The sequence below is a fragment of the Streptomyces sp. NPDC058274 genome, from assembly GCF_042881375.1.
Classification (GTDB): Bacteria; Actinomycetota; Actinomycetes; order Streptomycetales; family Streptomycetaceae; genus Streptomyces.
The window spans coordinates 1-115343 of sequence record NZ_JBHVXW010000006.1; the positions used below are offsets into that span (position 1 = coordinate 1).

Here is a 115343-nt window from a genome sequence, read left to right on the forward strand (position 1 = left end):
CCCGTGGTGTGGGGGGGGGCCGCCCCCCGGCTCCCCGCCTCCTCACGTCCCGCGCCGTCCGGCGGTGGTCACCAGCCGGCGGTGATGGTCTTCGCGATGTGGGCCCGGTCCTCGTCCGAGACCCACCAGCCGACCGGTATGGCGATGTGGCGCCCGGCGACGCTGTCGAGTCCGGGCAGGACCGCCTGGTAACGCTGGGTGGCGCCGTAGATGTCGTTGCGCTCGTGGACCTCGCTGGTGGCGATTCCGGCCTCCTTCATGCGCCGGACGAAGACGTCGCGGTGGTCCACCTTGAGGGAGTAGTACCAGAACGACGGATTGCGGTCGGGGGACCGTTCCGTCAGCTCGAGACCGTCCACGCCGGCCAGTTCGGCGTCGTAGAACGCGGCGTTCTCGCGGTGCCGGGCGACGAGGTCGTCCACGATCTCGAGGTTCGCCAGCCCGATGGCCGCGTTGATGTCGTTCATGTTGAACTTGAAGCCGTACGCGGGGATGTCGTTCTTGAACCGGGACGTACCGCCGTCGCGGTCGATGCCGTACCAGCGCAGCAGCCTGGCGCGAGCCAGCAGATCGTCGTCGGGCAGCACGATCAGTCCGCCGTCACCGGTCGTGAGGTGCTTGATCGCCTGGAAGCTGTAGACGCTGATGTTGCCGTGCCCGCCGAGCGGGACGCCCTTGTAGGTGGCGCCCCACGCGTCGGCGCAGTCCTCGATGACCCGGGGCCGGACGCCGTGGACGCGTTCGGCCTGGTCGAGGACGCGGTTCAGGCGGTCCAGGTCGACCGGATAGCCGCCCCAGTGCACGAGGACGATCGCCCGGGTCGCGGGCGTGATCTTCCGGGCCAGGTCATCGAGGTCGAGATTCAGGGTCGCCGGGTCGGTGTCCACCCACCGGATCCGCATCCCGTTCGCCAGGATCGGCCAGTTCGTCGCCGTACAGGTCAGCGCGGTCGCCAGGACCTCGCCGTCCCGGCCCGACTCCGTGGCGACCAGGTGGAGGGCCAGGTGCAGCCCGGACGTGGCGCTGTTGACGGTCAGGATCCGGGGGTTGTCCAGCCGGCCGGCCAGGGCGCGCTCGAACTCGTCGACCTTCGCGCCCTGACCGATGTAGCCGCTGTCCAGAACCTGGCCGACCAACGCCGACGCCTTCTCGGACATCGCCACCTTGAAGAGGGGGATCATGGCGCTCACTTGTAGGCGCCGTCGGTTTCGACGAAGCGCTTGCGCACGAGCCAGGACCCGTTCGAGCGGACGAGTTCGTCGTCGCAGAGGGTGTGGTGGCGGAAGTGCACCTCGCCGTTCAGGAGCGTGCGGTCGGGGGTCACGTAGACCATGACGTAGCTCTGCGCGCGGACCGTGACGTCGTCCAGCTGCTCGACGGTCAGCTGACCGACCCAGTGCCGGAGGATGAGCCCCTCGTGCAGGGCCGACTGCCGCTCGATCGCCTTGACGAGGATCTCGCGGCCGACCAGCGGCTCAGGCATGTCGGCAGCCTGGAACACGCCCTCCGGAGTGAAGGTCTGAGCCCACTGCTCGCCGTCACCGCGGTCGAGGATCTTGAGCTGCAGCGAGTAGAACTGCTGGATCTCCAGGAACAGGTCACCCGGGACGAGCTTGGTGCTGAGATCGTGCGAGTTCATCGGCATCTCCTGTTGGTTTCGAGCGTCACTTCGACGCGGCGTCGAGGTGACCGAGAATCGTGTCGGCCGCGCGCGGCGCGCCGCCCGCCTCCTGCATGTGCTTGCGCATGTCGCGCAGGTTCGCCTGCACGACTTCGTCGGCGGCGACCTCCAGGACGGCCTCCCGGAGGGTCTCGGCGGTGACCTCCTCGGGGTCCAGCACCCGGCCGAGCCGCAGCTCGTCGGTCCGCTTGGCGATCATCTCCGAGTCCCCGTTGTGCGGTACGGAGACGAGCGGCACCCCCGCGTACAGGGCGTTCATGGTGTTGCCGGCACCGCCGTGGCACACGAACGCGCCGGCGTGCTCCAGGACCGCCTGCAGGGTCAACCACGTGTGGATCTCGGCGTTGGGCGGCAGTTCACCCACCGCCTCCAGGTCCACGCCCGGGCCCGCCGCGATCACGACATGCCACGGCAGCCCCTCGAACGCCTTGGCGCACATCGCGAAGAACTCGGGCTGGGTGTTGAAGGTCGTGCCCAGGGAGATCAGCACCACCGGGTTGTCGCTGGACGGCCGCCAGGTGCCCTGCAGATCGCTCTCCCGCAGCGGTATCCCGACGAACGTGTACCGGTCCTCGGGGAAGGACTCGGCGTCGGACTGGAACTCGCGCGGCAGGAAGGAGATGTTGCGGGGCGCGTCCGCCATCAGCTCGTCCAGCGGGACGCCCTGCAGCCCGTTCTCGTCGGCGAACGCGCGCAGCTCACGCGTCAGGTCGCCGAACATCCCCTCGGCGGCGCCCTTCGCCTCGGAGAAGTACTGGTGGGACGCGAGGACCGGGTAGAGCTGGATGCCCGGCACGCCGAGCTTGCGCGACATCACCCGGCCGAGGAACTGCATGGAGATGTCGTAGACGAGGCAGTCCGGCAGGTCCTCGCCGAAGTGGGCCTCCAGGGACGGCGCCGTGGCGGCCGCCTCCCGGACCGCACCGAGCAGGACACGGGCCAGCCAGTCCTCGGCGCCGGTGGGCGCGATCGTCCGGGGGTCGAGTGTCGTGGTGTACGGGATGACCTCGGCGCCCGTCGAGGCGATGCGCTCGGCGAAGTCGTCGGTGGTCAGGTAGCTCACCTTGTGGCCGCGCCTGACCAGCTCCTCGACCACGCCCAGCGTCGGTGTGACGTGACCCGCCGCGGGGATGTTCAGGAAGGCGATGTGCCTTTTCATGACTGCTCCTGTTCCTGGTGTCGTCGACTCACTCGGGGATGACCGCCGCCTCATCCGCGGCGCCGGCTCGGTGTCTTGACACGGAGGTCCGAGAACTGCGGCAGCACGCCGAGGGCCTCCGTCTTTGCCAGCGTCGGTGCGTTCCGGTCCTTGTCGGACAGGACGACGTCGTCCATGGCGGGCCACGGCAGGGCGAGCCGCGGGTCCAGTGGGTTGATCGAGATCGTCTTCCCGGGGGTGTAGACGTTGTCGCACAGGTACGTGACCACCGCGGTGTCGCTGACCGCCGCGAAACCGTGGCCGAGCCCTGCGGGGATGTACACGGCCTGCCGCTGCACGTCGTCCAGCGGTATCGCGAGGGAGGCGCCGTAGGTGGGCGAGCCGACCCGGACGTCGACGACGACGTCGACGATCGCGCCGCTCACGCACGTCACGTACTTCGCCTCACCCGGCGGGGCGGACGTGAGGTGGATGCCGCGGATCGTGCCGCGCCGCGAGACCGAGCAGTTGACCTGTGCCACGTCCATCGCGTGGCCGGTCGCCTCGGCCAGCCGGTGGCCCACGAACAGTTCCAGGAACGCACCGCGCGGGTCGCCGAACACCTGCGGCCTGACCAGGTGCACGCCCTCGATGCCGAGTTCTTCGAAGTTCATCAGGTCTCCTTGTCACCCGGTGACGCCGGCGCCGACCGGGACCGGCTGCTGGACCTCTTCGGCGGCGGCGTCGAGCAGCCCGGTCAGGTACACGCCGTAGCCGCTCGACAGGAGCGGCTCCGCGAGTTCCCGCAGCCGGTCGTTGCTGATGAGCCCGTTGCGCCAGGCCGCCTCCTCGACGCAGCCGATCTTCAGTCCCTGCCGCTCCTCGATCACCCGGACGAACTCCGACGCCTGCACCAGCGAGGCGAAGGTCCCGGTGTCGAGCCACGACGTGCCGCGGTCGAGCACGGTGACGCTGAGCTCACCGCGCCGCAGGTACGTCTGGTTGACCTCGGTGATCTCCAGCTCGCCGCGTGCGCTGGGCCGCAGCGACCTGGCGATGTCGACCACGCGGTTGTCGTAGAAGTAGAGGCCCGGGACCACGTACCTCGATTTCGGGTGCGCGGGTTTCTCCTCGATGGAGAGGACGCGCCCTTCGCGGTCGAAGTCCAGGACGCCGAAGGCGCTCGGGTTCGCCACCGGGTAGGCGAAGATGTGACCACCGTCCGGACGGGCATGGGTCTTCAGCTGCTCGCCGAGGCCGACGCCGTGGAAGATGTTGTCGCCGAGGATGAGAGCCACCGGCTCGTCCCCGATGAAGTCCGCGCCGATCACGAGCGCCTGCGCGATGCCCCCGGGCCTGGGCTGTGTCGCGTACTGGATCCGCAGGCCCAGTTGCGCGCCGTCGCCCAGCAGCCGCTCGAAGGAATCCCGGTCGGACGGCGTCGTGATGACGAGGATGTCCCGTACCCCCGCCAGCACCAGGGTGGACAGCGGGTAGTAGATCATCGGCTTGTCGAAAACCGGCATGAGCTGTTTCGATACGGCTTGGGTGACCGGCCACAGCCGGGTGCCGGTTCCGCCGGCCAAGATGATGCCTCGCATGTCTCGGAAGCTAATGACGGCGCCTATAGAGCCGATCGAGGCCGGGTGGGGGATCGGCGAATCCCCGGCTCGACCTCCCTTCCAGCAGCGGCGATTGCCGGCGCCGGGGGCAGTCCCACACGGCTCCAGTGGCCTTATAGGCCGGGGTGGAAGCCTGACCCGGATCAGTACCGGCGAGGGAGGTACCCGGAGTGAGCTCGAAAGCCGTTCCATTCACCGTTGATGTGCCGGAGGAGACGCTCGCCGACCTGCGGCGGCGGCTGGCCGGGACACGATGGCCCGACAAGGAGTCCGTGTCCGACTGGTCCCAGGGCATGCCGCTCGACAAGGCCAGGGAGCTGTGCGCCTATTGGGCCGAGAAATACGACTGGCGGACCGCCGAGGCGCGGCTGAACGAACTGCCCCAGCTCCGCGTGGAGGTCGACGGTCTCGGGGTGCACGTCGTGCACGCGCGCTCGCCGCACCCGGACGCGCTGCCCCTGCTGCTCACCCATGGCTGGCCCTCCTCCGTTCTGGAGTTCACCGGCGTCGTGGAGGCGCTGACCAACCCGCCCGACCCGCGCGACGCGTTCCACGTCGTGATCCCGTCGCTGCCGGGCCACGGCTTCAGCGACAAGCCGGCCGAGCTCGGCTGGACCGTCCCGCGCATCGCCGCCGCGTGGGCGTCCCTGATGGCCGAACTCGGCTACGACCGGTACGGCGCCCACGGCGGCGACTGGGGTTCATGGGTGACCGGCGTCCTGGGCAGCACCGACCCCGGGCATCTGGCCGGGATCCACCTGGCGATGCCGATGGCGCCGGCCCCGAAGGAGAAGATCGAGCTGGACGCGCGGGACCAGAGGGCGATGGCCAGGATGGCGGGGTTCGGGCAGAACCGTTCCGGTTACGCCGCCATCCAGTCGTCCCGTCCGCAGTCCCTCGGCTACGGGCTGAACGACTCGCCCGCCGGGCTGGCCGGCTGGATCGTCGAGCGCTTCCACGAGTGGGCGGACCACGACGGCGACCTGGAGCAGGCCGTCTCCCGTGACTGGCTGCTCGACAACGTGATGATGTACTGGCTGACCGGCACCGCCACGTCCTCGGCACGCCTGTTCTGGGAGAGCTGGCACGACCACCCGGCCGAGGAGGTCCGAATCCCGATGGGTGCCTCCGTCGTCCCGAACGACGCCTGGATGCCGCGCGCGTGGTGCGAGCGCCGCTTCACCGACACGCGGTACTGGAAGGACCTCGACAACGGCGGGCACTTCCTCGCCGTCGAACAGCCGGACACCTTCGTCGGTGAGCTGCGCGAGTTCTTCCGCCTGGTTCGCTGACGGCGGCCCCCGGGCGCCCCGCGCTCAGGCCCTGTCCGGCCCGGTGAACAGCGAAAGGCCCGCCCGGTTCTCCGGGCGGGCCTTTGGGTGCCTGCTGGGCGCGAGACCCCGCGGACTTCTACCGGTTCCACCAGGAGGTGTTGTCCCTGTACCAGTCGACCGTGGCCTTGAGGCCCGTCTCGAACGACTGCCGTGGGGCGAAACCCAGCTCGTTCTGGATCTTGGTCATGTCCAGCGAGTACCGCTGGTCGTGGCCGAGCCGGTCGGCCACCCGCTCGACCATGTCCCAGCCGGCCCCGCAGCTCTCCAGCAGGCGCGCGGTCAGCTCCTTGTTGGTCAGTTCCGTGCCACCGCCGACGTTGTAGACATGGCCGGGCCTGCCGCCCCGCAGAGCCAGCTGCACAGCCAGGCAGTGGTCGGCGACATGGAGCCATTCACGGACGTTGTCACCCGCTCCGTACAACGGGACCCGCCGCCCCCGCAGAAGATTCGTCACGAACAGCGGGATGACCTTCTCCGGCTCCTGGTAGGGACCGTAGTTGTTCGAGCACCGCGTGATCACGACGTCCAGCCCGTGGGTCCGGTGCGCGGACAGCACCAGCAGGTCGGAGCCCGCCTTGGACGCCGCGTACGGTGAATTCGGCGCCAGCGGCTGCGCCTCGGTCCATGAGCCGGCCGCAATGGAACCGTAGACCTCGTCCGTCGACACGTGCAGGAAACGCCCGGTCCCGTGCCGCCGGGCCGCGTCCAGCAGGACCTGAGTGCCGAGCACGTTCGTCGTGACGAACGGGCGGGCGTCGTCGATCGACCGGTCGACATGCGACTCGGCGGCGAAGTGGACGATCGCGTCGTGCCCGCGTACGACCTCGTCCACCAGCTCCGCCTCACAGATGTCGCCGTGGACGAACCGGAACGCGGGATCCCCGGCGACCGGCGCGAGGTTCTGCGGATTGCTGCCGTGGCCGAGCTTGTCGATGACGGTCACCCGGGCGCCGTCCGCCCCCGGAAGCTCGCCGGACAGCAGCGCCCTGACGTACTGGGAGCCGATGAATCCGGCCCCGCCGGTAACCAAGATTCGCATGCCCGAGACTCTAGGGCCGCGGACTCGACGCCGGCTTGAGTCGTCGCGTCAGTGCAGCCACGCCGGCCCGCAGCTCTCTTCGAGGCCATCGAGGCCCACCCGGACCCTTCCCGGCCCCGGGGTGATCCAGCACCCGAAAACGCGAAAGGGGCTTCTCAAAAACTTGAGAAGCCCCAGGTCAACGACCTTTTCGCTGGTGCGCCGCCAGGGACTCGAACCCCGGACCCGCTGATTAAGAGTCAGCTGCTCTAACCAACTGAGCTAGCGGCGCATGACTCTCGCCGACCCGCTCCCGCGGGCTGACGACAGAGAAAATACTACCTGGTCCCGAGGGATGGTTCTGACCACCCGGGCGCGAGCCGGGTGGCCGGAAACAGGGACCTGTCCTAGATGGCGAGCGAGAGCAGCACCGGAGCCGCACCCCGGTTCAGCGTCTGCGCGGCCTGCCGCAGCCGGTGCGCGTGCTCGACCGGCAGGGACAGCGCGAGGCACCCGACGGAGGAGCCCGCGGTGATCGGGACGGCCGCGCACACCGTGCCGACCGCGTACTCCTGGAGGTCGAGCACCGGGACCGTGGGCGGCTGGGCGTCGAGCCTGCTGAGCAGCACCCGCTCGTTGGTGATGGTCCGCGAGGTGAGACGGGCCATCTTGTGGCGGGAGAGGTGGTCGCGGCGGCCGTTCAGATCCAGCTGGCCCAGCAGGCTCTTGCCGACCGCACTGGCATGGGCGGAGGAGCGGAAGTCCACCCACTCGTTGACCGCGGGCGTGGCGGGACCCTCGGCGTACTGGGTGACGTGCACCTCACCGTCGATGTACCGGCTGATGTAGACGGCCGCGCCCACCGAGTCGCGCAGCCGGTCCAGCGTGTGCTGGAGCTTCTCGCGCAGGGCCTCGTCGCGCCCGTGCGCGGAGCCGAGCCTGCTCAGGGAGGCGCCGGCCACATAGGCGCCGTCGGTGATCTGCTCGACGTACCCCTCGCGGCGCAGCATCCGCAGGAGTGCGGTGAGCCGGTCCGTGCCGAGGCCCGTCTCGCGGGCGAGTTGGGTGTCGGTGATGCCGGTGCTCTGCCGTGCCACTGTCTCCAGGACCCGAAGGGCGTCCTGGGCCGAGTGGTACGGAGCGGTCGGCTCGTTCATCAGCGCCACGGTTTCCCCCTGCGCTTTTCGGCCCGGCTCGGACGGAACAAGCCCGGACGGCGGGCTCTCTCCACGATAACCACCAAAGCGCTTGCCGTGAGCGTCTGTTGACGAGATTGGTGGCGCGCTCCATGCCTCTCAGCAGGAACGCGCCACCCTGGCATATGCCAGCGTCACGACTCAGGAGTCATGTCCCACCGGCTGGACCTCGTGCCTTGCGCGTTCACTTCCCGTAGTCAGAGCACCGCGCTGAGGAATTCCCGCGTCCGGTCGTGTTCCGGATCGCTGAAGATCCTCTCCGGCGGCCCCGCCTCGATGACCCGGCCCGAGTCGAACATCAGAACCTGGTCCGAGATGTCGCGGGCGAAATTCATCTCGTGGGTCACACAGAGCATCGTGATGTCCGTGGTGCGGGCGATGTCCCGGAGGACGTCGAGGACACCCGCGACCAGCTCGGGGTCGAGCGCGGACGTCACCTCGTCCAGGAGCAGCACCTGCGGCCGCATCGCCAGCGCCCGCGCGATGGCCACCCGTTGCTGCTGGCCGCCGGAGAGCTGGCTCGGGTACTTGTCGACGTGGTCGGTCAGACCCACCAGCTCGAGCAGCTCCCGGGCCCGCTGCTCGGCCTCGTCCCGGGACAGGCCGAGGACGGTGACCGGCGCCTCGGTGATGTTCCGCAGCACCTTCATGTTCGGGAAGAGGTTGAACTGCTGGAACACCATCCCGATGTTCTTGCGGACCTCCCGGATGTGCTTCTCGCCGGCCGGGACCAGCTTCCCGTTCCTCTCCTCGTGCGTCAGGTAGTCGCCGCCCACCTTGATCGTGCCCTCGTCGGGTCTGGTCAGGGTCATCAGCAGCCGCAGGATCGTCGTCTTGCCGGAGCCGGACGGGCCGATCAGCGTGACGTGCTTGCCGGACTCGACCGAGAAGTCGAGCCCGTCGAGAACGGTGTTGTCCCCGAAGCGCTTGGTGACCCGGTCGAAGCGGATCAGCTCGCTGCCGTCCACCGGCGGATTCACGAGATCGTTCACGGGATTGGTGTCAGCGGACAAGACGTCGCTCCAGGGCTCGCATGAGGAGGGAAGCCGGATAGGAAATGAGGATGAAGGCCACGCCGATGACCGTGAGCGGCTCGGTGAACTGGAAGTGCTCCTGAGAGAAGAGCCGCGCCTCACCGAGCATGTCGAGCACGGTGATCGCCATCAGCAGGGGCGTGTCCTTGAGCATCGAGATGACGTAGTTGCCCAGCGCGGGCACCACCCGGCGGATCGCCTGCGGCAGGATCACCGCGGTCCAGGTGCGCGTCAGGGGCAGATTGAGTGCCGTGGCCGCTTCCCACTGGCCGGCGGGCACTCCCTCGATGCCGGCCCGGTAGACCTGCATCGTGTACGTCGAGTAGTGCAGCCCGATCGCGACCACACCGGTGGTCAGCGCGGAGAACGTGACTCCCCACTCCGGCAGCACATAGAAGAGGAAGAACAGCTGCACGAGCAGCGGGGTGTTGCGGACGAACTCCGTGACGACCCCGACCGGCCAGCGCACCCAGCGCGTCGGCGTCCGCATCAGCAGCGCCCAGAGCAGACCGAGGGCGAAGGAGATCAGCGAGCCGAGCACCAGCGCCTGAAGAGTGACCAGCAGGCCGTCCCAGAAGTGCGGCATGAAGTCGCCGACCGCGCTCCAGTCCCACTTCATCGCGCACCCCCGGTTCCGGCGCCGGCCGTCGCCGTGTCCGCCGCGTCACGCCGTAGCGACCACGCGCCCTTGCGCTGCGGCGCCCGGCCGAGCCCCGCCTTCAGCCGCCGCTCCAGACCCCGCATGATCCGGGTGAGCAGGAAGGCGATCACGAAGTAGATCAGCAGGATGTACGTGTAGATCTCCGCGCTCTCCTGGAGGGCGAGCCGCACCAGGTTGCCGCTGAACGCCAGGTCGCCCATGCCCATGACCGACACCAGGGCGGTGCCCTTGAGCAGCTCGACCAGCAGGTTCGAGAACGACGGGATCATCTCCGGCACCGCCTGCGGCAGCAGGATCAGCCGCATCCGCTGCCAGGGCGTGAAGCTGAGCGCGATCCCGCCCTCGAGCTGCGCGGGGTCGACGGCGTTCAGGGCGCCGCGCACCACCTCGGCGCCGTACGCGCCGTAGGTCAGTCCGAGCGCCAGCGTGCCGGCCCACAGGGGCACCAGCTGCCAGCCGAAGGCGGGCGGCAGCACGAAGAACACCCAGAAGATCATGATGAGCGCCGAGGTGCCGCGGAACACCTCGGTGTAGAAGCCCGCGAGGAAGCGGACGATCCACAGCCGGGAGGCGCGCGCGATACCCACGACGAAGGAGACGGCCGTGGCCAGCAGCGCGCTGAACACCAGCAGCTGGACGGTGGTCCAGATCCCCTTGAGTACCAGTTCCCAGAGTCCCGAGGTCATCCGCGACAGAGCTCCTTCGCGGTCATGTCGGTCATCTCGGCCTTGGTGAAGCCGAACGGCTTCAGGATCCGGAAGAGCTCACCGCTCGCCTTCATCTTCGCCAGCTCGGAGTTGAAGGCGTCCCGCAGCTTCGTCTCGGTCGGCCGGAAGGCGAAGCCGCCGCCGTCGACATGCGGCTTGCCCTTCACCAGCGGTGCGAAGGGCTTCGTGCTCTCGGTCCTGCCGGACTTCTTGACCACCTCGCGGACCGTGAGCGCCGTCCCGGCGAAGACGTCGACGCGCCCCGCCTCCACGGCGTTCAGCCCGGCCACCTGATCCGGCACGATCAGGATGTCGCTCTCCTTGTACCCGGCCTCCACGGCGTACTGGATCTCCGCATAGCCGGTCCCGGTGGCGAACTTGGCCTTCTTCCCGACGACGTCCCGGTAGTCGTGCAGGTCCTTCGGATTGCCCTTGCGGACGATGAAGGCGTCCAGCATCCGGTAGTCCGGGTCGGAGAAGATGACCTGCTCGCAGCGCTCCGGGTTGATGTACATCCCCGCGGAGACCACGTCGAACTGCTGCGAGTTGAGTCCCGGGATGAGCGAACCGAACTCCGTCGGCACGGGCTGCACCCGGTCGACGCCCAGCCGCTTGAAGATGACTTTCGCCAGCTCCGGCGCCTCGCCGGTCAGCTCGCCGTTCCTGTCGATGTAGCCGAAGGGGATCTCACCGGCGATTCCCAGGCGTACGACACCCTGGGCCTTCAGCCGGTCGAGGAGATCACCGCCCTCGGTGGCGGAGGCCGTGGCCACGCGGCTGCAGCCGGCGGCGCCCAGCGCGCCGACCGCGCCGAGCGCCGAGGCACTCGTGAGCAGCGATCGCCGGCTGGGCCTTCTTATGCCTGCGTCCTGAGCGTCGTTGTTCCCTTGTGGTGGAGCCATGGGCGCGCGGCTACCCGAGTCCAGCCATCCCATGCGGATCAATTTCGGCCCGGCTAGGGCCGACGCCCCCTTGACCGCGGAGGGACCATGGAGTGCATGGCTGATCGCTACATCGAAGTCTCCCTGCTCAAGCGGGGGGTCCACTGCACGGCAAAGCTCCTCGACGACCGGGCGCCGGTCACCTGCGCGGCGGTGTGGGACGCCCTCCCGCTGAGCGGCGACGTCTACCACGCGAAGTACGCGCGCAATGAGATCTACGCCCTTTTCCCGCCCTTCGCGGCACAGGAACCACCCCTGGAGAATCCCACCATCACCCCCATACCCGGCGATCTCTGCTATTTCGCCTTCGCCGGCTCCGAGTTGGGCACCAAGGCGTACGGCTACGACACCGAGCATCGGCCGGGCACCACGGTCGTCGACCTCGCCCTCTTCTACGAGCGCAACAACCTGCTGCTCAACGGAGACGTGGGCTGGGTGCCCGGCATCGTCTGGGGCCAGGTCACCGAGGGCCTCGACGCGATGGCCGAGGCCTGCAACGACCTGTGGCGCTCGGGCGCCCTGGGGGAGACGCTCAGCTTCCGCCGGGCGTGACGATCGGACGCGGAGAGGCGCCCCGCCCGTCCGCCCGCCCGGACACCGCCGGCCCGCTCACGGCCCGAGCCCGAACCGATGCCCTTGTGGCGGGCCTCCGCCGCGCCCCGGCCCCCCTCTAGAGCACCGGCGGAGCCACCCCCGCCGCCCCCGCCTCGTACAGCGCGTGGGCCGTGCGCAGGACCAGGTCGTCGCGGTGGCGGGCGGCGACGATCTGCAGGCCGATCGGGAGCCCGTCCGCGTCCGTCCCGACGGGCACGGTCGCCGCGGGCTGCTGGGTCAGGTTGAAGGGGTACGTGAACGGGGTCCACCCCGTCCAGCGGCGGTGGCCCGAGCCCTTGGGGACCTCCGCTCCCGCCTCGAACGCGGTCAGCGGCAGCGTCGGCGTCACCAGCACGTCGTACGAGTCGTGGAAACGGCCCATCCGGCGCCCCAGCTCCATCCGGACGTCGACGGCGGCGAGATAGTCGAGCGCGCTGAACCGGGCGCCGGCCGCGCAGATTTCCCGGAGCCCCGGGTCGAGCAACTCCCGCTGGTGGGGCCCGAGTCGCTGGGTCACCCGGGCCGCCCCGCTGAACCACAGCACATGGAATGCCCCGGCCGGGTCCGTGAAGTCGGGGTCGGCCTCCGACACGTACGCGCCGAGCCCCGCCAGCCGCTCCACCGCCCCGCGCACCGCCGCCGCGACGGCGGGCCGGACCGCGACCTGGTTGCCGAGAGAGGGCGAGTACGCGATCCGCAGCCCCCGCACCCCGCCGTCCAGTCCGTCCGTGAAGGAACCGTCCACCGGCCCGAGCCCCGACCAGTCCCGCGGATCGGGGCCGCTGATCACATCCATCAGCAGGGCCGCGTCGGCGGCGTCCCGGGTCATCGGACCCACATGCGCCAGCGTCCCGAACGCGCTGGCCGGATAGAGCGGTACCCGTCCGTACGTCGGCTTCAGCGCGAAGATCCCGCAGAAGGCGGCGGGGATACGGACACTCCCACCGCCGTCCGTGCCCAGCGACAGGGGGCCCGCGCCGAACGCCACGGCCGCCGCGCTGCCACCGCTGGACCCGCCGGCCGTGCGCGAGACGTCGTACGGATTGCGGGTCACCCCCGACAACGGCGAGTCCGTGACGCCCTTCCAGCCGAACTCCGGCGTCGTCGTCTTGCCCAGGAACACCGCCCCGTGCTCGCGCAACCGGGCCACCGAGGGCGCGTCCTCGTCCCAACGGCCCTTCGGGTCAACGGTCCTGGAGCCGCGCAGGGTCGGGCCGCCGCGCTGCAGGAGGATGTCCTTGACGGTGACCGGGACGCCGTCGAGCAGGCCCGCCGGTTCACCGCGCCGCCAGCGCCCCGCCGACTCCCGGGCCTGCGCCAGGGCCTCGTCCGCGTCGACGCGGACGAAGGCGTTCACGGCGGCCTGTACCCGCTCGGCCCGATCCAGGGCCGCCCGGGTCGCGTCCACCGGGCTGAATTCGCCCTTGCGATAGCCGTCGACGAGTTGTACCGCGGTCAGCTCGGTGAGCTCGGTCATCCGCCCCTCCAAAGGAGTCAGTGCCCTGCGCAGGTTCAGTGCCCGGGAACGTACCCACGCTTCTTGTCGACCACGTTCGGCAGTGGCTCGCCGGCTTCCCAGCGCTCGTACAACTCCACGAACTGCGCGCCGAGTTCGTCCCGCCAGCCGATCGTGTCCCCGCTCATGTGCGGCGAGACGATCAGTCCGGGGACATCCCACAGGGCGCTGTCGGGACCCAGCGGCTCGTGCGGGAAGACATCCAGTGCCGCGCCCGCGATCCAGCGCTTGTTCAGGGCCTCCACGAGCGCGTCCTCGACGACGAGCTGCCCACGCCCGACGTTGATGAAGCGCGCCGACGGCTGCATCATCCCGAGCCGCCGCGCGTCGAACATGCCGGACGTCTCCGCGGTGAGCGGCGCCGCGGACACCACCCAGTCGGCGCGCGTCAGCAGCCGGTCCAGCTGCTCCGGGCCGTGCACGCCGGCGCGCGCGGTGCGTCCCACCAGGGCCGTCGTGATGCCGAGGGCCTCGAGCGTGCCGGTGATCGCCCGCCCGATCGGCCCGGAACCGACGACGCACGCGCGCGTGCCGGCCACCCGCTGCGTCTCGCGGTGGCGCCACTCCCGGGCGCGCTGCAACTCCCAGGTGCGCGGCAGATCCTTGGCCATCGCGAGGACGAGCGCGGCGACGTACTCGGCGATCGGTCGGTCGAAGACCCCGCGCGCATTGGTCACCACCGTGTCGGACGCGGCGAGTTCGGGGGACATCAGATGGTCCACGCCCGCGCTCGCCGTGTGCACCCAGCGCGGCCGGGGCCCCTCACCGGGCCAGGCGTGGCGCACCGCGTGCGAGGCGAAGTCCCACACCAGCAGCACGTCCGCCCGCGGCAGCCGCTCGGCCAGCGTCGACTCGTCGGCGTGCTCGACCCGCACCCGGCCGCTGAGGCTGCCCAGCCGCGGCAACGGCTCGGCGTCCAGGACGAGAAGGGTTACGGGGGAAGGGAGTTCGGACATCGGGGGGAAACCGTTTCGCAATGCGCGTCCGCTTCTCTGGAGTGAATGTTCTCCGGATCCCGGAACGGTGTCTCCGAGACCGTGGAGGCTGGGCCGGCCGCAGCCGTCTGAGATGCGCGGATTGACCACGCTCGCACCCGAACCTACCTTCGTCAACACGGGCTCTGTTCACGGTCCGTTGCTCACCCGTTTCCGTTCGTGAGGCCGGTGCCTGCTTTGGACATTTCCTTCCTTGGTGGACCGCGCCCGCAGCGCGGTGTCGGTGTGGTGGCCCCTTTCGACTTCGCCCTCGACCGCGAGCTGTGGCGCTGGGTGCCGGACGACGTCTCCCTGCATCTGACCCGGACGCCCTTCGTGCCGGTCGAGGTCAGCCTGGACCTGGCCCGGCTCGTCTCCGAGCACGAGACCCTCGGCGAGGCGGTGCGCGCCCTGAACGCGGTCGCGCCCGAGGTCGTCGCCTACGCCTGCACCTCGGGCAGCTTCGTCGGCGGTATCCCCGGCGAGCGGGCGATGTGCGAGGCGATGACGCGGGCGGGCGCCGTCCCCTCGCTCACCACCTCCGGCGCCCTTCTCGCAGCGCTGGCGGAGCTCGGCGCGCAGCGGATCGCGCTGGTCACGCCGTACACGGTCTCGGTCACCCAGTCCCTGGAGGAGTATCTGGCGGAGGCCGGCATCCAGGTCACCGGGCGCGCCTTCATGGGCCTGACCCGGCACATCTGGAAGGTCCCGTACCGCGACGTGGTCGACATGGCCCGCGAGGCCGTACGAGGCGCGGCGGACGCCCTGTTCATCAGCTGTACCAACCTGCCGACGTACGACGTCATCCCCCAGCTGGAGGCGGAACTGCGGATCCCGGTGATCTCGGCCAACCAGGTAACGGTGTGGGCGGCCCTGCGCCAACTGGGTACCCGGGCCGTGGGGCCCTATCAGCGGCTGATCGATCAGTCCGCCCGACAGCGGCCCGTACTGCCGGAAGAACAGGAAGGTTGGGCATGACCGCACTCGGATTCCTCTACCCGGGCCACTCGGCCGAGGACGACTATCCGCGCATCGAGCAGCTCCTGGGCAGCGACATCCGCCTTCCCCTCGTCCACACGGACATCGGCGAGGACGCCCATCGCGTCGACGCACTGCTGGAGATGGGCTCCACCGCCCGGCTCGCCGCGGGCGTCGAGGAGCTGCGGCTGTCCGGCGCCGAGGCGGTGGTGTGGGCGTGCACCAGCGGCAGCTTCGTGTACGGCTGGGAGGGCGCCCACGAGCAGATCCGCTCCCTCGCCCGTGCGGCGGGGCTGCCCGCCTCCTCCACCTCGTTCGCCTTCGCGCACGCGGCGGGGGAGATCGGGGCCCGGCGGGTCGCCGTCGCGGCGACGTACCCCGACGACGTCGCCGAGCTCTTCGTCTCCTTCCTCAAGGACGCGGGCGTCGACGTCGTCTCGATGCGCGGCTCCGGGATCATCACGGCCGCGGAGGTCGGCACCTGGGGCGAGGACGAGGTGCTCGCCCTCGCCCGCGCGGGGGACCACCCCGACGCGGACGCGGTCCTCCTCCCCGACACCGCCCTGCACACCGCCTCCTTCCTCCCCGCCCTGGAACAGGCCCTCGGCAAGCCGGTCCTCACCGCCAACCAGGTCACCGTCTGGGAGGCCCTCCGCCTCGCCGACCGCCGCGTCAACGCCCCGACGCTCGGCGCCCTCTTCACGAGGGAGCCCCTGATCCAGGCGTAAATTCAGCCCCTCCGGCGTTTGAGGAGCGGGGTCTGGGGCGGAGCCCCAGGAACAAGGGACGGGTAGGGGCGGAGGGGGCGAAATACCTCCCCGCCCAGCCCCCACCCCGCGCCCGCACGGGAATAAACGGAGACAGCCTCCTGTTAGGTCACGGCGGAAGCGCGACGCACCAACACAGGAGGCACCCCCGGTGGCAGACACGGACGAGATCCGAGGCAGGACGCAGGGCACCGCCCCGGTCCCCCTCTCCGTACTGGACCTGGTCACGGTAGGCGCGGGCCGCACCGCCACGCAGGCTCTCCAGACCAGCGTCAAGATCTCCCGCCTGGCGGAATCCCGCGGCTTCCACCGCTACTGGGTGGCCGAGCACCACTCCATGCCGGGCGTCGCCTCGTCGTCCCCGGCCGTGATCCTCGCCCACCTGGCCGCCCACACGACCCGCATCCGCCTCGGCTCAGGCGGAGTGATGCTCCCGAACCACGCTCCCCTGGTGATCGCGGAGCAGTTCGGCACGCTGGAGGCGATGGCCCCGGGCCGCATCGACCTGGGCCTCGGCCGGGCCCCCGGCACGGACGGCGCCACCGCGGCCGCCCTGCGCCGCACCGACAGCCTGAACGAGGGCGCCGACGACTTCCCCGAGCAGCTCGCCGAGCTGACCCGCTTCCTGGACGACGACTTCCCGCCCGGCCACCCGTACGCCCGTATCCACGCGGTCCCGGGCCCCATCCAGTCGACCTCGCCCGGTGGCGTCCAGTCCCCGCACCGACCCCCGGTCTGGCTCCTTGGCTCCTCCGGCTTCAGCGCCCGGCTGGCCGGCATGCTCGGCCTGCCGTTCGCCTTCGCGCACCACTTCTCGGCCCGGAACACGATCCCGGCGCTCGACCTCTACCGCGAGTCCTTCCGCCCGAGCGCGCTGCTCGACGCGCCCTACGCCCTCATCGGCGTCTCGGCCCTCGCCACGGACGACGAGAAGGAGGCCCGCCGCCAGGTCATGGCCGCCGCCCTGAACATGGTCCGCCTGCGCACCGGCCGCCCCGGGCTCGTCCCCACTCCGGAGGAGGCGGAGGCGTACGAATTCAGCCCGCTGGAGCGGGAGTTCATCGACAGCTGGAACGCCAACGTCATCCACGGCACCGCCGACGAGGTCCGCTCCGGTCTCGATGACCTGCAGAAGCGCACCGGCGCCGACGAGTTGATGATCACGGGCAACGCACACAGCGGAGACGTACGGCTGCGCTCGTACGAACTGATCGCGGACGCCTACGGTTTGCCGGCGCCCGCCTGAACACCCGGCACGCTGAGCAGCTCGGAGATACGATCCGGAGCCACCGGGCGTGAGTAGAGCCACCCCTGCCCGGTGTCGCAGCCGATAGCGCGCAGGCGGGTGGCCTGGGAGGACGTCTCCACGCACTCGGCGGTGACGGTCAGCCCCAGCCGGTGGGCGAGTTGGATGAGCGCCTCGACGATGACCTCGTCGGCCGGATTCGGGTGGGTGTCCGTGCCGTCGAGGCTCTCGTACTGGAAGCCGCGGACGAACGAGCCGTCGAGCTTCAGGACCGAGACCGGCAGCCGGCTCAGATACGCCAGGTTCGAGTAGCCGGTGCCGAAGTCGTCGATGGCGATGCGTACGCCCATGTCGCTGAGGGCCTGGAGCGCCTGGAGCGGGCGGCCCGCCGACCCCATCACCGCGGACTCGGTCAGCTCCAACTGGAGCAGATGCGGCGCGAGTCCGGTCTCGGCGAGGATCTGTGCCACGTCCGCGACCAGGTCGGAGTCCCACACCTGACGCACCGCCACATTCACGCTGACGAAGATCGGCGGGGTGTCCGGGTGGTCGAGCTGCCAGCGCCGGGCCTGGCGGCAGGCGGTGGCGAGCACCCAGCGGCCGAGCTGCACGATCGAGCCGTCCTCCTCGGCCAGTCCGATGAACCGATTCGGCGTCAGCATGCCGAACTGCGGGTGGTTCCAGCGCACCAGCGCCTCCACCCCGCGCACCCCACCGTCCTCCATACTGACCAACGGCTGGTATTCGAGGGCGAATTCACCGCGCTCGACAGCGGGCCGCAGCGTGGAGGAGAGGGCCTGCCGGGTCATGCGGTGGGCGTTGCGCTCGGGGTCGAAGAGCGTCCAGCGGGCCTTGCCGTCCGCCTTTGCCCAGTACAGCGTGGTGTCCGCGGCCTGCATCAGGCCGGTGGCGGTGGTTCCGGCCGCGTGGCGCTCGACGACACCGATGGACGCCGACACCGACAGCCGCTGCCCGGACAGGTCGAACGGCGCCTGCAGGGACCTCAGTACGGACTCGGCCAGGTCGGCCAGCTGGTCGGTCCCGGTGGAGTCCTCGACCAGCAGCGCGAACTCGTCGCCGCCGAGCCGGGCCACCAGAGGAGCGGCGCCGCGCGCGTAGCCCGCCTGGTCGGCGCAGCGCGTCAGGCGCTCGGCGACGGCCGCCAGCAGCCGGTCCCCGACGCGGTGCCCGAGCGTGTCGTTGACCGCCTTGAACCCGTCCAGGTCCAGATAGCAGAGCCCGATCCGGCCGGTGCCGCTCTCCTCGTACGCCTCCGCCTCCAGGGCGGCCGAGAGGCGTTCGAAGAACAGGGTCCGGTTGGGCAGCCGGGTCACCGGGTCGTGCATCTGCAAGTGACGCAGCCGCGCCTGGAGTTCACGGCGGGCGCTGATGTCGGCGACCGACAGCAGGACGGCCCCCTCCTCCTGCGGCAGCGGCGCGATCGTCACCTGGACCCAGAGGGAGTGTCCGTCGGGGTGCTTGATCCGGCGGGTGCAGCGCAACCGGGCCTGCCGGCCGCGGAGCACCTCGCGGTACGCGTGCCACGTGCGGGCGTCGGACGCCAGGTCCACCAGATCGGCGGCGATCCGCCCGGCGAGGGTGTCCGCGCCGGTGCCCAGCAGCATGCCCAGCGTCTCGTTGGCGGTGACGACCAGGCCCTCGCGGTCGACGACGGCCATGGCGAGCGGGGCGGCGGCGAACGCGGCGCGGACGGGTCCGCCGGCCGGTCCCGCGCCGAGTCCCTCGGGCCCCTCGCCGGGCAGGCGAGCAGGCGTGGCCGTACGGGAAGACGTGTCAATGTGACGCTCTGTGACGGCCGGCCGGACGAGGTCTGCCGCGGGCGCCGGCCCTTCGGACGTTCCGCTCACCGCTCACTCCCGCAGTGCACTCGTTCTTCGTATGGGTCTCGTCGGGGTGCTCGGCCGGATGGGGGACGGCCGCACAAGCCGTGGCCGTGCAGGAAAGTGTGCCGATCATAGAGGTTGGCCCAAAGGCCTTCCAGCCACTGTCCAGTGTCCCGGAACAACCACCCCTTCTGACAGATCGTTTCTGCTCGCGCCTGGACCGGTTCCTTCCTGCGGCGATCGCTTGTGACGTTCTGTGAGTGTTCGGGGGTGTCGGCCGTCGGGACGTCTCACTCTTCTGGTGCAGACAAACAGGGCAAAGTATGACAAATCAGATGAGGCTGGGTGCGGTGTCCTGACAACCGCATCCGGAGGTCGACGTGCCGCGTCCGCTCCCACTGAAGGGGCTCACTCGTGATGCTCTGAAGGGCCTCACCCGTGAGGGCGCGCCCCGGCTGCGCAGCACCGCGGCCGTGTTCACCTCGATGACCGCGCTGGCCGCGACATCCCTGATCACCGGCCCCGCGCTCGCCGAACCGCTCGCCGCCCCCTGCACCCTGAAGCGCACGCCGGCCCACCACTCGGAGGGCGTCGACACCTGGAACACCGCCTACCCGCGGCCCACCCGGCCCCTCAACGCGGTGCTGGTCTTCCTCTCCTTCCCCGACTCGGCCCCGACGACGACACCCGCGGAGCTCACCGCCGACTACTTCCCGGCGACCAGCCGCTTCTTCGAGCGCGCCTCGTACGGCAAGTTCACCCTGCGCCCGTATCCGCAGCCCCAGTGGATCCGGATGCCGCACCCCTCCACCTCGTACGCCATACGGCGTGACTGGAACTCCGCGCGGCGCGGCGCCTATCTGCGCGACGCGCTGCGGGCGGCGGACGGGCAGGTCGACTTCTCGCGGTACGACATCGTCTACTTCGTGGCCGACCCGGACGCGCCGGGCGTCGACTCGGACGCGACGAAGGTCGTCAACCTCGACACCCCGATGTGGGCCGACGGCAAGCAGATCCGACGGGTTGTCACGGTCTTTGAGAAGCACCCGCCGGACCGCCTGGTCCTCGCCCACGAGACGGGTCACGTCTTCGACCTGCCCGACCTCTATCACCGTCCGACGGACGGCAAGGGCGACTGGGACACCTATGTCGGCGACTGGGACCTCATGGGCAGTCAGTTCGGCCTCTCGCCGGACCTGTTCGGCTGGCACAAGTGGAAACTGGGCTGGCTGGAACCGCACCAGGTGGCCTGCGTGCAGGGCACCGGCACCACCCGGCTGACCCTGGAGCCGCTGTCGCAGAGTCCCGCGGACACGGCGGCGACGGCGCCGGCGGTCTCCGCGGGATCCGGAGCGGACGGGGCGCTTGCCGGCGGCCGCTTCGGCTCGGACGGCCTTCCGCTCGACCAGGGCGGACAGTCCTCCGGCCCGGGTGGCCGGGGCGCCGGCTCGGCGGGCCGACCCGTCGGCAGGGACGGGGACGTGCTGAGCCCGGACGCGCGGACCGTCAGGCCCGGCGCGCGGATCATCGGCCCGGGGGCGCAGGCCGTCGGCTCCGGCGGACGGGTGGTGGGCTCCGCTCCGCAGGTCATCGGACCGGGGATGCCGGCCGTCGGCCTGGGCGCGCAGCCCTTCGGAGCGGGGCGGGGAACGAAAATGGCGGTGATCCGCACCGGCCCCGACAGCGCACTCGCGTTCGAGGCGCGCGGTTCGTCGGGCAACGACAGTGCCACCTGCACGCAGGGGGTCCTCGTCTACAAGGTGCGCAGCGAGACCGAGTCCGGCGGCGGCCCGGTCGAGGTCGTCGACGCACACCCGCACTCCGAGGGCTGCTGGGACGACTCGGTGTACCCACCCCTGGCGGACGCTCCGGTAGGAGTCGGCGAGAGCTTCAAGGTGCCCGGGGAGAACGTCCGGGTCGAGGTCGAGGACCACACGGTCTCCGGAGCCTGGACAGTCAAGATCACGACGGGTCGGCCCACGGATTGACCCCTCGGGTGTACGACGCCTTGCTTACCCCCAGCCGACGCGCCCGGGGCCGGCGAAGCCGCGCGTCAGCCCCAGCCGCAGCGAAAGCCGACACCTGAACCTCAGCCACAGCCCGCAAGCCCACAAGCCCAGCCCCAGCCCCAGCCGCAGCAAAAGCCGATACTGAACCTCAGCCCACAGCCCGCAAGCCGAAACTGAGCCCCAGCCACAGCAATGGGGGTGTGGGTGGCGAAGCCCCCACAACGCGCGGCGAAGCCGCGCAAAAACAACGATAGCGAGACCGGTTCGCGCATTCCGCGAACATGCCTCGCTATCGATAGCGTGCGCCGCCAGGGACTCGAACCCCGGACCCGCTGATTAAGAGTCAGCTGCTCTAACCAACTGAGCTAGCGGCGCCTGCTGACGTCGTAGACCTTAGCATCCTGATCGGCGGGAGGAAAAATCGATATCCGCACCGCCGCGGAGGCGGCCGCGCGGGCTGCGCGGACCGTCGCCCAGAGGAGGATTTCGGGCCCGGGGAGCCAGGGGTGGCGGGTGTCGGGGGCGACGAGCCAGCGGGATTCGAGCCGGGCGGCGGGCGCGGGAGCCGGGGCCGCGGTCAGGGCCGGCACGGTGACGGCGTCGCCGGTGCCGTGACAGAGCAGGGGCGGGATCGCGGCGCGGTGACCGGCGCCTTCGTCGGCGCGGGAGCCCCATTCCTCCCAGTCCAGCAGCGACGGCAACCGCTGGGCGGTACCGGGGGCGGCGAAGAGGAGCATGCGCCCGCGGTAGGTGGCCACGGGGCCGGAGCCCGGCCCTTCGTCCCAGAGCCGGTCGAGCATCCGCCGCCCGAAGATCGCGGGGGCGTTGACGACGTCGAAGGCGGTGCCGCAGGGCAGCACGACCGGGGCGCCGGGCCGCTCCTGCCAGAGCGCGAGCGTGCTGCGCGGATACGTACCTGCCGAGGCGAGCCAGGCGGCCCCCTCCGAGGTGACGTCCGAGACGTCGAACCGGTCGGAGGAGGGTTCGACGGCGCCGTAGCCGTGAAGGGACGTGCCTGCCGGATTCCGTGTGCTGCTCATGCCACCTACATCTACCGGCGGTGAGCGGTCCGTTTCAAAGAGTTGCGGGAAATCGGGACGAGGGGGACGTGGATGGAGTATCTTGCCCGTCCGGCATATGCCAAACAAACGTGCGAGCGGGAGGCCGCGTGGGGCGGGGTCATCCGCCGGGCCCCGGCCCGCCCCCGTCGGCCCGCCGCAGGCTCACGCGTGGTCGCTGATCCCATGTCCATGGCTGTGGCCATTGCCCTCCGCGCCCCGGAGCAGGTCGCGGCCGAACTCGACCATCTTCTTGGCGTAGTCCTCGGTCCACTCCGCGCGCTCGGCGATCGAGGCGGGGGTGAGCCGGTCGAAGCGGCGCGGGTCGGCCAGCTGGGCGGCGGCGATGGCCTGGAACTCGACCGCACGGTCGGCCGCCGCGCGGAACGCGTGGGTCAGCTCCGTGGCCCGGGCCAGCAGCGCGCGCGGATCGTCGATCGACTCCAGGTCGAAGAAGTGCTCCGGGTCGCCGGCCGCCTCGGCCGGCTCGAAGAGCAGGGGCGCGGGGCGTAGCCGCGGTTCGTTCCGACGCGGCGTGGGCTCCGCCATGTCTTCTCCTCCTCGTACGGTTCCGGTGGCGCGTCCTACTGGATGGGCCACCGTCCATTGTCTCCCGGCCGCGCAAGTGGGCCCCCGGAACGGGTGTGCGACCGCTCCCTTTGCGGACAGGCGCCGCAGGCGGCAGTCACGGCCGCCAAGCCACCCGATGTTCCGCCAGCCGTGCCAGCACCGCGTGGTTCGCCTCCCAGCCGTCAGGGAATTTGACCGTGACGCCCAGCTGGACCGGCTCCGTCGAGGGGTGGTCGTCCAGCAGGTCCGGCACTCCCGCCCGGCACACCACGATGCAGGCGTGCCGGTGCCGGGAGGTGAGCACGCACAGCCGGCCCGTCTCCAGGTGGAACGCCGTCGCGTCGGGGCGCCCGGAGAGCGGATGCAGCACCACCGTCACGTCGAACTCCCGGCCCTGGAGCCGGTTCGCCGTGTCGACGGTGACGTCCGCGACGCCGAGGTCCGACAGGGCGGCACGGACGGCGGCGGCCTGGTCGCGGTGGGCCGTACCGACGGCGATCCGGTCGGCCGTCAGCGGGGCCGGATCGGGGGAGCGCTCCGACGTCGCGGCCCCGCCCCGGTCCAGCAGGCGGCGGACGACCTGGGCCACCGCCCGGACCGCCTCCGGATCCGTACGCGGTGTGTGCCGGGCGGGCAGCTCCAGCAGACCCCAGCCCGCCTCCGCCGCCTCGTCGATCACCCGGTCCGGACCCGAACCGTCCGACGGGACGGCGAAGCCGAGCCGCCGGTCACCGTGGTCCGTGCCGCTGCGGAAGGGCGTGTACGGGTAGAAGGCGGCCGAGACCAGCGGCGCGGCGGAGGCCGGCAGCCGCCAGGACACCGGCAGCCGGTGCTGCGGCAGTTCGGGATTGTGCGCGAGGAGGGTCGTCACGGCCGAGGCCGACGGGTCGTACGACAGCCCCGCCCACTGCTCGGAACCCACGATCGCGAACGGGTCCAGCTGCCCCGGGTCCCCGACGAACAGCGCCCGCTCGAACAGCCCGGCCACGGCGAGCAGCGCGTCCGAGCGCATCTGGTACGCCTCGTCGACGATCGCGTGCCCCCACGGCTCGACGTCCTTCACATGGGCCCACTTGGCGGCCGTGGAGATGACGACCGACAGGCCCGCGAGATCGGATGCCTTCGTGGACTTGCGGACGTTCGCCAGGCCGTCGAGCGCCTTGTCGTACGGGTCGGGATCGCTGCTGTGCAGCCGGCCGACGGGCAGTTCGGCGTCCTTCTCGGCGAGCCGCAGGACCAGGTCGTCGACCTGGGCGTTCGTCTGTGCGATGACCATCAACGGGCGGCCGGCCGCGGCCAGTTCGCGGGCCGCCCGGACGACGAGCGTGGACTTGCCGGCGCCGGGCGGGGAGTCCACGACGATCCCGCGGTGCGTGCCGTGCAGCGTGTCGCGGAGGATCGCGTCGGTGGCGCGCGTGGCGGCCGCCCCGGGGTCGAGGGGGGCGGGGGAAAGGGCGGTCACAGGACGTCCTCCGCGGTCACCGGGTCGGGGGCGGGCGCGGTATCGGCCTCACCGGGCGGCCCGCCGTGGGTCCACGGCGTCTGCTCCGGGTCGGGCAGCTTGGCACCACCGCGCTGCTCGTGCTCGAAGAGCGTGAAGCAGACGAGGTCCCCCTTCTCCGGCACCGAGCCCGGTTCGGGCTCCTTGCCGCGCCCCATCTTGTCGACGATCCGCAGCACGAGGAGACCGGGGGCGTCCTCGTGCTCCCGGGCGGTTTCGTAGCCGACGAACTCGGCGGCCTGCGGCTTCCCGCCCAGCGAGCGGTAGACCTTCGTACGCTCCCCGAGATGCGGCCGGTCGTCCGTGCGGACGGTCACCAGCGGACGGGGGCTGGGCCGCTTCCCCTCGCTGTACGCCATGACGGCATCCGTCACCTCGCCCGCGAACGCCTCTCCGTTCAGCCGCCGTCCGGCCATGACGAGCGGGTCGTCCAGGGCTTCCTGGGCTTCCAGCCGGGCCTGTTCGCGCTCGCGGGTGGCCAGCTTGTTGGCCGCGGTGACCGCGTCGTCGCGACGGGGCTGCGGGGGCTCGCCCGCGATGATCCGGTCGCGGTGGCCGGTGAACGACCAGCGGTCGCGGGTCCACCGGTCGGTGACGTGCGCTCCCGGGGGCAGCGCGCGCAGCAGGTCGAGCCCGCGCCACACCGCGTCCCAGGTGGGCCGGGTGCGGCTCTCGACGAGGGCGTGGATCTCCCGCTCGGCGGCGGTGAGTTCGCCGAGCCGGTCGTCGGCCTCCAGACCGTCCTGGGCCGCCGCCAGCGCCGTACGCGCCCGGTCGTAGCGCTCGATGGCCGGGGCCAGCAGCTTGTTGTCGAAGGCGGGATCGGTGGCGGGGCCGGCGGGCGGGCAGACGAGTTGTCCCCGGGAGTCCCGCTGGAGTTCCGCGCGCAGGGCCGCCGCCGCGCCCGGCTCGTCCGCCGCCGGGTCGATCCAGGCGAGCAGCGCTCCCAGGTGCTGGTCCTCCAGGCTGCTCTGCCCGGTGGCCCAGTGCCGGGACAGCACGTCGGAGAGGGCGAGCAGCAGGGAGGAGCCGGGCACCCGGGCCCGCTCCCCGTAGTGCGTCAGCCACCGTCCGAGCAGCGGCACCCGGGGCGGCGCCGGATGGGGCGCCTCGGGTTCCTGCTCGGCGGTGCGCCGGAAACGCATGGAGCGCCCCAGCAGCCGTACGAACTCGATGCCCGCGCGGCTCGGCACGATCAACTGCGGTGCGTCCGCGCACAGTTCGACCTCGACCTTGACGCGCTTGCCGGTCTCCGGGTCGGTCTCGGTGCGCTCGGCGGCCTCGACCGTGTCCGCGTACCCGTCGATGTACGGCAGGACGATGTCGGCCAGTTCGGCGAGGAAGGCGAACCGCAGGTCGCGGTCGCGGGGCTGGGGCACGACGAGCAGCCGGGGCGACTCGCGCTCGGTCCCGACCAGCGCGCCGAGCGGGGCACCGGCCTCACCGGCGGTGGTCAGCGGCACGAAGACGAGGGGGCGGTCGGAGAGATGGCGGTGGCGCACCGTGGCGGCGGGCTGGGCGCGGCCGCTGCTGACGGCTTCGAGACGGGCCAGGGCGGCGATCAGTGACAAGGGGCCACCTCCGGAAGGGTCTCCTGGCCGGCCAGGGGGCCCGGGTGCTCCCGCAGTGCCTCGGCGCGCAGTCGGGCCGCTCTGCGCAGGGCCGCCACCGCCGGATCGGCGGGGTCGCCGGCCTCGCCGTGGGCCGCCGCCAGGACCTCGCCGACCGTGGTCAGGCCGCCCAGTTCGGCGCGCAGGGAGCGCCCCAGCGCCGTCACCGCACCCTCGGCGCGGGACCGGTCGCGGCAGTGGAAGGCCAGCTCGCAGGCGGCCAGGCACTCGGGTGCGTACGTCGCCGGGACGGACTCGACGGCGGCCGTCAGGTCGGCGGCCGGAAGGTCCGGGGCGAAGCAGGTGCCTTCCGGGAGGGCGTCCGCGATGTCCTCGACCCGGGTGAGGCGGGCGAGCTGCCGGCGGGTGACCGAGCGCTGCTTGCGGACGTCCACGGCGGACGCGGTGGGCAGGTTGGAGAAGTCCTTCGGGCACACCAGCAGGACGCGGTGACGGACCTCGGGCGCCGGCTCGATCCGGGCGGCGACGCGCTCCAGCGCCAGCACGTACACCGCGGACTGACGGGCGGCCGCGCCCACCTTCGCCGGGTCCGCCGAACCGTCCAGCATCGGGAAGGACTTGATCTCGACGACCGTCCAGCCGCCGTCCGGATGCACCACCACCGCGTCCGGCTCCAGGAAGGCGGGGGAGCCCGCGACGTCCAGGGCGAGCATCGGGTGGTCGAGGAGGGTCCAGACACCGGCCTCGGTGGCCTCGCGCAGCGCGAGCGCCGTACGGGCCGCGCGTCCTTCGGGGCCGACGGCCGTGAGGTCGGGGACGACACCGGCGGCGGGCGGTTCGGCCCCCGGGTCGAGCTTCTCGTGCACCAGCCGCAGCAGCTCCGCGCCGCCGTCGGCCTTCACCCGTGCCTCGAACGCGTTGCCCCGCATGAAGGCGAACTGCGACTGGCCGAAGGCGGACGGCGAGCCCAGCCCTTCGGCCAGCTTCGCCTTGTCGACCCCCGCGCCGTCGAGCAGGGCGCGGCGGTCGCAGCCCGGGTTCGCGGCGAGGGCGGCCAGGGCGCGGGCGTCGAGTGCCTTGGGCGCTACGGCCGGGCCGCGCAGGTCAGCGAGCCGCTGCCGGAGCGCCGTCGTCCGCGGACGCGGGAGAGACATCCGGCTCGGCTCGAGGCTCGCGCTGTCGGGGAATTCGCTCACCCGCCGAAGTCTGGCACTCCCCACTGACAATTGAGGACCGTGCGCCCCACGAGGCGAGTGCGACCGGCGCGAAACGGGCCGCGAGCCGCTTCCTCGCGGCGTCCGCGAACCGCAGCACCAGCGGGGTCAGCGCCAGGCCGACACCCATCACGGCGGCGCCCGCGACCGCGTCGAGGAAGTAGTGGTTCGCGGTGCCCATCACGACGATCGTGGTGAACAGCGGATACACGATGCCGGCGACCTTGGCGGCCGGCGTGCGGCCGTGACGCCACAGCATGACCCCGCACCAAAGGGCCCAGCCGACGTGCAGGCTCGGCATCGCCGCGTACTGGTTGGTCATGCCGCCCATGCCCCGCGGCGCGCTCGCCTGGCTGCCCCACCAGCCGTAGTCGCTGTACTGCGCCATCGTGTCGACGAAGCCGTGGCCCGCGGTCAGCAGCCGGGGCGGGCAGGTGGGCAGCAGGGTGAAGCCGATCAGGCCTATGAACGTGGACGTCATCAGCCAGGTGCGCGCCGCGCGGTAGCGGACCGCGTGGGAGCGGAAGACCCACACCAGGATCGCGGGCGTCACCAGATAGTGCAGCGACGCGTACCAGAAGTCGGCGGGTACGCCGAGCCAGGCATGATGCGTGAAGAGACGGTTCAGCGGATGCTCGGCGTTCAGATGCAGGAACTTCTCGGCGCGCAGGATCGTCAGACCGTGGTCGACGGCGCTCGACACATCACCGCGGGCGAGCAGCCGCCCCGCCGAGTACGACGCGTACACCATCAGGATCAGCGGGACCTCGGTCCACCAGCGCAAGCGCATCCGCGGGGCCGTCCGCGACCGCGGGATCGCCTCGGTGCCTGGTGTCTCGGTCTGCGGCATCCGAACGCCCTCCCCCATCTACGTGCCGTTGTGCGGCCCGTAGCCCGCCGGTCCACTTTACGGTGTATGTGTTCGCCCCCGAGGGGGTGCCCCCGGTCGTCAAAGACGCAGAGATCGCCCGGCGGGTTGCCCCGTGCAAGCGTGCGCGATGATGGAGGGATCCGCCTCTCATTTCCCCGGAAAGGCCTCTTCATGGCACCGCGCATCCTGCTGGCCCGGCACGGACAGACGGAATGGTCGCTGGCCGGCAAGCACACCGGCAGGACGGACATCCCGCTTCTGGAGGGCGGCCGGCGCGGTGCCAAACTGCTGGGCGAGCGACTGTACCGCGCACCGTTCGAGGCGCTGGCCGGCGCCGAGGTGCGCACGAGCCCGCTGGTACGCGCGCGGGAGACGTGCGAACTGGCCGGGTTCGGCGAGCGGGCGAGCACCTGGGACACACTCATGGAGTGGGACTACGGCGCGTACGAGGGCCTGACCCCGGCCGAGATCCAGGAGATCCGGCCCGGCTGGCTCATCTGGCGTGACGGGGTACCCGGAGGCGAGAGCCTCGAGCAGGTCACCGCGCGCGCGGACGAGGCGGTCGCCTGGGCCCGCGCCGAGGACCGGGACGTCCTGATCTTCGCCCACGGCCACATCCTCCGGGCCATCGGCGCCCGCTGGCTCGGCCTCCCGGTCGACTTCGCCGCCCGCATCCGCCTCAACCCGACCTCCCTGTCGGTGCTCGGCTGGGCCTACGGCGAGCCCGCCATCGAGACGTGGAACGACTGCGGCCACCTGGTGGACCAGGGCTGATCCACGCGTCACTCCTCGGCCCGTCACGCCGTACGGGGCAGGCTCGCGTGGCGATCGAGGAAGGCCGACACACCCGATGCCCTGCGGTGCGGGAGGAGGACCCGGGCCGTGCCCGAGAGCATGGTCTGGATCCGCGAGGACTGGACTTCGTCGAGGAGGTCCAGTACGCGCAGTCCCGCCGCGGCGGCCTCGTCGGGGCGGCCGCCACGGGCGAGGTCGTCGGCGAGTTCGGCGGTGTAGAGGGCGATGTTGCGGGTGAAGTGCGGGTCCTGGAGATGGGCCGCGCGGCGGGCGTGCCGGGCCGCGCGGGGCCAGTCGCCCAGCGTGGACCGGCACTGCGCCTCCAGCCCCTCCAGTTCGGCCTCCCCGTAGAAGCTCATCCACTCCGGATCCGACTCCGAGGGGCCCCGCTCGTAGAGGGCCTGGGCCCGGGCCAGAGCCCGCTCGCAGCCGGTCCGGTCGGCGAGCCCGGCCCAGCCGCCCGCCTCCCGCAGGGCGAGCAGGGACATCAGCCGGGGAGAGCCCAGAGCGCCGGCCGCGCGCTGGGCCGCCTGCGCCGCCCGTACGGCCTCGCGGGGCCTGCCCGCGTCGCGCGCGAGGAAGGCGGTGTTGCAGAAGGCGTGCGCCTCCAGACCGGGGTCCCCGGACATCCGGGCGGTCGCCAGCGCCTCCGCGTAGTGCGAGCGCGCGTCGTCGAACCGGCCCGAGTCGTGCGCCAGCCACCCCACGGAGATGGCCAGTTCACCGGCGCCCGCATACAGCCGGTCGGCGGTCGTCTGCCGCATCGTGCCCGCGTCGAGCAGCGCGTAGGCGGTGCGCAGCGGGGTGGCGGCGCGCCGGTAGAGACCGTCCGCGCCGTGCCGGTCGTCGAGCAGCCGGATCTTGCGGACGGCCTCCTCGAGGGCGCCCGCCTCCGGCGTACCGGCCCGGTGGACCGGACGGTCCGCGTCCGTGGCCGCGGCCGCGGAGCCGAACGTGAGCCCGAAGGGGCCCAGCGAGGCGGCTGCCACGGTGGCCGTGCCGCCGGTCATGAATGCGCGACGCTGCACGTCGCTCTCCTCGTGGTTCTGATCGTGGTACTCGTGCGTGTCGCACGTGTCTTGCGTGTCATACGGGTCACACGCCCCCGCCGTCTCATGCGGGGCGCACGGAAGGCTGCTGAGGTGTGCGGGGGGCGCCTCGTCCGACGTACGCGCCCCCCGTCCGCGTACCGACGAGCGGGGCGCGAAGCCGAGATCGACCAGCGTGCGACCGGGGAACAGGTGCAGGAACACCCGCTCGTACGCGTAGTTGGGGCAGCGGATCTCGCCGGACTCCACGCGGCCGATGTAACGCGCGTCACAGCTGACGCGCTCACCGATCTCGCGCGCCGCCCGTCGCACCGCCGCGGCGAACTCGCCCGGTGAGCGCTGCCCGCGCAGCTTCCGGAAGGCGAGGTTCGGCCGTGGCGGCCGGGGGAAGTGGGACGAGGTCACCGTTGACGACGCCATGGCCGGCCCCTCTCATGCGAACCGTCGAACCATGCCGGATTCAAGGCGAGTTGTCCTGTTGCTGCACTGTTGGTGCCTTGTTGCCGGCGAGCAAGAACGTACCTGCTGTAACGGCGTCGCCACTCTGGGTTTGGCTACAAACCGGATATCTCATCCACGATCTGCCATGAACTGCCATCCTTTGCGGCGGAGTTCCGCCGTAGCCGTTGACGTTCTGGCGCGTTGAACCCGGTGGACCGGGAGCCGCCCGAACTCCCGACCTACTCGTCAGGAGGAGGGTTCCGTGTTGGAGGCCGGGATGGAGATCACGCAGACCACCGAATTCCGTACGGCGTTGTCGACGGCGCGGCATGTGCCGACCGCGGAGTGCAGCGCCCCACCACAGCCGGTCGCCGAGTGCGACCTCGTGACCGTCCCGGCGCGGCAGGGCCTGGAAGCGGTCGACATCCTCCGCCGCGGCTCCTGCGACTCCGTCGGCCCGGTGCTGCACGACGACAGCTGCGACACCCTCGGCTTCCTGGTGCCGCCCGGCACCGCCGACGCCTGGGACGTGCCCGGCAGCACCTGTACGCAGACCAACGGCCGCGGCATCAGCCTCGCCCCCCAGTCCCCGGTCGCGGGCTCGGACTGGCTGCTCCCGCCCGGGGACGCGGACCTGGCGACGGATCCGGCGGTGCTGCGGCAGGCGCTCGGAGAGGCCGCCCGTCTCATCGAAGCCGCCGACAACTGCCGCTGACTCCGGCTCCCTGTCCCGTCCCGTTCCTGCCGGCTGCCGCCCCGGACCCCGGCTGCCGCCGACCCCGAAAAGCGCCGCCGGGCCGACGTGCCCGTAGGCCCCGATAATGGCGGGATGGGAAAGCCGAGGAGTGCGCGGAACGCGCGGCGTGGGCAGTCGGCGGCCGAAGCCGTCGTCGAGCCGGTCGACGGAGGGCTCGCCGAGCTGATACCCGACCGGGACCGGGCGCGGGCCTGGACCCTGCTCATCGACGGCGCCCCGCAGTCGCACGTCGACCTCGACGACCCCACGTATCTGAGCTTCGAGTACCAGCGCCGCCTCGGCCACGTCATCGATCTCGTCGCCCCGGCCGGCAAACCCGTGCACGTCGTGCACCTCGGCGGCGGCGCCCTCACGCTCGCCCGCTATACGGCCGCCACCCGCCCGCGCTCCACCCAGCAGGTCGTCGAACGCGACGCGCCCCTCGTCCAACTGGTCCGCCGCGAGCTCCCGTTGGATCCGAACGCCCGGATACGGGTGCGCTCGGCGGACGCCCGCGAAGGACTCGCCAAGATCACGGACGGCTGGGCGGACCTGGTGATCGCGGACGTGTTCAGCGGGGCGCGGACACCCGCCCACCTCACCTCGGTCGAATTCCTCGACGACGTCCGCAGGGTCGTCAAGCCCGGCGGCCTTTACGCGGCCAACCTCGCCGACGGCCCGCCGCTCGCGCATCTGCGCGGCCAGATCGCCACCGCCGCGGCCGTCTTCGCCGAGCTGGCCCTGATCGCCGACCCGACCGTGCTGCGCGGCAAGCGGTTCGGCAACGCCGTCCTCGTCGGCTCCGGCCGGCCGCTCCCGGTCGCGGAACTGACCCGGCGCGCGGCCTCGGACCCGCACCCCGGGCGCCTCGAACACGGCAAGGAACTCGCCGACTTCACCGGAGGAGCGGTGCCGGTCACGGACGCGGCGGCGGTGGCGTCGCCCGCCCCGCCCTCCTCGGTGTTCCGCTGAGCCGGAGACAGGCGTGGGGACGGCGGGAGGCCCGCGCGCTCAGTAGGTGCCGATCTCCACGCGCGGCGGGCCGTCGTGCCAGGTGCAGAACACCGAGACCCGGTCCGCGCCCGAGCCGAACTCCACGCGGATCCATTTCTCCGTCTTCCACACCTGCATCGACCAGCCCGAACGCGGCGTCGCGGAGACGAGGGTCGCGGAGTCCTTGCCGAGCTCGAAGACGGCCCGCCCGCCGTCCGTGTCGTAGCTCTTGACCTGACCGGAAGTGCTGCTGCCGGCGCTGGGGCTGCGCTTCGCCGGAGCGGAGGGCGTCGGTGTCCCGCTCGGCCTCGGGCTCTTCTCGGGAGTCTTCGGGGCGCTCTTCGAGGGCGAGGGGCGGGCGGTCGAGGAGGCGAGCGATTTCGCGTCCTGAGTGGGGGCGTCGCCTGCCGTGATGGGCAGGGCGCGGGGCGGGTCGTAGGCCGTGCCCGCCATCACCGTGTGGACACCCCACCACGAGAGCGTGACCGCCGCGCCCGTGGCGAGCGACCAAGCCAGTACGTGTACGAGACCTCTGCGCATCGCGGGCCATACTGCACCACGCGCCCCACCGGTGTCTCTCGGGTGGGTCGCACGCGCGGTTGTCCACAGGCGCCGGACCCCCGTCCCCCGAATGGCGTACGGTGCCGCCCATGGCAAGTGTGCTCGTGGTCGAGGACGACCAGTTCGTGCGCTCAGCCCTCATTCGGCATCTGACCGATGCCGCGCACACCGTGCGCAGTGTCGGCACGGCTCTTGAGGCGCTGCGCGAGGTCGCCCATTTCTCTTTCGACGTCGTCATCCTGGACCTCGGTCTGCCCGATCTGGACGGGTCCGAGGCGCTGAAGATGCTGCGCGGGATCACCGACGTCCCGGTGATCATCGCCACCGCGCGGGACGACGAGACGGAGATCGTCCGCTTGCTGAACGACGGCGCGGACGACTATCTGACCAAGCCGTTCTCGGTGGAGCACCTGTCGGCGCGCATGGCGGCCGTGCTGCGGCGCTCGCGGGCGGTCGTGGGCGAGGCCCCGCCGTCGCGGGTGATCAGGGTCGGCGGTCTGTCCGTCGACCCGCTGCGGCGCCAGGCCGAGCTGGACGGTGTCCGGCTGGACCTCACCCGCCGCGAGTTCGACCTGCTCGCCTTCCTGGCCGGCCGGCCCGGAGTGGTCGTCCCCCGCAAGGAGCTGCTCGCCGAGGTGTGGCAGCAGGCGTACGGGGACGACCAGACCATAGATGTGCATCTGTCGTGGCTGCGAAGGAAATTGGGCGAAACGGCGGCGAAACCGCGCTATCTGCACACCCTGCGGGGCGTCGGCGTGAAGCTGGAGCCGCCGAGAGCGGAGTCGACGCCATGAGGCGGGCGCGATGAGGTGGGCCCTGGTCAAGGTGTGCGTGGCGGTGACCACGATGGTCGTGGTGGCCTTCGCGATCCCGCTCGGGCTGGTGATCAAGGAGATGGCCCGCGACCGGGCGTTCTCGAACGCGGAGCGGGAGGCCGCCGCCGTGGCGCCCGCACTCTCCATCACCACCGACCGGGACCAGTTGCAGCGGGTCGTCGCCTCCGCGGGCACGGACGCCGGGATGGCCGTGCACATACCGGCCGCCGACGGCGCGGCCGCCGTCGAGCTCGGCAAGCAGCGCGCCGCCGACAAGGACATCGGCACGACCCGGAAGCTGGGCCGCGCCTCCACCACGGAGGTGCCCGGCGGCTCCACCCTGCTCCAGCCCGTCGCGCTGAGCTCCGGTGAGATAGCCGTCGTCGAGGTGTACGTCCCCGAGGCCGAGGTCAGCAACGGCGTCGCCACCGCCTGGGCCGTGCTCGCCGTGGTCGGGGTCGCGCTCATCATCGGCTCGGTCGCGGTCGCCGACCGGCTCGGCGTACGGATGGTGCAGCCCGCGCAGCGGCTCGTCGAGAGCGCGCACGAGCTGGGGGAGGGGAAGCTGGGCGCACGGGTGCCGGAGGAAGGGCCGACCGAACTGCGGCTCGCGGCGGTCGCGTTCAACTCCATGGCCGATCAGGTCGTACAACTCCTGGCCAATGAAAGGGAGTTGGCCGCCGATCTGTCGCACCGGCTGCGGACGCCGCTGACCGTGCTGCGGCTGAACACGGCGTCGCTCGGTGATGGTCCGGCCGCCGAGCAGACCCGGGCCGCCGTCGCCCAGCTGGAGCGCGAGGTCGACACCATCATCCGGACGGCCCGGGAGGCCAAGCCGCAGACCACGGCGATCGCCACCGGTGCCGGCTGCGACGCGTCCGAGGTCGTCCGGGAGCGGATGGACTTCTGGTCGGCGCTGGCCGAGGACGAGGGCCGCAAGGTGCGCGTCGCGGGCGTGGACCAGCCGGTCCGTATACCCGTGGCCCGGGCCGACCTGATCGCCGCGCTCGACGCCCTGCTGGGCAACGTCTTCCGGCACACCCCGGAGGGCACGGCCTTCGCGGTCGACGTGCACAACGGCGAGGACGCGGTGATCGTGCTGGTCTCGGACGCGGGTCCGGGGATCGTGGACCCGGACGCGGCGATGGCCCGCGGGCAGGGCTCCGGCCACGACGGGTCGACCGGCCTCGGCCTCGACATCGTGCGCCGTCTCGCGGAGTCGACGGGCGGGGACGTACGCATCGGCTCGTCCGTGCTGGGCGGCACCGAGGTGCGGATCTGGATCCAGCTCGACGGGCGGGCCCCGGTCCGCCGGGGCCACCGGGGTGCCGTGCGGCGCCGCAGACGCGCGGGCGTGAGCTGACGCACCCGGGCGGCCCGGCGTTTCGCAACGGCCGAGAGGCAGCGATGACCTCTGCCTTCATGCGCTGACGACTCCCCGTTTCGCGGCCGTCGGCGGCCGGAATTGGTCTCGACCTTTAACCACCCCCGATGCCTTCCTTAAGCGCACCCTAAGATCCCCAACCACCGTCCGGATCAAGCGGTTTGCCCGATTCCGGATCGCTAGCGTGCTGCTCGCACCCACCCCGGAGGCCTCCCTCGTGAGCCCCGGCGAACCCCCCGTGAAACCGCGAAGGCAGGCACGCGATGAGCAGCACGCACCGGCGCAAGGTCAGTGGCAGGAACAAGGCGATAGGCGGCATCGTCGCGGCGGCGGTGGTCGGCGGAGGTGCCTTCCTGGTCACCGGGACCGCGCAGGCGGCCTCCGTCGGCGCCGCGTACACCAAGACCAGCGACTGGTCGACCGGTTACACCGCGCAGTACGTCATCACGAACGACACCGGCCAGGCGAAGAGCGACTGGACGCTGGAGTTCGACCTGCCGGCCGGAGCCAAGCTCAGCTCGCTGTGGAACGGCGAGTCCAAGGTGAGCGGACAGCACGTCACCGTGCAGCAGCCGTCCTGGGACAAGGACGGGCTGGCGGCCGGCGAGTCCGTCACCGTCGGCTTCGTCGTGAACGGCACCGCGAACCCCACCGGTTGTCTCATCGACGGCGCCAAGTGTTCGGTGGACGACGGCGCGACCCCCGAGCCGAGCGGCCGCCCGACGGACCCGTCGACGCCCAAGCCGACCGCCACCCCCACCAAGACCACGAGCCCCACGCCGAGCACCCCGGCCACCCCCAGCCCCTCGGCCTCCGAGAGCTCCGGCAGCGGCACCAAGGCGAGCGCCGGCTTCGCCCCCTACGTCGACACCTCCCTCTACCCCGCCTTCGACCTGGTCGCGAGCGCCTCGGCCACCGGTGTGAAGGAGTACAACCTCGCCTTCATCACCGACGGCGGCGGCTGCACCCCCAAGTGGGGCGGCGTGACGGACCTCGGCAGCGACGGGGTGGCCGGCCAGATCGGCGCCCTGCGCGCCAAGGGCGGCGACGTCCGGGTCTCCTTCGGCGGCGCCTCCGGCTCGGAGCTGGCGACCACCTGCTCGTCGGCGGACGCGCTCGCGACGGCGTACGGCAAGGTCGTGGACGCGTACAAGCTCACCAAGGTCGACTTCGACGTCGAGGGCGGTGCGCTGCCGAACACGGCCGCCAACACCCGCCGTGCGCAGGCCATCGCCAAGCTCGAGAAGGCGCACCCGGGCCTGGACGTCTCGTACACGCTCCCGGTCATGCCCGAGGGCCTGACCCAGGACGGCGTGAACCTGCTGTCCAACGCCAAGTCGAACGGCGTCTCCATCAACACCGTGAACATCATGGCGATGGACTACGGCCCCGGGTACAGCGGTGACATGGGCACCTACGCCGAGCAGGCCGCCACCGCCACCCAGGCCCAGGTCAAGAGTGTCCTCGGGCTCTCCGACAGCGCGGCCTGGAAGGCGGTCGCGGTCACCCCGATGCTCGGCGTCAACGACGTCGCCGGCGAGACCTTCAAGGTCGACGACGCCACCCAGCTGGTGAACTTCGCCAAGTCGAAGGGCCTGGGCTGGCTCTCCATGTGGTCCGCGACCCGCGACAAGCAGTGCCCGGGCGGCGCGAAGAACTCCGCCGACGCCACCTGCAGCTCGATCGTCCAGGACGGCAACGCGTTCTCGAAGGCCTTCGGCGCCTACAAGTAGGAACCCCCCAGTCGTCTCCTGCTCACAGGCCCGAATGCACGGGGGAGCGCGCCCCGGCCGGAACATCCCCCCACCCGGCCGGGGCGCAGCGCTACCCTCGTGCGCTGCGCCCCCGGCGGCTCTATTCGGCGACCGGCGCCGGCGGCAGCTCGGCGGTGCGGGCCGCCTGCCCGTACCAGTGGGCGCTCGACTTCGGCGTACGGGCCAGCGTCGCGTAGTCGACGTACACCGCGCCGAAGCGCTTGCCGTAGCCGTAGGCCCACTCGAAGTTGTCCATCAGGGACCAGAGGTAGTAGCCCCGGACATCGGCGCCGTCGCCGATCGCCCGGTGGACGGCGGAGAGATGGCCGTGCAGATACGCGATCCGCTCCGGGTCGTGGACGCGGCCCTCGGGGTCCGGCTTGTCGTCGTACGCGGCGCCGTTCTCGGTGATGTGGAGCGGCAGGCCCGGTGCCTCGCGGGTGTAACGCATGATCAGCTCGTGCAGGCCCGTCGGGTCGATCGTCCAGCCCATCTCCGTGCGCTCGCCCGGGGTCTGGTGGAAGGTGACGTCCTCCGCGCCCGGCCAGGGGGAGTGCTCGCTCGCCCCGTGACCGTCCGCGCGCGATCCGCCGCCGGACGCGTCCCCGGCCGAAACGAGCGCCGGCGTGTAGTAGTTGAGGCCGAGCGCGTCGATCGGCTGCTTGATCAGCCGTAGATCGCCGTCCAGCACGCACGACCAGTCGGTGACCGAGGACGTGTCCGCGAACAGCTGCTTCGGGTACGCGCCCCGCAGCATCGGACCGTGGAAGATCCCGTTGGCCAGGTCGTCGATGCGCCGCGCCGCCGCCAGGTCGGCCGGACTCTGCGAAACCGTCCTGACCACCGAGGAGTTCAGGCTCACCGCGACCGTGTTGCGTGCGGGCATCGCGGCCCGGAGCGCGGACGTGCCCAGGCCGTGCGCCAGGTTCAGATGGTGCGCGGCCCGGAGCGAGGCCGCCGCGTCCGTCCGGCCGGGAGCGTGCACGCCGGAGCCGTATCCCAGAAAGGCGCTGCACCACGGTTCGTTGAGGGTGATCCACTGCTCGACGCGGTCGCCCAGTGCCGCGCCCACGATCCCCGCGTACTCGGCGAAGCGCTGCGCGGTGTCCCGCACCGGCCAGCCGCCCGCGTCCTCCAGCTCCTGGGGGAGGTCCCAGTGGTAGAGGGTGACGGCGGGCTTGATGCCGTGCGCCAGCAGCTCGTCGACCAGACGGCGGTAGAAGTCCAGGCCGCGCTGGACGGCCGGGCCACGGCCGGTGGGCTGCACCCGGGGCCAGGAGACCGAGAAGCGGTACGCGCCCAGGCCCAGCTCCGCCATCAGGGCCACGTCGTCGCGGTAGCGGTGGTAGTGGTCGACCGCCGTGTCACCGTGCTCGCCGCCGGCCGTCCTGCCGGGCGTATGACTGAAGGTGTCCCAGATCGAGGGCGTACGGCCGTCCTCGCGCACCGCTCCCTCGATCTGGTAGGCGGAGGTCGCCGCGCCCCACAGGAATCCGGGGGGAAAGGTCACGGGCGTTTCGGGCTCAGGCATGGAAGCGCTCCCATAGGTGGTCGTGGAGACCGACGGGTCGGAGGAGGGGGAGAAAGGGGGCCGGGGCGGCGATGACCCGGCCCCCTGAAGACGGCAGGGGGTCAGCCCTTGATCGCGCCCTGCATGATCCCGCCGACGATCTGCTTGCCGAACAGGAGGAAGGCGATGAGCAGCGGCAGCGTGCCGAGCAGCGCGCCCGCCATGATGACCGCCTGGTCGGGGACGTAGCCGGTGCCCAGCGAGTTGAGGGCGACCTGCACGGTGGGGTTCTGCTGGTTGAGCGCGATGATCGGCCACAGGAAGTCGTTCCAGGCCATCACGAAGGTCAGCAGCCCCAGCACCGCCATCGCCGGCCGCGCCGCCGGGAAGACCACGTGCCACACGACGCGCAGACTGCTCGCGCCGTCGACGCGCGCCGCCTCGATCAGCTCGGTGGGCAGCGCCTGCACCAGGTACTGCCGCATGAAGAACGTGCCGAACGCGGTGACCAGGGTGGGCAGGATGACCGTCTGCAGATGGTTGGACCAGTGCAGATCGCTCATCCACAGATACAGCGGTACGACGGCCAGCTGCGGCGGGATCATCATCGTCCCGATGGTCAGCAGCAGCAGGGCGCTGGAGAACCTGAACCGCAGCTTGGCGAAGGCGAACCCGGCGAGGGTGGAGAACAGGACCGTGCCGACCGTGATGGTGCCGGCCACGATCGTGCTGTTGAGCATGGCGGTGCCGAGCCCGGCCTGTTCCCAGGCGCTCTCCAGGTTCTTGAACAGGTTCCCGCCGAACCACAGCGGGGGTGGCGCCTGCGCCAGCCGGGTGTCGGAGCGCGAGGCCGCGATGGCCGTCCACACCAGCGGCGCCAGCGAGACCAGCGCGAAGAGGGTCAGTACGAGGTAGGTGACCGGGCCCGCGTGCAGCTGTTTGCCCGCGCCGAGCACCCGGGGACGCCGGGAGCCCCCGCCCGCTTCCCTGCCCGCGCCCGCGTCCTTCACCTCGGCCTGAGGCAACGTCAGGTCACTTGTGGTCATTGGGACTTCCTCAGCCGACGGGTGAGCAGCAGATTGATCACGGCGACGATCAGCAGGATCAGGAACATCGACCAGGCGATCGCGGACGCCTTGCCGAGGTTGCCGATGAGCCAGCCCTGGTCGTACATGTACAGGCCGAGGGTCTGGTACTGGTGCGCGGAGCCGCCCTTCGAGCCGCTGACGCCGCCGAACAGCAGCGGCTCGCCGAAGAGCTGGGTCGCACCGATGGTGGAGATGACCACCGTGAACAGGATCGTCGGACGCAGCATCGGGACGGTCACGTGCCGGAACTGCTGCCAGCGGTTGGCGCCGTCGAGGGCCGCCGACTCGTACAGGTCGGCCGGGATCGCCTGCATCGCCGCGAGGTAGATCAGCGCGTTGTAGCCGGTCCACCGCCAGATCACGATCGAGGAGACGGCGAACTGCGAACCCCAGTCGGACTCACGCCAGTTGACCGGATCGATCCCGACGAAGTGGAGCAGCCAGTTGATCATGCCGCCGTCCCACGAGTACAGCAGCGTGAAGACGAGCGTCGCGGCCGCCACCGAGGTGGCGTACGGGGTGAGCATCACGACCCGCCAGACGGTCGAGCCGCGCAGCCGGTAGTTGAGCAGGTGGGCGATGCCGATCGCCGCCAGCAGCTGCGGCACCGTGGAGATCAGACCGATGGTGAAGGTGTTCTTCAGGGCGTTCCAGAAGAAGTCCGAGGCGAACAGGTTCCGGTAGTTGTCCAGGCCCACCCAGGTCTGGTGGTCCAGTGCGGACAGCTGCACGTTGTGCAGCGAGTACCAGGCCGTATAGAGGAGCGGGAACAGCCCGAAGGCCCCGAAGATGATGAAGAAGGGGGCGATGAAGGCGTACGGCGAGGCCTTCATGTCCCAGCGGTACAACCGGCTGCGCCACGAACTCGTGCCCGGGGGCGGCGTACCGCGACCTTGAGCGCCCCGCGCCGCGCCCGGCGGTGTGCCGGGCGCGGCGTCGGCACTCGGCGCGGACTGCGCGAGAGCCTGCTTCGGGCTGGTCACTGGCCGAGCACGTCCTTGATCTCCTTGGAGGCCGCGGACCACCCCTGGTCAGGAGTCTTGCCCTTCTGCTCGACCTGGAGGACACCCACGTCGGTGATCGCGGTGCCGATCGGCTGGTCCTTCGCACCGAGGGCCTGCGTCGGGATGGTCTTCGCCGAGTCGGAGAAGATCTGCGTGATCGGCGCGTTCGAGAAGTACGCCGTGGTGTCGGCCTGCGGCTTCAGGTTCGCGTACGCCGACGGGGTCGACGGGAAGCTCGCCTGCTTGGCGAAGACCTTCGCCTGCTGCTCGGGCGCGGTCAGCCACTTCGCCAGCGCGACGGCCTCCTTCTGGTGCTTGCTCGCCGTCGGTACGCCGATGAAGGAGCCGCCCCAGTTGGCCGCGGTCGGCGCCGCCGCCACGTCCCACTTGCCGCTGCCGGCGTCACCGGACTTCTGCTCGATGTAGCCGATCATCCACGCGGGGCAGGCCACCGTCGCGAACGTGCCCTTGGCGAAGCCCTGGTCCCACGTCGGGTCGAACTGCTTCAGCTTCGCCGACATGTTGCTGGTGGCCACGTCCATGGCGGTGTCCCAGGACTTCTTCACACCCGGGGACTTGTCCCAGACGACGTTGCCGTCCTTGTCGTAGTACCGCTCGGTCTCGCCGCCGACGGCCGCGTTGTAGACGGAGGAGGCGGAGTCCACGTACTTGGTGCCGCTCGGCGCCTTCTTCATGTAGTCCTTGCCGAGGTCCACGTACTTCTTCCAGTCGCCCTTCCACTGCGCGGCGAGCTTGGTGCGGTCCGTCTCCAGACCGGCCTTCTTGAACAGGTCCTTGCGGTAGCAGATGGCCATCGGACCGATGTCGGTGCCGAGCCCGATCGTCTTGCCGTCCTTGGTGGTGGCCTGGGCCGTCTTCCAGTCCAGCCACTGGGACTTGTCGACGTCCTTGCCCAGGTCGACGAACTTGGCGGCCTGCGTCTGCACGGCCTCGGTGATGTTGCCGACCTCGATCGCCTGGATGTCGTCGGTGCCTGAACCGGCCTGGAGGCGGGTGAGGGTCTTGGGCCAGTACACGTCGGTGCGCGTGGTGACGTTCTCCTTGATGGAGATGTCCGGGTGCAGCTTCATGTAGTCGTCGTAGAGGCCGGCCTGCTTGTAGCCGAAGACGCCGAACGTGCCGACGGTCAGCGTTGTCTTGCCACCACCACCACCGCTGCCGCCGTCCGAGTCCGACGAACCGTCGTCCGAGTCGTTGGCACAGCCGGCCAGCAGCCCTGTCGTCAGCGCGGCGACGGCCGCGAGGGCCCCCAGCCTGCGGGACCGGCGGGTACTCGTGCGCATTGCGTCCTCCTGTTGCCTGACGTGCCGACCCCCCGGCCAACTGCTCTGTCGGGCCCGTTGGTTCTCGCTGCGGCTCGGGCGGGGAACGTGCGGGATGTGTATGTGTCAGGTACTGTGGGAGCGCTCCCACATGTGATGGGTTGAAGAGTCGTCGGTCGGCGCGGGGGTGTCAAGAGTGAGGACGCGGAGAGCCGTCTTCGGTTATCGGGCCGTTAGCTAACTCCCCGGAACGGCCGTCGTCCAGGCCCCGTTCAGGGTTTTGAGACACGGCTGCCCGGACCGGGGGGTTCGGGTTTCGAAGGCGGCCACGGCGGTCGTACCGGCCCCCTGCCCGGTGAACGGGGCTGTTACATTCCAGGCCAGGCGCGGCTCGACACCGCGGTGTCGACGGGAGGCGGACCATGGCAGGCCACGGAGCGCGGGGCCGGAGCGGCGGGCGGCCGACCCTCGAGGAGGTCGCCGCGCGGGCCGGAGTGGGCCGCGGCACGGTGTCCCGGGTGATCAACGGTTCGCCGCGGGTCAGCGACGCCACGCGCGCCGCCGTGCAGGCCGCCGTCGCCGAACTCGGTTACGTCCCGAACACGGCGGCCCGTGCGCTGGCCGCCAACCGCACGGACGCGATCGCCCTGGTGGTCCCCGAACCGGAGACCCGTTTCTTCGCGGAGCCGTACTTCTCCGACATGCTCCGAGGGGTCGGCGCGGAGCTCTCCGAGACCGAGCTGCAGCTGCTGCTGATCTTCGCGGGCAACGACCGCGAGCGCCGCCGGCTCGCGCAGTACCTGGCCGCGCACCGGGTGGACGGCGTCCTGCTGGTGTCGGTCCACGCGGACGACCCGCTTCCCGACCTGCTCTCCCAGCTGGAGATCCCGGCCGTGATCAGTGGCCGCAGATCGGCGGACGAGATCCTGCCGTCGGTGGACTCGGACAACTTCGGCGGCGGTGTCGCCGCCGTCGAGCACCTGATCGCCGGGGGGCGGCGCACCATAGCCCACCTGGCCGGCCGCCTCGACGTCTTCGGTGCCCAGCGGCGTATCGACGGCTACTGCGCGGCACTGCGCGAGGCGGGCCGCGAGGTCGACGAGGCGCTGATCGTCCCCGGCGACTTCACCGAGGAGGGCGGCCGTCGCGGGATGACCGACCTGCTGGCCCGCTGTCCCACCCTGGACGCGGTCTTCGCCGGCTCCGACGTGATGGCGGCAGGCGCCCGCCAGGTCCTGCGGGAGGCCGGCCGCCGGATTCCCGACGACGTGGCCCTGGTGGGATACGACGACTCGGCCATCGCCCGCCACATGGACCCCCCGCTGACCAGCGTGCGCCAGCCGATCGAGGAGATGGGCCGGGCGATGATCGACCTGCTGCTGGACGAGATCGCGCAGCGCCGTCCCGCGGGCTCGAAGGGCCCGGAGCGCCGGCAGGTCGTGCTGCCCACGGAACTGGTGGCACGGGCCTCGTCCTGACGCGCCCCCCGTCTGCGCGGGTTTCTCTCCCCACGGGAGCGGTCCGGTGAGGCAGGCTGTCGGTCATGGCCCTTCATCCCCTTATCGGAGTCGACGAAGTACCCGCCGTGGAGCCGCATCTCGGCCGGGTGGGCGAGGTGTTCACGGCGTTCCGGGAGCAGGACTCGGGAAGCGTGTCGTACGGGGTGCGGCTGCTGGACGGCGCGCGCTGGTTCGTCAAGGAGGCGGTCACCGCCCGGGCGCGTGAGTCACTCGAACGCGCCTGGCGCTTCCACCGGGCCGTACGGCACCCGGCGATCGTCCCGCAGGTCCACCGCATCGCGGTGCGCGGCAGCTGGGCGGTGGTGATGCCCTGGCGGGACGGCGAGGTGCTGTACCGCCCCAGTACTCAGGGGCCGCACGAGCACCGGAGCCCGGGCAGCGCGATGGCCCGCTTCCGCGCCCTGCCGACCGCGTCCGTCCTGCGCGCCTTCGACCGTGTCCTGGACGCCCATCTCGCGGTGGCGGCCGCCGGCCATGTCGCGGTCGACTTCTACGACGGCGCGCTGATGTACGACTTCGCCCGCGACGTGGCCCATCTGGTCGACCTCGACGAGTACCGGCCCGGCCCGTTCGTGCTGGAGGAGGACCGCCTGCCCGGCTCCCAGCGGTTCATGGCACCCGAGGAGTTCGTGCGCGGCGCGACGATCGACGCCCGTACGACCGTGTTCACCCTGGGCCGCGCCGCCCGGGTCCTGCTGGACGCCGGCGACGAGGAACGCGCCTGGCGGGGTACGCCCGCGCAGCTGGCGGTGGTCGAACGCGCCACCCGCGCCGACCCCGGCGACCGCTTCGAGGACCTGCACGGCTTCGCCGCCGCGTGGCGGGCGGCCGACGCGCCCCGGCGCGGATGAGGGCACGGGGCGGCACCGGCACGGGAGTTGCCGCTCAGGGACCCTTGTCCGCCGGACAGGCACCGGAGTCGCGCGGCCTCGGCGTCCTGTCCGTGCCGAAGCCGCGCGCCCTCAGCGCCCTGCCGGCAGCCGCCACCTGATCTCGCCGTCCTGTTCCTGCTCGGTCGGGGTCAGCCCGGCCGAGGCGGCGACGGCGGCGGAGGCGTGGTGGTCCGGGTGGATGTGCGCGACGACTGTGCGGATCCCGGGCTGCTCGCTCAGTGCGCCGACCAGCTCGCGGGCCGCCTCCCCGGCGAAGCCCCGCCCCTGCCAGGGCGTGCCCACCACCCAGGCGATCTCCGCGACCTCTCCGGTGATCGTCGCCTGGAGCGTCCCCACCAGACAGGCCTGAGCGCGCAGCCGCAGAACCCAGTTGCACCAGATGGCGCCGGGATCGGGGGAGCCTGTGACGAGACGTTCGTAGCGGGTGCGCAGGGCGTCGGGCCGGGCCGGGGCGCCGCCGGTGAACGTGTGCAGCGCCGGATCCGCGAGTACCGCGGCCATCTCCTCGGCGTGCTCGACGCGCAGCGGGAGGAGATCCAGCCGGTCGGTGCGGAGGGCGGGGAGTGGCCGGAAGGGCTGGAGGGCCCACTCGTTCATGGCTCGCTGCCGCCTTCCTGGAACGCAGTCAGCCGGTGACCTGTTCGCACAGGTCACCGGCTGACTGATCAGGGTGAGTGACGGGACTTGAACCCGCGACTTCCTGGACCACAACCAGGTGCTCTACCAGCTGAGCTACACCCACCATGACCGGCGGTTCTCCGAGAGTGGGTTTCCCCGACCGGCCGAGAAAAAGTGTACAGGGTCCGAAGGGGTGCTCGCGCCCGCCTTTTACGAGGGGGCGGACCGGGGCTTATTCGACGGGCAGGACGTGCTTCGCGGCGATGGTGCGGGCCGTCTCCGAGTCGGGGCCCGGCTGGGGGACGAAGATCGCCTCGCGGTAGTAGCGCAGCTCCGCGATGGACTCACGGATGTCGGCCAGGGCCCGGTGGTTGCCGTTCTTCTCGGGGCTGTTGAAGTACGCCCTCGGGTACCAGCGGCGGGCCAGCTCCTTGACGGAGGAGACGTCCACGATCCGGTAGTGGAGGTAGTCCTCCAGGGTCGGCATGTCCCGCAGCAGGAAGCCGCGGTCGGTGCCGACCGAGTTCCCGCACAGCGGGGCCTTGCCCGGCTCCTTGACGTGCTCGCGCACATAGGAGAGGACCAGCTCCTCGGCGTCCGCCAGGGTCGTACCGGCGGCCAGTTCGTCGAGGAGGCCGGAGGCGGTGTGCATCTGGCGCACCACGTCCGGCATCGTCTCCAGCGCGGCGTCGGGCGGGCGGATCACAATGTCCACCCCCTCGCCGAGTACGTTCAGCTCGGAGTCGGTGACCAGCGCGGCCACCTCGATGAGCGCGTCGTCGGACAGCGAGAGACCGGTCATCTCGCAGTCGATCCACACCATGCGATCGTTCATGCGTCTTACCCTACGGCCCGCTCCGGCCGGCCGGACCGCGCGTGCGTCCGGGCAGCCGGGACAAGTGGTGCGGGTGGGGGTCCGTGAACCCCCACCCGTGACCCCTTACGGCGCGCTGCGCTGCCCTGGCAGGCTCGGGCGGCCCGCCGCGTACAGCTCAGCGCCGTGCCTGGCCGAGTCCGTCGACAGCGAGGTCGACGGGCCCAGGGCGCTCGCGGCCGCCGTGCGCCTGGTCTGCATCGGGACCGGGTTCTCCGGGTTCAGAGTGGAGACCTGACCCGAGGAGCCCAGCGAGCCGTCCGTGTCCTGCGGCTTGTCGCTCTGCGGCCGGCGCGCCCGGTAGGCGGCCCGGTACGCGGCGGGGGACGAGCCGAGCTGACGGCGGAAGTGCCCGCGCAGCGCCACCGGTGAGCGGAAGCCGCAGCGGCCCGCGACCTCGTCCACCGAGTAGTCCGACGTCTCCAGGAGCCGCTGCGCCTGGAGCACCCGCTGGGTGATCAGCCACTGCAGCGGAGCGCTCCCGGTGAGCGAGCGGAAACGGCGGTCGAAGGTCCGCCGGCTCATATAGGCGCGCGCGGCCAGGGTCTCCACGTCGAACTGCTCGTGGAGATGCTCCAGCGCCCAGGCGACGACCTCCGCGAGGGGGTCGGCGCCGATCTCCTCCGGTAAAGACCGGTCGAGGTAGCGCTCCTGACCGCCGCTGCGGCGCGGCGGGACCACCAGTCGGCGGGCCAGCGCGCCGGCCGCCTCGTTGCCGTGGTCCGTCCGCACGATGTGGAGACAGAGGTCGATTCCGGCCGCGGTGCCGGCCGAAGTCAGGACGTCGCCGTCGTCCACGAAGAGTTCGCGTGGATCGACGTGCACCGACGGATAGCGCTTGGCCAGCGTCGGCGCGTACATCCAGTGGGTGGTGGCCGGGCGGCCGTCCAGCAGTCCGGCGGCGGCCAGCACGAAGGCGCCGGTGCACAGCCCGACTATGCGGGCACCTTCTTCGTGCGCCCGGCGCAGTGCGTCGAGCGCCTCCTCCGGTGGTGGTGAGGTGATCGACCGCCAGGCGGGCACGACGACGGTGCCTGCCCTGGAGATCGCCTCGAGGCCATGTGGCGCGGTGAGTTCAAGCCCGCCTGTGGTCCGCAGTGGGCCTTCTTCACCCGCGCTCACCAGTAGTCGGTAGCGCGGAACTCCCGCGTCCTGGCGGTCGATGCCGAACACCGACAGCGGTATGGAGCTCTCGAAGATGGGGCCGCCGCTGAACAGCAGCACCGCAACGATCTCCTTGCGGCGTCGCCCGGAAAGTTTCCGGGCCGCGGCTTCCGGCGCGGCAGTGGAGTCGTGGCTCATACTGCTAAGCCCCCCTCGGTGGTCGCGGCTCCTCGGTTGTGTCGCTCCTGCACGTTTCCCCTCGGTCCTGCACGAGTCCCCCGCCGTAAGACAGTCAAGATCGAATCTACTGTGTCCCATGGTGCCGGCGTGACCAGTTCACCATCCGGCACATTGTCGACATGGCAACTTGGCGTGAAGCATTCGATCACGAAGCGTTGCACTCGTGGGCCGTGCAGGGAAGTGCGCCTTGTCCCAGTGGCCGGACCACGTAGGGTGCGCCGACCCTCGGAGACCCTTTCCGTGCAGGTGGAACGGGGGTTGGAGGGTCTTTCGACCAAGACAAGCCGGGGTGGCCGAAGTTGGCTGAAAAGAATCGGGGGCGTGCGCGTAAACCGGTCAGTCGACCGGCGTACTTCCTCCGGCGTGACGGCCGCCCCTGTGCGCCCCAGAACCACTTCTTCCGGGTGCCCCGGCCTGGCCGTGGGAACCGCCCCTGCCATGACCACCGCTGAGGGCGTGCGAGCCGCTCCGGCCGTGGCCGCCCCTGCCGTGCTCGGCGCCGGCCGCGAGTCCGGCGCCCCTGCCGTGCCGCCCCCGGTGCGGGGCATCCTCCTCGTCCAGCAGCCGGGCCGCCCCCCGCTCGGACTGCCTCAGCAGCACCCGGCAGGCCCCGGTCACCGCGGCCAGCCCCAGGGCCGTACCCGCCGCGCCGGCCAGCGAGGTGCCGTACCAGACGAGGACGACGGGGACCAGGACGCAGCTGAAGGCCGCCCAGCGCATCACATCACTGGCCGGGTCCGGGGCGGGCGGTGCCGGCGGCGCGGTGGCGCGCGTCGTGGCGGCGGACTGGGACGCGGTCTCTGGTACGGGCACGCTGTGCTCCCTGGTACTCCAGTGCTCCCCTTGACGGACACGGGCGGCTCCCCGTGGCGGTGGCTCACCGGTTCAACGCGTGTTCGACCGGCCGGTCACTGCCCGGGCGCCGGAGTCCGGCCGCGGCGGACGCCCCGTACGCCCCGGTAACCCCTCCGTGCCTGGGTGAACCCTGTGCAAACCGCCTGTACGGGGCAGCAACCATTGCGTTACGGGCACCCCCTCGTGCATGCTCCCTGGAACCCCGTGCAGCGGGCGCGGGATATGGGCAGAGGGAGGCGTGCAGCCGTACCCTTGGGGGTATGGGGTTGGGAAGATGATTCCCGGACACAGCTCCGCCGCACCCTGTCGTCTGCCGTCCCACCCACGAGGATCCGAACGCCGAGACACCCATGGCCGGTCACGAATTCTTCGAACCTGCGGACCGCAAGCGCCCCGTCGCCGATCCCACGGCGGCCGAGCCCTTGGCGGCGGAAGAGCCACGTCACTCCTGCGACCCCGCGTTCCAGCACGGTGTCGTCGTCGGGTTCGACGGCTCGACATCCAGTGAGCGTGCCCTCGCGTACGCGATCGGCATGGCCCACCGCTCGGGCTCGGGCCTGATCATCGTGCATGTCGCCAACCGGCTGCCCACCACGGTGTGGGCGGGCTGCGAGCCCCCGGTCTTCGTCGATGTGCCGGACCACCGCACCGAGGTGCTCGGGCTCGAGCTGGCCTGTGCGGAGTATCTGGCCGAGGTGCCCTGGATCCTGGTCGAGCGCGGCGGCGACATCTGCCACGAACTCGAAGAGGTCGGGCAGGAGTACGAGGCGGACGCGATCGTCGTCGGCTCCACGCACGGCATCGTCGGGCGCCTCTTCGGCTCGGTGGCGGGGCGGCTGGCGAAGCGCGCCAAGCGGCCCGTCGTGGTGATCCCGTAGCGCGTTGCGCCTCTCGTGAGTTCTTTGGTCAACTCGCCCTTGTGCCAGGTCCGATGAGGGGTGGCCGGGATCGGGCCCGCTGTGCCGTCGCATAAATCTACTGGCGCGTAGAGGTGTTTGTGCCTTTGTGAAGGGCATATATCGGTCGCCGGTCCTACAGCGTCGACCGGTACAGCGCAGCACGACTGCACCTGCACGAAGGGAGCCCGCCGTGGACAACGAAGTCTCTGCGGGAAGCACCACCTCGACCCTCGGCCAACTCGCGCTCGGACTCACCCTGCTGGCCTTCGGCCTCGGTCACACCCAGGTGATCGACGGCGTCACCGCCGCGGACTCCGTCTCTCTCGCCACCTACGTCGGCGGCATCGCGCTCTTCGTCGCCGGCCTCTTCGCCTTCCGCGACCGTGACGCCCTGACCGGTACGGCCTTCTCGGCGCTCGGCGCGCTCTGGTTCACCTGGGGCGTGACGTCCGACGCCCAGGTCTCCGCCAACGCGGCCGGCCTCTTCCTGCTCCTGTTCGCGCTCGTCGCGCTCAGCCTGACCGTCGGGGCGAGCGGTGCCCCGGCCCTCGCCCGGGCGACGTACGCGCTGCTGTTCGTGGCTCTTCTCCTGCTGGCCGTGGGCCAGTTCGCCGATTCGGGCGGCCTCGCCAAGGTCGGCGGCTGGTTCGCCGTGGCCGGCGGAGCGGTCGCCTGGTACGCGGCCACCGCGGCGCTCGCCCACTGGCCCACCGCCGTTCCCGGACGCGCCGCCGGCCGGGGGGTGACGGCCACCGGCTGAGGCTGGCGCGGGCCGGGGTTTTGGGCGGCCCCGGCCCCTGAAAGAACGGTCCCTGTGCGCGGGTGGCACGCACAGGGACCGTTCATGTGCACACGCGGGTCACGGCCCCGCGCACGGCGGGGGTCTACTCGACCGTCACCGACTTCGCGAGGTTGCGCGGCTTGTCGATGTCCCGGCCCAGCGCCAACGCCGTGTGGTAGGCGAGGAGTTGCAGCGGGATGCCCATCAGGATCGGGTCCAGCTCGTCCTCGTTCTTCGGGACGACGATCGTCTGGTCGGCCTTCTCCTGCTCCTGGTGCGCCACCGCGAGGATCTTGCCGCTGCGGGCCTTGATCTCCTCCAGGGCGGCGCGGTTCTTCTCCAGGAGGTCGTCGTCGGGGACGATCGCGACCGTCGGCAGGGCGGGCTCGATGAGCGCCAGCGGGCCGTGCTTGAGCTCGGAGGCGGGGTAGGCCTCGGCGTGGATGTACGAGACCTCCTTGAGCTTCAGGGAGGCCTCACGGGCGACCGGGTAGCCCCGGACGCGGCCGATGAAGAGCATCGAGCGGGCCTGGGCGTACTGCTCGGCCAGCTTCTTGATCTCGTCCTCCTGGTCGAGGATCTCGGAGATCTGGGCGGGCAGCTTGCGCAGGCCCTCGATGATCCGCTTGCCGTCGCGGACCGACAGGTCGCGGGTGCGGCCCAGGTGCAGCGCGAGCAGCGCGAAGGCGACCGTGGTGTTGGTGAAGCACTTGGTGGAGACGACGCAGACCTCGGGGCCGGCGTGCACGTACATGCCGCCGTCGGCCTCGCGGGCGATCGCCGAACCGACCACGTTGACCACACCGAGGACCCGGGCGCCCTTGCGCTTCAGCTCCTGGACGGCGGCCAGCACGTCGTACGTCTCACCGGACTGGGAGACCGCGACGTACAGCGTGTCGGGGTCGACGACCGCGTTGCGGTAGCGGAACTCGGAGGCCGGCTCGGCGTCCGCGGGGATCCGGGCCAGCTCCTCGATCATCTGGGCGCCGATCATGCCCGCGTGGTACGAGGTGCCGCAGCCGAGGATCTTCACGCGGCGGATCTGGCGGGCCTCGCGGGCGTCCAGGTTGAGGCCGCCGAGGTGCACGGTCGAGAACCGGTCGTCGATGCGGCCGCGCAGCACGCGGTCCACGGCGTCCGCCTGCTCGTGGATCTCCTTGTGCATGTACGTGTCGTGGCCGCCCATGTCGTACGACTCGGCCTCCCACTCCACGGTGGTCGGCTCGGCCGTCGTACGGGTGCCCTCGGTGGTGTACGTGCGGAAGTCGTCGGCCTTCAGGGTGGCCATCTCGCCGTCGTCGAGGGTGACGATCTGGCGGGTGTGGGTGACGAGCGCCGCGACGTCCGAGGCGACGAACATCTCCTTCTCGCCTATGCCGAGGACGACGGGGGAGCCGTTTCGCGCCACCACGATGCGGTCGGGGAAGTCGGCGTGCAGGACCGCGATGCCGTACGTGCCCTCGATCACCCGCAGCGCGTCGCGGACCTTGTCCTCCAGCTTCTCGGCCCCCGAGCGGGCGATCAGATGGGTGAGGACCTCGGTGTCGGTCTCGGAGAGGAACTCGACGCCGTCGGCCTCCAGCTTCTTGCGCAGGTCGGAGGCGTTGTCGATGATGCCGTTGTGGACGACGGCGACCTTGTCGTCGGCGGACATGTGCGGATGGGCGTTCACATCGGACGGGGCGCCGTGGGTGGCCCAGCGGGTGTGGGCGATGCCGGTGGTGCCCTTGAAGCGCGCCGGGACCTTGGCCTCCAGGTCACGGACCCGGCCCTTGGCCTTGACCATCTTCAGGCCGGCCGACTTCGGGGCGGTGACGACGATGCCCGCCGAGTCGTAGCCGCGGTACTCCAGGCGCTGCAGGCCCTCAAGGAGCAGCGGCGCCACATCGCGCTTGCCGATGTATCCGACGATTCCGCACATATATACGTATTCCTCAGCCGTAGACAATACGGCGCAGCTGCCTGAGCGTGAGCTCGGGCGGCGCGACCGCGCGGTATTTCAGGTCCGCCTCGATCCGTTCGAAGATCGCCGTGTTCACCAGGCCCTGGGCCTGGAGCTCGCGGTGGCGGCGGCGGACGTACTCCTCGGTCGGCTCGTCGAAGTAGGCGAGCACGTCCTGGATCACCCGGAGTGCCTCGCCCCGGTTCAGGGGCGTGGAGCGCGTCAGATGATCAACAAGTTCGTCGTGCACCCGTTGATCCTGGGGGACGAGAAGTCGATTCGCAAGAATCCTGCCCGATATCGGGCAAGGTGCTGTTGAATCTCTTATGGGCGGCTGTTTGCGCGCTGTCCATCCTGCGTCTTGCGGAGCGTCGATTGCCGAGAGCAACTTCTGAGGCCATGGACACTCCACGCATGGGCGTACCGGAGAAGCTCGCCGAGCGCATGAGCATGGCCGAGCAGCACGAATACCTCCGCGCCAAGTTCTCCCGGCGCACGATGATCAGAGGCGGCGCCGTGACCCTGGGCGCTGTCGCGGGCGGTGCCTTCGTGCCGGGCGCCGTCGCACAGGCCGCGGCCCCGACGCGGGCCACCGCTTCCTCGGCCGAGAAGGTCGACGGCGCGCTCGTCGCCCCCTTCGGCCGCCACCTCGCCTTCGGCAACGACCCGCGCACCGAGATCACGGTCTCCTGGCAGGTGCCGACCGCGGTGACGAAGCCCTACATTCGCATCGGCGCCCACCCCTGGGACCTCTCCCGCAAGATCGAGGCCGAGGTCCGCACCCTCTACACGCCCGCCGGCGTCGGCGCGAGCGGCGACCACACGCAGTACTACCTGCACGCCGAGCTCACCCACCTGCGCCCCGGCAGGACGTACTACTACGGCGTCGGGCACGCCGGCTTCGACCCGGCCGCGCCCCACCTGCTGGGCACCCTCGGCACCTTCACCACCGCGCCCGCGACCGCCGAGCCGTTCACCTTCACGGCCTTCGGTGACGAGGGCGTCGGCTACCACGGCCTCGCCAACGACGCCCTGCTGCTCGGCCAGAACCCGGCCTTCCACCTGCACGCCGGCGACATCGCCTACGCGGACCCGTCCGGCGGCGGCAAGAAGGAGGACACCGGCTTCGACTCGCGCATCTGGGACCAGTTCCTCGCCCAGACCGAGACGGTCGCCAAGTCCGTCCCGTGGATGCCGGCGTACGGCAACCACGACATGGAGGCCTGGTACTCGCCCAACGGCTACGGCGGCGAGGACGCCCGCTGGAACCTCCCCGACAACGGCCCGGACGCCGAGAACCTGCCCGGCGTCTACTCCTTCGTCTACGGCAACACGGCGGTCATCTCACTGGACGCCAACGACATCTCCTTCGAGATCCCGGCCAACCTCGGCATCTCCGGCGGCACCCAGACCAAATGGCTGGAGGCGCAGCTCAAGAAGTACCGGGCGGCCAGGAACGTCGACTTCATCGTCGTCTTCTTCCACCACTGCGCGTACTGCACCTCCACCGCGCACGCCTCGGAGGGGGGCGTGCGCCAGGAGTGGGTGCCGCTGTTCGAGAAGTACACCGTCGACCTGGTGATCAACGGCCACAACCACCAGTACGAGCGCACGGACGTCATCAAGGCGGGCGCGGTCGCCAAGAAGCTGCCGATCGGCGGCACGGCGTACCCGGAGACCGAAGGCGTCGTGTACGTGACGGCGGGCGCGGCCGGCCGCAGCCTGTACGCGTTCTCCGCCCCGGACTCCTACGAGGGCCACGAGAACGAGGTCGACTCGGTCGCCTCCTTCATCAACCAGAAGGACGGCAGGCAGAACGAGACGGTCGCCTGGTCGCGCGTGCGCTACCTCAACTACTCGTTCCTGCGGGTGGACGTCACCCCCGCGGCGAAGGGCCGCCTCGCCACGCTGACGGTGCGCGGCATAGCCGAGACCGGTGCGGAGGTCGACCACTTCACGGTGGCGCGCCGGGTGAAGTGACGCACCCGGCCGGGACAGCGGGGTGTCCCGTAGCGGGCGGTCCTCACAGCCTCTTGAGGACCGCCCGCTTGGCCAGCGTGAACTCCTCGTCCGTCAGGACGCCCGACGTGTGCAGCTCGCCGAGCTCGCGCAGCCGGCGCAGCAGGGCGTCGTGGTCGTCCCCGGCGGCCGGCCCGGGGACGCTCGGGAGCTCCTTCGGTACGTCCGTCCCGGCGGGCGGCGTCGCCGGATGCGGGAGCCGGGCCTGCACGGCCGCCGCGACCAGGGCCATCAGCGGATCCTTCTTGAAGCCCCACAGCTGCACGGAGTGCGGGTCGTACTTCGGCGGGATCCTGGTCGCCGCGCCGCGCACGGTGAAACGCAGGTAGCCGTCCTCCAGGCCGGCCGAGGGATGCCACTCCACGGCCGTGATGTCCGCGACGGCGAGCGAGAGGCTGCCCGCCGCGGCCTTGGCGTCCTCCGTCTTCCAGTTCCACTCCAGGCGCACCCGCTCCCCGTCGAAGGCCGCGGTGCCGTCGCCCGCGGACACGGAGAGCGGGACGGCGGGGCCCGGCAGCAGATAGGAACCGACGGGACCGGCCGGGACCCGCTCCAGCAGCAGGGCGGCCCGGACCTCCTCCACCATGTACTCGGCGACGCCGTACCGGTCCGTCTCCACGGTCAGCTGGTACGGGTCGTTCGGCTCCGTGAGCCGGCCGCCGGTCGCCTGGAGCAGCGGGTCGCAGCCGTCCCGCAGCCGCAGCCTCAACCGCCCGGACTTCTTGCCCTGTTCGAAGAAGATGCCCGCCAACGCGCCCAGCGGGACGGTCAGTTCACCCAGGGTCCTGCGGAGCAGGCCGACGGTCTTGTCACGTCCCGGTGTCAGCCGAAGTGCGTCGCCGTCGAAGATCCAAGTGCCGTCTCTCTGGATGATTTCCGCCATGAGGGGGATTGTTTCACCGGCTGTGCGGGAGAGTGGTCTTTACCAATTTGAAGGGAGCGCATGTGAGACAGCGCCACAGAACGCCCCGTCTTCTCGGTACGCTGCTGCTCGTGGCGGCTGCCGGTGTCTCCGTTGTCGGCGCGGCTCCTGCCGCCGCCGCGAAGACCGCCACCCCACTGGGGCAGGTGGTCCCGGCACCCGCGTCGGTCCACGCGAGCGGATCCTCGTACCGCATCACCGGCGACACACGCATCCGTGTCGACGACTCGCGCGAGGCCCGCCAGGTCGGCGAGTACCTCGCGGACATCCTGCGGCCCTCCACCGGCTACCGGCTGCCGGTCACCTCGCACGGCGGAGGGGGCATCCGCCTCGAACTCGGCTCGAAGTCCCTCGGCGCCGAGGGCTACCGCCTCGACAGCGGCAAGGGCGGCGTCACCATCACGGCCAGCAAACCGGCCGGGCTCTTCCATGGCGTCCAGACCCTGCGCCAGCTCCTGCCGGCCTCGGTCGAGAAGGACTCGGTACAGCGCGGGCCCTGGCTGGTCGCCGGCGGCACCATCAAGGACACCCCCCGCTACGGCTACCGCGGCGCGATGCTGGACGTCTCCCGGCACTTCTTCTCCGTCGGCCAGGTCAAGCGCTACATCGACGAACTGGCGCTCTACAAGGTCAACACCCTGCATCTGCACCTCTCCGACGACCAGGGCTGGCGCATCGCCATCGACTCCTGGCCGCGCCTGGCCACCTACGGCGGCTCGACGCAGGTCGGCGACGGCCAGGGCGGCTACTACACCAAGGCCCAGTACAAGGACATCGTCCAGTACGCGGCCTCGCGCTATCTGGAGGTCGTCCCGGAGATCGACATGCCGGGCCACACCAACGCGGCGCTCGCCTCGTACGCCGAACTGAACTGCGACGGCGTCGCGCCACCGCTCTACACCGGCACCGAGGTCGGCTTCAGCTCGCTGTGTGCGGGCAAGCCGGTCACGTACGACTTCGTGGACGACGTCATCCGGGAGCTGGCCGCGCTCACGCCGGGCAGGTATCTGCACATCGGCGGGGACGAGGCACACTCCACCAGCCATGCCGACTACGTGACCTTCATGGACAAGGTGCAGCCCCTCGTCGCCAAGTACGGCAAGAAGGTGATCGGCTGGCACCAGCTGACCGGGGCCACACCGGCGAAGGGCGCGATCGCGCAGTACTGGGGTCTCGACGACACCAGTGACGCCGAGAAGGCCCAGGTCGCCAAGGCCGCGCAGAACGGGACAGGGCTCGTGCTGTCCCCGGCCGACCGGGTCTACCTCGACATGAAGTACACCGCGGACACCCCGCTGGGCCAGGACTGGGCGGGACTCGTGGAGGTGCGGCGGTCCTACGACTGGGATCCGGGCAACTACCTTCCCGGCGCGCCCGCTTCGGCGGTCCGGGGTGTCGAGGCACCGCTGTGGACCGAGACGATCGTGACCTCGGCGCACATCGACTACATGACGTTCCCGCGGCTGCCCGGCGTCGCCGAGCTCGGCTGGTCGCCCGCGTCGACGCACGACTGGGACACCTACAAGGTGCGGCTCGCCGCACAGGGACCGCGCTGGGACGCGCTCGGGATCGGCTACTACAAGTCGCCCCAAGTGCCCTGGCCCGCCCAGTAGTTCACTGAGCACAACAGGGAAGCGCTGAAAGGGTGGGGCTCAGGGGGACCGTATCCTGAGCCCCACCCGGCTTCAGAGACCCGCGATGGGGTTCTTCAGGGTGCCGACGAGCTGCAGCGCGCCGGCCGGGTCCGCGAGGTCGACCATCTGCCGGTTGTTGCGCAGCTGGAGCCGGTTGAGGCAGGACAGCGCGAACTCGGGCGCGAACATGTCGTACTGGGCGAACTTCTCCGCCAGTTCGGGCGTCGCGGCCTGGTACTCGCGCACGGACTCGGCGACCGTCCGCCAGAAGACGTCCTCGTCGAGTACGCCCTCGCCGGCGAGGTTCGCCGCCAGGAAGCGGAAGAAGCAGTCGAAGACGTCCGTGAAGATCGACAGCAGCTTCTTGTCGTCCGGGACGTCGGCCTTGATCCGCTCGACCGCCGGCGGCAGCACCGCGTCCGGGTCCATGACCGCGATCTCCTCGGCGATGTCCTTGTAGATCGCCCGTCGCACGGCCCCGTCCTCGATGACCAGGATGACGTTCTCGCCGTGCGGCATGTAGACCAGGTCGTAGGCGTAGAAGCTGTGCAGCAGCGGGGTGAAGTAGGCGCGGAGATAGCGGCGCAGCCACTCCACCGGGGCCAGCCCCGACTGCTCGATCAGCGCACCGGCGAAGGACCGGCCCTCGTGGTCGACGTGGACCAGCGAGGCCATGGTGGCCAGGCTCTCGCCCTCCTGGAGCGAGGACACCGGGCTCTCCCGCCACAGGGCGGCGAGCATCTTGCGGTACGGCGAGTAGCGGTCGGTGGCGTTCTCGTACTCCAGATGCCGGTAACCGACGGCGGCGCGCTCACGGATGATCGACAGACCGGTGGACTTGAGCACCGGGTCGTTGTCGATGAGCTGGGCCAGCCAGTCGTTGATGGCCGGGGTGGCCTCCATGTAGGCGGCCGAGAGCCCGCGCATGAAGCCCATGTTGAGGACGGACAGCGCCGTTTTGACGTAGTGCTTCCGCGGGGCGCTCTTGTTGAAGAACGTCCGGATCGACTGCTGGGCCAGATACTCGTCCTCGCCCTCGCCGAGGCAGACCAGGTGCCGCCGGGCGACCTCGGCGGCGAAGGTCACCGAGAGCTTGTTCCACCACTGCCAGGGGTGCACCGGGACCAGCAGGTACTCGTCCGGGTCGAGCCCCTGGTCCGTGAGCGTGGCCGCGAAGCGCGTGACGGTCTCCGCGCCCAGCTCCTCCCGTACGAAGGACTCGTACTCGATGCCCACGCCCGCGGTGAACGCCGCCCGCGAGCGGTGCGCGGCCAGCCACACCAGCCGGACCGGGCTCGCGGTCTCGGGTGCGTACGCGAGGTACTCGTGCACCCCGAAGCCGAGCCGCCCGTTGTTGGCGACGAAGCAGGGGTGGCCCTCGGTCATGCCCGTCTCGATGGCCTGGAAGCCGCTCTTCGCGAGGTCGGCGGAGCGGACCTGCGGCTTGGTGAGCTTGAAGCAGGTGCCGGAGACGGTGGAGGAGATCTCCTCCAGGTAGACCGGCAGGATGTCGTCGCTCAGGCCGAGCGACTTCTTCAGTTCGATGAAGAAGTCCAGTGCGGCGAGCGGGAGTTGGGTGCCGTCGCGGTGGCGCGTGATGGACTCGGCGTCCACCTGCCAGTGGTCGAGCGCATGGCGGCGGGCGGTGAAGAGGTAGCGGGTGAGACCGTCGTCGCTGCGGACCGCGTACCGGTCCTCGCCCTGCGCCTCGGGTGCGAGCAGCCGCTCGTGGGCGAACTCGGCGAGCGCCTTGCGGATCAGCAGCCGGTTGGCCTCGGCCCAGCGCTCGGGGGAGAGGTGGGCCACGGCGTCGGACAGGTGCGTACGCGGGGTCATGTCGTCACTCCTCGGACGGCCGCGAGAACTGCCGCCTCGCGGGCCGTCAGATACTGCTCACGCGTGCAGAAGCTCAGCAGCGCGTTCTTCTCGGGCTTCTCGATCTCGCGCTCCGGCACGAACCCGACGGCCTCGTTCAGGGCGTGCACCGCCTTGTTGCGGATGTCGGGCTCGACCACGACCCGCCGGGTGCGCGGGTCGGCGAACAGCTCGTCCATCACGGCGGTGAGGACCGCGCGGGTGAACCCGTGCACCGGGGTGTCCGTCGGCGCGACCAGGAAGTGCATGCCGACATCGCCCGGCTGGGAGTCGTACAGGCCGGCCAGTTCGACATGCGCCGGGTCGTAGCGCTCCATCAGGAACGCGGGCTCGCCGTCGTGCAGGCCGAGGTAGGCGTCGTGGTACTCGCTGGCCGCGATGGCCATGTACTCGCGCTCCACGTCGTGCAGCCTGGCCTCCTGCATCATCCAGAAGGCGGACTTGGGGTGGGTGACCCAGCGGTGCAGCAGCTGGGCGTCCTCGACCGGGTCGAGGGGCCGGATGGTGAAGGCGCCGATTCCGGTGTCGTTCAGGGGACTTGTGCGGTCATTGCGGGTCATACGGAAAACTCCTGGAACGCGATCGTCTTCTCGACGGCGTAGTACTCGGAGCCGAGCAGCTCGCGGATGATGCACGCGTTGCGGTACGCGCCCATGCCGAGGTCGGGCGATGTGATCGAGTGGGTGTGCACACCGGCGTTCTGGAGGAAGACACCCCGGCCGGTGGTGTCGACGGCGTAGTTGCGGGCGACGTCGAAGTTGCCCCGGGAGTCGTAACGCAGGCGGTCGCGGACCGGCTTGAGGAACTCCGGCTCGGCGTACTTGTACCCGGTGGCGAGGATCAGGCCCTGGGTGTTCAGCTCGTAGTCCTTCTCCTGCTCCTCCTGGCGCAGTCCCAGGGTGTACGTGCCGCCCTCGTGACTCACCGAGTTCAGCGCGGAGTTGGTGAGCAGACGGGTGGGGACCGGGCCGCCGAGGTTCTTCTGGTAGAGCAGGTCGAAGATCGAGTTGATCAGCTCGCCGTCGATGCCCTTGAACAGGCCCTTCTGCTCCGTCTGGAGGCGGTAGCGGGTCGGCTCGGGCAGCGCGTGGAAGTAGTCGATGTACTCCGGGGAGGTCATCTCCAGGGTGAGCTTGGTGTATTCGAGGGGGAAGAAGCGCGGGGAGCGGGTGACCCAGTTGAGCTGGTAGCCGTGGACGTCGATCTCGCTCAGCAGGTCGTAGTAGATCTCGGCGGCGGACTGCCCGCTGCCGACGAGGGTGATCGACTCCTTGGCCTGCAGTTCCTGCTTGTGCCGCAGATAGCGGGAGTTGTGGATGAAGTCCCCGCCGAGGCCGGCGCAGGCCTCGGGGATGTACGGCGGGGTGCCGGTGCCGAGGACCAGCCGGCGGGCGCGCAGGACGTCACCGGCCTCGGTCCGTACGAGGTACACCTCGGCCCCTTCGTCGTACGTCACCTCCGCCACCGTCGTGTTGAAGCGGATGCTGGAGAGTTTCGACGCCGCCCAGCGGCAGTAGTCGTCGTACTCGACCCGGAGCGGATAGAAGTTCTCCCGGATGTAGAACGAGTACAGCCGGCCCGATTCCTTCAGGTAGTTGAGGAAGGAGTACGGGGAGGTCGGGTCGGCGAGGGTGACCAGGTCCGACATGAACGGGGTCTGGAGGTGTGCGCCCTCCAGGAACATCCCCGAGTGCCACTCGAAGTCCGGCTTGGACTCCAGGAAGACACCGTCCAGTCCGGCGATCGGCTCGGTGAGGCAGGCGAGGCCGAGATTGAAGGGGCCGAGCCCGATTCCCACGAAGTCGTGGGTCTTCTCGGAGGATTCAGGAAGCGCGGTCAAGGGACTCTCCCAGGTACTGCTCGGCATGGCCGGCGATCAGATCGAGTACGGCGGAGATGTCGTCCGCCGTGGTCTCGGGATTGAGCAGGGTGAACTTCAGGTAGTGGCGGTCGCCGACCTTGGTGCCCGCGACCACCGCGTCGCCGGAGGCGAACAGGGCCTTGCGGGCGTACAGGTTGGCGCGGTCGATCTCGGCCGGGTCGGTGACGGCCGCCGGGATGTAGCGGAAGACGAGGGTGGAGAGGGACGGCTGGACGACCACGTCGTAGCGGGGGTCGCCGGCCAGCAGCTTCCAGCCCTCCTCGGCGAGCTCGCAGACCTCGTCGAAGAGCTGTCCGATGCCGTCGGCGCCCATCACGCGCAGCGTCATCCACAGCTTGAGCGCGTCGAAGCGGCGGGTGGTCTGCAGGGACTTGTCGACCTGGTTGGGGATGCGTTCCTGCACCATGCGGCGCGGGTTGAGGTACTCCGCGTGGTAGGTGGCGTGGCCCAGGGTGGCCGCGTCACGGACGAGCACCGCGGAGGAACTCACCGGCTGGAAGAAGGACTTGTGGTAGTCGACGGTGACGGAGTCGGCGCGCTCGATGCCGTCGATCCGGTCCCGGTTCCGCAGTGAGGTGAGCAGTCCGCAGCCGTAGGCCGCGTCCACGTGCATCCAGGTGCCGAACTGGGAGCAGAGCTCCGCGATTTCGGGCAGCGGGTCGATGGAGCCGAAGTCGGTGGTGCCCGCGGTGGCGACGACCGCCATGGGGACGAGGCCGTCCCGCTTGCAGCGCTCCAGCTCACGGGCGAGCGCGACCGTCTGCATCCGCTTGTCGTGGTCGACGGGGATCGACACGACACAGTCCGCGCTCAGCCCGAGGAGTTTGGCCGACTTCCTGACGCTGAAGTGGCTGACGTCGGAGGCGAAGATCCGCAGGTCGGCGAGGCTCTGCGCCTTGGCCTCCTCGCGGGCCAGGAGCAGGGCCTGGAGGTTGGACTGGCTGCCGCCGCTGGTGAACACGCCGTCGGCGGAGGGTCCGAAGCCGATGCGGGCGTTCGTCCAGTCGATGAGCCTGCGCTCGATGAGGGTGCCGCCGGCCGACTGGTCCCAGGTGTCGAGGGAGGAGTTGACCGCGGACAGCACCGCCTCGCCGACCACGGCCGGGATGACGACCGGGCAGTTGAGGTGCGCGAGGTAGCGCGGGTGGTGGAAGTAGACCGCGTCCCGGAGGTAGACCTCCTCCAGCTCGTCCAGCACCGCTGTCGTGTCGTGCAGCGGACGGTCCAGGTCGATCCGCTCGATCCGGGGGGCCAGGTCGTCGGCCGTGACGCCGGTGAACGGACGGTCGGTGGTGGCGAGTTTGGCCGCCACCCGCTCGATTCCTTCGGTCACGGAGCGGCGGTACCGCTCCGCGGTCGTGTCATTGAGCAGGTGCGAGCGCATGGGGGGTCCTCCGTGCGGGAGAGCGTCCGGTCGGGACGGGGTGGGGAGGGGACATGAGAAGGGCGGGGTCGCGACGCCCAACTTAGGTTAGCCTAACCTAAGTCAATCGCGCGACCCCGCCTCAGCCGTGACATGCGCCTCGATCACCTCAGCGCGTTACTCCTGCTCCCGCAGTTGCTCCTCGCTCAGCCCGCGACGCCAGTAGCCCACGAACGTGACCCGCCTGCGGTCGAACCCGCGCTCCCGCACGAGATGGCGGCGCAGCTCCTTCACCCCGCCGGACTCGCCCGCGATCCAGGCGTACGGGGCGGCGGCGGGCGGGAGTTGGGCCTCCCGGATCGCGTCGAGGGCCATGGGGGACCCCTCGTCGCGTACGAGCCAGGTGATGTCCGCGTCGGCCTCGGTCACCACGTCCTGGATGTCACCGGCGTGGTGGACCTCCAGCCAGACGCGGGCCCGGGTGCCCGCAGGCAGCGATTCGAGGATCGCCGAGGCGGCGGGTACGGCGGTCTCGTCCCCCCACATGACGACCAGGTCGGCGTCGGCGGGCGGACGGAAGCGGATCGCCCGGTTGTCCTCGATGGCGGGCCCCAGCAGCAGGACACGGTCACCGGCGCCGGCGCGTGCCGCCCACCGTGAGGCCGGCCCCGCGGGCGTGGCCGCCCCCTGTTCCGTGCCGTGCAGCGCGAAGTCGATGTCGATCTCGTCGGGATCGCGCCGCAGGGCCCGCAGCGTGTACGAGCGCATCACCGCCCGTACGTCGTCGGGCAGTTCGCGCCAGCCGTGCCACCAGCCGTCGCCCAGTTCGATGGGGACGGCGGGCTCGGACTGGCCCGGATGCGGCAGGAACAGGGACAGGCTCTGGTCCCGGCCGGCGGAGGCGAACGCGTGCAGGTCGGGACCCGCGAAGGTCACCCGCAGCAGAGACGGACCGAGCCGCCTCGTCCGTACGACCTGGAGGGAGAAGAAGCGGAACGGGGCGGCAACGGCCGTTGTCATGGCGGCTCCTGAGTCATCGTCAGGGGGCGGGAGTCCGGGGAGGACCGGCACCGGCCCTCCCCGGCGAAGGGTCAGCTGACCTTCTTGGCCTTCTCGATGGCGGTGGCGAGGTCCTCGAGGATCGGGGCGCACTTGTCGTACGAGAAGACCGGCTCGGTGACGCGCGGGATGACCTGGCCCGCCTTGACGGCCGGGAGCTTCTTCCAGGTCGCCTTGGTGATGTCGGCGGGCTGGATGGTCGACGTGCGGTTGTCCATCATGATGATGTCCGCGTCGTACTTGTCGACGTTCTCCCAGCTCAGGTTCTCGAACCAGCCGCCGCTCGCCTTCAGGGCCTGGGCCGGCGGCTCGACGATGTTCACGCCGAGCGCCTTGAAGTACTCCAGGTCCACGGACAGGTGGGAGCCGGAGACGTAGAAGATGTCCTGGCTCGCGGAGCCGATGAGCACCTTGATGCCGGGGTTGGCCTTGGCGGCCGCGCGGAGGCCCGCAGCCGCGTCCTCGAAGCGCTTCTTGGCCTTGGTGACCTGGTCCGACGTCACGTCCGCGCCCAGCGACCCGGCGAGCTCCAGGAGGCGCTGCAGCGGCTCGGTCAGCTGCCGGTCGTAGGCGGAGATGCCGACGCTCGGCGCACCGACCTTGAGAATCTTGTCCGCGGACTCCTCGGGGACGTACCAGAGGGTGCCCTTGGCGTCGAACATCGTGGAGATCAGGACGTCGGGCGCGAGGGCCGCGTACTTCTCGATGTTGAACTGGCCCCACTCGTTGCCGAGGATCGTCAGCTTGCTGATGTCCATGTCGCCGGCCTGGACATCGGCCTTGCCGTCCTTGGTCTTCGTCGGGCCGAAGACGCCCTTGACCTCGATGCCGTAGTCGAAGAGGGCGGCGGCGACACCGGTGAAGGCGACGATGTTCGCCGGGACCTTGCCGGCCTTGGCGGTCTGGCCGCGGTCGTCCTTGAAGGACCAGGGGCCGGACTTCGAGGCGCCCGAGGTGCTGCCCGCTCCACCGCTTTTCGCGTCTTCGTCACCGCAGGCGGCGAGCGCGGCGCCGAGACCGAGGGCGCCGCCCGCGGCGAGGATGCCGCGGCGGGTGAGGTGGGTGGAACGGGCCTTGGACATGAGAGTGACTGCTTTCGGCACGGGGCGGAGCGCCCGCCGGACAAGTTCGAAGGTAGGTTAGCCTAACCTCAGTTTTTGTCCAGAGGGCGGGTTGCCCCCGCCGCTGCCCTTCGGCTTGGGCGGCGCGTGCGCCCAGTGACGGCAGGCTCAGCGGGCTTGCCCCGCGCCCGCTGCCGCCGCCGTCAGCCCGCGAGCCCCAGCTCCCGGGCGATCAGCATCCGCTGCACCTCGCTCGTGCCCTCGCCGATCTCCAGGATCTTGGAGTCGCGCCACATCCGGGCCACCGGGTACTCGTTCATGAAGCCGTAACCCCCGTGGATCTGCGTGGCTTCGCGGGCGTTGTCGACGGCGACCGTGGAGGAGTAGAGCTTGGCGATCGCCGCCTCCTTCTTGAAGCGTTCGCCCGCGACGAGACGGGATGCGGCGTCGCGCCACCCGACGCGGGCCGTGTGCGCCTTCATCTCCATGTCGGCGATCTTGAACTGGATCGCCTGGTTCGCCCCGATCGGCCGCCCGAACGCGTGACGTTCCTTGGCGTACTTCACCGACTCGTCCACGCAGCCCTGCGCGAGGCCCGTGGCGAGCGCCGCGATGGCGATCCGGCCCTCGTCGAGGATCCGCAGGAACTGCGCGTAGCCGCGGCCCTCCTCGCCGAGCAGGTTCGCCGCCGGTACGCGCACGTCGGCGAAGGACAGCTCACGGGTGTCCGAGGCGTTCCAGCCGACCTTCGAGTAGGGCGCCGCGACCGTGAAGCCCGGGGTGCCGGACGGCACGATGATCGCGGAGATCTCCGGACGCCCGTCCTCCTTGCGGCCGGTGACCGCGGTGACCGTCACCAGGCCCGTGATGTCGGTGCCCGAGTTGGTGATGAAGCACTTGGTGCCGTTGATGACCCACTCGTTCGTCGCCGGGTCGAGGCGGGCGGTGGTGCGCGTCGCGCCCGCGTCGGAGCCGCCGTCCGGCTCGGTCAGCCCGAACGCGCCGAGGATCTCGCCGGAACAGAGCCGGGGGAGCCACTCGGCCTTCTGCGCCTCGGTCCCGAAGACATGCAGGGGCATCGCGCCGAGCGAGACGCCCGCCTCCAGCGTGATGGCGACGGAGGAGTCGACGCGCGCCAGCTCCTCCAGGGCGATGCCGAGGGCGAGATAGTCGCCGCCCATCCCGCCGTACTCCTCCGGAAAGGGCAGTCCGAAGAGCCCCATGCGGCCCATCTCCCGGACGATCTCGTACGGGAACTCGTGCCGCTCGTAGAAGTCGCCGATCTTCGGCGCCACGACGTCGTGCGCGAACGCCTCGACCGTGCGCCGGAGTTCTTCGAGTTCGGGGGAGAGGCGGTGGTCCAGGGACATGGGGATCACTCCTTGTGGGGCTGCGTTGTTCCACCGAGCGCTTTGACGGTGCGGGACGGGCTGGGTCGGCCCAGTTGGCCGGCCATCCACACGCTGGTGGCGGTGAGACGGCCGAGATCGACCCCGGTGTCGATACCGAGGCCCTGGAGCATCCACACGAGGTCTTCGGTGGCGAGATTGCCGGTGGCGGACTTGGCGTACGGGCAGCCGCCGAGGCCGCCCGCGGAGGCGTCGACGGTTGTCACGCCGTGCTGGAGCGCGGCCAGCGTGTTGGAGAGCGCCTGGCCGTACGTGTCGTGGAAGTGGACGCCGAGTGCGCTGGTGGGGATGTGCTGTTCGTTCAGGGCGGCGAGGAGCGCCCGCACATGCCCGGGCGTCGCCACCCCGATGGTGTCGCCGAGGCTCAGCTCGTCGCAGCCGAGGTCGAGCAGCGCCCGGCAGACGCGGACGACCTGGGGGACGGGCACGGCGCCCTCCCACGGGTCGCCGAAGCACATGGACAGATAGCCGCGGACGTGGACGTTCCGCGCCCGCGCCTTCTCGACCACGGGCGCGAACATGGCGAGTGCCTCGTCGACCGTCCTGTTCAGGTTGGCCTTCGCGAAGGACTCGGTGGCGCTGGCGAAGACGGCGATGCGGCCGGCGCCGAGCGCGAGGGCCCGGTCGAGCCCGCGGTCGTTCGGCACCAGGACGGGGAGGTGGACGCCCGGCAGGTCCCGGACGAGCGGGAACAGCTGCTCCGCGTCGGCCAGTTGGGGCACCCACTTGGGGTGCACGAAGCTGGTGGCCTCGATGGTGGTCAGGCCCGCGTCGGCGAGGCGCCGGACGAACTCCGCCTTGACCGCCGTCGGCACGGTCGCCTTCTCGTTCTGCAGTCCGTCGCGGGCGCCGACCTCGTGGATCCGCACCCGCGCGGGCAGCCCCTCGGCGGGTACGACCATGGGGAGGGCCGGTTCGGGGGTGGTCATGCCTGCTGCTCCTCTCCGGCGGGTGCGGTCGCCGGGGCGGGACCGGCCTCTGCCGGCGTGACGGCTGCCGCGCCCGCCGGGGCGGGTTCGGCCTCCGCGGGCGCGGCGACGGCCGAGTCCGCCGGGACGGCCTCCGCGTCGGCTGGGACGGATCCGGTCTCCGCCGGGACGGATCCGGTCTCCGCCGGTGTGATGACCGCCAGGACCTGGTCCATGGCGACGGTCGTGCCCGGTGTGACGTCCAGCTCGCTGACGGTGCCGGCGTGCGGCGCGGAGACGACGTGCTCCATCTTCATCGCCTCGACCACCAACAGGCTCTGGCCGGCGGTCACTTCGTCACCGACGGCGACCTTCACGACGGTCACCGTGCCGGGCATCGGGGCGGTGAGGGAGTCGGCACCGCCGTGCGCGGCGCCGGTGAGGGAGGCGGCGACGGGGTCGTGGTCGCGCACCTGCCACGCGTCGCCGTCGCGGCCGATCCAGTCGCCGGCGCGGTGGAACGTGTGCCGTACGCCGTCGAGGGTCACGGAGACCTGGTCGGCGGTGACGGCGTGGGAGCCGCGCGGAGCGTGCGTGACGGGTTCGAGTCCCGGCACGCGCAAGGCGAAGCGCACCGGCTCCGGTCGGCCGCCGAGCCGCCATCCGCTCGGCACGGAGAACGGGTCGGTCCAGCCCGTGCCCCGAGGAGCCAGCGCGTCGAGCCGGACGGCAGCGGCGGCCTCGTACACCTCGTCCGGCACGTCACCCGGCACCAGAGAGTCCGCCTCCCGCTCCACGAGCCCGGTGTCCAGGTCGCCCGCCACCACGGCCGGATGGGCGAGCAGCCGGCGCAGGAAGCCGGCGTTGGTCTGCACGCCCAGCGTGACCGTGTCGGCGAGCGCCGCCCGGAGTTTGCGCAGTGCCGTCGCGCGGTCGGGGCCGTACGCGATGACCTTGGACAGCATCGGGTCGTAGAGGCTGCCGACCTCCGTGCCCTCGCTCAGGCCCGAGTCGGTGCGGACACCGTCGCCCTGCGGCTCGCGCAGCGCGACCACCGTGCCGCCGGAGGGCAGGAAGCCGCGGGAGGGGTCCTCGGCGCAGACGCGGGCCTCCACCGCGTGCCCGGTGAGGGTGATGTCCTTCTGTTCGTAAGGCAGTTGCTCGCCGGCGGCCACCCGCAGCTGCCACTCGACCAGGTCGAGGCCGGTGATCAGCTCGGTCACCGGATGCTCCACCTGGAGGCGGGTGTTCATCTCCATGAAGTAGTACGACGACGGGTCGCTGCCGGGGACGATGAACTCGACCGTGCCCGCGCCCCGGTAACCGCAGGAGCGGGCCGCCTGGACGGCCGCCTCGCCCATCGCGGCACGGGTGCTGTCGTCGAGGAGCACACTCGGTGCCTCTTCGATGATCTTCTGGTGGCGGCGCTGGAGAGAGCACTCGCGCTCGCCCAGATGCACCACGTTGCCATGGCCGTCGGCCAGGACCTGGATCTCGATGTGCCGGGGGCGGTCGATCCAGCGCTCCACGAGGAGCGTGTCGTCGCCGAAGGAGGCGCGGGCCTCGCGCCGGGCGGCGGCGATCTCGTCGGACAGCAGGGCGGCCTCGCGCACCAGCCGCATGCCCTTGCCGCCGCCGCCGGCCGACGGCTTCAGGAGCACCGGCATGCCGATCTCCCGTGCCGCGTCGGCCAGTTGGGCGTCGGTGAGCCCGCTGCCGGACGAGCCGGGGACCACCGGGACCCCGGCCTTCTGCACCGTCTCCTTGGCGCGGATCTTGTCGCCCATCAGGGAGATCGCCTCGGCGGGCGGGCCGATGAAGACCAGCCCCGCCGCGGCGCAGGCGCGTGCGAACGCGGCGTTCTCCGCGAGGAAGCCGTAGCCCGGGTGGACCGCCTGTGCGCCGGTGCGCGCGGCGGCCTCGATGAGCCGCTCCGCCGACAGATAGCTCTCGGAGGCCGGCGCCGGACCGATCCGGACCGCCGTGTCCGCCTCGCGCACATGGCGGGCGTCGGCGTCCGCGTCGGAGAAGACGGCAACCGAGCGCACGCCGAGCGAGCGCAGCGTGCGGATCACGCGGACGGCGATCTCACCGCGGTTGGCCACAAGTACCGTGTCGAACATCGTCAGGGGTCCCCTCACATCCGGAAGACGCCGAAGCCGTCGGCCTTGGGCGGCAGTGGCGCGTTGGCGCAGGCGGTCAGGGCGAGACCCAGCACCTGCCGGGTCTCCAGCGGGTCGATCACGCCGTCGTCCCAGAGGCGGGCCGTCGCGTAGTAGGCGTTGCCCTGCTGCTCGTACTGGCTGCGGATCGGGGCCTTGAAGGACTCCTCGTCCTCGGCGGGCCAGGACTCGCCGCGCGCCTCCAGCTGGTCGCGCTTGACGGTCGCGAGGACCGACGCGGCCTGCTCGCCGCCCATCACGGAGATCTTGGCGCCCGGCCACATCCACAGGAAGCGCGGCGAGTACGCCCGGCCGCACATCGAGTAGTTGCCCGCGCCGTACGAACCGCCGATGACGACCGTCAGCTTCGGCACGCGCGTGCAGGCCACGGCCGTGACCATCTTGGCGCCGTGCTTGGCGATGCCCCCGGCCTCGTACTGCCGGCCGACCATGAACCCCGAGATGTTCTGCAGGAAGACCAGCGGGATGCCGCGCTGGTCGCACAGCTCGATGAAGTGCGCGCCCTTCTGGGCGGACTCGGAGAACAGGATGCCGTTGTTGGCGACGATCCCCACCGGGTGTCCGTGGATCCGCGCGAAGCCGGTGACGAGGGTCTGCCCGAACTCCGCCTTGAACTCGGCGAAGCCCGATCCGTCGACCACGCGCGCGATGACCTCGCGTACGTCATAGGGGGTGCGGGAGTCGACCGGCACCGCGCCGTACAGCCCGGACGGGTCCACCTTGGGCTCGACCGGCTCCGACACCGACCAGGGCAGCTCCCCGCGCGCGGGGAGGGTGGCCGCGATGTTCCGGACGATCCGCAGCGCGTGCGCGTCGTCCTCCGCGAGGTGGTCGGTGACGCCCGACACGCGCGCGTGGACCTCGCCGCCGCCCAGCTCCTCGGCCGTCACGACCTCGCCCGTGGCGGCCTTCACCAGGGGCGGTCCGCCGAGGAAGATCGTGCCCTGATTGCGCACGATCACGGCTTCGTCGCTCATCGCGGGCACATAGGCGCCGCCCGCCGTGCAGGAGCCGAGCACGGCCGCGATCTGCGGGATGCCGGCGCCCGACATCCGCGCCTGGTTGTAGAAGATCCGGCCGAAGTGCTCGCGGTCGGGAAAGACCTCGTCCTGCATGGGCAGGAAGGCGCCGCCGGAGTCCACCAGGTACACACAGGGGAGCCGGTTCTCCAGGGCCACCTCCTGGGCGCGCAGGTGCTTCTTGACCGTCATCGGGTAGTACGTGCCGCCCTTGACCGTGGCGTCATTGGCGACGATCACGCATTCGCGGCCGCTCACCCGCCCGATCCCGGCGATCACTCCCGCCGCCGGCGCCTGTCCCTCGTACATCCCGTCGGCCGCGAGCGGGGCCAGCTCCAGGAAGGGCGAACCCGGGTCGAGCAGCGTGTCCACGCGCTCGCGTGGCAGCAGCTTGCCGCGCGCGGTGTGCCGGGCGCGGGCCCGCTCACCGCCGCCGAGCCGGGCCGCGGCCAGCTTGGCGCGCAGCTCCTCGCCCAGTGCGCGGTGCGCCGCCTCGTTGGCTCGCCAGGCCTCCGACGCGGGGTCTGCCGCGCTCGTCAGCTCCGGTGCCTCGTGCATCCCGCGGTCCCCTCACTTTGTTAATGAGCGTTAACGCATTTCCTTCAGGTTAACGACCGCTAACCTCCCTGTCTAGAATTGCTTCCATGGCCACCAGAACCGACGCCCCCACCCGTCGCGAGCAGATCCTCAAGGAGGCCGCCCGGCTCTTCGCCGAGCGCGGTTTCCACGGCGTCGGAGTGGACGAGATAGGAGCGGCGGTCGGCATCAGCGGCCCCGGTCTGTACCGGCACTTCCCGGGCAAGGACGCGATGCTCGCCGAGCTGCTGGTGGGGATCAGCGGCCAGCTGCTCACCGGCGGCAAGCGCCGCGTGGCGGAGGCCGACGGCGACGCGGAGGAGCTCCTCGACTCGCTGATCGAGGGACACATCGACTTCGCGCTCGACGACCGCCCCCTGATCACCCTGCACGACCGTGAGCTGGACCGCCTCCGGGACACCGACCGCAAGCTCGTCCGGCAGCTCCAGCGGCAGTACGTCGAGCTGTGGGTGGAGGTCGTCCGCGAGGTCTATCCGGCCCTCGCCGAGCCCGCCGCCAGGTCGTCCGTGCACTCGGTCTTCGGGCTCCTCAACTCCACCCCGCACCTCGGCCGCCCGGGCGCCCTCCCGGGCCGCACCGGCACGGCGTCCCTCCTGCACCGGATGGCCCGGGGAGCCTTCGCGGCGGCCGGCACGGCCGCGGTCGACTGAGCGGTCCCCGGCGATCCGACGGGGTCGCGGGCGTGACGAGCGTTACGGGGGTGCTCCCCTGGACGGTGTCCGTACTCACCGGTACCTTTGATCTGAGCAAGCGCTTAGCCACGGGACCGCAATCATCAATGGAGCAACCCCGACGGCGAGCAACCACGTACGCGAGAGCGGCGCCGGTCCAGGCGCAAGGAAGGGTGGCGGCGGTGCGCCGTACGGTGTTCAACGAGGACCACGAGGCGTTCCGGGAGACCCTGCGGGCCTTTATCGAGGCCGAGGTCGTCCCCGTCTACGACGAATGGTTCGCCGCGGGCCAGGCGCCGCGCGACTTCTACTACAAGCTCGCCGAGCTCGGCGTCTTCGGTATCCGCGTCGACGAGGAGCACGGCGGCGCGGGCATAGATTCGTACAAGTTCGAGGCCGTGATGTACGAGGAGACCGCCCGCGCGGGTGTGTCCTTCGGCGGCTCCGGTGTGCACGTGCTGCTCGGCCTGCCCTACATCAAGATGCTCGCCAATGACGAGCAGAAGAAGAAGTGGCTGCCGAAGTTCGTCTCCGGTGAGGAGATGTGGGCCCTCGCGATGACCGAGCCGGGCACCGGCTCCGACCTCGCGGGCATGAAGACCACCGCGAAGCTCTCCGAGGACGGCACGCACTATGTCCTCAATGGCGCCAAGACCTTCATCACCGGCGGTGTGCACGCCGACCGGGTGATCGTCTGCGCCCGTACGTCCGCCCCGCGCGAGGACGACCGCCGCTTCGGCATCTCGCTGTTCGCCGTGGACACCAAGTCCGAGGGCTACTCCGTCGGCCGCAAGCTGGACAAGCTCGGCCTGAAGGTCTCCGACACCGCCGAGCTGGCGTTCGTCGATGTGCAGGTGCCGGTCGAGGACCTGCTGGGCGAGGAGAACAAGGGCTTCTCCTACCTCGGCCTCAACCTCGCCTCCGAGCGCTGGGGCATCGCCTTCGGCGCCTACGCGCAGGCCGCCGCCGCCGTCCGGTTCGCCAAGCAGTACGTCCAGGAGCGCACCGTCTTCGGCAAGCCCGTCGCCGCCTTCCAGAACACCAAGTTCGAGCTGGCCGCCTGCCAGGCCGAGGTGGACGCCGCGCAGGCCGTCGCCGACCGCACCCTGGAGGCCCTGGACGCGGGCGAGCTGACCCCGGCCGAGGCCGCGAGCGCCAAGCTGTTCTGCACCGAGGTCGCGCACCGCGTCATCGACCGCTGCCTCCAGCTGCACGGCGGCTACGGCTTCATGAACGAGTACCCGATCGCCCGGCTGTACGCGGACAACCGCGTCAACCGCATCTACGGCGGCACGAGCGAGATCATGAAGTCGATCATCGCCAAGGACATGGGGCTGTAAGGCCCACGAAAAAAGTTCACGGTACAACTGACCCATGAGTCAGGCACTTGAGTCCCTGCTCGATCTGCTCGACCTCGAGCGGATCGAGCAGGACATCTTCCGCGGCCAGTCACGGTCCGCCGTCGTCCCGCGCGTCTTCGGCGGACAGGTCGCGGCGCAGGCACTGGTCGCCGCCGGCCGTACGGTCCCGGAGGACCGGCTCGCGCACTCCCTGCACGCGTACTTCCTGCGCGCCGGGGACCCGGGCGCGCCCATCGTCTACACCGTCGACCGGATCCGCGACGGACGCTCGTTCACCACCCGCCGGGTCGTCGCCGTCCAGCACGGGCAGCCGATCTTCCATCTCTCCGCGTCCTTCCAGACGTACGAGGAGGGCATGGACCACCAGGCCGCCATGCCGCCCGCACCGGACCCGGAGACCCTGCCGACCGCGGCCGAGATGCTCCCGCGGTACGCGGACGTCTTCCGGGAGCCGGGCGTCGTGGAGCGGCTGCTGGAGGCGCGCGAGGCGGTCGACCTGCGGTACGTCGACGCCCCGCCCTTCGGGAGCGTCGGCGAGGCCCGCGAGCCCCGCTCCCAGGTGTGGTTCCGCACGAACGGCAAGCTCGGCGGCGCCATCGACGAACCTCTGCTGCACGTCTGTCTGGCCACCTACGTCTCCGACATGACGCTCCTCGACTCCGTGCTGCTCGCGCACGGGCGCGGCGGCTGGGCGATCGGGGACGTCGTCGGGGCCTCGCTCGACCACGCGATGTGGTTCCACCGGCCGTTCCGCGCCGACGAATGGCTCCTGTACGACCAGGAGTCGCCGTCCGCGTCCGGCGGCCGCGGTCTCGGCCAGGCCCGTATCTACACACAGGACGGGCGGCTCGCCATTTCGGTCATCCAGGAGGGCGTGGTCCGGATCCCGCGGTAAGACTGGGGCATGGCCGAAGCGGACGCGGAAACGGAACAGGACAAAGACACCGGTGGCGCCGGGGACGGCGGCGGCGAGAGCACCTTCACGGTGATCGTCGCCGCCGTCGCCAATCTCGGCATCGCCCTCGCCAAGGCCGTCGCCGGTGTCATCAGCGGCTCCAGCGCGATGCTCTCCGAGGCCGCGCACTCGGTCGCCGACACCGTCACCGAGGTGCTGCTGCTCACCGCGCTGAAACGCAGCGAGAAGCCGGCGGACGAGGAACATCCGCTCGGCTACGGACCGGAGCGGTACATCTGGGCGATGCTCGCGGCCGTCGCCACCTTCGTCGGCGGCGCGGTGTTCTCCCTCTACGACGGCATCCACACCCTCGTCGCGGGCGAGGAGCTCGGCGACCCGCTCGTGTCGTACATCGTGCTGGCCCTCGCCTTCCTGCTGGAGGGGTACTCCCTGCGCACCGGGGTGCGGCAGGCGCGGGGCGAGGCGGAGCGCTTCGGGGCGTCCGTGGGGCTCTACCTCCGGCACACCCCCGACACCGCCGTGAAGGCCGTCGTCATGGAGGACTCGGCCGCGCTGGTCGGCCTCGTCCTCGCCGCGGGGGGACTGCTCGGCGGGCAGCTCACCGGATCCGGGGTCTGGGACGGTGCCGCGTCCCTGTGCATCGGGGTGCTGCTGCTGTACGTCGCCTGGGTGCTCGGGCGGTCCAACGCGCAGCTGCTGATCGGGCGGCCGTTGCCGCGGGCGATGCGGGAGGGGATCCGGGACGAGCTGCTCGGTGTGCCGCATGTCGAAGCGGTGCTCGAGCTGATCACCCTGGTGCAGGGGCCGCGGGAGGCTCTTGTCGCCGCCAAGGTGGACTTCCGGGACGTGTCGACCGCCGCGGAGATCGAGTGGGCCTGCGAGCAGGCGGAGGCGCGGTTGCGGGAGGTGTTCCCGGCGGTGAGCCGGGTGTACCTCGACCCGACGCCGGGGTACGCCCAGCGGCGGGCGGAGGGGTTGAACCCGTGGCCGTGAGCTGCCCCCGGGGGCGGGTGCGGGTCGGTGTCCCTACGGGGTTTTCGCCCCCGCCGCCCCTACCCGTCCCGTACCGGGGGCCAGCCCCCGGACCCCCGCTCCTCAAACGCCGGAGGGGCTAATTCTCAGCCCGTCCGGCGATTGAGGACGAGCGCGTCAGCGCGACACGGGGGTCTGGGGGCGGAGCCCCCAGGAACAAGGGACGGGCAGGGGCGGCGGGGGCGAGAGAACTCCGGTCAGGACAGGCCCGCCTCGGACAGGAGATACGCGGTCATCGGGTCGTAGTGCCGGGGACTGGTCACGTGGTCGTCGAGGGGGATCGTGACCTGGAGGGTCCCCTCGGACTCGGCGAGGAAGAGCGCGGGGTCGTTGCAGTCGGCGTACCCCATGGAGTCGACGCCGAGCTGACCGGCGCAGCCCGCCCAGCCGTGGTCGGCGACGACGAGGTCGGGCAGCGGCCGCCCCTCCCGCTCGAGCCCGGTGAGGATCGCCCGCATCGGCTCACCGGAGTGGGTGTGCCAGAGGGTCGCCCCGTGCTCCAGCACCGCCACGTCCGCGAACTGGAAGACGTACCCCTCGTCCGTCTGCAGCCCCTCCGGGATGACGACGATCTCGCACCCGGCGGCCCGCAGCGCGGCGGCGGTCGCGCGATGCACGTCGAGCAGGCCGCCGGGGTGGCCGGTGGCGAAGAGGACCCGCTGCTCGCCGGCGGCCGCCTTGCGCAGCCGGGCCGCCATCCGCTCCAGGGCGTCGACGGTCAGGTCGGGGTCGATGGTGTCCTGGCCGTAGCGGTACTCCGGGTCGTCGTTCACGCCGCACCGTTCCGCCATCACCGCGAGCACGTCCTGCTCGTCGCGCCAGCGGTCGCCGAGCTCGAGCCCCAGCCAGAAGTTGCGGTCGCCGTTCGCGAGCTTGCGGTAGTGGGAGAGGTTGTTCTCGCGAGGCGTGGCGACGTCGCCCGCGATACGCGTCCGTACGAGGTGGTCGACGAGCTCGGCGCGGCTGGGGGTCCCGGATATCGGCATGGTCCTTATTCTGCCGGTCCGGCCCGGTGGGAGTCTCCGATGTCCCGGACGCTGGGACGGGGGTCACTCGGAGCGCCGGGGCCGCCCGGGCCCGGGGCCCCCTCCGCCGCGCTCACTCGTGACGCAGCGCGAACCACAACTCCATCCGTACGTCGGGATCGTCGAGGTCCACCGCGAGCAACGCCGAGCACCGCGCGATGCGTTGGCGCACGGTGTTGCGGTGCACGGACAGCGCCACCGCCGTACGGTCCCAACTCCCGTGCAGGGAGAGCCAGGTGCGCAGGGTCTCGGTGAGGGCGGGGGTGCCCGCGACGGGGGCGAGGAGGGCATGGGCGTGGGCCCGGGCGTCGGACGGCGGGACGAGATCCGCGAGCACGGGCCGCTCCCCGTGGCGTACCAGCGCCGTGCGGGTGGCGCGGGCGCGGGCCAGGGCGCGGGCGGCCCGGGTGTCGGCGGCCGCCCACTCGCCGGGGCCGACGGGGGCGCTCACCCCGCAGGTCCAGCCCGGCTGCTCGGCGGGCTCGCGGTCGCCGGGGACGAGGACCCGTACGACGTCGCCGCTCACGTCGACGAGCGCGGAGCCCAGGGCCGCGCCCAGCGCGGAGGCGGCGACGGCGTCCGGCGCGGGGGCGTCACCGGCGGGGCGGGCGTGCACCACCACCCACCGGTCGCCGCCCAGCAGGGGCGCGACCGCCTCCGGCGAGGCCCCCAGCAGCAGTCGTACCAGCGCCGCCGAGCGGGCGGCCCCGCTCCCGCTCTGGTGCTCCCCGGTGAGCAGCGACAGCAGGACGGCCGCGACGGAGGCGATGGTGTGGTCCCCGCTGTCGCGGCGCGGCGCCGCGACACCGAGCACGAAGCCCTGTCCGGCGCCGAGGGCGTAGGCGGCGAGGTGGCTGCCGCCCACGGTGTCGCTGGCGGAGGACGGCGTCGGACCGTGGGCCGTACCGGGGCGTACCACGGCGGCCAGTTCGGCCAGGGCCGGGACGACGCCCGTCCCGGGCGTCCGTCCGCCGCGCGCCAGTTCCGCGCCGTCCGGGCCGTACAAAACCGTCCAGCCGCCGACCCGCTGGGCGAGCTGCCGCAGCACCGCCGGCACCGGATCCGCCCGGGCCGCCGCCGCGGCCAGGCTCTGCTGGGCCTCCGTGACCCGGCGCAGCTCCGCCAGCCGGGCCTGGGCCATGAGCTGCCACACCGCGCGGGCCACGCCCGAGAAGGTGGTCTGGGGCGGCACCTCCAGGAGGGGGAGCCCGTACGCGTCGCAGGCCGCGGCCAGGGCGCGGGGGACCGTGTCGTGCACCGGGGCCAGACCGAATCCGAGGGCCGCGCCGCCCGCCTCGACGATCCGGGAGACGTAGTCGTCGAAATAGGTGCCCGAGCCCGCCGCCTCCGGGACGTGCACCCCGGCGGTCAGCAGCAGCTCACCGCCGAGCAGATACGGATAGGGGTCCGCCATCTCCGAGGTGTGCGCCCAGTGGATCACCGTGTCCTGGTCGGACGGGCCGGCGATCTGCCGCAGGGCGAGGTCGTCCCGGGCCAGCAGAGCAGTGAGCGGGACCGGTGGCGTGGGCGGGACAGGTGGGGCGGAAGGGTCCGGCACGGTGGACGTTCCCTCCATCCGGCAAGGCGACAGTGGATGAAACGTACACTTCAGAGTCGCTTTCCGGCCACCTAGTGTCAGTGCCGTCGGCAGCCGCGGGTACGGGCGTATGTCCCCGCGATCCGCTGCCGGTCTCCCGGCCGGGCATCCGTACCGGCCGCGTCCCCATTGCACGACACGCCACCGAGAGTGCGCGAAGGAGGGCCCCATGGCCGTCGACTACACAGTGATCGTCGTCTATCTGGCCGGCATGCTGGCCATGGGCTGGTGGGGCATGCGCCGCGCCAAGTCGAAGAGCGACTTCCTCGTCGCGGGCCGCAGGCTCGGCCCAGTCATGTATTCCGGCACCATGGCCGCGATCGTCCTCGGCGGAGCGTCCACCATCGGCGGTGTCGGGCTCGGCTACAAGTACGGCCTCTCCGGCGCCTGGATGGTGTTCACCATCGGCCTCGGCCTGCTCGCCCTCTCCGTCTTCTTCTCCGCCCGTATCGCCCGCCTCAAGGTCTACACCGTCTCCGAGATGCTCGACCTGCGGTACGGCGGCCGGGCCGGCGTGATCTCGGGCGTGGTCATGTGGGCGTACACCCTCATGCTCGCGGTGACCTCGACCATCGCGTACGCCACGATCTTCGACGTCCTGTTCGACATGAACCGGACGCTGGCGATCATCCTCGGCGGCTCGATCGTCGTCGCCTACTCCACCCTCGGCGGCATGTGGTCCATCACGCTCACGGACATGGTCCAGTTCGTGGTGAAGACCATCGGGGTGCTGCTGCTTCTGCTGCCCATCGCCGTGGTGAAGGCCGGCGGGTTCAGCGAGATGAAGGCCACGCTACCCACCGAGTACTTCGACCCGCTGGGCATCGGCGGCGAGACGATCTTCACCTACGTGCTCATCTACACGTTCGGCATGCTGATCGGCCAGGACATCTGGCAGCGCGTGTTCACCGCGCGCAGCGACACCACGGCCAAGTGGGGCGGCACCGTCGCCGGCACGTACTGCCTGGTGTACGCCGTCGCCGGCGCCGTCATCGGTACGGCGGCCAAGGTGCTCTACCCGAAGCTGGGCAGCCCCGACGACGCCTTCGCGACCATCGTCAAGGACGAACTCCCGGTCGGCGTACGGGGATTGGTGCTCGCGGCAGCGCTTGCGGCCGTGATGTCGACGTCCTCCGGCGCGCTGATCGCCTGCGCCACGGTCGCCAACAACGACATCTGGTCACGGCTGCGCGGAGCCGTCGCCCGGGGCGCCGACGAGGAGCACGACGAGGTCCGGGGCAACCGCGCCTTCATCCTGATCATGGGCGTCGGCGTGATCTGTACGGCGATCGCGCTCAACAACGTCGTCGAGGCGCTGACCGTCGCGTACAACCTGCTCGTCGGCGGGCTGCTCGTGCCGATCCTCGGCGGTCTGCTGTGGAAGCGCGGCACCGCACAGGGCGCCCTCGCCTCCGTCGTGGTCGGCGGTCTCGCGGTCATCGGCCTGATGGCGACGTACGGCATCCTCGCGAATGAGCCCATCTACTACGGGCTGCTCTCCTCGCTGGCCGTGTACGTGGTGATCTCGCTGGCCACCAAGCCGACCGAGCCCGAGGTGCTGGCCGCCTGGCGTGAGCGACTGGCCGGCCGCGGCACCGAACCCTTGTCCGAGCCGGTCCCGGTTCCCCAGTAGAGTCGTATCAGTTGTACATACGCGACGAAGCGTAGGAAAGAAGGCAGTTCACCATGAGCAGCAACGAGACGCCCCGCGGCCCCGTCGACTCGTCCCGTATTCCGCGGTACGCCGGTCCCGCGACCTTCGCCCGGCTGCCGCGCCTCGACGAGGTCGGCTCCGCCGATGTCGCCGTGGTCGGCGTGCCGTTCGACTCCGGCGTCTCGTACCGGCCGGGCGCCCGCTTCGGCGGCAACGCGATCCGCGAGGCGTCCCGGCTGCTGCGCCCCTACAACCCGGCGCAGGACGCCTCCCCCTTCGCCCTCGCGCAGGTCGCGGACGCCGGTGACATCGCCGCCAACCCGTTCAACATCAACGAGGCCGTGGAGACCGTCGAGGCAGCCGCCGACGAGCTGCTCGGCACCGGCGCCCGGCTGATGACCCTCGGCGGCGACCACACCATCGCGCTCCCGCTGCTGCGCTCGGTCGCCAAGAAGCACGGCCCGGTCGCGCTGCTCCACTTCGACGCGCACCTCGACACCTGGGACACCTACTTCGGCGCCGAGTACACCCACGGCACCCCGTTCCGCCGCGCCGTCGAGGAGGGCATCCTCGACACCTCCGCCCTCTCCCACGTCGGCACCCGCGGCCCGCTCTACGGCAAGCAGGACCTCACCGACGACGAGAAGATGGGCTTCGGCATCGTCACCTCGGCGGACATCTACCGTCGCGGCGCCGACGAGGTCGCCGACCAGCTGCGCCAGCGCATCGGCGACCGCCCGCTCTACATCTCCATCGACATCGACTGCCTCGACCCGGCGCACGCGCCCGGCACCGGCACCCCCGAGGCCGGCGGCATGACCTCGCGCGAACTCCTGGAGATCCTGCGGGGACTGTCCTCCTGCAACCTGGTCTCCGCGGACGTCGTCGAGGTCGCGCCCGCCTATGACCACGCCGAGATCACCGCCGTCGCCGCCTCCCACACGGCGTACGAGCTCACCACCATCATGTCCCGTCAGATCGCGGAGGCCCGGACCAAGTGACGCACGACCACGACCTGGTGCTCCGTCCCACGGTCGCCCAGACCGCAGCCGCCCTGAATCCGCCCGGCGGGCGCAACGGCGGAGACCTGGTCGTGGAGACCCTCACCGGTCTCGGCGCGACGACCGTCTTCGGACTGCCCGGCCAGCACGCGCTGGGCATGTTCGACGCCCTGCGCCGCTCCTCGCTGCGGTACGTCGGCCTGCGCGTCGAGAACAACGCCGGGTTCGCGGCCGACGCGTACGGCCGGATCACGGGCGAGGTGGCACCGCTGCTCCTGTCCACCGGCCCCGGCGCCCTGACCTCGCTGGCCGCGCTCCAGGAAGCGGCCGCCGCCTCGGCGCCCGTGCTCGCCATCAGCAGCCAGATCCCGACCGCCGGACTCGGCGGCGGCCGCCACGGCTATCTGCACGAACTCCCCGACCAGCAGGCCTCGTTCCGGGGCGTGGTGAAGTCCGTGCACACCGTCCGTACGCCCTCGCAGATCCCGTCGGCCATCGCGGCTGCCTGGGAGTCGGCGCTGACCGCCCCGCACGGCCCGGTCTGGGTGGAGATCCCGCAGGACGTGCTGCTGGCCGGCACCGACCTGCCCGTGGTGACCGCGATGGACGCCACACCAAAGGACGTGGTCCCGCGCCCCGAACTGACCGCGGTGGCGGCCGACCTGCTCTCCCGCGCCGAGCGCCCCGCGATCATCGCGGGCGGTGGTGTCGTACGGGCCGACGCGTCCGGAAAGCTGCGCCTGCTCGCCGAGAAGCTGAACGCGCCCGTGATCACCACCTTCGGCGGCAAGGGCGCCTTCCCCTGGGAGCACCCGCTCTCCCTCCAGTCCTGGCTGGAGGACCGTCACACGACGGACTTCCTGGAGGACGCCGACGTCCTTCTCGTCGTCGGCTCGGGCCTTGGTGAACTCTCCTCCAACTACCACACGTTCAAGCCGCGCGGCCGGGTCGTCCAGATCGAGGCCGACCTCGGCAAACTGGAGTCCAACCACCCGGCGCTCGGCATCCACGCGGACGCCCGGCTCGCGCTGTCGGCGCTCCTGGAGACGGTGGAAGCACGCGAGGACGACACCGCCGGTGACCGCGTACGCGCCGTCCTCGACCGGGTCCGCGAGCGCATCGCCTCCCAGGAACTCACCCTGGAACAGGACGTGCTGGCCTCCGTGCGGCGGGCCCTGCCGGACGACTCCCCGTCCTTCTGGGACATGACGATCCTGGCCTACTGGGCCTGGTCGGCCTTCGACGCCCGCCACCCGAACACCATGCACTCGGCGCAGGGCGCGGGCGGCCTCGGCTACGGCTTCCCGGCGGCCCTCGGCGCGGCGGCGGCCGATCCGAGCCGCCCGGTCCTCGCCGTCTCCGGCGACGGCGGCGCGCTGTACTCCATCGCCGAACTGGCCACCGCCAGGCAGTCCGGCCTGAACGTCACCTGGCTGATCGTCGACGACGGCGGCTACGGCATCCTGCGCGAGTACATGACGGACACGTTCGGGCAGGCCACGGCCACGGAGCTGACGCGCCCCGACTATGTCGCGCTCGCCGAGTCGTTCGGTGTCCCCGGCATCCGTACGACACCCGAGACACTCGAAGCGGATCTGGCCAAGGCGCTGGCCGCCCCCGGTCCCGCGGTGGTCGTCCTGCCTGCGGTGCTGCGGATGTTCGCCCCCACCCACCTGGGCTCGGACTGATCACCTGATCGGCTGTCCGCGGTGACCTTCACTGGACATGTTCCGTGATGTTCGCACTCCATCGCTGGTGCCCGTGAAACGGGTCGACGCTCTCGGGTTCTGTGAGCCTCACGCCGTCTTGGCCGCAGCAACATCCCGCGCCCGAAGCGCAAGCTCGCGCACCGGCCGGGCAGTTGGGCGTCGGCGTAGTTCCGTGCTCATCGTGCGGAAGTGTTGGTCACCGCGGTTGGACGAGACGTGTTCGTATTCGTCCAGGAACCGTGACCAGCTCTCGCAGGCTGCGTCCAAGTGGCCGACGCGTAGCTGGCGCTGCGCGAGGAGCGCATAGGCGTGCACGCGACCCTGGCGTTCCTGCTTCGGCTGGAGGCGGATCGACTGTTTCAGGGCTTTGATCGAGCCCTCGAAGTCCTTCTCCTCGTACAGGACATGGGAGACGTGGAAGAGATAGGCAGTCTGGTCGTAGCCGCCGATCGCATCCCGGCGGTCGTCCGCCTTCGAGAGCGCGTCCTCCGCCTCCTTCAGGCGAGTGTGAGCTTGTTGCCTCAGGCCCACCATGGACGCGGAGTGGGCCTGCTGGCCGCGTAGGAACGCCACCAGGCGCGGCCCCGCAGAGGGTGCTGCTTCTGCTGCGGAGTCCGCGAGTTCCAGAGCTTTGGGGCCGTACCCGAGGTTGGAGGCCTGGAGGGACATGCCGCGCAGGGTCCTGCAGTAGGTGACGTGGTCTCCGGCCTCGCGGGCCAGGCCGAGGGCTTGGACGTAGTAGCGCTGCCCGAGGCCGTGGGCCCTCTCGTACATGGCCATCCAGCCGGTCAGGTACGTGAGGTCGGACGCGGCGGCCAGCATGTCCTTGCGGACAGGTTCTGTTGCCTGTGCCTGGAGCCAGGGGCCGACGGTATTGACGAGGAACGCGGATGCCATGGGCATCGCGTGCCCGGCACCGAGTTCGTCGAGAATGTCCGCGATCCGGTCGGTCATGGTGCGGATCGACTGCACCTGCGAAGAACCGATACGAACGGTCTTCCTGCCGGGAGTCACCGACTCGTCCGCCGCTCGCACGGGGAGGGTGAACGCGGGAACTGGCAGGGCGGCAGAGAAGACGGTGGCTGCCAGCACGCTGCGGCGGGACGGGTCCATCGTTGCCCTTCCGAGGTCGATCAACTCCTCGACAGTGTCGGCGTTTTGGGACGCTGTGAGTGACGGCGCGGGCTCCAGGCCGGCTTCTGCATGAGTGACGGGACGTCCGAGCCGCGCCGAGAGGGCCTCGACGATCAGAGCCCTGACCTGAGGTTTTGGCTGAACCCCGGCAATCCAGTGCGCGACTGCGGTGCGGTCGTACGCCAGGTCGAGTCCTGCTTGGGGACCGAGGCGATTCACTTGCTGTGCGAGCTGGGTCCTGGTCCATCGTGCCTGGTCAAGCAGGTTGTCCAGGGCGCGGTTGGGGATGCGTTTCCGTGCCATGTCCTCAACTCCCGGCGGCATGCATGGCGTTCAGCGGCAGCGTTCACGGTGTTCACGGTCCCACCGTCTTCCAACGGTACCTGCGGAGGGTGTCGGAGCGGTTACCTCTTGCACATGCGCCGAGCGATCTCGGCCGAAAGAACGGACCCCCGCGACCGCTTGCGACGGCCCGGGGGCATGGCCCTCAACTGCACTGGAGTCGAAGGCATGTTGCACCATATCGCCTGCCTGGTGGAGCCACTGTTGCGGTGGTTCCTCCCTGCCTCGGGCCGTCATCGGTCGACGGGGGTGCCGCCTGTCCCCGCACCACCTCTTCCGCATACCGCCATCCTCCGCGGCGAAGATTCCCCCCTCGTCCGCCCCTACGTCCTCGCCCACGAACAACGCGAGCTCGCCAGAGAGCAGCGCGCCCGGCGTCGAGCCCTCTGGTTCGCCGTGCATGGCGTCGACGTGGGGCCACGGCACATTCACGGCGTCGACGTCGGCCCGTGCCGGATTCGCGGGATCGAGGTGGCCGCCGCGTGATCTACGAGAGTCGCGACACCGCCGTCGGCCGGCCCCGTCTCCTCCCCTGGTCCAACCTGGACGGCAACCCCTGCTATCTCGTCACCGACAACACCGGGACCAGTCATCTCTCCCGCGTAGCCGACAACGTCGAAGCCGTTCAGCTTGGAATGGCGGACGACCTCCTCGGCCACGCCGCCGACCTCCTCGGTGACGGCAAGGCGACCGCACCCCAACTCCGCTTTCTCGCTGCTCGGTTGACGGAGTCGCTCCACGACGTGCATCGCGTCGCCCGGAGCAGGGGTGCTCGACTCCCCGTGCCCCACGATGACGAGATCTCCGATGCCGCCCCTGAGGAGGACATCGGCGTCTGACCCCGTCCGCCCCGCCGAGCGTGTGGAGTACCACCACAAAGTCGTACATCCGCACGCTCTTCCGCGTCCGCTGTTCGTAACACCTCAACGGTCCTGCGAGGTCGCGGCACCTTGCCGCCGTCCTGGCCGCCGACCACGACGTCGTCGTATCCGTCGCGTCGGTCACACCTGCGGCCCGAACTCCCTTGGAGGCACAGGAAGTTCGGGCCGCCGAGCCGCGCTACCAGATCGCCTCGACCCACTCCGGGTGGTCGATGAACGGGTTGCGGTTGTGCTGGTAGGTGTCGTAGATGACCTGGTTGCGCTTCTCCTCGAAGGCGCTCGGCGGGTCCTCGTCGTTCCACTGCTTGAGGACGGTGAGCTTGCCCATGTACGGGTTGCTGCCGTTGCTGACCTTCTCGTTGGGCTCCAGGTCGGCGAAGCCGTCGCCGCCTTCGTAGCGGACCGCCATGTAGAGGATCATGCGGGCCACGTCACCCTTGTCCGCGTCGCGCGGCTCGAAGGAGTCGGAGTCGGTGAGGCTGCCGCCCCCGCCGCTGACCGAACTGCCGCCGTTGTCGAAGTCCTTGTTGCCGCGGATGCTGTTGACCTGGACGTCCGCGGGGCGCAGGTGGTGCAGGTCCGTGCCGGGGCCGGTCACCTCGCCGAAGTCGCCGTGGGACTTGGCCCAGGTGTGCTCGCGGTTCCAGTCGCCGGTGTCGCCGCCGTTGAGGGACTTGGCGCGCGAGGTGCCGCTGTAGAGCAGGATCACGTTGTTGCTGTTGTTCGGATCCTGGTCGGTGACCTTCAGAGCGTTCCAGACGGCGTCGTACGAGATCTTCGTCTGGCTGCTGATGATCGTGTGCAGCGAGGACTTCAGGGTCGTACCGGTCTTGCCGACGGCGTTCTTGTAGTACGTGGTGTCGTACGAGGTCGTGGTGGCGTTCGCGGGGGTGGCGGTCACCGCGGGCACGGTGAGGCCCACGAGTACGGCTGAGGTGGTCAGCGCCAGCGTCTTCCAGCGGCGTATGTGCGTGGCGGGCATCTGGGGGAGTCCGATCTACGCGGGTTGAATGAGCGGCCAACGGGAGAGTGGCACGCATGCGCGTTTCGGAGCGTGAACAAGGTGGGTCGATTGTGTGTCGGGATCGGGCAAGTCCCGTGTTGTGCACACGATTTGGCGGTGCTTTTGACGGTATGCCGCGGGCCTCTGTCCCGGGGTGGGGCAGGGGCCCGCGGTGTACGGGGGCCGGTGTGGATGACCGTTGGTGGCGTCAACCGGCGGCGGTTGGGGGTGACTTGAGTCGGTCGGTGTCGGTGTCGGTGTCGGTGTCGGTGTCGGTGCCGGGTGCCGGGTGCGGGTGTGTTGCCCGATGCCCGATGCCCGATGCCCGTTGCCCGATGCCCGTTGCCCGTTCGGCGTCGGCCGGGCGCGGTTTGCGCGCGGCCGACGCCGTGGCGGGTCGGTCAGCCAACCTCCGACAGGCCGGTCAGCCGACGTCCGACGGGTCCAGGCGATAGAGGCCCGACTGGGCGCTCTGCGCATCGGAGTTGGAGCCCGCCTCGGCGCCGGCCCCGGCGGTTGAGGACGCGCTCTTGCTGTACGCGCTCGCGTCGACCGCCGTGGCGTTCTTCTGCACCCAGGCCGTCACCTCCGCACTGACACCGTCGGAGCCGCCGCGGCCGCCGCCCATGCCGCCGCCGAGCTGGACGTAGTGCAACTCGCCCTTCTTGACCAGCTCCTTGAGCTTGGTGAGGGTCATGGCCTTGTCGGTTCCGGTCCAGCCCCACATCGAGATGACGGGCTGTCCGCTGCTCACGATGAGCGCGGAGGCGCTCTGCGAACCGGACACCGCGAGCAGCCAGGTGGCACCGTCCCGGTGCTTCTCCAGATAGGAGATCAGCTCGCTGTCGGCGCCGGCGCCCATGCGGCCGCCGCCACCCATGCCGCCTCGCTGCGCGGCACCGGCACCGCCGCCCATGGCGCCCGCACCCGCTCCGGCCCCGCCGGGAGGCATGCCCGTGGGGGCGCCGCCCCGCTGGCCACCGGCGGGCGCGCCGCTCGGAGGCGTACCCGTCCCGCCGTTCTGGCCACCCGGTCGCTGACCACCCTGCTGCGCACCGCCGGGCATCGCACCGCCGGCGCCGCCGCCGCGGAAGCCACCGCCACCGCCCATGCCGCCGCGCGACGAGGGCCCGGCCGTCGGGTTGGTGCCGCCCATGCCGCCGACGCCGGCCGCCGGCACGGATGCGGCGTACGCGGCCGGCCCGGCGACGGACGCGACGACCGCCGCGGCCAGCGCGGCCGCCAGCAGCCGGGCCCGCGTGCCGAAGCGGAAACGGTGGGCGAGCAGACCCGCGATCGCGAGCATCATGACCAGCGCGACCACCGGCCACAGCCAGCTGTTCCAGCCGGAGATCCGGCGCAGCAGGACGACCGACCAGATACCGGTCGCGGCGAGCGCGACCGGCAGAACCCAGGCCCACCGCTTGGCGTCGCCGGAGCGGAAGGCCCGCAGGAGCAGCACACCGCCGCCTCCGCACAGGGCCGCGATGCCGGGGGCGAGCGCGGTCGTGTAGTACGGGTGCATGGTCCCTTCGGCGAAGCTGAAGGTGAGGTAGTGCAGCGCCGTCCAGCCGCCCCAGAGCAGGAGCGCGGCGCGCGTCAGGTCGGTGCGCGGGGCGCGGCCGCGCAGCACCAGACCGCCGACCAGGGCGATCGCGGTGAACGGCAGCAGCCAGGAGATCTGGCCGCCCAGTACGTCGTTGAACATGCGGCCGATCCCGGCGGTGCCGGAGAAGCCGCCACCCCCGCCGCCGCCACCTCCGCCCATGTTGCCCTCGCCGCCGAAGACCCGGCCGAGGCCGTTGTAGCCCATGATCAGGTTCCAGGCGGTGCCGTCCGTGGAGCCGCCGATGTACGGCCGGTCGGCGGCGGGCACCAGCGACACGGCCGCCGCCCACCAGAAGCTGGAGACGGCCAGGGCCACGCCCGCCAGCAGCAGGTTGACGAGCCGCTTCACCAGGTCCGCGTGGGCCGCGTACAGATAGACGGCGAAGACGGCGGGCAGGGCGATGTAGCCCTGGAGCATCTTGGTGTTGAAGGCGAGACCGAAGCAGACCGCCGAGCCGAGCAGCGGCAGCAGCCGCCCGTCCCGCACGGCGCGCAGGGCGAGTGCGGCACCGGCCACCATCAGGAAGACGAGCAGGGTGTCGGGGTTGTTGTCGCGGTTGATGGCCACGGTGATCGGGGTGAGCGCAAGGACCAGCGCGGCGACGGCGGCCGCCGCGTGCCCGAAGAAGCGCTTCACGGAGGAGTGCAGAATCCAGATCGTGCCCAGCGCGGAGGCGACCAGCGGCGCCATCATCTGCCAGGTACCGAAGCCGAAGACACGGCAGGACAGGCCCATCACCATCAGTACGAAGGGTGGCTTGTCCACGGTCGTGAAGTTGCCCGCGTCGAGCGAGCCGAAGAACCACGCCTTCCAGCTGTGCGTGCCACTCAGCACGGCTGCGCTGTAGAAGCTGTTCAGGTTGGAGGAGGAGAGGTTCCAGGAGTACAGGACCCCGGCCAGCACCATGATCGCGAGGAGCACGGGGAGGGACCAGCGGGGTGCTGAGGGGGAGGGCTCCGCGGGCGCCGACGGAGGCGGCGCGTGGGGGGTCGTCGGAGCCTCGGACAGTGGATCAGTGGCAGAGGTCACCAGCGCACTCTGCCTCCCGCGGATGGGCACGCACTGTGGTCCGGCTGGGGCTGAGCTGTGCATTCCGCAACGCTGCAGCAAACGCGCCTCGGTGGACCCATGTGGTGCACGTCACCTTTCCGGCAGGTAAAGGTACGTCCAATTAATCGCCAGGATGCCCTGATTGGATCGCCTTCCCTTGAGTACCGACTGTCGCCTACCGTCCAAATCACCACAGGGCCACCACAGGGCCACCACAGTTCGACCACATCAATTTCATAGCGGGGCTCTGGGGAGAGCTCCGGGGGGAAGGGGCACGGGGAATGACTATCCCTTGGCGCCGGCGGCATCGTGCTGTCCGGACACTTGGCGTACTGCTCGGCACCGCCGTCGTACTCGGCGTGACACCAGCCGTCGCCACCGCGACCGACACCGCGGAAACCGGTGGGCAGACCACGCCCGGATCCGCATCCGCATCCGCATCCGCCTCGGCCGAGGCGACCGCCTTCGCCCGGGCCGCCGCCTCGGGCGAGCGAGTGGAGATTCTTCAGCAACGCACCGAGGACGAACTGGTCTTCGCCAACCCGGACGGCAGCCTCACCAGCGAGACCAGCGCCCAGCCCCAGCGGGTGCAGCGTGCCGACGGCAGCTGGCAGCCGGCCGACGCCACCCTCGAACGCCGCCCTGACGGCACCGTCGGCCCCAAGGCCGCCGTCGTCGATGTGGCCTTCGCCGCCGGTGGTTCGTCGGATCTGGTCACCCTGGGCGAGGACGGCAAGTCGTTCACGCTGCGCTGGCCCGCCCCGCTGCCCGAGCCGGTCCTGGACGGCGACACCGCCGCGTACCGCGAGGTGCTGCCCGGTGTGGACCTGCTGACCAGCGCCTCGGTCACGGGCTACTCGTACGTCCTGAAGGTCAAGACCCCGGAGGCGGCCCGCAACCCCGAACTCGCCGAACTGCGCCTGCCCGTACGGTCCGACGGCCTGGAATTGGGCACCGGCCCGGCCGGCGGACTCCAGGCGGTGGATGCCTCCGGGGAGCGGGTCTTCGGCGGCCAGGCTCCCAAGATGTGGGACTCCTCCACGGGGACCGCGGCGCCCGATGCGCCGGCCGACTCCGTCCCCGCCTCCGGCGACACCGCGGCCGACGACACGCCCGCCTCCGGCGCCAAGGTCGCCGACATGGGCCTGACGGTCTCCTCGTCGACGGTCACCATCGAGCCGGACCACGCCCTCCTCACCGCTTCCGACACCGACTTCCCGGTCTACATCGATCCGGACGCCGGCATGTCCAAGAGCGAGTGGCTGTACGTGTCCAGCGCCCACCCCAGCACCGAGTTCCACAAGTTCAAGGACGACGAGGGCATCGGCCGCTGCTCGTACAAGAGCATCGGTGGCACGTACTACGCGTGCAGCACCTCGCCGTACACCAACCGGATGTACTTCCAGTTCTCCACCGGTGGCTGGAAGAACCGCACCATCTCCAAGGCGGTCTTCGAGGCCTACGAGACCTTCTCCTTCTCCTGCACGAAGAGCACCGTCAATCTGCACATGGTCGCCGAGGGCGGTGTCGACTCGGCCACCAACTGGAACAACAAGCCCAAGGACGGCGACCTGATGGTCGACCGCACGGTGGCCTACGGGCGCGGTGACAGCTGTAGTCCCGACGCTCCCGCGAGCTGGGTCGACTTCCAGGACAACGCGGACGAGAGCAACGAGAACCTGACCTCCAGCGTCCGTAAGAAGATCGCCGCCGAGGACCCGATCGCCTTCTCGCTGCGCGCCGCCGACGAGGACGACGCCAACTCCTGGAAGCGCTTCCGCGGCGACAACGCCAAGCTCGTCCTCACGTACAACACCACCCCGGGCAAGCCGTACAACGAGCGGCTGAGCAACCCGGAGGAGAAGACCTGCACCGCCGACAACACCAAGCGTCCGTGGATCCGCGACGCGACCCCGACCATGGCGGTCAGCGGCACCGACGCCGACTCGTACACCGACGGCACCGGCCAGAACCTCACCGCCACCTTCCGGGTGTGGGACCAGCTCGACGGTCAGCCCATGGTCTACGAGGGCAAGGACGGGCCGCAGAACGAGGGCGTGTTCGAGGAGAACATCCCGGTCAAGGAGCTCAAGCACGGCAAGGGCTACCGCTGGCACGCCCAGACCTATGACGGGTCCACCGGCAAGCTCAAGGACTCCGGGTACTCCGACTGGTCCGACTGGTGTGAGTTCGTGGTGGACGTCGAGAAGCCGGACACCAAGCCGCACGTCGAACCGGTGGCCGCGGAGTCCGACCTGCCGGTCAACAGCAAGCGGCACTTCACCTTCTCCGCGAACGGCAACTCCGACTCGGTCTTCAAGAACGACATCGAGTACTACGAGTGGGACCTCGGCTCCGACACTCCCGGCCGCAAGGCCACCCCGGCGGCCCTGGGCGGCGACGCGACCATCGAGGTGGCCCCGAGCACCTTCGGCCCCAACGTGCTCTACGTGCGCAGTGTGGACCGGGCCGGCAACCGAGGACCGCTGGAGAAGTACATCTTCACCACCGACCGTGCCTGCGCCGACGCCCTCGCCGACACCTGTGCCGCGGCCGTCTACGGGCTCGACCAGACCTCCGGCACCACCGCGCCCGACTCCTCCGGCAACGGCCGCGTCCTGACGGTCAAGGGCGCCGACTGGGTGAGCGGCCATCAGTCGGCCACCGACCCCGCCGACAAGGCACTGCGTTTCAACGGCACGAGCGACTACGCCACCGCGGCCCCGGCCGTCCACACGGGCCAGGCGTTCAGCGTCTCCGCCTGGGTCCGCCCCACCTCACTGGCCAAGAACATCTCGGTGGTCAGCCAGGCCGGCTCCCAGGGCAACGGCCTCAACCTCTACTACTCCACGGCCTACAAGCGCTGGATCTTCGGCCGCCATGTCTCCGACACGGCAGGCGTCGACCTCGTACGCGCCATGGCCGCAAGTGAGAAGCCCGCCACCGTCAACAAGTGGACCCACCTCGCCGGGACCTACGACCCGGTGGCCCGGAAGTTCACCCTCTACGTCGACGGCGAGGAGCAGGGCAGCGCCGCCGTCACCGACGTCTGGAACGCAACCAAGAGCCTCAGCATCGGCCGTGCCCTGTACGACGGCGAATGGAACGACTACTTCGCTGGTGACATCGACGATGTGCGCCTCGTGCCCGGGCTCCTCAACGGCACCGAGATCCACCGGCTCGCCAACAGCTGACTCCACCGGCTCGCCAACAGCTGACTCCGGCGTTCCTGACCAGGGCGCCTTCCACATCACACGGGAGGGGAGCGCGCGTGCGCGCACCGAGAAGACATCACGCCCGCAACTGGGCGAAAGCCGTTGCCACGACGGTGACGGCGACCCTGACACTGACCCTGCTCCAGGGCACCCCCGCACTCGGCGCCGACGACGACGCCCGGGAGCAGCGGCGCCCCAAGACCCAGGACGTCGCCTCCACCCCGGTGGTGGAGGCGGACGGCCAGACCACCCCACTCAAGCACCTGTCCGGATACGGCAAGTCGGCGAGCCCCAAGGCTGCTTGGCCCAAGGCGGGCAGCGCCACCGTCGCCCTGGCCGGCGCGGGGACGCCCGGTGTTGCCGCGGCCGCGAAGAAGAAGGCCGGCTCGCTGCCGGTCCGTATCGGTCGGCCCAAGGCGTCCGCCAAGGCCGTCCGGGAAGCCGTGCCGACCCGCGCCAAGGTCGAGGTGCTCGGACACTCCAGCGCGCAGAAGGCCAAGATCGACGGCCTGCTCCTCAAGGTGACCCGCTCCGACGGCCGCGACGCCCTCACCCAGGGCAAGGTCTCCGTCGAGGTCGCATACGGCTCCTTCGCCCAGGCCTACGGCGGTGACTGGGCCCAGCGGCTGCGGCTGGTCGCGCTGCCCGCCTGCGCGCTGACCACGCCCAAGGCCGCCAAGTGCCAGACCGTCACCCCGCTGGACACCGACAACGACGTACGAGCCCGGAAGCTCACCGCCGACGTGGCCGCACTGCCCGCCGGCAAGGCCCCGCTGCTCGCGGTCTCCGCCGCGCCCTCCGGCGGCTCGGGTTCCTACGCGGCGACCTCGCTCTCGCCGTCCGCCTCCTGGCAGGTGGCCGGCCAGACCGGCAGCTTCACCTGGCAGTACCCGCTGCGCGTGCCGCCCGCCGTGGCCGGGCCCTCCCCGCAGCTCGGCCTCGGATACAACTCCGGTTCCACGGACGGCCGTACGGCCTCCAGCAACAACCAGACCTCCTGGATCGGTGAGGGCTTCGACCTCAGCGCCGGCTACATCGAGCGCGCGTACCGCTCCTGCACCGAGGACGGTCACGACGAGGCCGGGGCGCAGAAGTACGACCAGTGCTGGCACTCCGACAACGCCACCATGAACTTCGGTGGCCGCGCCGGTGAGCTGGTCAAGAAATCCGCCAACGAGTTCCGGCTCAAGCAGGACGACGGCACCCGCATCGAGCGGAGGACCGGAGGCTTCAACGGCGACGACAACGGCGAGTACTGGCTGGTCACGACGGTCGACGGCACCCGCTACTACTTCGGCAAGGGCAAGCGCGAGTCGGCCGACACCGAATTCACCGGCGCCTCCTGGGAGGTCCCGGTCTTCGGTGACGACAAGGACGAGCCCTGCCACGCCGACACCTTCAAGGACTCCCGCTGCCAGCAGTCCTGGCGCTGGAACCTCGACTACGTCGTGGACGTGCACGGCAACTCGATGACGTACTACTACGGCACCGAGACGAACAAGTACGACACCGTGCGCGGTGACAAGGTCGTCGGCTACGACCGGGGCGGCTATCTCAAGCGGATCGAGTACGGCGAGCAGGAGGGCAAGGAGAACACCACCGCCGCGCCCGCACAGGTCGTCTTCACCACCGCTGAGCGCTGCACCGGCGCCGCGGCCGACTGCGAGCCCGGCGACCTGAAGGAGTCCACCGCAACCCGCTGGCCGGACGTGCCCTTCGAGCAGATCTGCACCAGCGACACCGAGTGCAAGGACCAGTGGGCGCCGACCTTCTTCACCCGCAAGCGGCTGGCGAAGGTCTCCACGCAGGTGCTCCAGTCCGACGGCAAGACGTACAACGACGTGGACGTCTGGGAACTCGCTCACAAGTACCAGAGCGCGAACACCACCGCCTCGCCCGCCCTCTGGCTGGAGTCGATCACCCACTCCGGCAAGGACGGCGCGAACAAGCTGCCCAAGCTCACGTTCTTCGAGCGGCAGGACGCCAACCGCGTCGACACGGGCGCCGACGACCGGCTCCCGATGTACAAGTGGCGCATCCGGGCCATCCAGTCCGAGACCGGCGGCACCATCTCGGTGAACTACAAGCCCACCGAGTGCACGCCCTCGACCCTCCCCACCCCCGAGACCAACACCAAGCGCTGCATGCCCTCCTTCTGGTCGAAGGAAGGCACGATCGGGGAGAAGGAGGACTGGTTCCACAAGTTCGTCGTCGACTCGGTGGTCGAGGACGAGGTCACCGTCACCGGCCCCAACAAGACGACGTCGTACGACTACAGCGGTGCCGCCTGGCACTTCGACGACAGCGAGCTCGTCAAGACCAAGAAGAAGACCTGGAGCCAGTGGCGCGGCTACCGCACCGTCACCACGAAGGTCGGTGACTCCGCCAGTAAGCAGCTGCGCACCGAGACCACCTACCTCCAGGGCATGGACGGAGACCGGGAGAACGACTCCGGCGGCACCAAGCCGGTGACGGTCACCGCCACCGACGGCACCAAGGTCCGTGACGACGACCGCCACCAGGGCTTCCAGCTGGAGCAGCGCACCTTCAACGGCACCGCCGAGGTCAGCGGCACCGTCAGCACCCCCTGGAAGTCGGCCGCCACGGCGTCGGAGGGCAGCGACGACGCGACCTTCGCCGCGGTCAAGTCGACGAAGACCCGCACCGCCCTGGACGACGGCAAGTTCCGCCGCGCCTCCATCGAGCACTTCTACGACTCCTACGGCATGCTGGAGCGCTCCTCCGACTCCGGTGACCTCGCCGACCCGGACGACGACACCTGCACCACCAACACGTACAACCGCAACCTCGCCGCGAATCTCCTGACCCTGCTCAAGCGGGTCGCGGTCGTCCCCGTCAACTGCGATGACGGCGCGCCCACTTCGTACAAGGGCGAGGCGATCTCGGACGTCCGCACCTGGTACGACGACCCGGACACGTACGGGACCACGCCGACCAAGGGCGATGTCGTCAGGAGCGAGAAGGTCAAGGGGTACGCCACCGACGGCACGCCCCAGTACGTGACGACCTCCACCGCCAAGTACGACACCCACGGCCGCGTGACGGAGTCCGCCGACCAGCAGAGCGTCGCGACCAAGACCACGTACATACCCACCACCGGCGGCCCGGTCACCGGCATGAAGGTGGTCGACCCCGCCGGCAACAGCACCACGTCGACCGTCGACCGCCGCTGGGGCCTGGTCACCGCCACGGTCGACGCCAACAACCAGCGCACCGACCTGGAGTACGACGCCCTCGGCCGCCTGCTCAAGGTCTGGCTCCCGGGGCGTGCCAAGGCCACGGACACCCCGAGCCTCGAATACGCCTACCTGGTCCGCAACAACGGCCCGGTGGTCACCACCACCAAGTCCCTGCTCCCCAACGGCTCGGTGGCCACCAGCCACCAGCTCAGCGACGGCCTGCTGCGTTCCCGTCAGACCCAGACCCCGGCGGCGAACACGGGCCGGGTCATCTCGACCACCGAGTACGACAGCCGTGGGCTGGCGACCAAGCAGATCGGTCCGTTCTACAACTCGGCCGCCGTGAGCACGACCTTCGTGAACGTCGCCGACGCCTCCGAAGGCACGCCGCGCGAGACGGAGACGGCGTACGACGCGGCGGGCCGTCCGACGGACGAGATCTTCCGGGTGGCGGGCACCGAGAAGTGGCGCACCAAGACGGCCTATCACGGTGACCACACCACCGTGGATCCGCCGACCGGTGAGACCCCGACCGCCGCGTACACGGACGCCCAGGGCCAGACCACCAAACTCCTCGAGTTCAAAGCGTCTTCGCCCACCGGCGACGCGGACACCACCGCGTACACCTACGACAAGGCGGGCCGCCTGTCCGAGGTGAAGGACGAGGCCGGGAACGTCTGGTCGTACGAGTACGACGTGCGCGGCCGGCAGCTCAAGGCGGTCGACCCGGACGCGGGTACGACGGACATGACGTACAACGATCTCGACCAGCTCAAGACGGTCAAGAACGACCGTGACATCACGCTCACCTACAGCTACGACAAGCTCGGCCGTCAGCGGTCCCTCTACAACGGCGACACCAAGCTGACGACTTGGGAGTACGACGGCGCAACTGTCCCCAACGGCAAGGGGCGGCTGGCCTCGGCGACCAAGTGGGTCGGAAACAACGGGTACACGTCGGCGGTCGACGCTTACGACGCCGGGGGCCGTCCGACGAAGAGCTCGGTGACGATCCCCGCCTCCGAGGGGAAGCTGGCCGGCACCTACTCCACCACGGCTTCCTACAAGCCGGACGGGTCGGTCGACGACGTAGGCCTCCCCGCGGCCGGTGACCTCCCCGCGGAAACCGTCACTACGGGCTACACCGCCACCGGTCTGCCGTCCTTCACCCTGGGCGGCACCACCGACTACGCCCGCGAGACCCGCTACTCGAACTATGGCGAGGTCCTCCAGCTCACCCTCGGCACGGCCAGCGCCGACAAGTACACCTGGCTCACCAACACCTATGAGGAGGGCACGCGGCGCCTGGAACGCGCCCGCACCGACCGCGAGATCGTCTCGACCCCCGACTCGGACATCACCTACGGGTACGACGACTCCGGCAACATCCAGAAGATCGCGGACGCGCCCGAGGGCAAGACCGCGGACGTCCAGTGCTTCACGTACGACTATCTGCGTCGGCTGACCTCGGCCTGGACCCAGACTGCCACCGCCTGCGCGGCGAGCGCCGGCGAGGCCACGGTCGGCGGCCCGGCACCGTACTGGCACTCCTATGAGTACGACGCGGCGGGCAACCGCACCAGCGAGGTCCGCCACGCGACGGGCACCACGGGTACGGCGGCCATCACCCAGACGACCACCTACACCCCCAACGGCACGGGCCACGCGCCCTCCCACGCGCTGAAGTCCGCCGAGGCGCGGACGGTCACCTCCGCCAAGGACGTCACAGCAGCCCAGGCCTTCGAGTACGACGAGACGGGGAACACCACTCGGCGTACCAAAGCGGCGACCGATCTGTCCCCGGCGGTCGACCAGAAGCTGACCTGGGACGACGAGGGCCTCCTGGCCGCGGTCACTCCTTATGCGTCCGGTGTGCTGGACGAGGCCAACCAGACGTCCTTCGTCTACGGCGCCGACGGAAGCCGGCTCCTGCGCAAGGAGAAGGGAGCGGTCACCCTCTATCTCGGGGCCCAGGAAATCCGCCTGGACACCGGCAAGAGCACTCTTACCGGTACCCGTTACTACTCCCACGGCGGTCAGCAGATCGCCGTACGGACGGCAGCGGGGGTGACCTGGCTGATCGGCGGTCAGAACGGCACCGCCGAAATCGCCGTCAAGGCCGCCGATTCGGCGCTGGTCCAACGCCGCACGCTTCCCTTCGGTGAGGTACGCGGCACCAAGCCGGCCGCGGGTGCCTGGCCGGGTGACAAGTCCTTCGTCGGCGGAACGGCCGACGCGACGACCGGCCTGATCCATCTCGGCGCGCGGGAGTACGACCCGGCCACCGGGCGCTTCGTGTCCGTCGACCCGCAACTGAACCTCGACGATCCGCAGCACCTCAACGCGTACGCGTACGGCCGGAACAACCCGCTGGTCTTCCCGGACCCGACGGGTCTGTACTGGGGCGAGTCCTGGATCAGCCCGATCGGCCACGGCGCCCTCGATGTCGCGGGACTGGTGCCCGGCTTCGGTGAGCCCGCCGACCTGATCAACGGCCTCTGGTACACGGCCGAGGGCAACTACGTCGACGCCGGCCTCTCCTACGCCTCGGCGATCCCGCTCGTGGGCTATGCCGCGAGCGCGGCCAAGGGTGCCAAGTACGTCAACAAGGCCGTCGACGCCGCAGACGCGGCGACGGACGCGGTCAAGGCGGCCGACAAGGTCAAGGACGCCACCAAGAACGTCGACAACGTGACGCCGCCGTCCACACCCAAGCCGAAGCCGAAGCCCGAGCCGGCCCCTCCGGCCAAGGCGAAGAAGGCTCCCGAGGCCAAGAAGGGCGACTCCGGCGGAAAGAAGAACGACGGAGCGGAGAAGAAGTCCGACAACGGGGGCGGCAAGGACTCCGATGGCCCCGCCCAGGGCTGCTCGGTGGACAACAGCTTCACACCCGGCACCGAGGTGCTGATGGCCGACGGCTCCACCAAGCCCATCGAGAAGATCGACCTCGGCGACAAGGTCCGGGCCACGGACCCCGAGACGGGCGAGACCAGCGTCCAGACCATCACCGCCGAGATCAAGGGCAACGGCGTCAAGCATCTGGTCGAGATCACCGTCGACACCGACGGTGCCAAGGGCCCGGTGAAGGACACGATCACCGCCACCGACGGGCACCCCTTCTGGGTCCCCGAACTCGGCGAATGGGTCGACGCCACCGACCTCAAGAGCGGCCAGTGGCTGGAGACCAGCAGCGGCACGCTCGTCCAGATCACCGCGGTCAAACGCTGGACCAGCCAGCGGGCTACCGTCCACAACCTCACTGTCAGTAACGTCCACACGTATTATGTGGTGGCGGGGGCTACGCCGGTACTCGTTCACAACTGCGGTGTAGACCCCCAGAGTGCTCCTGGAGGGAAGAACGGCGCTGCCGTTAGCATCAAGCAGGTGAAGATGGCACTCGGCAGGGCTGACATGAGTGTTGCCCAGTACGACATCGTGCACGTGCCAGAGATCCGCACCGCTGGAGATGGCCTGCCTGCTTACGGAAATAGTCCGCACGACGGTAATGGAAGGCCGAATCTGGGCCCGCGAGGACGTCCGGTGATCCAGATCTCCAACATGGGACTGGCGGATATGGATACGGCTGTGGCCACGATCTTCCACGAGATCCACCACCACCGGATGTACGCCACTTGGCCAGGCTCTATGGGTGGAACAGAGTCCGCTGCGGAGACATTCGGGCAAGCTATGCTCGGCGTTTTCAGGCGAAGGACGGGTTCATGATGCAGGTAACGCGCTTCACGCCCTCGGAAATCGAGGCTCTCGGGAGAGAGCGGAATTTCCTCCGAGACCAGTCAGAGTGGCTTTGCCCTTCGTGCGGAGAGGTCTCGGTTCGCACCTACCTCAGAAATACACAACACGCGAATCGTCCCGCTGTGATCAGCTACACGTGGTGTGCTGCTTGCCGCAAGATGTCTGGCTCAACCGGTCCTCTGCCACCCGGTCTGATCATCTCGGATCCGTGGCGGGAGTTGGACCCGGCAGCGTGGGATCAGTTCGACACGAGCCTGCCCAGGCTCTTCGCTAGGCTCGACCGGCTATGGGAGGACGGCGTGCTGCCACAAAGCGTCGCCTGGACGCGGAAGTAGAGCGCCGATCACGCCGTAACACGAGCAAACAGAAGCCCCGCCAAGTGACTCCTGGCGGGGCTTCTGCGTGGTGTGACGGCAGTAGTTGACGGCAACGTCAACGGACGGGAGCAGGGCCGGGTGGCGGTTCATCGCTGACGATCCTGGCTGCCTCGGCACCGGTCGGGCCGTCTAGGGTGGTGCCGAGGGTGTCGATGGCGTCACGCTGGAGGCGGAGTCGGACGTGGGCGTAGACGGTAGCGGTGACGCCGATGTGGGCATGGCCGAGGAGTTCCTTGATTACGACGAGTTCGACGCCTCGTTCCCAGGAGAAGGGTGGCGGTGGAGTGTCGAAGGTCGTGGAAGCGGATGTGGCGGAGTCCGGCCTGGCGGAGCAAGGCCTGGAAGGTGCGGGTGAGGTTGGTCTGCTTGATGGGCTGGCCAGTGCCGCCTGGCCGCCTGGCCGAAGACATCGAATTTCCTGAGCACGTAACGCGGAGCCGAATGCGGTCCGAGAATTGCGATCGGTGTGGGCGATCGGGGACCCTTCTTCGTGAATTTCTCGCTGCGGAACTTTTCGAAATGTCTGATCCTCTTCGAAGGTGAGGTCGCTCGCTCTGCGGACGAAGTTGATCCAGAATTTCTGGAGGAACTTACCGGCCTGTTGGTCACGCTGATCGCAGAAGTCGATCCGCCGACCTTGGAGGATGACCCCGGGTTTTGGCGTTCTATTCTCTTTGACGTGGCTATCGGCGACTATGCGAGCTCCGAGGCGTGACGCTCTCATTCGTAGCCACGAATGGTGATGAGTCAGTGGTCAATGGTGAAGGGAAAACAGGCTGACCTGAGCCTGGTGGGCTGAATTATCGAGGGCGAGGTCGTAGCGGCTTTCTGCGGGGGCGTCATCGTGGACGCGGGGCTGTCGCGGGTGGGGCTCATCGACGTTCCTGCATCGACGATGACGACAACTACCGGGTAGGAGAACGGGTTTCCTGTTTCCTGGACTGGCTTCGGCGAGAGGAAGGGTAAGTTCATCCTGAGACCGCCGGCGCAGGAGCCTCTCGCTGATTGGCTGCGAAAGGACGGGGAGCGGTAGGGCTTCCCCTCCTGATCCGGCGGGTCGACGGGTTGCTGACTGGTCAACGCCCGACCTGCGCTTGGTCGAGATACCGGAGTGGCCCCGGGAGTCGTTTCCCGACGGAGTCAGGCAGGGTGACGCCCGCTGTCGCCGACCCCCCACCCCCACCCCCACCCCGACGCCCCCGTCCCCCACCCCCATGTCGCCGACCTCACACCCCCACCCCCCAGTCCCCGCAAGGCTGTTGCAGACCTCACACGTTTGTGTGACCTCTCGTACAACCATTCGCACCATCCTGTGAGTCAAGGATGCGAGCGTGCCGGGGGCGCGCTCGTATCGCTTCAAGGGGATGGGAAGCCTTCATGACTCACCGGATATCCCGGCGTGCCCGTGTGCTCGCGGCCGGGCTCGGCGCCGGCCTCGTCGTGCCGCTCGTCGCGGCCGCGGCGCCGGCATCGGCCACCGGCGCGACGCCGGCCTCGGCCACCGCGGCGGCCACCGCCGCGGCGCAGGTCAGCTGCACGTCGGACAAGGCGGGCCTCGCCGCCAAGCTGCAGCGGGACATCACCGCGGCGCTCGCCAACCGCTCGGGCACCATCGCCGTCGGGCTGCACGACCGTACGACCAACACCACCTGCACCCTGCGGAGCAGCACGGCCTTCGACTCCGCCAGTGTCGTCAAGGTGACCGTCCTCGCCACGCTGCTGTGGGACGCCAAGAAGCACAACCGGCTGCTCACCCAGCGGGAGAGCGACCTCGCCACCGCCATGATCACCAAGTCGGACAACGACGCGACGAGCACGCTGTGGCGGCAGCTCGGGGTCACGAAGGTGAAGGGCTTCCTGACGGCCGCCGGGATGACCCAGACCAAGCCCGGCGCCGACGGCTACTGGGGTCTCACCCAGATCACCGTCCGCGACGAGCAGAAGCTGCTCGGCCTCGTCACCGCCAAGAACTCCGTGCTGAGCGACAACTCCCGCGCGTACATCCTGAAGCTGATGAACAAGGTCATCTCCTCGCAGCGCTGGGGTACGCCCGCCGGGGCGCCGTCCGCCGTCTCCGTGCACGTCAAGAACGGCTGGCTGTCGCGCTCCACGCACGGCTGGCGCGTGCACAGCGTCGGTACGTTCAACGGCGGCGGCCACGACTACACCATCTCCGTGCTCACCCACGGCAACAGCACCATGAACTACGGGGTGACCACCATCCAGGGCGTGGCGAAGGCCATCCACAAGGACCTGGTGCCGGTCACCGCCAGTGCGCAGCGGTACACGCCGACGGCCACCCCGCAGGAGGCGTTCGTGTCGGTCCCCGCCGGGGGCTGACGCGACGCCCGTCTCGTGAACTGTCCTTCACTGAGCGCCCAGCTCAAGCTCAAGCAGGCGCAGCTCAAGCTCAAGCAGGCGCAGCTCAACCCTGCGCTACGGCCGCCCCGCGAGGGCGCGATTGTTGCGGAGGGATGAAATCCGCTCCGCCGGACGTTGGTGCAATCCGGCGGAGTGAAGATCTAAGGAAGGCACCGGGCGTGACAGGGCAGCAGGGGGAGAAGAGCGGCTGGGCACGGCGGCTGGCCGGGTACGCGTGGCGGTACCCGAAGGACGTCGTGCTCGCGCTCGGCGCCTCGCTGGGCGGCATGGCCGTCATGGCCCTGGTCCCGCTGGTCACCAAGGTGATCATCGACGACGTCGTGGGGGACCACAGCAGGGGTATGGCGCCCTGGGCGGGCGCGCTGATCGGCGCCGCGGTCCTCGTCTACGTCAGCGCCTATATCCGCCGCTACTACGGCGGCCGGCTCGCCCTGCACGTCCAGCACGACCTGCGCACCGACATGTACCGGACGATCACCCGGCTCGACGGCCGGCGCCAGGACGAGCTCTCCACCGGTCAGGTCGTGGGCCGGGCGACCAGCGACCTCCAGCTGATCCAGGGCCTGCTCTTCATGCTGCCGATGACCATCGGCAACGTCCTGCTCTTCCTGATCTCGCTCGGGATCATGGCCGCGCTCTCCCTGCCGCTCACCCTGGTCGCGCTCGCCGTCGCCCCCGCCCTGTGGTTCGTCGCCAAGCGCAGCCGCTCCAAGCTGCACCCCGCCACCTGGTACGCGCAGGCGCAGGCCGCCGCCGTCGCCGGAGTGGTGGACGGCGCCGTCAGCGGCGTCCGCGTGGTGAAGGGCTTCGGACAGGAGGACCAGGAGACCGGGAAGCTGCGGGAGGTCGGGCGCCGGCTCTTCGCCGGGCGGCTGCGCACCATCCGGCTGAACGCCAAGTACACCCCCGCCCTCCAGGCCGTGCCCGCCCTCGGCCAGGTCGCCATGCTCGCGCTCGGCGGCTGGCTCGCGGTCCGCGGACAGATCACGCTGGGCACCTTCGTCGCCTTCTCGTCGTACCTCGCCCAGCTCGTCGGACCCGTCCGGATGCTCGCCGTCGTCCTCACCGTCGGACAGCAGGCCCGGGCCGGCGCGGAGCGCGTCCTGGAGCTCATCGACACCCGGCCGTCCATCGAGGACGGCACGAAGGCCCTGCCGGCCGACGCGCCCGCGACCGTCGAATTCGACGACGTGTCCTTCGGATACGAGGACGGGCGGCCGGTCCTGGACGGGCTGAGCTTCGAGATCCGGCCGGGCGAGACCCTCGCCGTCGTCGGCTCCTCCGGCTCCGGCAAGTCGACGGTCTCGCTCCTGCTGCCCCGCTTCTACGACGTGACGCACGGCGCCGTCCTCATCGGCGGCCACGACGTCCGCGAGCTGACGACCGAGTCCCTGCGCGCCGCGATCGGGCTGGTCCCCGAGGACTCCTTCCTCTTCTCCGACACCGTGCGCGCCAACATCGCGTACGGCCGTCCGGAGGCGAGCGACGAGGAGGTCGAGGCCGCCGCCCGCGCCGCCCAGGCCCACCGCTTCATCGCCGAACTGCCCGGCGGTTACGACACCAAGGTCGGCGAACACGGACTGACCCTCTCCGGCGGCCAGCGCCAGCGCGTCGCCCTCGCCCGCGCCCTCCTCACCGACCCCCGCCTGCTCGTCCTCGACGACGCCACCTCCGCCGTCGACGCCCGGGTCGAGCACGAGATCCACGAGGCCCTCGCCCAGGTCATGGAGGGCCGCACCACCCTCCTCATCGCGCACCGCCGCTCCACCCTGAACCTCGCCGACCGCATCGCCGTCCTCGAAGACGGGCGGCTCGCGGACATCGGCACGCACGACGAACTCCAGGAACGCTCTCCGCTGTACCGGCGGCTGCTCACCGACCCGGACGAGCTGGGCGGCGTCTCGCCCGGCCACGCCCGGCCCGCCGAGCCGCAGGAGGACACCTCCGTACGAGACGAGCTGGACGCCGAGTTCGACGCCGAGCGCGGGGTCACCCCCCACCTGTGGACCGGCGACCGCGAGCCCAAGGACAACGCGCTCGCCGGGATGCCCGCCACCCCCGGGCTCCTCGCCCAGGTCGAGGCGCTGCCCCCGGCCACCGACACCCCCGGCATCGACGAGGCCCGCGCGGTCACGCCCGAGGAGTCGTACGGGCTGAAGCGGCTGTTGCGCGGCTTCGGCAGGCCGCTGCTCATCAGCCTCGGGCTCGTCGCCGTCGACGCGGGCATGAGCCTGCTGCTGCCCGTGCTGATCCGGCACGGCATCGACCAGGGTGTCTCCCGGCTCGCCCTCGGCGCCGTGTGGGCCGCGGCCGTGCTCGCGCTGATCACCGTGCTCGTCCAGTGGACGGCGCAGATCGGCGAGACCCGGATGACCGGACGCACCGGCGAGCGGGTCCTGTACTCGCTCCGGCTGAAGATCTTCGCGCAGCTCCAGCGGCTCGGACTCGACTACTACGAGCGGGAGTTGACCGGGCGGATCATGACCCGGATGACCACGGACGTGGATGCCCTGTCCACCTTCCTGCAGACCGGCCTGGTCACCGCCTTCGTCTCCGTCGTCACCTTCTTCGGCATCATGGTCGCGCTGCTGGTGATCGACGTGCAGCTGGCACTGGTCGTGTTCGTGACCCTGCCGCCGCTGATCATCGGCACCTTCTTCTTCCGCCGGGCGAGCGTGAAGGCGTACGAACTCGCCCGCGAGCGCGTCTCGTTGGTCAACGCCGACCTCCAGGAGTCGGTGTCCGGACTGCGGATCCTGCAGGCCTTCCGGCGGGAGAGCGCGGGCAGCCGGCGGTTCACGGAGGGCAGCGACAGCTACCGCCGGGCGCGCATCCGGGGGCAGTGGCTGATCTCGGTCTACTTCCCCTTCGTGCAGCTGCTGTCGTCGGTGGCCGCGGCCGCCGTCCTGATCGTGGGCGCGCACCGGGTCGACGCCGGCACGCTCACCACCGGCGCGCTGGTCGCGTATCTCCTCTACATCGACCTGTTCTTCGCGCCCGTGCAGCAGCTCTCCCAGGTCTTCGACGGCTACCAGCAGGCGACCGTGTCGCTGGGCCGGATCCAGGAACTGCTCCAGGAACCGACGTCGACGAAGGCCGCGGACGAGCCGCTCGACGTGCTCTCGCTGCGGGGCGAGATCGCCTTCGAGGCCGTCGACTTCGCGTACGGCAGTGACGAGGAGGCGATCAGCGGGGTGGACCTGCGGATCCCCGCCGGCCAGACCGTCGCCTTCGTCGGCGAGACCGGCGCGGGCAAGTCGACCCTCGTGAAGCTGGTCGCGCGCTTCTACGACCCGACGGGCGGGCGCGTCACGGTCGACGGCACCGACCTGCGCTCCCTCGACCTCACCTCGTACCGGCACCGGCTGGGTGTCGTGCCGCAGGAGGCGTACCTCTTCCAGGGCACCGTGCGGGACGCCATCGCGTACGGCCGGCCGGACGCGACCGACGCCGAGGTGGAGGCGGCGGCCCGCGCGGTCGGCGCGCACGACATGATCGCCACCCTCGACGGCGGCTATCTGCACGAGGTGGCCGAGCGCGGCCGCAATCTGTCCGCCGGGCAGCGGCAGTTGATCGCCCTGGCGCGCGCCGAGCTCGTCGACCCGGACATCCTCCTTCTCGACGAGGCCACCGCCGCCCTCGACCTGGGCACGGAGGCCCTGGTCAACCAGGCGACCGACCGGATCGCAGGCCGTCGTACGACCCTGGTGGTCGCCCACCGGCTGACGACCGCCGCCCGCGCCGACCGGGTCGTGGTGATGGACCACGGCCGGATCGCGGAGGACGGCACGCACGACGAGCTGCTCCAACAGGGCGGTCTGTACGCCGAGTTGTGGCGAACCTTCGTCGGGGCGGCCGAGCCGGGAGAGCCGGTCGGATCCACCGCCTGAGCGGCCGGAGGCCCGTCGGTTCCCATGCCGCGGTGGCCGAGATCGATCGTCTCCGTGGCCGGTTGATCACCTGACAAAAAGGTGAAAGCGCCGTAGAGCGCGCGAAACCCCCGCGTCTACGACGGCGCAACCATCCGGCATACGTCCTGCGTCCGTACACCAGTACGCTGATCGCGGCGGGAGGGACGAGAGTGGACAGTGGTGCGATACGCCGACGCGTGGCGCTCGGCATGGCCGTGCTGACCGCGTCCGGGCTGCTCGTGCTCGCCGGCCCCGGCAGCGCGGAGGCGGCCTCCTACTGCTCGGGCCGCAAGGTCCGCACGCTGCCCTTCGACACCGGCTCCGTGCACGTCTACAAGCGCAGCGGTTACGTGTGCGCGGTGACCTTCCCCAAGAAGCAGGGGGCGCGCAAGACCATGTCCGTCAGCGTGCAGGCGCGCGGCAGCCGCCCGGTCACCGACAAGGGGCGCTACACGCACCACGCCGGTCCCGTCACCGTGCACGCCGGACACCGCTGCGTCTGGATCAGGGGCTCCGTCGGCTCGGGCTCGGTGAGCTCGGGCTGGATCCTCTGCTGACCGCGCCCCCGACCCCCGGCCGATCACGCCGGGCGCGCCGATCCGGGCCCGCTGATACCGGACAGATCCACGCCATGTCTCACAGACTTCTCCAACCTCCCCTGGTGCGCCGGGTGTTGCTCCGCTAGGTTCCGGCGGACATCCGCGTAACTCCAGGGGAGGGTGCATGCGCAAGGCGCTCAGATGGCTGCTGGCGCTCACGGTGCTCATAGGCACACTGAGCACGGCCGGGGCGGCCACCGCCGCCCAGCCGGAGGCCACCGGCACCACCGGCACCACCAGTACGGACATCAAGGACCAGCTGCTCGCGATACCGGGCATGAGTCTGATCGAGGAGAAGCCCTACCCGGGTTACCGCTTCTTCGTCCTCAACTACACCCAGCCGGTCGACCACCGGCACCCGTCCAAGGGCACCTTCCAGCAGCGCATCACCGTGCTGCACAAGGACACCTCGCGCCCGACGGTCTTCTACACCAGCGGCTACGGCGTCTCCACGGCTCCCAGCCGCCGTGAGCCGACCCAGATCGTCGACGGCAACCAGGTCTCGATGGAGTACCGCTTCTTCACTCCCTCCCGGCCCGAGCCGGCCGACTGGACCAAGCTCGACATCTGGCAGGCGGCCAGCGACCAGCACCGCATCTTCAAGGCCCTGAAGACGGTCTACCGGCAGAACTGGCTGGCGACGGGCATCTCGAAGGGCGGCATGACCGCCACGTACTACGAGCGCTTCTACCCGCGCGACATGGACGGCGTCGCGGCGTACGTCGCCCCCAACGACGTGAAGAACGACGAGGACTCGGCCTACGACCGCTTCTTCACGAAGGTCGGCACCAAGGAGTGCCGCGACAAGCTGAACGCGGTGCAGCGCGAGGCGCTGGTACGCCGTGGACCGCTGGAGAAGAAGTACGCGGCGTACGCGGCCGAGAACGGCTACACCTTCAGCACCGTCGGCAGTCTCGACAAGGCGTACGAGGCGGTCGTCCTCGACTACGTCTGGGGGTTCTGGCAGTACGCCGAGCCCGCCGACTGCGCGAATGTGCCGGCCGACGCCGCGCACGCCACCGACGACGCGATCTGGGACTCCGTCGACACGATCTCCGGGTTCTCCGCCTACACCGACCAGAGCCTGGCGACGTACACGCCGTACTACTACCAGGCGGGCACCCAACTGGGCGCGCCCACCGTGCACTTCCCGTACATCGAGAAGAAGCTGATCCGCTACGGCTACCAGCCGCCGCGGAACTTCGTGCCGCGCTCCATCCCGATGAAGTTCCAGCCCGGGGTGATGCGGGACGTGGACTCCTGGGTCCGCAGCCACGCCCGGCACACGGTCTTCGTCTACGGCCAGAACGACCCGTGGGGCGCCGAGCGCTTCCGGGTCGGACCGGGCGCGCGGGACGCGTACGTCTTCACCGCACCGGGGATGAACCACGGCGCCAATGTCGCGGGCCTCGTCCCGGACCAGAAGGCGCTGGCCACGGCCCGCATCCTGGACTGGGCGGGAGTCGCCTCGGCGGCGGTCCAGTCCGACCCGGCGGCGGCCAAGCCGCTGGCCCGGTACGACGCGAAGCTCGACCGCCAGGAGCCGGACCGCGAGCCGATGCTCCGCCCGTAGGCACCGCTCGGTTCGGCCCCGCCGGAATCCCCGGCGGGGCTCCGGGCCGTCGCGGTGGGCACGTGTCCCTGCCCACCGCGACGGCCCGTCTCCCGGAGTCCTGACGGCGCGTCACACGGGCCGGGCGCAGCCCACCGAGCGGCTCCCGCCCAGCCGGACGTACAGAACCGTGACGGACGGGCACTGCGACCGCTCGCCGACCGCCGAAGTCACCTTGTACTCGGGGGGTTTCCCGCCCTTGCCGTCGCAGGCGGTCTCCCTGACCTGGCCCTTGCCGGAGCTGTAGACGCAGTCGCCGACGATGGTGCGCGGCCCGCCGCCGCCACCGGGGTCCCCGGGATGCGGCGGCTCCAGGTTGCGCATACAGGCGTAGCCCTGCGGGACCGCCCCGTCGCCGTCCTCGTCGGCGGCCGGCTTCGTCTCGCTGATGTGGAGGACGAAGTCGGTGGTCGCCGGGCACACCGGGCCCTGCGCCACCTGGCCCTCATGACGGGCGACCACGCGCGCCGCCGCCCGCTCACTCGTACAGGGCACCTCCGTGAAACTCGTCGTGCCGAAGGAACTGCACTCGTGGATCGCGAGGAACACCGCCCCGTACCCGGTGGGCCGCGTCGATGCGGCCGCCTCGTCGGGCGGGCTGCCCGCGGCGCCGGGGGAGCCCGCGGAGCCCGACGACTGGCATCCGCAGAGCAGCACCACGGCCAGCACACAGCCGGACAGCGCACGCAGGGCACGCAGCGCACCCAGCGCGCCACGCGGGACAGGCGCGCCACCCAGCGCGCCACGCGGGACAGGCTCGGCACGCGGCGCCGGCACAGCACGTAGGACCCGCATGGCAACCCCCCGATGCACCCCGCCCAGCGTGACCCGCCGCAGCGGGCCACGTCAGGCGTACCGGGTGCATTGCGCCAGTTGGGGGCGGTGCCCGGGGAGCGCTGCGTAGGGGCTAGTACGACAGCCCGTACCCGATCGGATACAGCACCTGCGTCGGGTCGTCCGTCCGCTGCACCGGCACCGGCAGTTTCCCCTTCGGGGCGACGGTCCCGGCGATCACCCGCGCCGCCGCGCGCAGTTCGACGTCCGTCCACGAGTACGCGGCCAGGCAGGCGCCGACGGACGGCAGCTGGGCCACGTCGTACGGGTTGCGGATGGCGACCGCGATCACCGGGACGCCGGTCGCGATCAGCCGGCTGACGAGGGTCTTCTGGGTGCTGGTCGCCGACACGTTGTACGTGCCCACCACCACCGCGTCCTTGCCCTGCGCCGCCGCCACCGCCTTGTCGATGGTCGCCTGCGAGGGCGCCGTACCGGTGGACAGGGCGGTGGCCGTGAAGCCGAGCCCGGTGAGGGCGCCGGCGAGCACGGTGGTCGGCGGACCGTCGGAGCCCGACGGGGAGGCCGGGTCGGCGCCCACGACGAGGACGTTCTTCCGGGTGCTTCGGGAGAGCGGCAGCAGGCCTTCTTTGTTGACCAGCAGCGTGGTCGTGCGGTCCGCGATCCGGTCGGCCGCCTTGAGGTGCGCCGGGATGCCCACCGTGCGGTCGACGCCGCGGTCGGTGACGTACGGGTTCTTGAGCAGGCCCAGCTTCGCCTTGAGGCGCAGGACGCGCAGGATCGACTCGTCGAGGCGGGCCTCGGTCAGTTCGCCGCCCCGCACGGCCCGGAGGACCGCGTTCCAGGCGGTGTCGATCGAGGGCGGGTTGAGGAGCTGGTCGACCCCCGCCTTCAGGGCGAGTACGGGGACGCGGTCGTCGCCGTACTTCGTGCGGACGCCCTCCATGCCGAGCGAGTCGGTCACCACGACCCCGTCGTAGCCGAGTTCGCCGCGCAGGATGCCGGTGAGGATCGGGGAGGAGAGCGTGGCCGGGTCGCCGGAGGGGTCGAGCGCCGGGACCATGATGTGCGCGGTCATGATCGAGTCGATGCCGGCGCGGATGGCCGCCCGGAACGGCGCGGCGTCCAGCTTCGTCCACAGCTCGCGGCTGTGCTCGATGACCGGGAAGCCGAAGTGGCTGTCGACGGCGGTGTCGCCGTGCCCCGGGAAGTGCTTGGACGTGGCCGCGACGCCCGCCTCCTGATAGCCCTTCACCTGGGCCGCGACCATTCCGGCGACCGCGTCCGGGTCGGCGCCGAAGGACCGTACGCCGATGACCGGGTTGGCCGGGTTGACGTTCACGTCGGCGTCCGGCGCGTAGTCCTGGCGGATGCCGAGCGCGTGCAGTTCGGCGCCACCGATGCGGCCGGCCGTGCGGGCGTCCGACCGGGAGCCGCCGGCGCCGAGCGCCATCGCGCCCGGGAAGGGCGTCGCGGGCTTGCCCACGCGTGCCACTATCCCGTGCTCCTGGTCGGTGGAGATCAGGACCGGCAGTCCGCGGGGCTGGTCGAGGGAGGCCTTCTGGATGCCGTTCGACAGGGCCGCGATCTGGTGCGGATCGCGGGTGTTGTGCGCCCAGGCGAAGTAGATGATGCCGCCGACGCGGTACTTGGCGACCAGTTCGGCGGCTGTCCTGACGCCGATCTCCTTGAGGTTGGCGTCGATGTCCGCCTGGTCGGGCGCGGTGGCCGAATGGCCGTACACCCGCATCACGAAGAGCTGGCCGACCTTCTCCTCCAGCGTCATACGGGAGATGAGGCCGCGCAGCTTCCTGTCGTCGTGCGGGCCGGTGACCCTGCCGGTGGCGGCATACGCGCCGGGACCGGCGGCGAGTGCGGCGGTGACGCCCGCCGTGGCGGTGAGGACGGTGCGTCTGGACGGTCTTGCGGTGCTTCCCGTGCCGGAGTCGCGCACGTGCGCTCCTTCCCTCATGAAGGAAACTTCCGAGGAGTCACGAATATCCGGGAAGTTTCTTCCAGTCAAGGGTGTGCACAGTAACCCGGGGAGGGGCCGTCACCGGCGCTGTTGGAGGGGGGCGCGCCGGTGACGGCCTGCTGCCGGCCGCAGGCGGCGGAGAGGGTAGGTCAGCGATCGCAGCCAGCAGCGAGGCCGACAACCGCACGGCGGTGACTCATCCGGCAGCTCCCCGCTTGGACGTACCGGCGGGGGTCCGGGTTCCGTCGACCGGCCGTCGGAGCACAAGTCGGTACGGGGGTGACGGGGGTGACGCGCGGGGTGGGCGTGGGCGGCGGCCACCCCGGTGGGCGACGGTCCGTGAACCACGGGCGACACGGCTCGGCCCGCCGGTCCGGGGGAGTGGAGCCCGTGCGTTCCGGGGAGTGGAGCCCGTGCGTTCCGGGGGGTGAAGCCCCCGTGGGTTCAGTCCGCCCCCTGCGCGGCCGTGGTTCCGTCCGCCCCGTCGGCCGAGACCCCGGCCCAGTGGTCCTGAAGGGTCCGGACCGTTTCCGCGATCGCGGGCCGCCGCGCGGCGCCCGTACGCCACAGCGCGTACAACCGCCGTACCGGCATGGGGTCGAGAGCCACCCGCACCACCCCCGCGGGCAGCGGTCCCCGCCCCAGCCGGGGGATCAGCGCGATACCGAGCCCCGCCCCGACCAGCGCGACCAGCGTGGGGTTCTCGTCGGCCTGGTGGACGATGTCCGGCTCGCAGCCCGCCGCCCGCAGCGTCCGCACCAGCCAGTCGTGGCAGACCCGCCCCGGCGGCTGGCAGATCCACCGCTCACCCTTGAGGTCGGTCCGCCGCACGGCGGCCCGGCCGGCGAACGGATGCCCCGCAGGCACCAGCAGATCGCACAAATCGTCCCCGATGACGGCCTGTTCGACCCCGGGCGGAGCCGGAAGCCGGGCGATGTCCCAGTCGTGCGCGACCGCCACGTCGACCGCTCCCTTGGCGACCAGGTCGACGGAGAGATGCGGGTCGACCTCGGTGAGCCGGGTGTCCAGCAGAGGGTGACGTCGCGCCAGGTCGGCGAGCACGCCGGGCAGCAGCCCGCGTGCGGCCGACGCGAACGCGGCCACGGTCAGCCGCCCCGCGGGCAGCCCGCGCCGCTCCTCCAGGTCGGTCTCGGCACGCTCGACGAGGGCGAGCAACTGCTGTGCTGTGGCCGCGAGTTGCTCGGCCTGCTCGGTGAGCCGGACCCCACGCCCCTGGCGTTCGAGGAGGACGGTCCTCGTCTGCCGTTCCAGCTTGGCGATCTGCTGGGACACGGCGGACGGTGTGTAGCCGAGCGCGGCGGCCGCCGCCCCGACCGTGCCGTGGACGGATACGGCGTGCAGGGCGCGCAGACGCTGGAGATCGAGCACGGGAGCCTCCGGAGCAGACGGGCACCCCACCATACGTAAGCAGCACTACATCCATCCATGCAGTAATCCGCGCTGGTGCTACACGTTCCGCTCCCGGATGCTCGATCGCATGCGTCCCGCACACCTCACCCTCGCCGTCCTCGTCGCCGCCGTCTGGGGCGTGAACTTCACCGTCATCGAGATCGGCCTCGCCCACTTCCCGCCCCTGCTCTTCTCCGCCCTGCGCTTCCTGGTCGCCGCCCTGCCCGCGGTCTTCTTCGTCGGCCGCCCCAAGGTGGCCTGGAAGTGGATCGTCGCGGTGGGCCTGGTGCTCGGCGTCGCGAAGTTCGGCCTGCTCTTCATCGGGATGGACGCCGGCATGCCCGCCGGTCTGTCCTCACTGGTCCTGCAGATCCAGGCGGTCTTCACGGCCCTGTTCGCCTTCGCCGCGCTGGGCGAACGCCCCTCCCGCGTACGCGTCCGGGGCATGGCGGTCGCACTGTGCGGGGTTGGCCTGGCGGCCGTGGACGAGGGCGCGGGCGGCCCGCTCGGCGCCTTCGCCCTGGTCATCGCGGCGGCGGCCTGCTGGGGCCTGTCCAACGTCCTCACCCGCAAGGCGTCCCCGCCGGACGCGCTGAACTTCATGGTGTGGGTCAGCACCGTGCCCGTACTCCCGCTGCTGTTCCTGTCCCTGCTGACCGAGGGCCCCGACCGGGATCTGGCGGCGCTGCGCTCCCTGGACTGGCAGGGGGCCGGCGTCATCGTCTACGTCGCCTGGATCACCACCGTCTTCGGCTTCGGCGCCTGGGGCCGGCTGCTGCACCACCACCCCGCGTCCACGGTGGCGCCCTTCTCCCTCCTGGTCCCGGTCTTCGGGATGTCCTCCGCCGCGCTGTTCCTCGGCGAGTCGATCAGCCCGCTGCGCTGGGCCGCGGCCGCGCTGCTGGTGGGCGGGGTGACGCTGACGTCACTGCCGGACGGCTCCCGCCTCTCCGGAATTCGCATGACACGGCGGAGCGCGTCTTCGACAATGGCCGCCCGGGAGGCCGACTCCCCAGGCGGCGAAGGGGCACGACACAGTGGGGTTCAAGCTTGAGGGGCCGGTTCTCGAAGGTGCGCTGGTGCGCCTGGAGCCGCTGGCGGGCCGGCATACGGCCGACCTGGCGGTGGCGGCGGAGGAGGACCGCGGATCGTACGACTTCACCTGGGTGCCCAGGGCCGCCGAGGTCCCTGCGTACATCGACGTGCAGCTCGCCCGGGCCGCGACGGGCCAACTCGCCCCGTACGCACAGGTGGAGCGGGCCTCGGGACGGGCCGTCGGGGTCACGGCCTACTGGGAGCCCCGGTCGTGGATCGCGGAGGACGAACTGTCCGCGATCGAGATCGGCTTCACCTGGCTCGCGCGCTCGGCGCAGGGCACCGGGCTCAACGCCGAGTCCAAACTGCTGCTGCTCCGCCACGCGTTCGAGAACTGGGGCGTGGCCCGCGTCGACCTGAAGACGGACGCCCGCAACGCCCGCTCCCGCGCCGCGATCGAAGCCCTGGGCGCCCGCTGCGAAGGCGTCCTGCGCAACTGGTCCCGCTCCTGGGCCCCGGGCGAGGACGGCCGGCTGCGCGATTCCGCCATCTTCTCCGTCACCGCGGACGAGTGGCCCGACTGCCGGACCCGGCTCGAGACGCGGGTGTCCGCGGCCCTGGCGCGCGGGACCGCCCGGCCCGCCCGGTCGACGGGCGACCGGACGGCATCCGCGTAGCTTCCGGCGCCGGGCGGGCCGGCCGGAGTGGTGCCGGTGGCGCCGGGCGGGCCGGCCGGAGTCGTGCCGGCGGCGCCGGGAGGCCCGGCTGCTGTCGTGCCGGTGGCGCCGGGCGGGCTACGTCGACTCGTTCAGGAGCCGGGCGGGGCTACGAGGTTCGGGGCGGCGGGGTTACGCCGACTCGTTCAGGAGCCGGGCGAGGTGGTCGTGGCCCGGGGTGAGCAGCCCCTCCAGCGGGGGCGCCGCCTCGTACCAGCGCTTCTCGTACTCCCAGCACAGCCAGCCGTCCCAGCCCTCGCGGGAGAGGAGTTCGACGCATTCGGTGAGCGGGAGGACGCCCGCGCCCAGGGGCAGGGGCGTCGTGTCCTCGGCGGACGCGATGTCCTTGACCTGGACGTAGCCGAGGTGCGGGGACAGCGCGGCGAACGTGGCGGACGGCTGCTCGCCGCCCAGCCAGGTGTGCATGATGTCCCAGAGGGCACCCACCTGGCGATGGCCGACCGGGCCGAGCACGCGGATCGCGTCGGCGCCGGTGCGGTGGGAGTCATGGGTCTCCAGCAGGATGCGGACGCCGAGCCCGGCCGCGATCTCCGCGGCCGTGCCGAGCCGCCGCGCTGCCGTCGCGTCCGCCTCCTCCGGGCTCCGCCCGGGATCCCCGCCGGGGAAGACACGGACGAAGGGCGCGCCCAGGTCGCGGGCCAGTTCCAGGAGGTCGCGGATCTCCGCCAGTACGGCGTCGTCGTCGCCCGGCGCCGCGACCCGCGCGTATCCCGCGAGCCCGAGGAGTTCGATGCCGGACTCCTTGAACCGGGCCGCCACCTCGGCCCGTTCCGCGAGCCCGATTCCCGGGTGCACCGGTTCCTCCGGGTGGGCGCGCAGCTCCACACCGTGGTAGCCGTGCGCCGAGGCGAGCTCCAGGACGTCGGAGATGGGGAGGCCGGGAACGCCGAGGGTGGAAAAGGCCAGTTTCACGAATCGCACCTCGCTACGGAGTGCCGGGCGCGGTGGCCCGGCGGGGAGCCGGCGGCAGTCCGGCCGCAGGACCGGCCCGCCGCACGGCGGCATGGGGGGACTGCGTCCCACGGATCCCGTCGCACGGCGGCGCGGAGGGACCGCGTCACTCGGACACAGTGCCCCCGGGCAGCGGGCTCCGCGGGACAGCACAGCATGGCCGGACCCTACCCGCCCCGCGCCGGTCCATGACCGTCACTGCGCGGTGCCGTGCAGATCCAGACGCCAGTCCTGACCGATCAGATCCACCCCGAAGGAACGGTGGGGCTTCTCGGCCACCAGGACGAACCCCTGGCGCTGGTAGATATGGCGGGCCGCGCTCAGTACGTCGTTCGTCCACAGGAGCAGTTCCCGGTAGCCGACGCCGCGGGCGAAGTCGACGCACGCCCGCACCAGCCGGTCGCCGACCCCCAGCCCCCGCGCGGCCGGGTCGACCAGGAGGAGCCGCAGCCGGGCCGCGCCGGGTGCCTCGTCCCGTACACACATCACGCACCCCACCGCCGCGCCGTCGGCCTCCGCGATCCACACCCGCTCCAGATGCGGGTCGTGGTCCTCCGCGAAGTCCGCGACGATCCGGGCCACCAGGCCTTCGTAGTCCGCGTTCCAGCCGTGCTCCGCTGCGTACACCGCGGCGTTGCGCTGCACGATCCAGCCCAGGTCGCCCGGGCCCGGCTCGCGCAGCACCACGTCCTCGCGGCGCGGGGCGCGGCGGTCCGCCAGGATCGTGCGGATGGTGCGCATCGCCTCCGCGAGGCGGGGGCGGTCGCGTGCCGGGACGGTGGCCAGCAGCGAGCCGACCGATTCCCGCGAGCGCTCGTCCAGCAGGTCGGCCGCGTCCCGCCCGCGCGCGGTGAGCGTGACGCTGCGGCGGCGCGGGTCGCGCGTGGACCGGGTCCGCTCGATCAGGCCGTCCCGCTCGAACTTGGCGAGGATACGGCTCAAGTAGCCCGCGTCCAGCGAGAGTTCGGCCCGCAGATCCGCGGCGTCCGTCCGCGGCGCGTGCGCGAGCTCGTACAGCACGCGGGACTCCGTGAGCGTGTACGGGGCGTAGAGGTGGCGGCCGTAGTCCAGCGCGCCGATGACGTTCGTGTAGAAGCGGTTGAACGAGCGGATGTCCTGCACGGTCATGGGTACCTCGCGCTGCGGGTTCGGACGGGCTCCTGGGGCTGCGGGTCGGTCCGGGCGACTCCGGGTCGGTCCGGGTCGGTCCGAGGGCCGTGGCCCGGTCCGGCGTCGCGCTGGATGGTTGACTCAGTCAGAGATATCGGTTCGAGCGTACGACTCGCCCGGGGGCGGCGTCCAGGGTGGCGTCCGGTGCCGGTGGTTCAAGGGGGCTAGTCGATACAGAACTCGTTGCCCTCGATGTCCTGCATCGGGATGCACGCGTCATTGCCGTCATACAGCGTTCGTACGTGTACCGCGCCGAGCGGGACCAGTCGTGCGCACTCGGCCTCAAGAGCGGCGAGGCGCTCTTCCCCCACGAGTCCGGTGCCGACCCGCACGTCAAGATGCAGCCGGTTCTTGGCGGCTTTCCCTTCGGGGACGCGCTGGAAGTACAGTCGCGGGCCCACGCCTGAGGGATCGATGCAGGCGAACCATGCGTCCTGCCGCTCCGGTGGCAGCGAATGCTTGAAGTCCGCCCAGGTGGCGAACCCCTCCGGTGGCGGCGGTACGACGTACCCCAGCACCTCGCACCAGAAGCGAGCGAGACGCTCGGGTTCCGCGCAGTCGAAGGTGACTTGGAACTGCTTGACCGATGACATCGGCGCACCCTACCCGCACAGGCATTCCCGCCGGGTGCCCATGCAGGCAGGGGAGCGGGCCCACCCGGGCGGCACCCCATGGGCGTCGGGCTCAACGGGCCGTAAGGAAACCGCCGTTCCCCATGGCGCCGGGCCCAACGGACCGTAAGGAAACCCCCGTTCAGGAACGCGGCGCAGCGGTGGACGCGCGGAGCGTCAGGTCGGCCGGGACCACGGCGATCCCGCCCGGCGGCGGTTCCTCCCGGCCCATGGCGAGCCGCCCGGCCCACGCCCCCGCCTCGGCAAGAGGCAACCGCACGGTAGTGAGCGCGGGCACCACGTCGATGCTGAAGGGAAGGTCGTCGAAGCCGGCCACGGAGACGTCCCCGGGGATGTCGAGCCCCGCGTCACGAAGAGCCGCACACGCTCCGAGGGCCACCGTGTCGTTCGCGGCGACGACAGCCGTCAACGACGGATCCCTGCGCAGGAGTTCGAGCGTGGCCTCGTACCCGGACCGACGGTCGTAGCTCCCGTGCACCGTACGCTTCGGATCGTCCTCGACCCCGTGCGCGGCGAGCGCGTCCTGATGCCCCTCCAGCCGGTGCCGCGTGGTGGTCCGCTCCTCGGGCCCGGTGATGTAGCCGATGCGCCGGTGGCCGAGCCCGATCAGATGCCCGGTCAACCGCTGCCCACCCCCGCGGTTGTCGAAGGTGAGCGCGATCGCCTCCGGCGCCTCGGGCACCGGCGGCCGCCCGCAGAGCACGACCCGCGTCCCGGCCTCGGCCAGCTTCCGCAGCTTCGTCGCGACCGCCGCCCCGTGGTCCGCGTCCTCGACGGCACCGCCGGTCAGCACCACCGCCGCGGCGCGCTGCCGCTGAAGGAGGGTGAGGTAGGTGAGCTCGCGCTCCGGGGAGCCGCCCGTGTTGCAGACGACGGCGAGCCGCTCCCCGCCCGCGCGTCCGCCCCCGATCACCTTCGAGGGCTGCTGATGCGAGGCGGACCCGAAGGGCCCGCCGATCTCCGACTGGATCGCGCTCGCCATGATCCCGAAGAAGGGGTCGGCGATGTCGTTGACCAGGATCCCGACCAGGTCGGAGGTGGCGGCGGCCAGCGAACTCGCCGGCCCGTTCAGCACGTAGTCCAGCTCGTCCACGGCCTGCAGCACCCGCTCCCGCGTGGACGCGGCCACCGGGTAGTTCCCGTTCAGCACCCGCGACACGGTCGCGGGCGAGACCTGCGCGCGCGCCGCCACGTCCGCCAGGGTCACCGTCATCTCGTCGTTCCTCCGGTCACGCGTCTCTCGGTCGTACTCAGGCCGACCGCGGGCTGGGGGCCCGGATCCCGTCGGCCGCGCGAGGGCGTACGGCCGTGCGGGGTGCGCCGCGTGACCCGGTCGAGGGACTCGCGCCAGGCGCAGCCGTACGGCACCGAAGGGGACGCCGACCATCGACCATGCCCCCGAACGCGGCCATAACCCCCACATCCCCGCCGCGCGACCGTACCTCTTGTCCGCCCCGCCGAACATCTCGACCGCACGGTCTTGTCCGAT

General features: G+C 70.8%; 89 protein-coding genes, 3 tRNA genes and 3 pseudogenes. 36 read left to right on the plus strand and 59 right to left on the minus strand.

The window, feature by feature from the left end; translation table 11 throughout:
- Nucleotides 1-68: 68 nt before the first annotated feature.
- Genes ACFVYF_RS14255 through rfbA form a run of 5 tightly spaced genes read right to left on the minus strand, consistent with a single transcriptional unit; the run spans nucleotide 69 to nucleotide 4420 of the window.
- Nucleotides 69-1181 carry a DegT/DnrJ/EryC1/StrS family aminotransferase gene (locus ACFVYF_RS14255; protein ID WP_389455806.1) on the minus strand — a complete coding sequence of 371 codons (1113 nt, stop codon included), beginning with the start codon at nucleotides 1179-1181 and terminating at the stop codon, nucleotides 69-71.
- Between the two features lie 5 nt (nucleotides 1182-1186).
- The gene (locus ACFVYF_RS14260; protein WP_389455497.1) at nucleotides 1187-1639 is read right to left on the minus strand and encodes a nuclear transport factor 2 family protein; all 453 of its coding nucleotides are present in this window, start codon (nucleotides 1637-1639) and stop codon (nucleotides 1187-1189) included.
- A gap of 25 nt (nucleotides 1640-1664) precedes the next feature.
- A complete protein-coding gene (locus ACFVYF_RS14265) occupies nucleotides 1665-2840 on the minus strand; it encodes a macrolide family glycosyltransferase (RefSeq protein WP_389455498.1) in 1176 nt (391 codons plus the stop codon).
- A 50-nt stretch (nucleotides 2841-2890) separates the two neighbouring features.
- Nucleotides 2891-3493, minus strand: a complete 603-nt coding sequence (locus tag ACFVYF_RS14270; RefSeq protein ID WP_389455499.1) for a dTDP-4-dehydrorhamnose 3,5-epimerase family protein — start codon at nucleotides 3491-3493, stop codon at nucleotides 2891-2893.
- A 12-nt stretch (nucleotides 3494-3505) separates the two neighbouring features.
- Nucleotides 3506-4420, minus strand: coding sequence for a glucose-1-phosphate thymidylyltransferase RfbA (gene rfbA / locus ACFVYF_RS14275; RefSeq protein ID WP_389455500.1), 915 nt, complete (start codon nucleotides 4418-4420; stop codon nucleotides 3506-3508).
- A gap of 191 nt (nucleotides 4421-4611) precedes the next feature.
- Between rfbA and ACFVYF_RS14280 the strand changes: the two genes are divergently transcribed.
- Entirely contained in the window at nucleotides 4612-5733 is a 1122-nt protein-coding gene (locus tag ACFVYF_RS14280; protein WP_389455501.1) for an epoxide hydrolase family protein, read from the plus strand.
- A 118-nt stretch (nucleotides 5734-5851) separates the two neighbouring features.
- Here ACFVYF_RS14280 and rfbB read toward each other — a convergent pair whose 3' ends face one another.
- The 7 genes from rfbB to ehuB all read right to left on the minus strand — a co-directional run bounded on the left by rfbB (nucleotide 5852) and on the right by ehuB (nucleotide 11293).
- Nucleotides 5852-6814, minus strand: a complete 963-nt coding sequence (gene rfbB / locus ACFVYF_RS14285; RefSeq protein WP_389455502.1) for a dTDP-glucose 4,6-dehydratase — start codon at nucleotides 6812-6814, stop codon at nucleotides 5852-5854.
- A gap of 194 nt (nucleotides 6815-7008) precedes the next feature.
- Nucleotides 7009-7085 (minus strand) — tRNA-Lys (locus ACFVYF_RS14290).
- Nucleotides 7086-7200: 115 nt separating this feature from the next.
- Entirely contained in the window at nucleotides 7201-7959 is a 759-nt protein-coding gene (locus ACFVYF_RS14295; protein WP_389455503.1) for an IclR family transcriptional regulator, read from the minus strand.
- 227 nt (nucleotides 7960-8186) lie between these two features.
- The gene (gene ehuA / locus ACFVYF_RS14300; protein WP_389455504.1) at nucleotides 8187-9002 is read right to left on the minus strand and encodes an ectoine/hydroxyectoine ABC transporter ATP-binding protein EhuA; all 816 of its coding nucleotides are present in this window, start codon (nucleotides 9000-9002) and stop codon (nucleotides 8187-8189) included.
- Complete coding sequence (ehuD, locus tag ACFVYF_RS14305) at nucleotides 8992-9642, minus strand: ectoine/hydroxyectoine ABC transporter permease subunit EhuD (RefSeq protein ID WP_389455505.1); 651 nt, start codon at nucleotides 9640-9642, stop codon at nucleotides 8992-8994. The genes ehuA and ehuD overlap by 11 nt, the downstream gene beginning before the upstream one ends.
- The gene (ehuC, locus tag ACFVYF_RS14310; RefSeq protein ID WP_389455506.1) at nucleotides 9639-10370 is read right to left on the minus strand and encodes an ectoine/hydroxyectoine ABC transporter permease subunit EhuC; all 732 of its coding nucleotides are present in this window, start codon (nucleotides 10368-10370) and stop codon (nucleotides 9639-9641) included. The genes ehuD and ehuC overlap by 4 nt, the downstream gene beginning before the upstream one ends.
- Nucleotides 10367-11293 carry an ectoine/hydroxyectoine ABC transporter substrate-binding protein EhuB gene (gene ehuB / locus ACFVYF_RS14315; RefSeq protein WP_389455507.1) on the minus strand — a complete coding sequence of 309 codons (927 nt, stop codon included), beginning with the start codon at nucleotides 11291-11293 and terminating at the stop codon, nucleotides 10367-10369. The genes ehuC and ehuB overlap by 4 nt, the downstream gene beginning before the upstream one ends.
- Before the next feature lie 96 nt (nucleotides 11294-11389).
- Between ehuB and ACFVYF_RS14320 the strand changes: the two genes are divergently transcribed.
- The gene (locus ACFVYF_RS14320) at nucleotides 11390-11884 is read left to right on the plus strand and encodes a DUF3830 family protein (RefSeq protein WP_389455508.1); all 495 of its coding nucleotides are present in this window, start codon (nucleotides 11390-11392) and stop codon (nucleotides 11882-11884) included.
- A gap of 118 nt (nucleotides 11885-12002) precedes the next feature.
- On the opposite strand, the gene ACFVYF_RS14325 is transcribed toward ACFVYF_RS14320, so the two are convergent.
- Together ACFVYF_RS14325 and ACFVYF_RS14330 are read right to left on the minus strand one after the other, a co-directional pair.
- The gene (locus ACFVYF_RS14325; RefSeq protein WP_389455509.1) at nucleotides 12003-13403 is read right to left on the minus strand and encodes an amidase; all 1401 of its coding nucleotides are present in this window, start codon (nucleotides 13401-13403) and stop codon (nucleotides 12003-12005) included.
- Nucleotides 13404-13438: 35 nt separating this feature from the next.
- A complete protein-coding gene (locus tag ACFVYF_RS14330; protein WP_389455510.1) occupies nucleotides 13439-14398 on the minus strand; it encodes a D-2-hydroxyacid dehydrogenase in 960 nt (319 codons plus the stop codon).
- A gap of 216 nt (nucleotides 14399-14614) precedes the next feature.
- Here ACFVYF_RS14330 and ACFVYF_RS14335 point away from each other — a divergent pair, with 216 nt between their 5' ends.
- From ACFVYF_RS14335 to ACFVYF_RS14345, 3 genes are all read left to right on the plus strand, one after another.
- A complete protein-coding gene (locus ACFVYF_RS14335) occupies nucleotides 14615-15394 on the plus strand; it encodes an aspartate/glutamate racemase family protein (protein WP_389455511.1) in 780 nt (259 codons plus the stop codon).
- Nucleotides 15391-16122 (plus strand): decarboxylase, encoded by a 732-nt coding sequence (locus tag ACFVYF_RS14340; protein WP_389455512.1) that lies wholly within the window; start codon nucleotides 15391-15393, stop codon nucleotides 16120-16122. Before ACFVYF_RS14335 ends, ACFVYF_RS14340 begins: the two co-directional genes overlap by 4 nt.
- 190 nt (nucleotides 16123-16312) lie before the next feature.
- Nucleotides 16313-17407: an LLM class flavin-dependent oxidoreductase gene (locus ACFVYF_RS14345; protein WP_389455513.1), complete on the plus strand. Its 1095-nt coding sequence runs from the start codon at nucleotides 16313-16315 to the stop codon at nucleotides 17405-17407.
- Here ACFVYF_RS14345 and ACFVYF_RS14350 read toward each other — a convergent pair.
- Nucleotides 17383-19275, minus strand: a complete 1893-nt coding sequence (locus tag ACFVYF_RS14350; protein ID WP_389455514.1) for a putative bifunctional diguanylate cyclase/phosphodiesterase — start codon at nucleotides 19273-19275, stop codon at nucleotides 17383-17385. The genes ACFVYF_RS14345 and ACFVYF_RS14350 overlap by 25 nt on opposite strands.
- A 356-nt stretch (nucleotides 19276-19631) precedes the next feature.
- On the opposite strand from ACFVYF_RS14350, the gene ACFVYF_RS14355 reads away from it, so the two are divergent.
- Nucleotides 19632-21239 (plus strand): M6 family metalloprotease domain-containing protein, encoded by a 1608-nt coding sequence (locus tag ACFVYF_RS14355; protein ID WP_389455515.1) that lies wholly within the window; start codon nucleotides 19632-19634, stop codon nucleotides 21237-21239.
- 322 nt (nucleotides 21240-21561) lie between these two features.
- On the opposite strand, the gene ACFVYF_RS14360 is transcribed toward ACFVYF_RS14355, so the two are convergent.
- The 7 genes from ACFVYF_RS14360 to ACFVYF_RS14390 all read right to left on the minus strand — a co-directional run bounded on the left by ACFVYF_RS14360 (nucleotide 21562) and on the right by ACFVYF_RS14390 (nucleotide 28024).
- Nucleotides 21562-21635: transfer RNA gene (locus tag ACFVYF_RS14360), tRNA-Lys, on the minus strand.
- The gene (locus ACFVYF_RS14365) at nucleotides 21626-22300 is read right to left on the minus strand and encodes a bifunctional DNA primase/polymerase (RefSeq protein WP_389455516.1); all 675 of its coding nucleotides are present in this window, start codon (nucleotides 22298-22300) and stop codon (nucleotides 21626-21628) included. The genes ACFVYF_RS14360 and ACFVYF_RS14365 overlap by 10 nt, the downstream gene beginning before the upstream one ends.
- Nucleotides 22301-22483: 183 nt before the next feature.
- Nucleotides 22484-22867, minus strand: coding sequence for a hypothetical protein (locus ACFVYF_RS14370; protein WP_389455517.1), 384 nt, complete (start codon nucleotides 22865-22867; stop codon nucleotides 22484-22486).
- 136 nt (nucleotides 22868-23003) lie between these two features.
- Nucleotides 23004-24350 (minus strand): AAA domain-containing protein, encoded by a 1347-nt coding sequence (locus tag ACFVYF_RS14375; protein ID WP_389455518.1) that lies wholly within the window; start codon nucleotides 24348-24350, stop codon nucleotides 23004-23006.
- Nucleotides 24347-25960 carry a hypothetical protein gene (locus tag ACFVYF_RS14380; protein WP_389455519.1) on the minus strand — a complete coding sequence of 538 codons (1614 nt, stop codon included), beginning with the start codon at nucleotides 25958-25960 and terminating at the stop codon, nucleotides 24347-24349. Before ACFVYF_RS14380 ends, ACFVYF_RS14375 begins: the two co-directional genes overlap by 4 nt.
- Nucleotides 25951-27114, minus strand: a complete 1164-nt coding sequence (locus ACFVYF_RS14385) for a hypothetical protein (RefSeq protein WP_389455807.1) — start codon at nucleotides 27112-27114, stop codon at nucleotides 25951-25953. The genes ACFVYF_RS14380 and ACFVYF_RS14385 overlap by 10 nt, the downstream gene beginning before the upstream one ends.
- Nucleotides 27065-28024 carry a phosphatase PAP2 family protein gene (locus ACFVYF_RS14390; RefSeq protein ID WP_389455520.1) on the minus strand — a complete coding sequence of 320 codons (960 nt, stop codon included), beginning with the start codon at nucleotides 28022-28024 and terminating at the stop codon, nucleotides 27065-27067. Before ACFVYF_RS14390 ends, ACFVYF_RS14385 begins: the two co-directional genes overlap by 50 nt.
- A gap of 192 nt (nucleotides 28025-28216) precedes the next feature.
- Here ACFVYF_RS14390 and ACFVYF_RS14395 point away from each other — a divergent pair, with 192 nt between their 5' ends.
- Nucleotides 28217-28819, plus strand: a complete 603-nt coding sequence (locus ACFVYF_RS14395) for a histidine phosphatase family protein (protein ID WP_389455521.1) — start codon at nucleotides 28217-28219, stop codon at nucleotides 28817-28819.
- A gap of 23 nt (nucleotides 28820-28842) precedes the next feature.
- Here ACFVYF_RS14395 and ACFVYF_RS14400 read toward each other — a convergent pair whose 3' ends face one another.
- The gene (locus ACFVYF_RS14400; RefSeq protein ID WP_389455522.1) at nucleotides 28843-30309 is read right to left on the minus strand and encodes a hypothetical protein; all 1467 of its coding nucleotides are present in this window, start codon (nucleotides 30307-30309) and stop codon (nucleotides 28843-28845) included.
- A 283-nt stretch (nucleotides 30310-30592) separates the two neighbouring features.
- Here ACFVYF_RS14400 and ACFVYF_RS14405 point away from each other — a divergent pair, with 283 nt between their 5' ends.
- Together ACFVYF_RS14405 and ACFVYF_RS14410 are read left to right on the plus strand one after the other, a co-directional pair.
- Complete coding sequence (locus ACFVYF_RS14405) at nucleotides 30593-31045, plus strand: hypothetical protein (RefSeq protein WP_389455523.1); 453 nt, start codon at nucleotides 30593-30595, stop codon at nucleotides 31043-31045.
- Between the two features lie 114 nt (nucleotides 31046-31159).
- Complete coding sequence (locus ACFVYF_RS14410; protein WP_389455524.1) at nucleotides 31160-32038, plus strand: spermidine synthase; 879 nt, start codon at nucleotides 31160-31162, stop codon at nucleotides 32036-32038.
- 39 nt (nucleotides 32039-32077) lie between these two features.
- On the opposite strand, the gene ACFVYF_RS14415 is transcribed toward ACFVYF_RS14410, so the two are convergent.
- Nucleotides 32078-32599, minus strand: a complete 522-nt coding sequence (locus tag ACFVYF_RS14415) for a hypothetical protein (RefSeq protein ID WP_389455525.1) — start codon at nucleotides 32597-32599, stop codon at nucleotides 32078-32080.
- 110 nt (nucleotides 32600-32709) lie between these two features.
- On the opposite strand from ACFVYF_RS14415, the gene ACFVYF_RS14420 reads away from it, so the two are divergent.
- The 3 genes from ACFVYF_RS14420 to ACFVYF_RS14430 all read left to right on the plus strand — a co-directional run bounded on the left by ACFVYF_RS14420 (nucleotide 32710) and on the right by ACFVYF_RS14430 (nucleotide 36552).
- On the plus strand, nucleotides 32710-33414 hold the full coding sequence (locus ACFVYF_RS14420; protein ID WP_389455526.1) for a response regulator transcription factor: 705 nt from the start codon (nucleotides 32710-32712) through the stop codon (nucleotides 33412-33414).
- Between the two features lie 10 nt (nucleotides 33415-33424).
- Nucleotides 33425-34798 carry a sensor histidine kinase gene (locus tag ACFVYF_RS14425; protein ID WP_389455527.1) on the plus strand — a complete coding sequence of 458 codons (1374 nt, stop codon included), beginning with the start codon at nucleotides 33425-33427 and terminating at the stop codon, nucleotides 34796-34798.
- Between the two features lie 284 nt (nucleotides 34799-35082).
- Nucleotides 35083-36552 (plus strand): cellulose binding domain-containing protein, encoded by a 1470-nt coding sequence (locus ACFVYF_RS14430; RefSeq protein WP_389455528.1) that lies wholly within the window; start codon nucleotides 35083-35085, stop codon nucleotides 36550-36552.
- A gap of 121 nt (nucleotides 36553-36673) precedes the next feature.
- On the opposite strand, the gene ACFVYF_RS14435 is transcribed toward ACFVYF_RS14430, so the two are convergent.
- From ACFVYF_RS14435 to ACFVYF_RS14450, 4 genes are all read right to left on the minus strand, one after another.
- Entirely contained in the window at nucleotides 36674-38104 is a 1431-nt protein-coding gene (locus ACFVYF_RS14435; protein WP_389455529.1) for a GH1 family beta-glucosidase, read from the minus strand.
- A 101-nt stretch (nucleotides 38105-38205) separates the two neighbouring features.
- Nucleotides 38206-39129 carry a carbohydrate ABC transporter permease gene (locus ACFVYF_RS14440; protein WP_389455530.1) on the minus strand — a complete coding sequence of 308 codons (924 nt, stop codon included), beginning with the start codon at nucleotides 39127-39129 and terminating at the stop codon, nucleotides 38206-38208.
- Nucleotides 39126-40154, minus strand: coding sequence for a carbohydrate ABC transporter permease (locus ACFVYF_RS14445; protein ID WP_389455531.1), 1029 nt, complete (start codon nucleotides 40152-40154; stop codon nucleotides 39126-39128). Before ACFVYF_RS14445 ends, ACFVYF_RS14440 begins: the two co-directional genes overlap by 4 nt.
- Entirely contained in the window at nucleotides 40151-41479 is a 1329-nt protein-coding gene (locus tag ACFVYF_RS14450) for an ABC transporter substrate-binding protein (protein WP_389455532.1), read from the minus strand. Before ACFVYF_RS14450 ends, ACFVYF_RS14445 begins: the two co-directional genes overlap by 4 nt.
- A gap of 401 nt (nucleotides 41480-41880) precedes the next feature.
- Between ACFVYF_RS14450 and ACFVYF_RS14455 the strand changes: the two genes are divergently transcribed.
- Together ACFVYF_RS14455 and ACFVYF_RS14460 are read left to right on the plus strand one after the other, a co-directional pair.
- A complete protein-coding gene (locus tag ACFVYF_RS14455; RefSeq protein WP_389455533.1) occupies nucleotides 41881-42936 on the plus strand; it encodes a LacI family DNA-binding transcriptional regulator in 1056 nt (351 codons plus the stop codon).
- A gap of 65 nt (nucleotides 42937-43001) precedes the next feature.
- Entirely contained in the window at nucleotides 43002-43829 is an 828-nt protein-coding gene (locus ACFVYF_RS14460; protein WP_389455534.1) for a serine/threonine protein kinase, read from the plus strand.
- 111 nt (nucleotides 43830-43940) lie between these two features.
- On the opposite strand, the gene ACFVYF_RS14465 is transcribed toward ACFVYF_RS14460, so the two are convergent.
- From ACFVYF_RS14465 to ACFVYF_RS14485, 5 genes and pseudogenes are all read right to left on the minus strand, one after another.
- Nucleotides 43941-44468, minus strand: coding sequence for a GNAT family N-acetyltransferase (locus tag ACFVYF_RS14465; RefSeq protein WP_389455535.1), 528 nt, complete (start codon nucleotides 44466-44468; stop codon nucleotides 43941-43943).
- Between the two features lie 72 nt (nucleotides 44469-44540).
- A tRNA-His gene (locus ACFVYF_RS14470) sits at nucleotides 44541-44613 on the minus strand.
- 108 nt (nucleotides 44614-44721) lie between these two features.
- Nucleotides 44722-45324, minus strand: coding sequence for an oligoribonuclease (gene orn, locus ACFVYF_RS14475; RefSeq protein WP_383284731.1), 603 nt, complete (start codon nucleotides 45322-45324; stop codon nucleotides 44722-44724).
- 105 nt (nucleotides 45325-45429) lie between these two features.
- Nucleotides 45430-46665, minus strand: a complete 1236-nt coding sequence (locus ACFVYF_RS14480) for a helix-turn-helix domain-containing protein (RefSeq protein WP_389455536.1) — start codon at nucleotides 46663-46665, stop codon at nucleotides 45430-45432.
- A gap of 567 nt (nucleotides 46666-47232) precedes the next feature.
- A pseudogene (locus ACFVYF_RS14485) lies at nucleotides 47233-47588 on the minus strand (hypothetical protein); the annotation flags it as partial.
- A 324-nt stretch (nucleotides 47589-47912) separates the two neighbouring features.
- Here ACFVYF_RS14485 and ACFVYF_RS14490 point away from each other — a divergent pair.
- Nucleotides 47913-48440 (plus strand): universal stress protein, encoded by a 528-nt coding sequence (locus tag ACFVYF_RS14490; RefSeq protein WP_389455537.1) that lies wholly within the window; start codon nucleotides 47913-47915, stop codon nucleotides 48438-48440.
- Nucleotides 48441-48651: 211 nt separating this feature from the next.
- A complete protein-coding gene (locus tag ACFVYF_RS14495) occupies nucleotides 48652-49221 on the plus strand; it encodes a GPR1/FUN34/YaaH family transporter (RefSeq protein ID WP_389455538.1) in 570 nt (189 codons plus the stop codon).
- Between the two features lie 124 nt (nucleotides 49222-49345).
- On the opposite strand, the gene glmS is transcribed toward ACFVYF_RS14495, so the two are convergent.
- Both glmS and ACFVYF_RS14505 read right to left on the minus strand, forming a co-directional pair.
- A complete protein-coding gene (glmS, locus tag ACFVYF_RS14500; protein WP_389455539.1) occupies nucleotides 49346-51163 on the minus strand; it encodes a glutamine--fructose-6-phosphate transaminase (isomerizing) in 1818 nt (605 codons plus the stop codon).
- Nucleotides 51164-51176: 13 nt separating this feature from the next.
- Entirely contained in the window at nucleotides 51177-51434 is a 258-nt protein-coding gene (locus ACFVYF_RS14505) for a hypothetical protein (protein ID WP_383284713.1), read from the minus strand.
- 164 nt (nucleotides 51435-51598) lie between these two features.
- Between ACFVYF_RS14505 and ACFVYF_RS14510 the strand changes: the two genes are divergently transcribed.
- Nucleotides 51599-53164 carry a purple acid phosphatase family protein gene (locus tag ACFVYF_RS14510; protein ID WP_389455808.1) on the plus strand — a complete coding sequence of 522 codons (1566 nt, stop codon included), beginning with the start codon at nucleotides 51599-51601 and terminating at the stop codon, nucleotides 53162-53164.
- Nucleotides 53165-53207: 43 nt separating this feature from the next.
- Here ACFVYF_RS14510 and ACFVYF_RS14515 read toward each other — a convergent pair whose 3' ends face one another.
- Complete coding sequence (locus ACFVYF_RS14515; RefSeq protein WP_389455540.1) at nucleotides 53208-54086, minus strand: DUF4429 domain-containing protein; 879 nt, start codon at nucleotides 54084-54086, stop codon at nucleotides 53208-53210.
- Between the two features lie 62 nt (nucleotides 54087-54148).
- Here ACFVYF_RS14515 and ACFVYF_RS14520 point away from each other — a divergent pair, with 62 nt between their 5' ends.
- A complete protein-coding gene (locus ACFVYF_RS14520) occupies nucleotides 54149-55738 on the plus strand; it encodes a beta-N-acetylhexosaminidase (protein ID WP_389455541.1) in 1590 nt (529 codons plus the stop codon).
- Nucleotides 55739-55810: 72 nt separating this feature from the next.
- Here the strand turns inward: ACFVYF_RS14520 and ACFVYF_RS14525 are convergent, their stop codons facing one another.
- The 10 genes and pseudogenes from ACFVYF_RS14525 to ACFVYF_RS14570 form a co-directional block, all read right to left on the minus strand.
- Nucleotides 55811-57595: an IucA/IucC family protein gene (locus ACFVYF_RS14525; RefSeq protein WP_389455542.1), complete on the minus strand. Its 1785-nt coding sequence runs from the start codon at nucleotides 57593-57595 to the stop codon at nucleotides 55811-55813.
- Nucleotides 57592-58194 (minus strand): GNAT family N-acetyltransferase, encoded by a 603-nt coding sequence (locus ACFVYF_RS14530; RefSeq protein ID WP_389455543.1) that lies wholly within the window; start codon nucleotides 58192-58194, stop codon nucleotides 57592-57594. The genes ACFVYF_RS14525 and ACFVYF_RS14530 overlap by 4 nt, the downstream gene beginning before the upstream one ends.
- Nucleotides 58191-59474, minus strand: a complete 1284-nt coding sequence (locus ACFVYF_RS14535; protein ID WP_389455544.1) for a lysine N(6)-hydroxylase/L-ornithine N(5)-oxygenase family protein — start codon at nucleotides 59472-59474, stop codon at nucleotides 58191-58193. The genes ACFVYF_RS14530 and ACFVYF_RS14535 overlap by 4 nt, the downstream gene beginning before the upstream one ends.
- A complete protein-coding gene (desA, locus tag ACFVYF_RS14540; RefSeq protein ID WP_389455545.1) occupies nucleotides 59458-60900 on the minus strand; it encodes a lysine decarboxylase DesA in 1443 nt (480 codons plus the stop codon). The genes ACFVYF_RS14535 and desA overlap by 17 nt, the downstream gene beginning before the upstream one ends.
- A 156-nt stretch (nucleotides 60901-61056) precedes the next feature.
- Nucleotides 61057-61899, minus strand: coding sequence for a siderophore-interacting protein (locus ACFVYF_RS14545; protein WP_389455546.1), 843 nt, complete (start codon nucleotides 61897-61899; stop codon nucleotides 61057-61059).
- 71 nt (nucleotides 61900-61970) lie between these two features.
- On the minus strand, nucleotides 61971-63020 hold the full coding sequence (locus ACFVYF_RS14550; RefSeq protein WP_389455547.1) for an ABC transporter substrate-binding protein: 1050 nt from the start codon (nucleotides 63018-63020) through the stop codon (nucleotides 61971-61973).
- A 182-nt stretch (nucleotides 63021-63202) separates the two neighbouring features.
- Complete coding sequence (locus ACFVYF_RS14555) at nucleotides 63203-64363, minus strand: acyl-CoA dehydrogenase family protein (protein WP_389455809.1); 1161 nt, start codon at nucleotides 64361-64363, stop codon at nucleotides 63203-63205.
- 11 nt (nucleotides 64364-64374) lie between these two features.
- Entirely contained in the window at nucleotides 64375-65337 is a 963-nt protein-coding gene (locus tag ACFVYF_RS14560) for a hydroxymethylglutaryl-CoA lyase (protein ID WP_389455548.1), read from the minus strand.
- Between the two features lie 179 nt (nucleotides 65338-65516).
- Nucleotides 65517-67439, minus strand: a pseudogene (locus ACFVYF_RS14565) (acetyl-CoA carboxylase biotin carboxylase subunit); the annotation flags it as partial.
- 14 nt (nucleotides 67440-67453) lie between these two features.
- Nucleotides 67454-69076: a carboxyl transferase domain-containing protein gene (locus ACFVYF_RS14570; protein WP_389455549.1), complete on the minus strand. Its 1623-nt coding sequence runs from the start codon at nucleotides 69074-69076 to the stop codon at nucleotides 67454-67456.
- Between the two features lie 86 nt (nucleotides 69077-69162).
- Here ACFVYF_RS14570 and ACFVYF_RS14575 point away from each other — a divergent pair, with 86 nt between their 5' ends.
- The 4 genes from ACFVYF_RS14575 (at nucleotide 69163) to ACFVYF_RS14590 (ending at nucleotide 73056) form a co-directional block, all read left to right on the plus strand.
- Nucleotides 69163-69765: a TetR/AcrR family transcriptional regulator gene (locus ACFVYF_RS14575; protein WP_389455550.1), complete on the plus strand. Its 603-nt coding sequence runs from the start codon at nucleotides 69163-69165 to the stop codon at nucleotides 69763-69765.
- 203 nt (nucleotides 69766-69968) lie between these two features.
- Complete coding sequence (locus tag ACFVYF_RS14580; RefSeq protein WP_383284678.1) at nucleotides 69969-71126, plus strand: acyl-CoA dehydrogenase family protein; 1158 nt, start codon at nucleotides 69969-69971, stop codon at nucleotides 71124-71126.
- Between the two features lie 34 nt (nucleotides 71127-71160).
- A complete protein-coding gene (locus tag ACFVYF_RS14585; RefSeq protein ID WP_389455551.1) occupies nucleotides 71161-72042 on the plus strand; it encodes an acyl-CoA thioesterase in 882 nt (293 codons plus the stop codon).
- Between the two features lie 9 nt (nucleotides 72043-72051).
- On the plus strand, nucleotides 72052-73056 hold the full coding sequence (locus tag ACFVYF_RS14590; RefSeq protein ID WP_389455552.1) for a cation diffusion facilitator family transporter: 1005 nt from the start codon (nucleotides 72052-72054) through the stop codon (nucleotides 73054-73056).
- Between the two features lie 236 nt (nucleotides 73057-73292).
- Here ACFVYF_RS14590 and ACFVYF_RS14595 read toward each other — a convergent pair whose 3' ends face one another.
- Together ACFVYF_RS14595 and ACFVYF_RS14600 are read right to left on the minus strand one after the other, a co-directional pair.
- Nucleotides 73293-74081 (minus strand): phosphatase, encoded by a 789-nt coding sequence (locus ACFVYF_RS14595; protein ID WP_389455553.1) that lies wholly within the window; start codon nucleotides 74079-74081, stop codon nucleotides 73293-73295.
- Nucleotides 74082-74193: 112 nt separating this feature from the next.
- Nucleotides 74194-75696: a PucR family transcriptional regulator gene (locus ACFVYF_RS14600; RefSeq protein WP_389455554.1), complete on the minus strand. Its 1503-nt coding sequence runs from the start codon at nucleotides 75694-75696 to the stop codon at nucleotides 74194-74196.
- Between the two features lie 190 nt (nucleotides 75697-75886).
- On the opposite strand from ACFVYF_RS14600, the gene ACFVYF_RS14605 reads away from it, so the two are divergent.
- The 3 genes from ACFVYF_RS14605 to ACFVYF_RS14615 are packed head-to-tail and all read left to right on the plus strand — an operon-like array spanning nucleotide 75887 to nucleotide 80060.
- On the plus strand, nucleotides 75887-77350 hold the full coding sequence (locus ACFVYF_RS14605) for a sodium:solute symporter (protein ID WP_389455555.1): 1464 nt from the start codon (nucleotides 75887-75889) through the stop codon (nucleotides 77348-77350).
- 53 nt (nucleotides 77351-77403) lie between these two features.
- Nucleotides 77404-78372 (plus strand): agmatinase, encoded by a 969-nt coding sequence (gene speB, locus ACFVYF_RS14610; RefSeq protein ID WP_389455556.1) that lies wholly within the window; start codon nucleotides 77404-77406, stop codon nucleotides 78370-78372.
- Nucleotides 78369-80060: a thiamine pyrophosphate-binding protein gene (locus ACFVYF_RS14615; RefSeq protein ID WP_389455557.1), complete on the plus strand. Its 1692-nt coding sequence runs from the start codon at nucleotides 78369-78371 to the stop codon at nucleotides 80058-80060. Before speB ends, ACFVYF_RS14615 begins: the two co-directional genes overlap by 4 nt.
- A gap of 108 nt (nucleotides 80061-80168) precedes the next feature.
- On the opposite strand, the gene ACFVYF_RS14620 is transcribed toward ACFVYF_RS14615, so the two are convergent.
- Nucleotides 80169-81518 carry a tol-pal system YbgF family protein gene (locus ACFVYF_RS14620; protein ID WP_389455558.1) on the minus strand — a complete coding sequence of 450 codons (1350 nt, stop codon included), beginning with the start codon at nucleotides 81516-81518 and terminating at the stop codon, nucleotides 80169-80171.
- A 521-nt stretch (nucleotides 81519-82039) separates the two neighbouring features.
- Between ACFVYF_RS14620 and ACFVYF_RS14625 the strand changes: the two genes are divergently transcribed.
- Complete coding sequence (locus tag ACFVYF_RS14625; protein WP_389455559.1) at nucleotides 82040-82396, plus strand: hypothetical protein; 357 nt, start codon at nucleotides 82040-82042, stop codon at nucleotides 82394-82396.
- 220 nt (nucleotides 82397-82616) lie between these two features.
- Here ACFVYF_RS14625 and ACFVYF_RS14630 read toward each other — a convergent pair whose 3' ends face one another.
- Both ACFVYF_RS14630 and ACFVYF_RS14635 read right to left on the minus strand, forming a co-directional pair.
- Nucleotides 82617-83420, minus strand: coding sequence for an endonuclease I family protein (locus ACFVYF_RS14630; RefSeq protein WP_389455560.1), 804 nt, complete (start codon nucleotides 83418-83420; stop codon nucleotides 82617-82619).
- A gap of 445 nt (nucleotides 83421-83865) precedes the next feature.
- Nucleotides 83866-86079 carry an ArnT family glycosyltransferase gene (locus tag ACFVYF_RS14635; protein ID WP_389455561.1) on the minus strand — a complete coding sequence of 738 codons (2214 nt, stop codon included), beginning with the start codon at nucleotides 86077-86079 and terminating at the stop codon, nucleotides 83866-83868.
- Nucleotides 86080-86381: 302 nt separating this feature from the next.
- On the opposite strand from ACFVYF_RS14635, the gene ACFVYF_RS14640 reads away from it, so the two are divergent.
- Nucleotides 86382-89294 (plus strand): LamG-like jellyroll fold domain-containing protein, encoded by a 2913-nt coding sequence (locus ACFVYF_RS14640; protein WP_389455562.1) that lies wholly within the window; start codon nucleotides 86382-86384, stop codon nucleotides 89292-89294.
- Nucleotides 89295-89371: 77 nt separating this feature from the next.
- Complete coding sequence (locus tag ACFVYF_RS14645) at nucleotides 89372-96238, plus strand: polymorphic toxin-type HINT domain-containing protein (protein WP_389455563.1); 6867 nt, start codon at nucleotides 89372-89374, stop codon at nucleotides 96236-96238.
- Between the two features lie 462 nt (nucleotides 96239-96700).
- Here ACFVYF_RS14645 and ACFVYF_RS14650 read toward each other — a convergent pair.
- Nucleotides 96701-97025: pseudogene (locus ACFVYF_RS14650) on the minus strand (tyrosine-type recombinase/integrase); the annotation flags it as partial.
- Between the two features lie 110 nt (nucleotides 97026-97135).
- Between ACFVYF_RS14650 and ACFVYF_RS14655 the strand changes: the two are divergent.
- The 6 genes from ACFVYF_RS14655 to ACFVYF_RS14680 all read left to right on the plus strand — a co-directional run bounded on the left by ACFVYF_RS14655 (nucleotide 97136) and on the right by ACFVYF_RS14680 (nucleotide 105110).
- Nucleotides 97136-97360: a hypothetical protein gene (locus ACFVYF_RS14655; protein WP_389455564.1), complete on the plus strand. Its 225-nt coding sequence runs from the start codon at nucleotides 97136-97138 to the stop codon at nucleotides 97358-97360.
- A 662-nt stretch (nucleotides 97361-98022) separates the two neighbouring features.
- A complete protein-coding gene (locus ACFVYF_RS14660; RefSeq protein ID WP_389455565.1) occupies nucleotides 98023-98985 on the plus strand; it encodes a serine hydrolase in 963 nt (320 codons plus the stop codon).
- 15 nt (nucleotides 98986-99000) lie between these two features.
- Nucleotides 99001-99123, plus strand: coding sequence for a hypothetical protein (locus ACFVYF_RS14665; protein WP_389455566.1), 123 nt, complete (start codon nucleotides 99001-99003; stop codon nucleotides 99121-99123).
- Nucleotides 99124-99185: 62 nt separating this feature from the next.
- Nucleotides 99186-102917 (plus strand): ABC transporter ATP-binding protein, encoded by a 3732-nt coding sequence (locus tag ACFVYF_RS14670; protein ID WP_389455567.1) that lies wholly within the window; start codon nucleotides 99186-99188, stop codon nucleotides 102915-102917.
- 191 nt (nucleotides 102918-103108) lie between these two features.
- Nucleotides 103109-103495 carry a hypothetical protein gene (locus ACFVYF_RS14675; RefSeq protein WP_389455568.1) on the plus strand — a complete coding sequence of 129 codons (387 nt, stop codon included), beginning with the start codon at nucleotides 103109-103111 and terminating at the stop codon, nucleotides 103493-103495.
- Between the two features lie 166 nt (nucleotides 103496-103661).
- The gene (locus tag ACFVYF_RS14680; protein WP_389455569.1) at nucleotides 103662-105110 is read left to right on the plus strand and encodes a S28 family serine protease; all 1449 of its coding nucleotides are present in this window, start codon (nucleotides 103662-103664) and stop codon (nucleotides 105108-105110) included.
- Between the two features lie 111 nt (nucleotides 105111-105221).
- On the opposite strand, the gene ACFVYF_RS14685 is transcribed toward ACFVYF_RS14680, so the two are convergent.
- From ACFVYF_RS14685 to ACFVYF_RS14695, 3 genes are all read right to left on the minus strand, one after another.
- Nucleotides 105222-105944, minus strand: a complete 723-nt coding sequence (locus ACFVYF_RS14685) for a hypothetical protein (protein ID WP_389455570.1) — start codon at nucleotides 105942-105944, stop codon at nucleotides 105222-105224.
- Nucleotides 105945-106056: 112 nt separating this feature from the next.
- Nucleotides 106057-107916, minus strand: coding sequence for a glycoside hydrolase family 3 protein (locus tag ACFVYF_RS14690; RefSeq protein ID WP_389455571.1), 1860 nt, complete (start codon nucleotides 107914-107916; stop codon nucleotides 106057-106059).
- Nucleotides 107917-108363: 447 nt separating this feature from the next.
- The gene (locus tag ACFVYF_RS14695) at nucleotides 108364-109308 is read right to left on the minus strand and encodes a LysR family transcriptional regulator (RefSeq protein ID WP_389455572.1); all 945 of its coding nucleotides are present in this window, start codon (nucleotides 109306-109308) and stop codon (nucleotides 108364-108366) included.
- A 109-nt stretch (nucleotides 109309-109417) separates the two neighbouring features.
- Here ACFVYF_RS14695 and ACFVYF_RS14700 point away from each other — a divergent pair, with 109 nt between their 5' ends.
- Nucleotides 109418-110383, plus strand: coding sequence for an EamA family transporter (locus tag ACFVYF_RS14700; protein ID WP_389455573.1), 966 nt, complete (start codon nucleotides 109418-109420; stop codon nucleotides 110381-110383).
- Complete coding sequence (locus ACFVYF_RS14705) at nucleotides 110367-111041, plus strand: GNAT family N-acetyltransferase (protein WP_389455574.1); 675 nt, start codon at nucleotides 110367-110369, stop codon at nucleotides 111039-111041. Before ACFVYF_RS14700 ends, ACFVYF_RS14705 begins: the two co-directional genes overlap by 17 nt.
- A gap of 171 nt (nucleotides 111042-111212) precedes the next feature.
- Here ACFVYF_RS14705 and ACFVYF_RS14710 read toward each other — a convergent pair whose 3' ends face one another.
- From ACFVYF_RS14710 to ACFVYF_RS14725, 4 genes are all read right to left on the minus strand, one after another.
- Nucleotides 111213-112013 carry a sugar phosphate isomerase/epimerase family protein gene (locus tag ACFVYF_RS14710; RefSeq protein ID WP_389455575.1) on the minus strand — a complete coding sequence of 267 codons (801 nt, stop codon included), beginning with the start codon at nucleotides 112011-112013 and terminating at the stop codon, nucleotides 111213-111215.
- A 234-nt stretch (nucleotides 112014-112247) separates the two neighbouring features.
- Entirely contained in the window at nucleotides 112248-113180 is a 933-nt protein-coding gene (locus tag ACFVYF_RS14715; RefSeq protein WP_389455576.1) for a GNAT family N-acetyltransferase, read from the minus strand.
- Nucleotides 113181-113386: 206 nt separating this feature from the next.
- The gene (locus ACFVYF_RS14720; protein WP_389455577.1) at nucleotides 113387-113815 is read right to left on the minus strand and encodes a VOC family protein; all 429 of its coding nucleotides are present in this window, start codon (nucleotides 113813-113815) and stop codon (nucleotides 113387-113389) included.
- A 160-nt stretch (nucleotides 113816-113975) separates the two neighbouring features.
- A complete protein-coding gene (locus ACFVYF_RS14725) occupies nucleotides 113976-115067 on the minus strand; it encodes a LacI family DNA-binding transcriptional regulator (RefSeq protein WP_389455578.1) in 1092 nt (363 codons plus the stop codon).
- Between the last annotated feature and the right edge of the window lie 276 nt (nucleotides 115068-115343).

What these genes read in the sequence shown, in the direction of transcription:
- ACFVYF_RS14255 (WP_389455806.1), bottom strand. Translation starts at nt 1,181, where the DNA reads ATGATCCCCCTCTTCAAGGTGGCGATGTCCGAGAAGGCGTCGGCGTTG.
- ACFVYF_RS14260 (WP_389455497.1), bottom strand. Translation starts at nt 1,639, where the DNA reads ATGAACTCGCACGATCTCAGCACCAAGCTCGTCCCGGGTGACCTGTTC.
- ACFVYF_RS14265 (WP_389455498.1), bottom strand. Translation starts at nt 2,840, where the DNA reads ATGAAAAGGCACATCGCCTTCCTGAACATCCCCGCGGCGGGTCACGTC.
- ACFVYF_RS14270 (WP_389455499.1), bottom strand. Translation starts at nt 3,493, where the DNA reads ATGAACTTCGAAGAACTCGGCATCGAGGGCGTGCACCTGGTCAGGCCG.
- rfbA (WP_389455500.1), bottom strand. Translation starts at nt 4,420, where the DNA reads ATGCGAGGCATCATCTTGGCCGGCGGAACCGGCACCCGGCTGTGGCCG.
- rfbB (WP_389455502.1), bottom strand. Translation starts at nt 6,814, where the DNA reads ATGCGAATCTTGGTTACCGGCGGGGCCGGATTCATCGGCTCCCAGTAC.
- ehuD (WP_389455505.1), bottom strand. Translation starts at nt 9,642, where the DNA reads ATGAAGTGGGACTGGAGCGCGGTCGGCGACTTCATGCCGCACTTCTGG.
- ehuC (WP_389455506.1), bottom strand. Translation starts at nt 10,370, where the DNA reads ATGACCTCGGGACTCTGGGAACTGGTACTCAAGGGGATCTGGACCACC.
- ehuB (WP_389455507.1), bottom strand. Translation starts at nt 11,293, where the DNA reads ATGGCTCCACCACAAGGGAACAACGACGCTCAGGACGCAGGCATAAGA.
- ACFVYF_RS14320 (WP_389455508.1), top strand. Translation starts at nt 11,390, where the DNA reads ATGGCTGATCGCTACATCGAAGTCTCCCTGCTCAAGCGGGGGGTCCAC.
- ACFVYF_RS14325 (WP_389455509.1), bottom strand. Translation starts at nt 13,403, where the DNA reads ATGACCGAGCTCACCGAGCTGACCGCGGTACAACTCGTCGACGGCTAT.
- ACFVYF_RS14330 (WP_389455510.1), bottom strand. Translation starts at nt 14,398, where the DNA reads ATGTCCGAACTCCCTTCCCCCGTAACCCTTCTCGTCCTGGACGCCGAG.
- ACFVYF_RS14340 (WP_389455512.1), top strand. Translation starts at nt 15,391, where the DNA reads ATGACCGCACTCGGATTCCTCTACCCGGGCCACTCGGCCGAGGACGAC.
- ACFVYF_RS14365 (WP_389455516.1), bottom strand. Translation starts at nt 22,300, where the DNA reads ATGAGCAGCACACGGAATCCGGCAGGCACGTCCCTTCACGGCTACGGC.
- ACFVYF_RS14370 (WP_389455517.1), bottom strand. Translation starts at nt 22,867, where the DNA reads ATGGCGGAGCCCACGCCGCGTCGGAACGAACCGCGGCTACGCCCCGCG.
- ACFVYF_RS14385 (WP_389455807.1), bottom strand. Translation starts at nt 27,114, where the DNA reads ATGTCTCTCCCGCGTCCGCGGACGACGGCGCTCCGGCAGCGGCTCGCT.
- ACFVYF_RS14390 (WP_389455520.1), bottom strand. Translation starts at nt 28,024, where the DNA reads ATGCCGCAGACCGAGACACCAGGCACCGAGGCGATCCCGCGGTCGCGG.
- ACFVYF_RS14395 (WP_389455521.1), top strand. Translation starts at nt 28,217, where the DNA reads ATGGCACCGCGCATCCTGCTGGCCCGGCACGGACAGACGGAATGGTCG.
- ACFVYF_RS14400 (WP_389455522.1), bottom strand. Translation starts at nt 30,309, where the DNA reads ATGGCGTCGTCAACGGTGACCTCGTCCCACTTCCCCCGGCCGCCACGG.
- ACFVYF_RS14410 (WP_389455524.1), top strand. Translation starts at nt 31,160, where the DNA reads ATGGGAAAGCCGAGGAGTGCGCGGAACGCGCGGCGTGGGCAGTCGGCG.
- ACFVYF_RS14415 (WP_389455525.1), bottom strand. Translation starts at nt 32,599, where the DNA reads ATGCGCAGAGGTCTCGTACACGTACTGGCTTGGTCGCTCGCCACGGGC.
- ACFVYF_RS14420 (WP_389455526.1), top strand. Translation starts at nt 32,710, where the DNA reads ATGGCAAGTGTGCTCGTGGTCGAGGACGACCAGTTCGTGCGCTCAGCC.
- ACFVYF_RS14425 (WP_389455527.1), top strand. Translation starts at nt 33,425, where the DNA reads ATGAGGTGGGCCCTGGTCAAGGTGTGCGTGGCGGTGACCACGATGGTC.
- ACFVYF_RS14430 (WP_389455528.1), top strand. Translation starts at nt 35,083, where the DNA reads ATGAGCAGCACGCACCGGCGCAAGGTCAGTGGCAGGAACAAGGCGATA.
- ACFVYF_RS14435 (WP_389455529.1), bottom strand. Translation starts at nt 38,104, where the DNA reads ATGCCTGAGCCCGAAACGCCCGTGACCTTTCCCCCCGGATTCCTGTGG.
- ACFVYF_RS14440 (WP_389455530.1), bottom strand. Translation starts at nt 39,129, where the DNA reads ATGACCACAAGTGACCTGACGTTGCCTCAGGCCGAGGTGAAGGACGCG.
- ACFVYF_RS14450 (WP_389455532.1), bottom strand. Translation starts at nt 41,479, where the DNA reads ATGCGCACGAGTACCCGCCGGTCCCGCAGGCTGGGGGCCCTCGCGGCC.
- ACFVYF_RS14455 (WP_389455533.1), top strand. Translation starts at nt 41,881, where the DNA reads ATGGCAGGCCACGGAGCGCGGGGCCGGAGCGGCGGGCGGCCGACCCTC.
- ACFVYF_RS14460 (WP_389455534.1), top strand. Translation starts at nt 43,002, where the DNA reads ATGGCCCTTCATCCCCTTATCGGAGTCGACGAAGTACCCGCCGTGGAG.
- ACFVYF_RS14465 (WP_389455535.1), bottom strand. Translation starts at nt 44,468, where the DNA reads ATGAACGAGTGGGCCCTCCAGCCCTTCCGGCCACTCCCCGCCCTCCGC.
- orn (WP_383284731.1), bottom strand. Translation starts at nt 45,324, where the DNA reads ATGAACGATCGCATGGTGTGGATCGACTGCGAGATGACCGGTCTCTCG.
- ACFVYF_RS14480 (WP_389455536.1), bottom strand. Translation starts at nt 46,665, where the DNA reads ATGAGCCACGACTCCACTGCCGCGCCGGAAGCCGCGGCCCGGAAACTT.
- ACFVYF_RS14490 (WP_389455537.1), top strand. Translation starts at nt 47,913, where the DNA reads ATGGCCGGTCACGAATTCTTCGAACCTGCGGACCGCAAGCGCCCCGTC.
- glmS (WP_389455539.1), bottom strand. Translation starts at nt 51,163, where the DNA reads ATGTGCGGAATCGTCGGATACATCGGCAAGCGCGATGTGGCGCCGCTG.
- ACFVYF_RS14510 (WP_389455808.1), top strand. Translation starts at nt 51,599, where the DNA reads ATGGGCGTACCGGAGAAGCTCGCCGAGCGCATGAGCATGGCCGAGCAG.
- ACFVYF_RS14515 (WP_389455540.1), bottom strand. Translation starts at nt 54,086, where the DNA reads ATGGCGGAAATCATCCAGAGAGACGGCACTTGGATCTTCGACGGCGAC.
- ACFVYF_RS14525 (WP_389455542.1), bottom strand. Translation starts at nt 57,595, where the DNA reads ATGACCCCGCGTACGCACCTGTCCGACGCCGTGGCCCACCTCTCCCCC.
- ACFVYF_RS14530 (WP_389455543.1), bottom strand. Translation starts at nt 58,194, where the DNA reads ATGACCCGCAATGACCGCACAAGTCCCCTGAACGACACCGGAATCGGC.
- desA (WP_389455545.1), bottom strand. Translation starts at nt 60,900, where the DNA reads ATGCGCTCGCACCTGCTCAATGACACGACCGCGGAGCGGTACCGCCGC.
- ACFVYF_RS14545 (WP_389455546.1), bottom strand. Translation starts at nt 61,899, where the DNA reads ATGACAACGGCCGTTGCCGCCCCGTTCCGCTTCTTCTCCCTCCAGGTC.
- ACFVYF_RS14550 (WP_389455547.1), bottom strand. Translation starts at nt 63,020, where the DNA reads ATGTCCAAGGCCCGTTCCACCCACCTCACCCGCCGCGGCATCCTCGCC.
- ACFVYF_RS14560 (WP_389455548.1), bottom strand. Translation starts at nt 65,337, where the DNA reads ATGACCACCCCCGAACCGGCCCTCCCCATGGTCGTACCCGCCGAGGGG.
- ACFVYF_RS14570 (WP_389455549.1), bottom strand. Translation starts at nt 69,076, where the DNA reads ATGCACGAGGCACCGGAGCTGACGAGCGCGGCAGACCCCGCGTCGGAG.
- ACFVYF_RS14575 (WP_389455550.1), top strand. Translation starts at nt 69,163, where the DNA reads ATGGCCACCAGAACCGACGCCCCCACCCGTCGCGAGCAGATCCTCAAG.
- ACFVYF_RS14585 (WP_389455551.1), top strand. Translation starts at nt 71,161, where the DNA reads ATGAGTCAGGCACTTGAGTCCCTGCTCGATCTGCTCGACCTCGAGCGG.
- ACFVYF_RS14590 (WP_389455552.1), top strand. Translation starts at nt 72,052, where the DNA reads ATGGCCGAAGCGGACGCGGAAACGGAACAGGACAAAGACACCGGTGGC.
- ACFVYF_RS14595 (WP_389455553.1), bottom strand. Translation starts at nt 74,081, where the DNA reads ATGCCGATATCCGGGACCCCCAGCCGCGCCGAGCTCGTCGACCACCTC.
- ACFVYF_RS14600 (WP_389455554.1), bottom strand. Translation starts at nt 75,696, where the DNA reads ATGGAGGGAACGTCCACCGTGCCGGACCCTTCCGCCCCACCTGTCCCG.
- ACFVYF_RS14605 (WP_389455555.1), top strand. Translation starts at nt 75,887, where the DNA reads ATGGCCGTCGACTACACAGTGATCGTCGTCTATCTGGCCGGCATGCTG.
- speB (WP_389455556.1), top strand. Translation starts at nt 77,404, where the DNA reads ATGAGCAGCAACGAGACGCCCCGCGGCCCCGTCGACTCGTCCCGTATT.
- ACFVYF_RS14620 (WP_389455558.1), bottom strand. Translation starts at nt 81,518, where the DNA reads ATGGCACGGAAACGCATCCCCAACCGCGCCCTGGACAACCTGCTTGAC.
- ACFVYF_RS14630 (WP_389455560.1), bottom strand. Translation starts at nt 83,420, where the DNA reads ATGCCCGCCACGCACATACGCCGCTGGAAGACGCTGGCGCTGACCACC.
- ACFVYF_RS14640 (WP_389455562.1), top strand. Translation starts at nt 86,382, where the DNA reads ATGACTATCCCTTGGCGCCGGCGGCATCGTGCTGTCCGGACACTTGGC.
- ACFVYF_RS14660 (WP_389455565.1), top strand. Translation starts at nt 98,023, where the DNA reads ATGACTCACCGGATATCCCGGCGTGCCCGTGTGCTCGCGGCCGGGCTC.
- ACFVYF_RS14680 (WP_389455569.1), top strand. Translation starts at nt 103,662, where the DNA reads ATGCGCAAGGCGCTCAGATGGCTGCTGGCGCTCACGGTGCTCATAGGC.
- ACFVYF_RS14685 (WP_389455570.1), bottom strand. Translation starts at nt 105,944, where the DNA reads ATGCGGGTCCTACGTGCTGTGCCGGCGCCGCGTGCCGAGCCTGTCCCG.
- ACFVYF_RS14690 (WP_389455571.1), bottom strand. Translation starts at nt 107,916, where the DNA reads ATGAGGGAAGGAGCGCACGTGCGCGACTCCGGCACGGGAAGCACCGCA.
- ACFVYF_RS14700 (WP_389455573.1), top strand. Translation starts at nt 109,418, where the DNA reads ATGCGTCCCGCACACCTCACCCTCGCCGTCCTCGTCGCCGCCGTCTGG.
- ACFVYF_RS14715 (WP_389455576.1), bottom strand. Translation starts at nt 113,180, where the DNA reads ATGACCGTGCAGGACATCCGCTCGTTCAACCGCTTCTACACGAACGTC.
- ACFVYF_RS14720 (WP_389455577.1), bottom strand. Translation starts at nt 113,815, where the DNA reads ATGTCATCGGTCAAGCAGTTCCAAGTCACCTTCGACTGCGCGGAACCC.
- ACFVYF_RS14725 (WP_389455578.1), bottom strand. Translation starts at nt 115,067, where the DNA reads ATGACGGTGACCCTGGCGGACGTGGCGGCGCGCGCGCAGGTCTCGCCC.